The sequence below is a fragment of the Rhodococcus jostii NBRC 16295 genome (assembly GCF_001894825.1).
In the GTDB taxonomy this organism is placed as follows: domain Bacteria; phylum Actinomycetota; class Actinomycetes; order Mycobacteriales; family Mycobacteriaceae; genus Rhodococcus_F; species Rhodococcus_F jostii.
Genome location: NZ_BCWY01000004.1, coordinates 1 through 112,847 on the forward strand (window position 1 = coordinate 1; position 112,847 = coordinate 112,847).

Genomic DNA, 112,847 nt, shown 5'->3' on the forward strand with positions numbered 1-112,847 from the left:
CCGGCACGCATCGCCACTCACGTATCAGGTGAGGTCGACCGTCGCGAAGATGTCGCCGGTGGGCTGGGTGGAACCGCCGGGCGGCTCCACACTGAACCCGAGTGCGGTGGACTGGTCGATGTCGTTCACGACCGCGGTCGTCGACGGTGAGACGTCGTCGGCCTCCATGATTCCGGCGGACACCGGCTCGTGGGACGGTCCGAGCAGCCACATCTGATAGACCGAACCGGGCTCGGGCGGCGGGACGTCGTTCATCACGAGCACGCCGGCGTCGACGTCCTTGGAGAACACGACGGTGGCCGAACCGCCACCGGCGATCGGTGCCACGGCCGTGCGGACGTCGTCGGCCGCGAGGATCTGCGCGGGCACGGGTTGGCCCTCCTCGCTCTGCAATTGCTGGGCGACGGTGATGCCACCCACAGCGAGGACGACGACCGCGGCCGCCGCACTCAACGCCGCCACGAGACGCCTGCGCTTGCGTGCACGAACCTCGTCCAGCGCTATCGGTGCGGGTGCGGCGGCAGTGCCGGGCAGTGCTTCCAGTATCCGCCCGAGCAGATACGCGGGCGGGTCGACTGCGGTGGACGCCGACTGGGCGGCCATCGTCTCGTGCACGCCGCGCACGGCGGTGTCGAATTCGAGGCGCACCTGGGGCGGTGCGTTCCGCACCGCGGTGTCGATTTCGAGGCGCTGCTGTTCGTCGACGGCGTCCAATGCGTACACCTGAGCGAGGTCGAGGATGTCGTGCTCGGAGTCATCCATCGAACTGCACCCCCAGACATTGCTTGAGCCTGATCAATCCGTCTCGAATTCGTGATTTCACCGTGGGAAGCGCCACGGACAACCGTTCCGACACCTCGCGGTACGTCAGCCCTCCGTAATAGGCGAGGACCACCGTTTTCTGCTGGACCTCGGTGAGCGTGCCCAGGCAGTCGACGACGTCGCTGGTATCACCTCGGCGGGTGACTTCCTCCGACACCGCGTCGAACGGTCCGTACCAACTCGAGGCGCCGTAGGCGGCTTCGCGTTCGGAGCCGGACTGCTCGGACCGCACCCGGTCGACGGCGCGGCGGTGGGCCAGGGTGATCAGCCACGACAGCGGCGACCCCTGCTTCGGATCGAATTTCGCGGCGTTGTTCCAGACCTGGAGGTACACCTCTTGGGTGGTTTCCTCGCTGTATCCGGGATCGCGCAGTACCCGCAGCACCATGCCGTACACCCGCGTGCTGGTGCGTTCGTAGAAATCACTGAAGGCATCCCGCTCGCCGTTCGCGATACGCGCCAGCAACGCCGTCAGCGTCACGTTCTCCGTGTCCCTGTCGACGCCGGTCATCGGCCCATTCCGTTCATCGATCCACAGCCTAATCGCAGGTCGCGACCGGTGTGACGAGGATCGGACCCCTGGGGGTGCGAGCGATGCCGGCATGGCGCTCACCGCTTCGGCGGCAAGGGGAGGAAGTAGCTGGTTCGCTGCTGGTAATCGGGGTAGCCGGGACGCTGCGACATCGACTTCTCGAGCAGCCTCGCCCCGGTCGCGAACACCAGGAAGTAGGTCATGACCAGGGGAGACAGCACGGTGACGGCGCCGGGCCACACGCTCGCGGCGATGAGCCACAGCCCCCACCAGACGCAGGAATCGCCGAAGTAGTTCGGGTGCCGCGTCCATGCCCACAGGCCGACGTCCATGATCTCGCCCTTGTGGGACGGGTCCGCTTTGAACCGCTTCAACTGGTGGTCGCCGACGGCCTCGAACACGATGCCCACCACCCACAGGACGACACCGAGCACCGCGACGACCATGCCGAGCCCGGACGCGGGACCGACGACGGCCGACACCTGCAGCGGCAGCGAGACGAACCACTGCGCGAGCCCCTGCGTGAGGAAGATCTTCCTGATCACGACACCGGGCGAGTCGCCGCCGGCCCGCTCCAGCATCTCCTCGTACCGCGGGTCCTCGCCCTTCCCTGCGGACTTCGCGTACATGTGCCAGGTCAGCCGCAGACCCCACACCGCGACGAGCACCACCACCAGGCACCGGCGGAGGGCGTCACCGTCGCCGACCACCGCGGCGACGAGCGCCACGAGGACGAAGCCGAGACCCCAGGACACGTCGACGACGTTGTAGCGTCCGATCCGGCGACCGACGAGGAACGTCGCGGCCTGCAGCACGGCGAGCACCAGCAGACTCGCCGCGGATACGGCGGCGAAGTGCGACCAGTCGAAGCCGTTCATCGCGGCACACCGGTTCCCGTGGAGTCGACCCGCACGGCGGGCATCAGCGACTGACCGGCCGCGGTCGGCTTCACGGACAGGATCTGATCGACACCCATCCGGCCCTGCGCGAAACTCATTCCACCGCCGACGAGGTACAGCCGCCACACCCGGGCCATCTCCAGCCCGACCATCGCGACGACATCGTCCCAGCGGGACTCGAACTTCTCCAGCCAGGCGTCGACGGTCCAGACGTAATGTTCGCGCAGACCGTGCACGTCGCGTACCTCGAGCCCGGCTCGTTCGAGGTACGCGACGCTCTCTCCGACCGGACGCATGGTCATGTCGGGAGCGATGAACGACTCGATGAACGGGCCGCCGCCGGGATGGCGTCCGGTGCGCGACATCTGCTGGATCAGTACCCGCGCGCCGGGTTTCGCGTTGTCGTACAGGGCCTGCGCGTACCGGGCGTAGTTCTTCTCGCCCACGTGCTCACCCATTTCGAGGGAGGCGACGGCGTCGAACGGGCCGTCGGGGACCTCGCGGTAGTCCTGCAGACGGATCTCGACGCGGTCCTGCAATCCTCGCTCGGCGATCCGTGCGTCGATGAACGCCTTCTGCTCGCGGGAGATGGTGACACCGACGACCTGTGCACCGTGTTCGGCGGCGGCGTGGAGGCTCAGCGACCCCCAGCCGCAGCCTACGTCGAGCAGTCGCATGCCGGGTTCGAGACCGACCTTCCGGCACACCAGGTCGAGCTTGTCCCGCTGCGCGTCCTCGAGTCCGTAGTCCGAATCCTCCGGCGCTCCCGGCGCATTCCGGGTGAAGTAGGCGCACGAGTACGCCATCTGTGGGTCCAGGACCAGCGCGTAGAAATCGTTGGACAGATCGTAGTGGTGGCTGATCGCGGCGCGGTCGCGCAGCACACTGTGCAACCGGCCGCGAAGGTTCGCCTGCGTCGCGGGTGCGGGCAGCGGCCCTCCCACCACGCCCAGCTTCGCGGCCACACGCAGCACCTTCGCGATCGTCGCCGGGCCGGGCCGGACTCCGCTCAGCCCCCGTTCGCGGGCCACCGCCCACACGTGTGCCAGGGCCTCGCCGAGGTCGCCCTCGACGTCGATCTCACCCGTCACGTAGGCCTGCGCGGCTCCGAGTTCGCCCGGGTTCCACAGCAATCGGCGCAGCGCGTAGGGACTGCGGAGCACCACCTTCGGTGCCGTCACCGGTCCGGCGGTGCTGCCGTCCCACGCGGTCAGATGCACGGGCAGGTCGCCGCGGACGAGCGGGCGCAACGCCTTGTCGAGTTCTTCGGCAACGGTCACGGTCAGGCTCCCGTCTTGTCGAGGACGAGCTGCTGGACGTCGATGTACCCCGACCGGAAGCCGGCCTCCGAGTAGCAGAGGTAGAAGTGCCACATGCGACGGAACGTCTCGTCGAATCCGAGGTCCTCCGCATGCACACTGTGCGCGGCGAACCGCTCCTTCCACAGCCGCAGCGTCTCCGCGTAGTGCTGTCCCATGCTCAGCCGCTCCCGCACCCGCAGCGACGTGTGCTCGGCGGTGACGGATTCGATCGCCTCGGTCGACGGCAGGAACCCGCCGGGGAAGATGTACTTGTGCACCCAGGTGTAGGTGTTGCGGGTCTGCAGCATCCGATCGTGAGGCATGGTGATCGCCTGCAGAGCAACCCTTCCGCCCGGCGCGAGGAGCTTGTCGAGCACCCGGAAGTAGGTGGCCCAGTACTGATGCCCGACGGCCTCGATCATCTCGACCGACACGATGGCGTCGTACTCGCCGTCCACGTTGCGATAGTCGAGCAGGTCGATCTGCACGGCGTCCGAGTGTCCGGCTTCGGCGACGCGGCGGCGGGCCAGGCTCTGCTGCTCGCTCGACAACGTCACCGAGCGGACCACCGCGCCGCGTTCCGCAGCCCGGATGCACAGTTCGCCCCAGCCGGTCCCGACCTCGAGCAGCCTGGTGCCCGCGCCGACACCGGCCTCGTCGAGCAGCCGATCGATCTTGCGGCACTGCGCGTCCGCGAAGTCGTCCCACCGAGGGGTGATCTGCGGGACGGGTGCCCGCAGGACCGTCACGTCCCGTACCTGCGCCACCCGGGTGGGGGTCGACGAGAACAGCGCGCTCGAGTACGTCAGCGTCTCGTCGAGGAAGGTCTCGAACATCTCGTTGGACAGGTCGTAGTGCCGGGAGATGTTGGAGCGGGTGTTCTTCTCGGTGTTGCGTTCCTGGGCCGGGTGTTTGGCGACGTACAGTGCGCGCAACCGTTGCAGCGGGCGGGGAATCAGAGTCGCCATCCGCGAGGCGAACACGCTCAGGACGGCGGCGAGGTCCGGGGACGTCCAGTCGCCGGCCATGTACGACTCGCCGAATCCGATGAGCCCACCCGTCCCGACCCGCCGCGCGAACGCATCGGGGTTGCGGATGATCATGCGCGGCAGTATTTCCTGCTCCCTGTGCGCACCGACCAGGGTGCCGTCGGGGTACTCGATGCGGACGCCGAGGTCGGCGGCGGCGCGGCGGAACAGTCGGTCGGCGACCTTCGCCGACACCGTGGCGCGCGGACCGGTCGGCACGTCGGCCAGCCCGGGCCAGATCCGGTTGTCGATCCGTGGGTCCTCGGCTGTGACTGCGAGGTCGGCGGTGCTCACGGCGGGCGAACGGTCCATGTCGGTGTCCTTGTTCCTTCTCACTGAACTGTCTCCTTCTGCCGGCCGTCGGGCCGAGCCGTGACGGGGAGTCCACGGGCCCACAAAGTGATTCCCTGGATGCGGATGCGAGCCGACACCACGAGAGGTGCCAGGGGAGTGCGTAGTTGAGTCCTCAGGACCGCACGTCGGGTGGCCGGTTGCCGCGTCCCGCGCACGGTCGCGGTGAACGGGGCGTGCCCGTCCCGGTGGAGCACCACGTTCAGGGAGAGCGTGTCGCCGGGCTCGGGGAACCGCATGTCGTAACGGCCGCTCACGTCGTTGAACGGTGAGACGTAGAACTGCTTCTCCACCTCGGCGCGGTCGCTGCCGCCGGGCCGGATGAGGTAGGCGTGCCGCTGACCGTACGTGTTGTGCACCTCGGCGATCACACACCGCAGGCGGCCGTCGGCGTCGTGGCACCAGTACACACTGAGCGGGTTGAACACGTAGCCGAGCACCCGCGCATTGAGGAGGGCGGTCACGCGGCCGCCGCGGAGGTCGACGCCGTGCGCGGCGAGGACGGCGTCGACCCGTGCGCGCAGCGTGTCCGCGCCGGCACCGGGATTCGCCTCGAAATGGTCCTCGGCGCGGAAACGGGCGAACGGTCCCAGCCATCCGGGGAACTGCGGGAGGTCGTCGACGTCGACGTACCAGCTGTAGCTCGTGTACTCGAAACTGTTGCGGACCGGTTCGGTGCGCGCGTGCCGGATCCGCGTCGAGTAGATCGCCGGCGCCGTCACGACACCGTCTCCCGTTCGTGATGTCGCCCGACCCGCGCGTCCCACGATCCGCCGATCCGCTCGGCGGCACGCAGACCGGAGAGCGCCCCGTCCTCGTGGAAGCCCCAGCCGTGGTACGCGCCCGCGAAAGCGAACGTCCCGGAACCGAGCTCGTGCAGCCGCGACTGCGCGGCAACGGAATCGGGCGTGTAAACGGGGTGCTCGTACGTCATCTCGGCGAGAACCGTCGACGGGTCGACCAGGCGTTTCCCACCGAGCGTGACGAGGAACCGCCGGTCGCGCACCGTGTCCAGGCGCATGAGCCGGGTCATGTCGTAGGTGACGATCACGCCGGTCGCGTCGACGCTGTCGGCTTGTGTCAGGTAGTTCCACGACGCGCGGGCGTTCTCCGCGCGGGGCAGCAACGATTCGTCGGTGTGGAGCTGAGCGTGGTTCACCGAATACGGCATGTCGCCGAGGATCTCGGTCTCGAGTTCCGACGCGTCGCCGAGCATGGCGAGGGCCTGGCGGGGGTGCACGGCCACCACCACGGCGTCGAAGTATCGAACGTCCCCGCGGCCGTCGACGACGCACGCGCCGCCGTCCGGGGTGCGTTCGACCTGCTGGACGGGGGTGTCGAGGAGAATCTCGTCGAGGTGTGCCGCCACCTTCTCGACGTAGCGCGCCGACCCGCCGGTCACCGTGCGCCAGGTGGGAGACCCGAACACGGTGAGCATTCCGTGGTGATCGAGGAACGAGAACAGGTACCGGGCCGGGTAGTACGCGGTCGTCGTGGGATCGCACGACCACACCGCCGCGACCAACGGCGTCATGAAGTTCTCGACGAAGTACGGGCTGAAACCGTTGCGGCTCAAGAAGTCACCCAGCGATTCCAGTGCGCCGTCCCGGTCGCCGGGGGCGTCCAGGACCGCGCGGGCGCAGCGGTGGAACCGGAGGACCTCGCCGAGCATGCGCCAGTACCGCGGTCGCGCCAGAGTGCGGGTCGTGGGGAACAGCCCGCGGATTCCCTTCGCTCCCGCGTATTCGAGGCCGCTCACGTCGGATCGGATCGACATCGACATGTCCGAATCCTGGGTGGCCACGTCGAGTTCGGCGAACAGGCGGAGCAGGGTGGGGTAGGTGCGGTCGTTGTGCACGATGAAGCCCGTGTCGACGTCCACTTCCGCGCCCGAGTCGAGCGTCAGGTGGTGGGTGTGGGCGTGGCCGCCGAGACGGGCGTCGGCCTCGTAGAGGGTGACGCGGTCGTGGCGGGAGAGAACGTAGGCGGCGGTCAAACCCGCGACGCCGCTACCGATCACGGCGACGTTCCTGCGTTCGAGCTTCTCCGAATCATGCATTGCGACCTGCTTTCTGGTCTGTCGTCGCGGTGACGACGCCCTCGGCGGCGAAGGCGTCGAGTACGAAATCGGCGGTGATCCGATGCCACCACCGGGGCCGGGTGAGCATGAAGTGTCCGGCTCCCGTCAGGGGAGTCCACGAGGCGTTCACCCCACGAGCCAGCGCCCGTTCGGTCTGAACCCGCGACGACGTCGGATCCGTCCAGCGGTCGGCGGTGCCGTGCACGACCATCAGGCTGCGGTCGGCAGGCACCAGGTCGCCGTCGGACTCGGGCCACCAGGGTGCGAGCGCGGCGACCGCCCGGACGTTGTGGACGGCGGCGAGGTGCGCCGCGACGCGGCCGCCCATCGAATGTCCGACGACGGCGACGGGGACGTCCCCGAACCGCAGTCGGGCCCGCTCGAGGGCGATCCGAGCGTCGTGGACGGGGCTGTTGTCGGGGGCGTTCCAACCCCGGACCCGATACTGCAACCGCGCCACGGCGATCCCGTGCCGTCCGAGCGTCGACCTCAGAGACCGGGCCATCCACGCCATCCGCAGATTCGACAGGTGCCAGAACCGTGAGGGCGCCGCGCTGCGAGGTTTCCCGCCGGGCAACACGAGTACGTACGCCGGGGCGGTGGCTGAGCCGTTGTCCATATCAATTATTCGGAGCTGACTTTGCGTCGGATGGGCGGACCCACCCCCCGCCCACGTGAGTGCCAATGCGTGCCCGAACACACATTGGCACTCACGTGGGGAACACGCGGGAAAACCCGGCGGCATCGGTGTGGGACCGATGCCGCCGGGCGCGGAGAACTGTGAGGAGAGGCTGCCTACTGGGGCATCAGGACGGAGTCGACCAGGTACACCGTGGCGTTGGCGGTCTGGACGCCACCGCAGATGACGCCGGCGTCGTTGACCTTCAGGTCGTCACCCGAACCGGTGACGGTGACCGTGCCACCCTCGACGGTCGTGTGCTCGCCGTCGATGTCGCTCGGCGCGATCTGACCGGGGACGACGTGGTAGGTCAGGACCTTGGTGAGCAGCGCCGGGTCGGTCTTGAGAGTCTCGATCGTGGCGGGGTCGACCTTCGCGAACGCGGCATCCACCGGCGCGAACACCGTGAACTGTCCGCTGTTCAGCGTGTCGACGAGGTTGACCTGCGGGTTGAGCTGACCGGACACCGCGGCGGTGAGCGTGGTGAGCAGCGGGTTGTTGGACGCGGCCGTCGCGACCGGATCCTGCGCCATGCCGCTGACCGAACCGGCACCGTCCGGGACCGTCTTCGCGTACTCGGCGCAACCGGGGCCGACCAGGTTGGCAGCGGGATCGGCCATCGCGGACGAGGTCATCGAACCGGACGACATCGACTCGGACGTCATGTCCTCCGAGCTGCTGCTGCTCGACGAGTCGCTGTCGTCCGACGAACACGCTGCGCCCATCAGGACCAGGGACGTGCTCGCTGCGACTGCCAGGACTCGTGTGCTGATCTTCATCAGATTTGCCTCTCTCCGGTGTGGGTGCGGATGAGCACCATCGACAGGCATTCGGAGCACTCTCCGCGGCGGATGGGTCGAGTATCTTCCGGCGTCGACCCATCCGATTCGGAGGAGGCGCCGAATGCCCGGTGAGAGGGTGTTTCACCGGCCCTCTGTTTCGGCTGCCAGTTTTCGACCGCACTATCGTGAAAGGATCCGAGATGACACTCTCGAAGGCACGTGGATTCGCCGCAGGACTGTTGACCGCGGCAGCAGCGGCGGTGCTGATCGCGAGCCCGGCGCAGGCTCAGCCCGGTGCGCTCGCACCCGTTCCGTCCCTCGACGTCCAGCGGTACCTCGGCACGTGGTACCAGTTGGCCGCTGTGCCACAGCCGTTCAACCTGGACTGTGCGCGGGACACGAAGGCGACGTACGGGCTCGTCGATCCGTCGAACGTCAGCGTCGCCAACTCGTGCACCACGTGGGCGGGAGGAACCAACGGCATCACCGGCAATGCTCGCGTCAACGATCCGGTCACCAATGCGCAACTCCACGTGAGCTTCCCGGACGTGCCGTTCCAGAGTTCGGCGGACGGACCCACCAACTACGTGGTCACCTACGTCGCCGACGACTACTCGTGGGCGCTCGTCGGCGATCCGGCACGGGCGTCGGGTTTCGTCCTCTCCCGCACGCCGGCGGTGGACGAAGCTGGGTGGACGCAGATCCGGCAGGTGGTGGAGTCACGCGGCTACAACTCGTGCCTGCTGCTGACGTCCCCGGCCACCGGCGGCCGAGAGGGAATTCAGCCGCTCTGCACGGTCTGACGGGCCGCGGAGCCGGTGATGTTCTCCATCATGCCTTTGAAGATGATGCCGTGGAACGGAAGGATGGAGTACCAATACAACCGCCCGGCCACACCTTTCGGGAAGAAGATCGCCCGCTGATCGAGCCGGGACCGGTCGGGGTCCACTCGGTGGACACGCCATTCGAGCCACGCCCCGCCCGGCGCCCGCATCTCGGCACGCAGCCGTAGCAGCGTTCCCCGTTCGATGCGTTCGACGCGCCAGAAGTCCAGCGGGTCACCGGTGTTGAGCTGCTTCGGGTTCCGGCGTCCGCGGGTGAGCCCGACACCGCCGACCACACGGTCGAGCCAGCCGCGCACCGACCAGGCGAGCGGGAACGAGTACCAGCCGTTCTCGCCGCCGATGCTCTCGACGACGCTCCACAGTGTGTCGGCGTCCGCCTCGCAGTCCTTGGTGCGTTCGTCGGTGTAGACGACCTCGCCGGCCCAGTCGGGGTCGGAGGGCAATGGGTCGGAGGGGGCGCCCACCGGGGACGCGCTCGCCCATGTCGTCTCGACCTCGCCGTTGTCGATGCGCCGCAACGCCAATCGCACCGCGTCCCGGTACGTCGTCAATCCCTCCTTCGGCGGCGGAATCACGTCGTCGATGTCGTGTTCGGCGGCGACGGCGTCGTTGTGAAGCGATTCGATCAGCGCGCGCCCGAGCGAGCGGGGAATCGGGGTGACCAGTCCGATCCACAGCCCGGCGAGTTTCGGGGTGAGTACCGGCAGGACGAGGATGCGCCGCTGACGCAAGCCGGCGACCTCGGCGTACGTCTGCATCATCTCTCCGTACCGGATGACGTCGGGGCCGCCGATGTCGAACGTGCGACTGCGCGGCAGGGGCGCGTCGGCCGCGGCGACGAGGTAATGCAGCACGTCGCGGACCGCGATCGGCTGGATCCTGTTGTTCACCCAGCGCGGAGTGGTCATCACGGGCAGCCGGTTGGTGAGGTGCCGGATCATCTCGAACGACGCCGAACCCGAGCCGATGACCACACCCGCCTGCAGAACCATTGTGGGAACACCGGAGTCGAGGAGAATCTGCCCCACCTGGGTACGGGAGCGCAGGTGGGGTGAGAGATCCGCCGAGTCGGGATGCAGTCCGCCGAGATAGACGATGCGGCCGACGCCGGACGTGCGGGCAGCCTCGGCGACGTTCTCCGCGCTGATGCGCTCGGCCTCCTCGAACTCGTCTGAGCCACCCATCGAGTGCACCAGGTAGTAGACGACGTCCACGTCCGCGAAAGCAGCAGAAAGGGATTCGGGATCACTCAGGTCGCCGCGAGCGACCTCGACGTCGGACGCCCACGGAACGTCGGTCAGTTTTTCGGGCGCCCGCGCCAGCACCCGCACGCGGTACCCGGCTGCAGCGAGCCGGGGAGCGAGACGTCCGCCGATGTATCCGGTGGCGCCAGTGACCAGTACACGCAACTGCGTCATCCCCATACGCTACCGGCTTCGCCACCGCGGTGCTTTTGGATCGCGACTAAGGTCGTGTCATGGGCATCGTGCATTCGAGTGTGGTCGAGGCCTCGCGGGACGAGTTGTTCGCCTGGCACGCGAGGGCCGGAGCGTTCGCCCGGCTGTCGCCGCCGTGGCAGCCACTGAGTCTCGCGAAGGAATCCGAGTCTCTGGAATCGGGCCGCGCCGAGTTACGGATGCCCGGTGGCCTGACCTGGATCGCGCAGCACGACGCGAAGGAATACGACCCTCCACACCGGTTCGTCGACTACTCGGCCGCCCTGCCGCTGCGACTGCTCGTGCCGTGGCGGCACACGCACACGTTCGACGTCGTGTCCGAGGGCAGGACCCGGGTCACCGACCGGGTCGACACCATCGTGCCCGGCCACTTCCTTCGATCGACGTTCGTCTACCGGCACCGCCAACTTGCCGACGACATCGCCCGGCACCATTGGGCGGCGACGCAGCTTCCCGGACCGTTGACGATTGCGGTCACCGGCAGCTCGGGTCTCGTGGGCTCCGCTCTGACCGCGTTCCTGAGCACGGGCGGGCACCGGGTGGTGCGACTCGTGCGCCGCGCTCCCGCCACACCCGACGAACGACGCTGGAACCCGGATGGGCCGGCCGCGGACCTGCTCGACGGGGTCGATGCGGTGATTCACCTCGCCGGGGCGTCCATCGCGGGCCGCTTCACCGACGGTCACCGCCGGGCGATCAGGGACAGTCGGATCGAACCCACCCGGCGGCTGGCGGAGGTGGCGGCAGCGTCCGGGCAGGGTCCGAAGATCTTCGTCAGTGCGTCGGCGATCGGGTACTACGGCCCCGACCGTGGCGACGAGGAGCTTCACGAGCAGGACGAGCGCGGTGACGGGTTCCTCGCCGACGTGGTGGCGGACTGGGAGGACGCGGCGAAGCCGGCCGCCGACGCCGGGCTGCGGGTGGTCCACGTCCGCACCGGGATCGTGCAGTCCCCGAGCGGGGGTGTGCTGCGCCTGCAGCGGCCGCTGTTCGAGGTCGGGCTCGGAGGGCGGCTCGGTGCGGGAACGCAGTGGCTGTCGTGGATCGACATCGACGATCTGATCGACGTGTACCACCGCGCCGTCGTCGACTCGGAGTTGAGCGGCCCGGTGAACGCGGTGGCGCCGAATCCGGTGCGCAACGAGGAGTACACCGCAGTCCTGGCGTCGGTGCTGCACCGCCCGGCGTTTCTCCCGGTACCCGATTTCGGACCGAAGTTGCTGCTCGGCGAACAGGGAGCACGCGAACTCGCCCTGGCCGATCAGCGCGTCACCCCGGGCAAGCTCCTCGAACGGGACCACCGATTCCGGCGACCCGACCTCGACACCGCACTACGCCACCAGCTGGGGCGATTCAAGTCGGACGAGGGATAGCGCGCCCCGCGTCATACGCCGCCACCACCCGTTTCGGTGCGGTGAGGCGCCACGCCTCCTCGACGAGTTCGGCCAGCTCGTCGGTGTCGACGCGGTCGAGAACGACGTCGATCCACCCGTAGCGTCCGAAGAACGGCGCGACCAGGAACACGTCGGGGTCTTCCTGCAGCAGGGCAGCCTGCGTTTCCTTGGTCGCCTTGAGGCAGACGGTGGGGGCGCCGTAACCGACGAGGCCGAACATCTTCTTGCGCACGCGGAAGGTGGGCTGATCGCCCCAGTTGGCGATCACGATCTCCTGCGCCTCCGGCAACGCCAGCATCATCGCGCGAACGTCGTGTTCGGTGGGCATGACAGCTCCTGGGCCGGCGGTCGGTGGTACGGAACAGTTATAGTCCCGACCACCGACAGGCCGGACGGCGGCGCGGTCAGACGAAGGCGAACTCGTCTCCGGCGTGAAATTTGGCCAGCGATTCGGACACCGAACGCCGTGACGGCGGGTGGAAGGCGAATGCGTGGACGGCGGCGGCGAGGTAGCCGATGTCGGAGGACTTGATGAACGCGATCCCGCCCAGCGATTCGACGGCCGCCGAAGACGCGCGGACGAGTGCGTCGCGGATCGCGATGCGGGACAGTAACAGTCGAACCGAGATGTCCTGTCCGCGTTCGCCTTCGTCGACCGCGCGGGCGATGTTCTCGACAGCGCCCATGGCGTTCTCGACGTCGGCGGCGGCGCGCACGTAACCCTCGTAGTCGTCCTTGCCGGCCGCCAGCAGCCGTTCGAGCAACGCACTCGCGGCGCCCAGGTAGTTGGCGGTGACGAGCATCCCGAACCACAGGTACCCGGTCATCTCGTGTTGTCCGTCGGGGTCGTCGGCGCCGTTGAGGAGGACGAGGTCGGCCGGCACCTCGACGTCTTCTAGGCGCACCTCGTCGCTTTCGGCTCCGGCGAGGATCCAGCTCTCCCAGAACGGTCGCACGGAGATTCCGGGGGTGTTGGCGGGGATCAGCGCGATCGCCCTCTCGCCGGTGTCGACTTCGACGCTGGCGGTGAGCAGGTCCATCGACCCGGACAGGCTGCACGGCTTCTTGCTGCCGTTGACGATGTAGCTCGAGCCCTTCTTCGTGGCGGTCATCGTGGGGATGAAGACGCTGCCCCCGGTGACGCCCTCGGAGAAGCCGGAGGCGACGATGGCGCGTTGTTCCACCAGGCTCTTGATGAGCGCGCGATCGTCGTCCGTAGCCTCCTGCGCGAACTCGTTGAGGGTGGCGAGCGACAGATGGTGCATGGTGGTGGCGGCGCCGAGCGAGGGCGACCTGCTTCCGATCGCCCGTTGCACCCGCACGGCCTCCAGCGCGGAAGCCCCGAGCCCACCGGATTCCTTCGGGATGGTCAGTGCGGTGCCGCCTGCGTCCCGGAAGCGTCGAATGGCCCCGCTGTCTCTGCCTTCCAGTGTGAGCAGGGGTGTCTCGTCCAGGTAGGTGGCGAGGTCGGGCAGGTAGGACTTCAGCGCTGCGTGTTCACGGGCCATCAATGCGGTCATGACACTCCTCGAGTTGTTCGCGGAAATTCCGGATTCCCAGGGATATCCATTGGGGCATTCGGAGCGATGGCCGAGTGGGTTTGGTCGCGCCGGTCACCAAACCGGATCGGCGATCGCTCCGAATCAACTGAGTAATCCCGATCATGCACACGGCGAGGAGATTGGTATCGATGGCTGTGAACAAGTTGATCCAGAGGCTGGGTGGCGACGACCGGGTGGATCTGCTCCGGGCGGTCCGCGACTCGGACGTGAGTCCGTACTTCCGCGTGATGGAGTCCGCGACCGCGCCCGTCGTCCAGGTGGAAGGCTCGGACCGGATCATGCTCGGTTCCAACAACTATCTCGGGCTGGCGGATCACCCCGCGATCCGGCAGGGCGCGCAGGACGCTCTCGACACGTTCGGCGGTGCGATCACCGGAAGCCGGCTCCTGAACGGCACCATGGATCTGCACCTCGAACTCGAATCGGAAATCGCCGAATGGCACGGCACCGAGGACGCGATGGTGTTCACCACCGGCTATCAAACGAATCTCGGCACGATCAGCGCGGTCGTCGGCGTCGATGACGTCGTCGTCGTCGACTCCGCAGCGCACGCGTCGATTCGCGACGGGTGCGCGTTGTCCGGCGCCACCGTCCGCAAGTTCCGGCACAACGACGTCACCGACCTGGAGAACATCCTGGAGGACACGGCGGACGGTGACGGCGCGGTGCTGGTGATCGTGGACGGGTTGTATTCGATGGAGGGCGACCTCGCCCCGCTGGGTGCGATCTCCGCACTGTGCGACCGTCACGGCGCGGCCCTGATGGTGGACGAGGCGCACAGTCTCGGCATCTTCGGCGCACAGCGAACCGGCGCCGCCGAAATGCTCGGGATCGACGGCGACACGGACATCCGTATGGCGTCACTGTCCAAGAGCCCCAGCTCCACAGGCGGATTCATCGCCGGCTCCCGCGACCTCCTCGACTCACTGCGGGTGAACGCCCGCGCCTTCCTGTTCACGACCTCCGGTGTTCCCGCCGCGGTGGGGGCGTCGCTCGCGGCGGTGCGGCTGATCCGCAGCGAGGAGGGCGAACAGCGGGCGCGGCGCGCACTGGACAACGCCGCGACCCTGCGGTCCGGGCTCGCGGGCAACGGCCTCGACGTGGGTGCGTTGTCACCGCTCCCCGGGGGGCGCGAGACGGTGACGCCCATCGTGTCCGTCCATATCGGCGACGACCTCGAGGCGATGAAGCTCTGGCGCACACTGTTCGACAAGGGTGTGTTCACCAGCGCGGCACTGTATCCCGCGGTGCCCCGGTCGGGTGCGATGCTCCGGCTGTGCGTCATGGCCACCCACACCGACGCACAGTTGCGGCGGGCGGTGGACGTGATCTCCGAGACCGTCACGGAGGCCGCGGCGTGATGAAGGTGGCCGTCACCGGTGCGACGAGCGATTTCGGCGCCGCGATTCTTCCTGTGCTGCTGGCCGATCCGGACATCGACACGGTGATCGGGCTCGGCAGGCGCGAACTGCGGCTCGAGCACCCGAAACTCGAATCCGTCCGGATGGACATCCGCGACCCGGGCATCGAGGACGTGTTCCGCGGCTGCGAGGCCGTCGTCCACCTGGCGTTCGTGGTGGAGGAGATCCGGGACAAGACGGCGACCCACGACATCAATCTGCGGGGTTCCCGCAACGTCATCGACTCCGCCTACCGCGCCGGCGCGCTCCGTGTCGTGATCGCGTCGAGCATCAACGCATACGGACCGGAGCTGCGGCCGAAGCCGGTGAACGAAGACGTCTATCCCGCAGGCGATCCGGACCGGTACTACTTCCACGACAAGGCCGAGGTCGAACACTACGCCGAATGGTGGCTGCGGCGGCATCCGGGCGAGATGGCGATCTCGATGCTGCGCCCCACCTACATCATCGGACCGGACTTCTCCAACGACGGCATCGACCAGCTCACCGGCCCGGTCGGTGCGTTTCCGCGGGCCGACGAGGCCGCGTACCAGTTCCTGCACCAGCGCGACATGGCCGACGCGTTCCACCGCGCCGTGAAACAGGACCTCGTGGGACCCTTCAACCTCGGACCGAGGGACCGGGTGGGCGTCCGGGAACTCGCCGCCATGCAGGGTCAACGGATGTTCGACGTGCCCGAGCGGCCGGCGGTCGTGGCGGCGAACATCGCGTTCCGGCTCGGGCTCACCGCGTTCTCCGGCCAGTGGGTGACCGCGGGCGAGACCGTCGTCGATTCGACGCGACTCATCGAGGCCACGGGATGGGCACCGACGCTGACGGCCCGGGAGTCGGCGGCTGTCATGATCCTGCTGCAGGGAAAGTCGTTGGTGCGCCGGGAGGACGCGCTGGAACGTCGCATCGCCTGTGAAGCGGCGCTGGAACCGGCGTCCGAGTTCGTCGGGGTCGACGGCCGCGGGCTCGAGCACGTCCAGATTCCCGCTGCGACGGGAGCGGTCCACGCCGAAGTCCACGCGGCGCGGTCGGGCGGCGCAGCCACCGTGGGATCGGGCGGCGCAGCCACCGTGGGATCGGGCGGCGCAGCCACCGTGGGATCGGGCGGCGCAGCCACCGTGGTCCTGCCTGCACCACCCGGACTCCACGCACGGTATCTCACGCCCCTCGCGGCGGAATTGGCGGAAAACGGTGTCGACGTCGTCGTCGTGGACCTGCCCGGACACGGGCTGAGCACCGGGAAGCGCGGTCACGCGACCATGCCCGGGGTGAACGATGCCCTGGCGGTTGCCCTCGGCTACGCGAGGATCCGGTTCGGTTCCGCACCGCACGTGGTCCGGGTGGGTGACGCCACCGAGCGCCTGTCGCGGCCGGGGCGCTGGCGGTCGAAGGTCGGGCGCTCGCGGACCCACGTGGCGGTCAACCCGGCGGACGGGTTGCTCCCGCGCCGGCTGCGGTACGAGGGTGGACTCGAGCACCTTCCGCATGCGCACTCCGCCCGGGACATCGTCGCGCTCACACGCGCCGATCGGGTCGCCTCGTAGAGTTGTCGCCGAGACGTCGGAGGCAGCGAACAGGAGTGAACCATGAGCAGTGAAGTACCCGGCACACGGAATGCGGCCGTCGAGGCGGGTCTGGCGGTGCGGCGTGACGTGATGGGCCACGACTTCGTCAAACGTGCACTCGACCGGACGGCGGGGACGGACAGCGAGCAGTTGCAGGAGTTCGTCAGCGAGCACGTGTGGGGTGCCGTGTGGAATCGGCCGGGACTCGACCGTCGCAGCCGCAGCCTCCTCAACCTCGGCATGCTCATCGCCCTGCGCGCCCACGGCGAACTGAAGGGGCACGTGCGGGGTGCGCTGCGAAACGGTCTGACCCGCACCGAGATTGTCGAAGCGGTGATCCACGCGAGCGCCTACTGCGGTGCCCCCGCCGGACTGTCGGCGATGGCAGTCGTGCAGGAGGCGCTCGACGCGGAACTGGGACCGCTGGAATCTCAGGAGTGAAGCCCCGAATCAGCCCGTGGCGCCGGTGATCTCGTTCGGGGTCTCCGGCAGGTCGGCCTGCCCGGAGACGGTCCACGATTCGAGGTCGATCGTGTGGATCTTCTTGTTCGCGGGGTCGGTCACGTAGGCGGTGTGGTCCTGCACGTACAGGGACGGTCGCGGCGACTGCCACCGGTCCGGCTCGGTCCACGCGTCGATGACGTCGACGGTCCGGCTCACCGCCTTGCTGTTCGGGTCGATCACGTGCAGGGCGCCGTCGGTGCCGAGGACAAGTGCCACACCGTGCGGGCCGCGGCCGAGCGACCGGAACGTGTAGCTGGTGCCGAGGTCGACGAGGGTGAGCTGTCCCGTGGCGGTGTCGGTGAGGGAGACCCGTTCGGGGCGTTCGAGTTCGGCGTCGGGGTCGGTCTTGTAGTCGCCCAGCAGGATCGGTGAGTCCTCGTCCCCGGCCTGGTTGCCGATGCGCCCGTAGGGGTCGGGGCTGGTGACCTTGGTGATGACGCCGTCCCGGTAGACCAGCAGGCCGTTCTGGCAACCCACGACCACCGTCTCGTCGGCGGCGACGGCCTCGCCGTGCACGCCGGGGCAGTCCTCGCTCCGCGCGATCTCCTTGCGGTCGCGGTCGAGTACGACGATCCCGGTGCGCTCGTCCTCGTTGCCGACGGTCGTGAGCAGGCTGCCGTCGGACAACTCGACGGCCACACCGTGATGCGCCTCCGGCGTGGTGAAGTCGGTGGTGGCGGGTGTGCCCTCGGACAGTCCGGCGGGGTCGAACACCCGGACCAGCCCGGTGCCGTCGTCGAACAGCACCGTCTTGCCGTCGTGCCGGACGACGTGCCCGGGTGTCTTCGCCTCGAACGTGACGTCGGTGAGGGCGGGTTCGGCGGTGTCGAGAGCGGTGAAGGCGTTGCCGGTGCTGATCAGCACGTGCCGGTCGTCGCCCGCGGGGTTGAGCCGGGTGAAGCCGTCCACCTCGGCCGAGCCGACGACGTCGAGGGTCGCCGCGTCGAGAATCAGCACACCGCCGTCGTAGCTCAGTGCCAGCCGCGGTGTGGCGGCGTCGGTGGTGGTCGCTTCGGCGGTGCCGGAGTCGGTGGAGCAGGACGTCAGAAGTGCCGCCGAGAGTGCCACGGCAGCAACGGAGGTGGGGAAGTGCGGTCTACGCATAAGGGTCACCCATGAGAAATACCCCTTATTGCAAACGGTTGTCAAAGTCGTGAGTGTGCATGTGTGAATGCGTCGCTACGCCAGCGCCTCCGCGATCGCCAGCGAGTTCGAATCCATCATCTCGATGTATGTGCCTGCGCCCGAGCCCTCTTCGCTCAGAGACTCCGTGAACAACGAGATCACGTCGACGGGAACCCCGGCTTCCGAGGCCAGAACCTGCGCGAGACGATCGGGCTGGGAGGAGTCGACGAAGATCGCCGGGACCTGTGCGGCGGCGATGGTCGCGGCGAGATCCACGAGGTCCGACGCACTGGGCGACGCCAGCGTGGTTCCACTGGGAATCACCGCGCCGATCGTGGTGAAGCCGAAACGGTCTGCCAGATAACCGAAGACGTGATGATTGGTGACGAGCTTGCGTCGATCGGCGGGGATGCCCGCGAATCTGTCCGTCATCCGGGCGGTGAGTTTCTCGAGTTGCCGCGCGTAGCCGTCCGCGTGGGCGCGGACGGCGGCGGTGTCGATCTCCGGCACGTGGTCGATCACGGCGTCGCGGATCAGCGCGACGGCGTCGCGCATGCGGTCCGGATCGGTCCAGACGTGGGGATCCGGAGCGCCCGACGACTGTCCGGAGCGGTAGTCGATCGGCCGTAGCGCCTCGCCGACCTGCAGGATCGGGATTCCCTCGGCGCGTGCGGCGCCGACGGTCTTGCCGATTCCCTCCTCCAGCCCGAGTCCGTTGGAGACGAGGAGGTCGGCGCGTTCCACCCGGGCGGCGTCGGACGCGGAGATCTCGAACGAGTGCGGGTCGGCGTTTCTCGGCATCAGCACCATCACGTCGGCCTGATCGCCGATCACGTTCTGCACCACGTCGCCCAGAATGTTGGTGGTCACGACCACGACCGGTCCGTCGGACGTTCCGGGTGAGCACGCGGTCACGGACAGCGCCGCGAGCGCCGTCAGGAGGGTCAGCGGCACCAGGCGCCGCATCCCCCTCACAGCCCGACCACGCCGAGGGTCGAGGCGGCGATCCCGATGTCGAGAGTTCTCGCCACGCGTGCGGCGTCCCGGAAGTCCACCTCGGCCACCGTCTTCGACGCGGGATCCGAGACGTACGCGCGGGTACCGCCGACGACGATCACCGGCGGAGTCGCGGACTCGTCGGTCCAGTCGTAGGGGCCGGCCAGTACCCGGGACGAGGCCGTCTCCACGCCGGACTGCGCGTCGTACACGCGGAACGTGCCGTCCGTGAGGACCGCGAACACCGAACGCCCGTCACCGGACAATGCGACGTCCATCGCCCGATCAGGAGTCCGGATGTGCGTCCAGGCGCGGGTGCGGGAATCGAAGACCAGCACACCGTCGTTGGTGGCGGCCGGTCCCGCGGCGGCCACATGGACCGGCAGTCCGCCGTGCCCGCGGAACGTGGTCGGGCGGGTAGCGGCGCCGATGCCCGCCGGGTAGGGGATCTTGTCCGACGTCCACGCGCCGCCGACGATGGTCGCGAGGAGCAGGCCGTCGTCGCAGGCGCCCAGCGCGTACGAGTCGGACACGGCCGTGCCGTGCAGGCGTGGGCAGGCCGCGTCGACACTCTGCTGGACCTGTCCGTCCGCGGTGTGGATCTCGAACGCGCCGGGGCGGGAATCGGTTCCGCCGGGGGATGAGCGCGACACCACGAATCCGTCGGCGATCGGCAGGGCGACACCGTGGTGCGGGGCATCTGCCCGCACGACGGCTCCGACGTCGATGCTGTCCTTGCGGAGCGCGGCGAAGTCGATCACCCGGGCAACGCCGTCGCCGTCGAAGAACGTCGCCACCTTGTCGTCGCCCTCGGTCACCTGCGCGGGCTTGCTGCCCTCGAGGGCCCCGAGTTCGACGGGGGTCTTGGTGTACGAGTGGGTGTGGTCACCGTGGTCGAGGGTCCACGATCCGGCGTCCACGACATGGACGGCACCACCGGCGCTGTCGACGGCGAACGCGTACCGGTCCTTCACCGTCGTCAGGCGCACCGGGTTGTCGAACTCGAACGAGTGGACCGTCTCGGCGGTCGCGAGGTCGAGCAGGTCCACGCGGCCGGAGTCGGCGTCCGACACGAGGAGTCGGGGTTCGGGACCTTCCACCTCCGTGGATCCGGCCTCCGCGGCGAGGTCGCTACCCGGCTGGCTCCGGCCGTCGGGGGAGGGTGCCTCCTCCGGCGGTGATCCGCAGGCGCCGAGGGTCAGCGCGGCGACCGCGGCGACTGCTGCGCGGGCGAGTGTCGTATTCGGCATTCATGTCCTCCATCTATCGAACGGGTACCGGAGTGGGCAAAACGGCAGGTCGGAGCCGTCGCGCCGCCGATCGGGCAAGGGCGGCGACGAAGAACTGGAGCACGGCGAGTCCGGCGATGGTCGCTCCCGCGGCGGTGTCGGCATTCCACGACACGATCAGCCCGGCGAACGTGGCGGACCAGCCGAGGAGCACGGCGATGGCCATCGTCGCGCCGATCGAGCGGCCGAACAGTGCCGCGGTCGCCGAAGGTGCGACGAGGAGTCCGAACACGAGCAGGGTGCCGACGATGCGGAAGGAGGCGACCACCGCGAGGACCACCAGCGCGAGGAGGGCGAGGTGCGCCCACCGGGGATGCAGGCCCAGGGTGTGGGCCTTGCGTTCGTCGAACACGAGGGCGACGAACGGGCGATACGCGATCACGGAGATGATGCCGGCGACGGTGGCCGCCGCCGCGAGCCAGATCAGGTCGCCCCGGGTTGCCGACAGGACGTCACCGAAGAGGAAGGACGTGAGATCGACCGCGAACGACCGTGCGCGCGAGACGATCACGACGCCGAGTGCGAGCATGCCGACGAACAGCAGGCCGATCCCGGTGTCCTCGGACAGTCGCGAGTTCTTCGAGACCCAGGCGACGCCGAGGATCATGACGATCGCACTGGCGGCCGCGCCGACGAGGAGATTCGCGCCCGCGAGGTAGGCGACGGCCACGCCCGGCAGCATGCCGTGCGAGATGGCCTCGCTCATGAATGCCATGCCGCGCAACACGACCCACGTGCCCACCAGTCCGCAGAGCACGGAGACCAGCATTCCCGCGAAGAGCGCACGCCGGACGAAGGACACCATCAGGGGGTCGAGTAGCCACTGCACCCTGCTAATCTAACGATAATGATTGTCGTAAGCGAAATTGTGGTCCGGTATGGCTCGACCCCGGCGTTGAACGGCGTGAGCGTGTGCCTCGCGCCGGGCGCCGTCACGGCTGTCGTGGGGCACAACGGTTCGGGGAAGTCGACGCTCCTGCAGTGCCTCGCCGGCATCGTGCGTCCCACGTCGGGCCGGATCGACGGGACCAACGGGTTGCGCACGGCATATGTGCCGCAGCGCAATGCGGTGAGCGATCAGCTGCCGTTGACCGTGCGCGAGGTGGCGGCCATGGGAGCCTGGCAGCGGCGCGGGCTGTGGAGACCGCTCACTTCCGTCGACCGCGACGCCGTCGACGAGGCGCTGAACAGGCTTGGTCTCGCGGACCTCGGCCGCAGGCGGATCGGCGCACTGTCGGGCGGGCAGCGTCAACGTGCGCTGCTCGCGCAGGCGCTCGTGCAGCGCGGCGACCTCCTGCTCCTCGACGAACCCACCACCGGCCTCGACGCGGAGGCCCGCGCCGTGATCGGCGACGTCGTGGACGAAGAGGCCGCGCGGGGTGCGATCGTCGTCGTCGCCACGCACGAAACCCGCGACGCGGAACGCGCCGACCGGGTGCTGACCCTGTCGTCAGGGGTGCCGCTCACCCCACTTCGACAATGACCAGCTTGTTGCCGTCCGGGTCCGCGCTCATGCCGTCCACCTTCTCGTCGGCAGGCGTCAGGCCTGCTCGAACGCCTTCTCGAGTTCGGCGACGTCGAGTTTGCGCATCTTCAGCATGGCCTGCATGGCGCGCTGCGCCTTCTCGGTGTCCGGGTCGCGCATGAGTTCGTACAGCCGCTCGGGGACCACCTGCCAGGAGACGCCGAAACGGTCCTTGACCCAACCGCATTGGCTTTCCTCGCCGCCGTCGCCGGTGAGGGCGTCCCAGTACCGGTCCACTTCCGCCTGGTCCTTACAGAGGATCTCGAAAGAGATGGCCTCGTCGAACGTGAACTGCGGGCCGCCGTTGAGCGCGATGAACGGCTGCCCGTTGATCTCGAAGGACACCGTCAACACCGCCCCCTCTGGACCGGGAGTGTTCGGACCGTAGTGGGTGACCTCCGTGATCCGCGAATTCGGAAACAGGGACGTGTAGAACTTCGCGGCCTCTTCACCGTCGGTGTCGAACCACAGGCAGGGGGTGATCGGTTTCATGGCGCAGTTCCTCTCGCGGATCCTCGTCGATTCATCCTCGCCGATATAGACCGCGGCCACGCCCGAAACTCATCGAACGGCTGTCAGGAGTTCAGCGCACCGTCCGGGTGGAGGAGATGGCGATGGCTCCGAACAGCCCTACCAGGGCGAATGCATAGAAGCCCCACGGAACCGCGTAGCCCGCGCCGAGGAGTACACCGCCGAGGATCGGGCCGCAGATCGCGCCGACCCGGCCCACACCGGCCGACCAGCCGAGCGCGGTCGCGCGGATCTGCGGCGGGTGGTTGGCGCTCGTGAACGCGTAGACGAGGACCTGAGCGCTGAAGACGAAGCAACCGGCGAGGAACACCAGGGCGTAGATGCCGAACGACACCTTGACGCTCAGCAGAGCGAGGAACACGGCCGCCCCGGCGAACCAGATGATGGCCGCCGTGCGCGGGCCGATCTTGTTGGCGACGCCGCCCGCGATCAGCAGTCCGACCACCGCGCCCGCGTTGAGGATCAGCAGGAACGTCAGCGACGCGCCGAGGTTGTAGCCCGCCTCGCGCATGATCGTCGGCAGCCACGTGTTGAGTCCGTAGACCAGCAGCAGCCCCATGAACGAGGTGACCCAGATAGCGATGCTGTTGCGCACGAACGGACGTGAGAACAGGGCGCGCACCGGGTTGGCCGAGGCCGCGACGGGAGCGTCGGCGGCGGGCGCCGCTTCCAGTTCCAGGCCGTACTGCTTCGCGACGGCCTCGGCCTCGGCGCGCTTGCCGTGCGCCAGCAGGTACGAGGGGGACTCCGGAAGGTATCGCAGCATCAGCGGAATCAGGACCACCGCGGGCAGGGCGCCGACGACGAACATCGAACGCCAGCCGAACGGCTCGATCAGCACGATCGCCAGGGCAGCGGTCGCGACCGCACCCACGTGATATCCGGTCATCAGCAGCGTCGACGCGGAGCCGCCGCCCTGCCTTTTCGAGAACTCGTTGACCAGGGCCAGCGCCGTCGGCAGTGCGCCGCCGAGTCCGACCCCCGCGAGGAAGCGGAACAGCCCGAAGACGAACGGGTTGGGTGCCACCGCGCACAGAAGCGTGAGAACGGAGAACGCCGCGACCGCGAACAAGAGGGCGCGCCTGCGTCCGATGACGTCGGTGAGCGTGCCGATGACCAGCGCGCCGATCGTCATGCCGACCAGGCCGAAGGTCGAGATGAACGTGATCGTTCCGGTGGACAGACCCCAGTCCTCGTAGTCGAGGAGTGAAGGGATGACGGCGCCGAGGACCACCAGGTCGAATCCGTCGAGCAGCACGGCCACCCAGCAGAGGGGCGCGACCCAGAGGGCGGTGGAGGCGCGGGCGGCGCTTCGTTGGGAAGTGGTCATGATGTCCTCGAGATTCGGCGGTGTCCGCATGGGGTGTTCGCGATGCGAACCCTAGTTCTATACGCGCACTCATTGTGTGGCGGGCCATAGTTGCCTGTCAAACATCGGCCAGTCCACACTCCGGTGGTCCGACCGTCCTGGGCCTTCGCCCAATGTCACCGCGGTGCCGTCCGAGTAGACCGATGCGACATCCGGCGCTGCTCGGGTTGGTCAAGAACTGGTAAACCCCGTGTGGATAATCGACCGGGTACCGAGTCGATGAGCCAGGACGGACTGTGAGAACCAACCACCAGGTGGCTACGAGCCGTCCGCGCCACGCTGCCGCGCCGCCGACGGTGGCGGGCCGCTATCGGTACGACCTCGACGGACTGCGGGGGATCGCGATCGTGCTGGTCGTCGTCTACCACGTGTGGTTCGGGCGAGTGTCCGGCGGCGTCGACATCTTCCTGGTGCTCTCCGGGTTCTTCTTCACCGGCATGCTCGTGCGACGCGTGGGCGCGGACTCCGGGCTGTCGATCCCCGCCGTTCTGCGGCGCACCGCCCGGAGGCTGCTGCCTGCGTTGGTGGTGGTGACGGCCGCGACAGCAGTCGTGACCGTCGTCCAGCGTCCGTTCACCCAGTGGTCGGGGATCGCGGATCAACTCCTCGCGTCGCTGTCGTACGTGCAGAACTGGCAGCTGGCCCGGACGGCGTCCGACTACGCCGCGGCCGACGCCTCGGTCAGCCCGCTGCAACACCTGTGGTCGATGTCCGTGCAGGGGCAGTTCTACCTCCTCGCCCTCGCCGTCGTCGCGGGTGTGGCCTGGACGTGCCGTCGCCGGATCGGACTCGTTCGCCCCCTGCTCGGCGGCGTCCTCGGCGCGGGGTTCGCGGCGTCGTTCGTGTATGCCGCAGCGCTGTCGCAGGACCGGCAGTCGTGGGCGTACTTCGACACGTTCGCGCGACTGTGGGAACTGCTCGCCGGTGCGCTGCTCGCGCTCGTCGTGCACCGTGTCGCCCTGTCCCGCGGGTGGCGCGCGATTCTCGCGGTCTCGGGGTTCGCCGTCGTGCTCGGGTGCGGTTTCTTCGTCGACGGCGCCGCCTTGTTCCCCGGCCCGGCGGCGCTGATCCCGGTCGGCGCGGCCGTGGCGCTGATCCTCGCCGGAACGGGCGGTGGCTCCGACCAGCCGGGGGTCGTGACGATGCTGGCGTCCCGTCCGTTCGTCGTACTCGGTGGTCTGGCCTATTCGCTGTACCTGTGGCACTGGCCGATCCTCATCTTCTACCTCACGTGGCGGGAGCGACCGGCGGTCGGAGCGCTCGGCGGGCTCGCGGTGATCGTCGTGTCGCTGGTGCTGGCGTGGCTCACACAGCGGCTGATCGAAGCGCGGTTCCAGACCGGGGCCCGTCCGAGGCGGCTGCTCACCGCACTGGTCGCGGTCCTCGGCGTCGCCGTCGTCGGCGCGGCGTCCGGGTGGCACGCGTATCTCGTCCGCAACCCCGAGACGACCGCGCGGGTCGGGGAACTCGACCCGTGGCTGTACCCGGGCGCGGCGTCGCTGACGGATGGCGCATTCGCGCCGCGCACGGACATGCGACCCACCCTGCTCGAAGCGTCGGGTGACCTGCCGCAGCCGACCGTCGACGGCTGCATCTCCGACCTGAGCACACGCGACGTCGTCACCTGCGTGTACGGCGACGCGTCCGCCGAACGGACCATCGCCGTGGTGGGCAGTTCCCACGCCGAACACTGGGTGCCGGCGCTCGACCGCATCGGGCAGCAGCGCGGGGTCCGCGTCGAGACGTACCTGAAGATGGGGTGCCCGCTGACCGTCGCGGACGTCCCGCTGCTCGCCGGCGAACCGTATCCCGATTGCGGCGACTGGTCCCGCGACATCCTCGACCGGCTCCGCGATCACCGTCCGGACTGGGTGTTCTCGACGTCCTCACGTCCCAACGACGAGGGCGCCGGCGACGTCACGCCCGACGACTACGTGGGACTGTGGGCGCGGCTCGCGGACTTCGGGCTCCCGTTCCTCGGCATCCGCGACACCCCGTGGCTGCATGACGACGGCGTCCCGTATTCGGCCGTCGACTGCCTGGCCGACGGCGGCGACGCCGACAGTTGCGGAATGCCCCGCGACGATGTCCTCGCCCCGGACAATCCCACGCTCGAGGCGGCCCGTGACCTGCCGTCGGTGTATCCGCTCGACCTCACCGACGCCGTGTGTGACGTCGCGATCTGCCGTGCGGTGCAGGGAAACATCCTCGTGTACCACGATTCGCATCACCTCTCCGCGACCTACGTCCGGAGTCTCGTCCCCGAACTCGACCGGCAGATCGGCATGGCCACCCGCTGGTGGTGACCGGGATACTGACGGCATGTCCGAAGACGACCGCAGCATGCTGGGACGTGCCTTCCTGGTGCTGGGTTCGTTCACGTCGGAGCGGCCGCGGCTGTCCCAATCGGAGCTGAGTAGGCGCACCGGGCTGCCGCTGCCCACCGTCCACCGGCTGTGCCGCCAACTGGTCGACAACGGCGCGCTCGAACGCGTCGACGACGGGCACTACGAGATCGGGGTGCGGCTGTGGGAGCTGGGTGCGCTCGCGCCCCGCGCCCACGGACTCCGGCAGGTGGCGCTGCCGTACCTCGAGGATCTGTACGAGGCGACGCGCGAGAACGTGCAACTCGTGGTCCGGGAGGATCTGGAGGCGCTCTACATCGAACGGCTGTCGGCGCGCGGCGCCGTGACGGTCGTCGGCAGGGCCGGGGGCCGGCTGCCGCTGCACGCGTCGAGCGGCGGCCTCGTCCTGTTGGCATTCGGGGGCACGGACCTGCTCGACGCTGTCCTCGCCGCCGGGCTCGAACGCTTCACCCCGTCCACGATCACCACCGAACATCGCCTGCGCAGCACCCTCGACGACATTCGCCGGACCGGCTGGGTCACGTGCCGCGAACACCTCAACATCGGGACGCTGGCCGTGGCCGCGCCCGTGTCGCGGTCGACGGGGGAGGTGGTGGCCGCGGTGTCCGTCGTGGTTCCGGCGGAGAAGGATCCCGCGCCCCTGATCCCGGCCGTCCGGGCGGCCGCGCGGGGCATTTCCCGGGGCGTCGCCTAGCTCGTCTTTCACTCAGTGAAAGTGGGGGTGTTGCGGGCCGCTTCTTCGCAGGACAGTGACTGGTGTCACGAACTACGCGAGGAGTCTGCTCATGAACACACAGGTCGGGATCGTCGGCGGGGGTCCCGCAGGACTGATGCTGTCCCATCTCCTGCACCTGAAGGGCATCGATTCCGTCGTGCTCGAAAGCCGCACCCGCGAGGAGGTGGAAGGCACCATCCGGGCCGGTGTGCTCGAGCAGAACACCGTCGACCTCATGGTCGACACCGGACTCGGCGACCGCGTCAAGCGCGAGGGACTCACCCACCACGGCATCGAACTCCGGTTCGGCGGCCGCGGGCACCGCATCGACTTCGACGAACTGACGAACGGCCGCGCCGTCACCGTCTACCCGCAGCACGAAGTCCTCAAGGACCTCATCGCCCGCCGCCTCGAGGACGACGGCGACATCCGCTTCGGCGTCTCCGACGTGCAGGTCCACGGCCACACGTCCGACAAGCCGAAGATCACGTACCTCGACGCCGACGGCAACGAGCAGACGCTCACCTGCGCGCTCGTCGCCGGCTGCGACGGCTCGCGCACGTCCACCCGCGGACTCATCCCCGAGACCACCGTGCGCACCGACCACTTCCGCCAGTACCCGTTCGCCTGGTTCGGCATCCTCGCCGAGGCCCCGCCGTCGTCCGAGGAACTGATCTACGCCAACCACCCGCGCGGCTTCGCCCTCATCAGCACCCGCACCCCCGAGGTGCAGCGGCACTACCTGCAGGTCGACCCCGACGACTCCGTCGACAACTGGTCCGACGACCGCATCTGGTCGGAACTCCACGCCCGCGTCGACGGCGAAGGCGCGGAGATCAAGGACGGCAAGATCTTCCAGAAGTCGATCCTCCAGTTCCGCAGCTTCGTGTGCGAACCCATGCAGCACGGCAACCTGTTCCTCGCCGGCGACGCCGCCCACACCGTGCCCCCCACCGGTGCCAAGGGCATGAACCTCGCGATCGCCGACGTCTACTTCCTGTCCAAGGCGATGTCCGAGTACTTCGCCACCCGCAGTCGGGCGGGGCTCGAGGGCTACACCGACAGCGTCCTCCCGCGCGTGTGGCGGACCCAGCACTTCTCCTGGTGGATGTCCTCGATGCTGCACCGACTCCCCGGCGACACCGGATTCGGGCACAAGCGGCAGGTCGCCGAACTGGACATGGTCACCCGCTCCGTCGCCGGCCGCACCCTCATCGCGGAGAACTATGTCGGCACGCCTTTGGGCTGACGCCCCCGTGAGTACTTATTAACGTCGGGCGGTTAACAAGTACTCACGGGCGGCGGAGCCGCATGCGCAGGGTACGGAGCTCTTTCGGACGGCCGACCGCGATGACCCCGACCGGAATGTCCTCGCGCACTGCGACCGCCGTGAAATCGCGATCGGCGATCGAACCGCGGACCACGTAGTCGTCGTCGAATCGTGTGACGCCGGCGAACTGTACGGTGTGGCCGTATTGAGTCGACCACCCCCACGGAACGTCGGTGAACGGCTCGGATTTCCCGAGGATGGATTGTGCGGCGGCGATTCCCTGTGCCTGCGCGCTGTTCCAGTGTTCGGAACGGTACCTCTCATCATCATGCGCACCGGGGATGTTGGCCGCGTCTCCCGCCGCGAAGACGCCGTCGGCCGACGTGCGAAACTGCTCATCGACGGTGATGCCGTTGTCCGCGCGCAGTCCCGCCGCTACCGCGAGCGTCACCTCGGGGACGGCGCCGACCGAGACGAGGACGGTCCCGGCGCTCCACGTGCGACCGTCGTCCGCGGTGGCGCGGGCGGTCCCGCCGTCGGTTGCCTCCAGCGACGACAGTGCGACATCCGTACAGACGTCGACGCCGTTCTCGGAGTGCAGCGACGCGATCATCGTCGAGACTTCCGGGGGCACAATTCGACTGAGGAGCGACCGGTCTCGTTCGAGAACGGTCACCTCCGCTCCGAGTGACCGCGCCGTGGCAGCTACCTCACATCCGATGAGACCCCCGCCGATCACGAGAAGGGAACCGGTGCGTCGAATCGACTCGCGGAGAGAATCGGCGTCGCCCATCGAACGCAGAGTGAAGACGTGCGCACCGGAGACACCGTCGAGTCGGCGTGCCCGGCCACCGGTCGCGAGCAGCAGAGCATCGAAATACAGTGATTCTCCGGACGAGAGCGTCAGGCATCTTGTTCCGGTGTCGAGTGCGACTGCCGTTGCACCGGTGATCAATTCAATGTCTCTTTCGCGCCAGAAAGAGTCCGGTTTCAGCGCAGTCTTCTCGGCAGGGGTGGCACCCGACAGGAGGTCCTTCGATACCGTCGGGCGCCGATACGGCGGTGAGGGTTCGTCTCCGATCAGGACGACGCGCCCGCGGAAGCCTTCCGAGCGGAGCGTCTGCGCGGCGCTCGCCCCCGCGATCCCGGTCCCGACGATGACCACCGTCGACAGTTCCGTGGCGGAATTCGACACTGCACTCACGCCCGGCTGACCTCGACCATGTCGAAGTCGGCCTTCGCGGCCCCGCAGTCGGGGCACGACCAGTCTTCGGGAATGTCGTCCCACCTGGTGCCGGGTTCGATGCCGTCCTCGGGCCAGCCCTCGGCCTCGTCGTACTCGAATCCGCATTGAACGCAGCGGAAAAGCTTGAAATCGGTACTCATGTCACGCCACCTTCGTTTCGAAATCGATCTTCTCGCGGACCCCGCAGTCGGGGCAGCACCAGTCGTCGGGCACATCGGCCCACGCGGTGCCGGCGGGGAATCCTTCACGGGGTGCCCCGGACGCCTCGTCGTAGACGTAATCGCAGACCGGGCACTGGTAGGCGGCCATCACCGAACTCCACCGTTGTACTTGGCCAGGACCTTCTCCCGCTTACCGGGTTGGATGTTCACCCGGGTGATGTCGCCGTCGTAGTGGTCGAGCACGCGGTGGTCCATCACCTTGCGCCACAGCGGCGGGAAGTACGCGAGGGTGATCATGCTGGCGTACCCGCTGGGCAGGTTGGGGGCACCGTCCATGCTCCGCAGCGTCTGGTAGCGCCGGGTCGGGTTCGCGTGGTGGTCGCTGTGGCGCTGCAGGTGATACAGGAAGATGTTGGTCACGATGTGATCGGAGTTCCAGCTGTGTGCCGGGGCGCAGCGCTCGTAGCGGCCGCTGGAGGTCTTCTGGCGCATCAATCCGTAGTGCTCGAGGTAGTTGACGGTTTCGAGGAGCGAGAAACCGTAGACGGCCTGGATGATCAGGAACGGGATGACGACCGGACCGAAGATCGCGATGAGCGCGCCGAACAGCACCACCGACATCAGCCAGGCATTGAGCACGTCGTTGTGAATGCTCCACGTGCTCTTGCCGAGTCGCTGCATTCGCGTCTTCTCGAGCCCCCACGACGACGTCAGGCTTCCCCAGACGCTGCGGGGGAGGAACGTCCAGAAGCTCTCTCCGAAGCGTGAACTCGCCGGGTCCTCCGGTGTGGCGACTCGGACGTGGTGGCCGCGGTTGTGTTCGATGTAGAAGTGGCCGTAAAAGGTCTGCGCCAGAGTGATCTTGGCCAGCCAGCGTTCGAGCTCGGTCTTCTTGTGACCCATCTCGTGGGCGGTGTTGATGCCGATGCCGCCCATGACGGCGACGCTGAACGCCACGCCGACCTTCGACACCAGTCCGAGGCCGCCGTCGATGCCGAGCCAGGAGAGGCTGTCCGCCGACCAGAGGTAGCACGCGAAGACCAGGCTCGCCAGCTGGAACGGGATGAACACGTAGGTGCAGTACCGGTAGTACCTGTCGTTCTCGAGCTGTTCCATCACCTCCTCGGGCGGGTTTTGGCCGTCGGGTCCGAAGAACCTGTCGAGGAGAGGAAGTAGCCCGAACAGCAGCATGGCGCCGATCCACCACCACACCGAGGCTGCCGCCGACCATCCCAGCTGATTGAAGGCCCACACGAGCCCTGCGGCGAGGAACAACGCAGTCGGGGGAATCAACCCCATCAACCACAGGTAGCGCTTGCGGTCACGCCACGCTTCCGGTGGCGCTTCTCCCGTCATCCTGCCGATATTCGACGTCGTCACTATCCGAACCTCCTCGTCCAGTGGCTGTGCCGGTATGAACCAGCTCACTCTCATTTTGGACAGTACACGCATTCTGATCCAGGTTCTATACAAATCTGCGGATTTGTAAATAACGTTGGGCGCCAGTGCGCAAGATCTGGATCGTCTAACACGGGTGGCTCCGCCGCCGATAGACCTGTCGACACAGTTCACCGTTCCGAGGAGGCCTCGATGTTCCGCGATCCCGGACTGCCCGACTGGCTCGAGTTCGTTCTCGGACTGCTCGGGTACCGCTGGTAGTCGTCTACTCCGGCGTGCGCGAGCGCGCCGCGAACGTCGCTGTCGCGGCGACGGCGAAGACCAGCCCCCACCACGGGTGGCCGGCGAGTGCGACGAGCGCGCCGGTCACCGCGAACAGTGCGGTCTGGGCGAACAGTCGTGCGGGGTTGTGGAGTCGTCGGCTCGATTTCGGTGCCATGGCGACGCCCCAGAGGACGGCGGCGGCCACGGGGAGGAGAGTCGCGAGCACCACTTGAACGACCGTCGAGTTCGCGAAAGACCAACCTGCGACCGCGAGCAGGACCAGCATCGCGATCTCACAGGCGAAGGTCACGACGTCGAGAACGCCCACTCGTTGCGCGCCGGGTTCGCTCATCGACCCAGCTTAGATGCGTACGTTGGAAGGGAGACCGCACACGGGACGACGGAAGAGAGAATGGTGCAGATCGGGCGCAGACGGTGGATCGCGGTGGTGGCGACAGGGGTGACCCTGACGATGGGCGTCGCGAGTTGCTCGTCGACCGATGCCACGGATGTCGCCTTCGATACCAGCGAACTGGATTCCGCGATCAGTCCCTGCGACAACCTGTACGGGTTCGTCAACGGTACCTGGCTCGCGGAAACCACGATCCCGGACGACGAATCCAGCTACGGTGTCTTCAACCAGCTGCGGGACAAGAGTCTGGACACGCAGCGGGGCATCGCCGAGAATGCCGTCGGCGATCTGGGGAGCGAGGACGAGAACTCGGACCGGTCGAAGATCGGGGCGCTCTACGAATCCGCGATGGACGAGAAGTCCATCGACGACGCCGGATTCACGCCACTGGCACCGGAATTGGCGCGGGTCGACGCGATCGCGTCTTCTGCTGACGTCGCGAAGTTCCTCACCGAGGACGCCGCCGACGGCGGGTCGATCATGTTCAGCCTGACCGCGGGCGCCGACTTCCAGGATGCGACGAAGCAGATCGGCTTCGTCACCCCGACCGGAATTTCGTTGCCGTCCAAGGACTACTACCTCGACCCGCAGTACGCGCCGATCCTCGACGCCTACCGGAACTACCTGAGCAAGTCACTCGAACTGATCGGTGCCGACGACGCGCAGGCCGCTGAGGCCGTCGAACTCGAGAAGGCTCTGGCGGAGGCGTCGCTGTCGCCCGAGGACGCACGTGATCCCGCGACGCAATACAACCTCGTCTCCGTCGACGAGGCGAACGCGACGACACCGGCTTTCGACTGGCGGCCGTTCTTCGCGGCGCAGGGAGTCACCGCCGACCAGGGATTCTCCCTCGCCGACACTCCGTACTTCACCCGGGTGAACGAACTCCTGGGACGCGCTCCCGTCGACCAGTGGAAGTCCTACCTGCGCACGCAGGTGGTGTCCCGCTCGGCCGAGCGACTGTCGAAGCCGTTTCGGGACAACCAGTTCGAATTCGAGAAGCAGATCTCGGGGAGTACCGCGCAGAAGCCCCGCTGGAAGACCGCTGTCGCGGACGTGAACTCCGCGATGGGCGACGCGATGGGCGAACTGTATGTCGGGGAGGCGTTCGACCCGGCGGCGAAGGAACACGCGCAGCAACTCGTCCACCAGGTTCTCGACGCGTTGAAGGTGCGCATCGAGAACGTCGACTGGATGAGTCCGGAAACCAAACAGAAAGCGCTCGACAAGTGGTCGGAACTGGTGCCCAAGATCGGGTACCCCGACACGTGGCGTGACTGGTCCGGGTTGCAGATCGCCCGGGACGACTACTTCGGCAACCTCGCCGCGGCCGACAAGTTCAATCACGCTTACGATCTGGCGAAGATCGGCAAGCCGTCCGACCGCACCGAGTGGGCGATGACACCGCAGACGGTCAACGCGTACTACAACCCCAGCGACAACACGATCAACTTCCCCGCCGCGATCCTGCAGGCCCCGTTCTTCGACCCGAACGCCGACGACGCCCTCAACCTCGGTGGGATCGGCTCCGTCATCGGCCACGAGGCGACGCACGGGTTCGACGACCAGGGCAGCCAATTCGACGGCAAGGGCAACAACGTGAACTGGTGGACACCGACGGACCGGGAGCAGTTCGCGAGCCGGACGCAGAAACTCGTCGACCAATTCGACGCCTACACACCGATCCCCGGCAGGCCCGACATTCACGTCAACGGCAACCTGACACTCGGGGAGAACATCGCCGATCTGGGTGGAGTCAACGCGTCGTACGACGCATTGCAGGCCGCGCTCGATTCCGACCCCGGCGCGGCGGAGGAGAAGATCGACGGGTACACGCCGAGTCAGCGTTTCTTCCTCAACTACGCCCGAATATGGCGGGAGAAGACCCGCGACGAGGCCATGATCACGCAACTCGACAGCGATCCGCATGCGCCGTCGGATCTTCGCGTCAACGGTGTCGTCCCGAACGTGCCCGGGTTCGGACAGTCGTTCGGGTGCCCACCGGGCTCTCCGCTGGTGATCTGGTGAATGCTGCGCCTGTGAGTACTTGTTAACCGCGGGCGGTTAACAAGTACTCACGGGCGGAGCATGGCTGCCACATGCCCGAGTCGGGGCTGGTCGATCGACCCCTCGACGCACCGGGCGAACAGCCACAGCCGTAACCGCTGGGCGTCGAGGTCGAGCAGGCCGGACATCCGGTCCGAGAACCCGGCGGGGTCGGCGGCGAGACGATCGACGTGGTCGAGCATGTGCTGCAGCACGTCGTATGTCGGATCCCCGACATACGGTTTGGGGTCGATCACCAGCCACGGTTCGCGGGCGGCGGCCAGCACGTTGTCGGGGTGAAGGTCCGTGCACAGCAGTCGCGACTGCGTCGCCGTCCGTGGGAGTTCGCGGAACAGGTCCATCCCGGTTCGCGTGAGGCCCGGATCGATGCGCGGTGCGGGCCCGGGTTTCTCCTCGAACTCGTCGGCCCAGATGTCGCACATGCTGGTGAGCGGTCGGAACGGGTGGTCGGCCGGTGGGTCGATCCACAGCCTGCGCAGCAACCCCGCGATCACGACGTCCTGCTCTTCGGGCGGCCGGACCTCGGACAGCGGGGTGCCCGGTTCGCAGGCTTCGAGGAGCAGCGCGGTGGTGTGGTCGAGCACGCGGTGGTCGAGGAGCCGGACGGCGCCGTCACCGTGCCAGGCCGTGAGCCCGTCCGCCTCGTGCAGCGCCTCGTCGTGTCGCCAGCCGACTTTCAGCACCACTCGATCGCCGGCGGCGGTGCGCGCGGGCGCCGTCCAGGACGTGACGCCCCCGGGCTGGAACGGGCGGCCGAGTTCCAGCGACCATTCCCGGGCCAACGTCCCGACGACTGCGGGGAGCCCGGCCAGCCATGTTCGGCGCGGCGCGTCGGGGGCGTCGTACGCGTCCATCTCCCGCACGAGGTTCGTCGGCAGCTCCAAATCCGGCACACCCGCATTGTGCCTCGCCCGGATCAGGCAATCGCCCACCCCGGCAAACTAGAACCTGTTACATTCGCGAGACGGGTACTACTTCAGGAGCCGCAGTGATCCTCGATCGGTTCAAGGTCGACGGCCGGGTTGCCGTCATCACAGGCGCGGGCCGCGGAATCGGCGCCGCCACGGCGGTCGCGCTCGCGGAGGCCGGCGCCGACGTCGTGATCTCGGCGCGTCACGCCGACCAACTCCACAAGGTGGCCGCGCAGGTCGAGGAAGCGGGTCGGCGAGCACTCGTCGTCCCCGCCGACCTGAACGATCTCGCCGCCGTCGCCGCTCTCGCCGACGCCGCGCAGGACGAGTTCGGACGGCTCGACATCGTCGTGAACAACGTCGGCGGCACCATCCCCAACGCCCTGCTCGACACGGACGCGGACTACCTCGAAGAGGCATTCCACTTCAACGTCAGCACCGCGCACACCCTCGTGCGCGCGGCGGTGCCGCACATGCTCGCCCACGACGGCGGTTCCGTCGTGAGTATCTCCTCGGTGATGGGACGGCTGTCCGGTCGCGGCTACCTGGCCTACGGCACGGCCAAGGCGGCCCTGGCCCATTACACCCGGCTCGCCGCCCGCGACCTCAGCCCGCACATCCGCGTCAACGCGATCGCGGTCGGATCGGTGCTGACGTCCGCGCTGGAATTCGTCGCGTCGGATCCCGCAGTCAAGGCCGGGATGGAGAGCGTCACGCCCCTCGGCCGGATCGGTGCTCCCGAGGACATCGCCGCGACTGTTCTGTATCTGTCCTCGAAGGCCGGGTCGTACCTCACCGGCAAGGTGATCGAGGTCGACGGAGGCCTCGACCAACCGAACCTCGATCTCGGCCTACCCGATCTGGAACTCGGAGAGAACTCATGACATATCGCGTCGTCGAATGGTCCACCGGCACGGTCGGGCGTCACGCCATCGCGGGCATCGACGCCCGCAACGACCTCGAACTGGTCGGCGCGTGGGTGTCCAACCCGGACAAGGTCGGGAAGGATGCCGGTGAGTTGGCCGGACTCGGAAAAGAACTGGGGGTGAAGGCGACCGACGACAAGGCGGCACTCCTCGCCCTGAAACCCGACTGCATCGTGCACACCGCGATGACGGACGACCGCATCTTCGATGCCATCGAGGACCTGATCTCGTTTCTCGAGGCCGGCATCAACGTCGTGTCTTCGGGTCCGGTCCTGTTGCAGTATCCGATAGGTGTGGTCCCGGACGATCTCGTCGACCGCATCCGCCGCGCCGGTGAGCAGGGCGACGCAAGTCTCCACGTGAACGGCATCGACCCCGGGTTCGCGAACGACGTTCTCCCGCTGGCCATGACGAGTCTGTCGCAACGCATCGACGAGGTGCGGTGCTACGAGATCGCCGACTATTCCACCTACTACCAGCCGGTGGTGATGAGCGAGATCTTCGGTTTCGGCAAACCCGTCGACGAGACGCCGATGCTGTTCCAACCGGGCGTGCTGTCGCTGGCGTGGGGGAGCGTCGTACGGCAGATCGCCGCCGGACTGGACCTCACCCTGGACGAACCGCTGGTCGAGAAGTTCGAACGGATCCCCGCCGAGGAGGTCCTGGACATTCTGTCGTGCCACATCGCGAAGGGGACGGTCGCGGCGGTGCGGTTCGAGGTCGTCGGCACGGTCGACGGCGTTCCCCGGGTGGTCCTCGAGCACGTCACCCGCACCCACCCCGAACAGCAACCGGACTGGCCGAAACCCGCCCGCGGCGACGGGTGCTACCGGATCGACATCACGGGCGAGCCGATGATGACCGTCGAGTTCAACCACCACGGCGAGAACGGGGACCACAACGTGTCGGGCATGATCGTCACCGCGATGCGACTGGTGAATTCCGTGCACGCGGTGGTCGAGGCGAAACCCGGACTGGTCACCGCACTCGACCTGCCCCTGATCACCGGCCGTGGTTTGTGCGCTTCGCGCCCGTGAGTACTTATTAACCGCGGGACGTTAAGAAGTACTCACAGGCCGAAGGCACTCAGCGCATTTCGGAGCCCGTCCGGGCGCTCGGCGAGGGGGACGGGTTCGACGAGCGCGAACGCGCAGCCCACCTTTCGTGCCGCACCGTCGGCTTCCTCGCTGTCGCCGATCATCAGCGTCCGTTCGGGCGCGGCGTCGACCGCGGCGAGGGCGTGCTCGAAGATCTTCGGATCCGGTTTGACCGCACCCACCTCGAACGACAGCACGAACGCGTCGACGAGATGCTCGACTCCCAGGTCCGTGAACGCAGGCCGGATGTCGAAGGCGATGTTGCTCAGGACCGCAACCTTGATTCCGCGGTCCTTCAGCGCCGCAAGCACTTCCACCGTGTCGGGGTACGCGCTCCAGCACCGTGGGTCGATCAGCCGCTCGTACAGCCCGACCGCCTGGTCCTGGTGCGCCACCCCGGACTTGCGTAAGACGTCGAGGTACGCCTGCCGGTGGAACCGGGGGTCGAGGTCGCGGTTGGTCCACGCGTGGTGTTCCGCCGCATCCATCTCGACGGTCTGACCGACTGGCGCCGTCATGCGCCGCATCAACTCGGCCTGCTGGTGGAGGTCGAACGGTTCACCTTCGTGGTCGGTGAGGTCGGACATCCAGCTGTCGTCCTCCTCCAGCCGGAACAGCGTGCCGGAGAAGTCGAAGATCACTGCGTCGAAGTCGGTGAGATCGGAAGCCACGGTTCCAGGCTAACGCGCCCTGCGCGCGACTTCAGGGTGAGTCCGGGCGGGGTCAGTCGACTTCGAGTTCACCCATCGGTGACCACTCGGTGCCGTCGATCGTGGTGTTGATGATCCGCGGCGTCTGGGCGAGGGCGGGTTTCAACTCGCGCAGCGCATTCTGGAAGTGCTCGCTCTGCACGTGGGCGACGGCGGCGTCGTCGTCACGGAAGGCTTCGACGAGGACGTACAGGTTCGGATCTTCCACCGCGCGCGACCAGTAGAACCACAGGTTGCCCGGTTCGTTCCGGGTCGCGTCGGTGAACGGTCGTACCAGGTCGAGCCAGCTGTCCGCGTGGTCCGGTTTCACGGTGAAGTTGACGACGATGAAGATCACGGCTGCCTCACTTGTCGAGTTCCCATTCCGCGAAGAATCCTACGCGCGCGATCCCGTCGAATCGTCGACCGAGCGGCGCAGCCGGGTGAGGATGCGGGTGAAGGTGTCGGGGTCGTCCAGGGCGCGTGCCAGGACCAGTGCACCCTGGATCCCCGCGACCACCTCCTCGGCGAGTGGACGTGACTGCGTGCCGTGGCCGGCGTCGGTGAGGGCGCCGGCCAGCGAATCGACCCAGTCGGTGAAGTAGGCGCGGACGCGGTGGGCGAAGCGGTCACGTTCGAGGCCGAGCGCGAACGCACCGAACAGGCAGATCCGTCGACCCGACCGGAAGTACGTCTCGACCTCGTCGAACATCCGCTCGAGCCGGGCGCCGGCGGGCTCGGGCCCACGCAGCGGCAGGTATACGGCGGTCTGAAACCACGCGTCGACCTCGTCGAGAACGGCCTCGGCCATCTCGTCCTTGCCGCGGGGGAAGAAGTTGTACAGACTGCCTTTGCCGAGTCCGGTCTGCTCGGTGATGACGGCCAGGCTTGCGCCGTCGAACCCGTGGGATCGGAACACCTCGGCCAACACAGGGACGACGTCGCCGCGTTCGGCTACTGATCGGGGCATGACCACTCCTCGTGTGCCGGTCAGAGGCCGAGTTCGCTCAGCCCGGGATGGTCCGACGGTCGCACGCCGGACATGTCCCAGAAGAATGTGCGGTCGGATTCGTCGATCGGGACGTCGTTGATGCTGGCGTGCCGCCACCGCATCAGCCCGTTCTCGTCGAACTGCCAGTTCTCGTTGCCGTACGCACGGAACCACTGCCCGTCGGCGTTGTGGAACTCGTACGCGAACCGGACCGCGATGCGATTCCCGTCGTGCGCCCACAACTCCTTGATCAGGCGGTATTCCAGCTCGCGGTCCCACTTTCCGGTGAGGAAGTCGACGATCTCGCGACGACCCTGCAGGAAGGTGGACCGGTTACGCCACCAGCTGTCCTCGGTGTAGGCCTGCGCGACCTTCTCCGGATCGCGGGAATTCCAGCCGTTCTCGGCGCCGCGAACCTTCTCGATCGCGGTGTCGCGCGTGAACGGTGGGACGGGTGGGCGAATGGACATGGTGAGCGCTCCCCTCGGGATCTGTACCTTTCGGTACACACTTTACCGATAGGTACAAACTCTGTCCAGAGCCGATGCCCCCGCCGTGACGGCGAGGGCATCGGCCGAGCGTGAAACCTAGTGCGCTTCGGCGAGTTCCGCGCCGATGCCGGTTTCGGCGCGCACCAGCATCTCGGCGAACTTCTCGTCGCGATCCGCCGAAGGTCCGTGACGGCGTTCGCCGGCGAGCGAGCCGATCACGGCGGCGGCCAAACCGAGGGGCATCGTGATGATCACCGGCAACTGGATGGTCAGCGGCGCCGGTCCACTTCCCAGCCAGAGCGCCTCCGTGAACATCAGGCTGACTACGGTGGATGTCAATCCGACCGAGATGCCCCACACGGCGCCTGTGCTGTTGAACCGTCGCCAGTTGAGGCTGAGCAGCAGGCTGGGCAGGTGCGCACTGCCTGCGACCATGAAGGCCATTCCCATGAAGTACGTGATATTCGTGGTGTCGCCGATCGCCATCGTCAGCCCGATCGCGACGACGCTGAACGCGACGGCCGCGTACCGGGCGACCTTCGCCTCGCGGGCGTCGGCCGTCTCCGTGCCGGCGTCGGCGGCCTTCCTGCGGGTGAGGGTCGGCCACACGTCGTGGGCGAATGTTCCCGCGGCGGAGATCACGACACCGGCGACGACGGCGACGATGCTCGCGAACGCGACGGCCGCCACCATGGCCAGCGCGATCGACCCGCCGATGGTGCCGACGCCACCGCCGAGTTCCGTGACGAGCGTCGGTGCCGCCAGGTTGCCGCCGGCGCCGACGCGGTCCGCCCCGTCGGGTCCGAGGAGCGCCGCGGTGCCGAAGCCCATGACGATGACGATCAGGTAGAAGGCGCTGCACAGTGCGACGGTCCAGCCGAGCGACTTCCGTGCCGTGGCGGCCTCGGGGACGGTGAAGAAGCGGATCAGGATGTGCGCCATTCCGGCCGTGCCGAGAGCGAATGCCAGGGAGTACGAGATCAGGTTGATCGCACCGGTCTGCCCGAAGATCAGGCCCGGCGAGAGGATGGCGTCGCCGGCCGCCGCGTTCGAGGTTGCCGCCCCGAGCATGCCCGGGAGGCTGAAGCCGAACTTCGCGAGGATCCCGAGGCATACCACGACCGCCAGGATCGACAGGATGGACGACTTGATCACTTGAACCCACGTGGTCGCCAGCATTCCGCCGACGAAGACGTAGATGCCCATGAGCGATCCGGCGACCACGACGGAGAGGCCGAACGGAATCCCCGAGACCGATTCGAGGAGGACACCCGCCGCCACGAGCTGGGCGAGCAGCACGAACGTGCCGGTGACGATGGTGCTGAGCGCAACCACCACCCGGACGCGTCGTGCGCCGGTCCGGAACACCAGAACGTCGGCGAGAGTGAACTTTCCGACGTTGCGCATCTTCTCGGCGAGCAGGAACAGGACGGGCAGGAAGGACACCACCGACGTGCACAGGATGACGGCGCCGTCGACGCCCTTGTAGAAGATCAGCCCTGTCGTGCCCAGGAAGCTACCCGCGGAAATGAACTCACCGGCGATCGCGAACCCGTTCTGCCACCCGGTGATCGAGCGGCCCGCGGCGAAGAATCCGGTGGCGCTGCGACTTCGGCGCGACGCGGCGAACGTGACCCACAACGTGAGGGAGATGACGGCGGCACAGATGCCGATGGCGAGGAAATCGGCGTCGCCGGTCATGACGCATGCTCCTGATCACGTTGTGCGATGGCCAGCACGGCGGCATCGGCGGCGGGTTGGATGTAGGTGCGGGAGAGCCGGAAGTACGCGTACACGAGGACCCAGGTACCGGCGAACTGGGAGAACACCACCCACAGCGACAGCGGAATGCCGAACGCCGTGTTGTCGCCGAGGAATTCGGGAAAGTAGGCGAATCCGACGAGGAAACCCGAGAACAGCGCGATCGCGATCAGGCCGAGGCCGGTGGTGACGGCCCGGCGACGGCGCCGCAGTTCGACGAACTCCGCCAGTGCGAGGATCGGCGACCAGACGGCCGCGCCCGGCGCGGTGGTGGGCGACTCGGTGGTCATGCGTTCACCGCCGCGCGCCGTGCCGTGTCGAGGGCGAACTGGTTCTCGTCCCAGCCCTCGGCCAGCGGCCCGAAATAGTGGAAGCGCACCTGCTTGACCCGGTACAGCCATCGACCGTCGATCTTGACGGCGTCATCCGTGTAGCGGCCGGCGGCGATGGACGCGGCGCCGTCGGAGACGCACGGCTGCCACAGAAAGGAGCGGACGGTCGCGCGATCGCCGTCCAGGTCGATCTCCAGGTTGGTGATGAAGTGCCAGAACGCGGTAAGCCCACCGGGGGCGAGTCCGGCGAAGAACTCCCGCATCTCGCTCTTGCCCTTCGGGTTCGACAGTCCGTCGAATTCGCCGTCCTCGGTGAACAGGTCCATCAGGGCGTCCCAGTTGCCGTCGTCGAGATGGCGGCAGTACTGCGCGTCGAGGTATCGGATGGCCTCCAGGTCTTCCAGGCGGCGAATTCGATCTTCGAGGGTGCTCAAGGTGGCATACCTCCACGGTGCGATGTGCGGAATGAGCGAATCGGTCATTAACAACCGTTCATGTGATGTGGACCATAACGGACGCGCTGCAGCCGGTCAAGACGGAGCGGTACTCACTGCATGGGCGCTGTTGAACTACATCTTCCGGAGGGTTTCTTGCCCGCGCCGCACGCTGCACCTACCCTCCGAGGGATGAACACTCGGTCAAGCAGCGCGGTGATTCCCCACGTCCGGCAGCGGATCCTGGATGCGGCGCTGGACGAGTTCTACACCGCCGGCTTCCACGCCGCGACCATGCGGACCATCGCGAAACGCGCAGGCTGCAGCGCCGCCAACGTCTACAACCACTTCGAGAACAAAGACGAACTCCTGGTCGAGATCCTGCGTGCCGCCAGTGACGAACAGTTCACCGCCACCCGGAATGCCCTGCGTAAGGCGGGTTCCACACCCGCGGAGCAGTGGACGGCCGCGGTGGTAGCGCATTCGCTGTACACCGCGCGCAATCAGCGCGCGTGCCTCGTGGCCAACACCGAACTGCGCTATCTCGACGAGGTCGATCGCAAACGGGTCGTGGGCTCGCGCGACGCCCAGGAACACCTGTTCGTCACCATTGCCGAGGCGGGGGTGGCGGGCGGCGACTTCGACGTTCCCCACGTCCATCAGGCGGTGACCGCCGTGCTGACCATGTGCGCCGGCATCGCGCTCTGGTACCGGCTGGACGGACCCCTGTCTGCGCAGGCGGTGGCGGACTCGTACGGCGTCTACGCGCTCAACCTGGTCGGATACCGTCCCACCTGAATCGGGGATTGGGCGTTGACGATCGATCCAGTCCGTGTTGTACTGGGTGAACAAGCGTTAATGTGATTCGAGTGCAGAACTCCGAGTTCTCCCGTTTCGCGCGCCCCGTAGTTCGAGTGGATGAGGAGTGTCCATGACTCACCGGCCGTCGCAGCCCCGTACCGACTCACCGCGGTATCTGACCGAGGACCGAGTGGCGATCCGCGACCTGGCTCGCGATTTCGCGATGAAGCAGGTGCTCCCGATCGCGAACGAACTCGATCCGGTGCAGGGCACCATCCCGGACACCGTGAAGAAGGCGATGGCCGAGGTCGGGTTCTTCGGGATCATGATCCCCGAGGAACACGGCGGTCTCGGTCTCGGGGTGTTCGAGTACTGCCTGGTCGCGGAGGAGTTGTCGCGGGCGTGGATGAGCGTGTCCGGACTGCTGGCCCGCGGCAACGGGATGGGCGGCGGGTTCACCCCCGAGCAGGAGGCGGCGCTGCTGCCGAAGGTCGCGGCGGGCGAGTACCTCGGGGCGTACGCGTTGTCGGAGGCCGAGGCCGGATCGGATGTGGCGAACATTTCCTGCCGGGCCACCCGGGACGGTGACGACTGGGTGGTCAACGGGACGAAGATGTGGTGCACGTACGCCGACGAGGCCGACTACCTGGTGCTGTTCGCGCGCACCGATCCGCACAAGGATCCGGCGAAGCCGCACCGCGGGATCAGCGCGTTCCTGATCGAGAAGCAGCGCGGCGGGTTCCCCGCGGGGATCAGCGGGACGAAGATCCGCAAGATCGGGTACTTCGGGTGGAGCACGTGGGAGCTCTCGTTCGACGATTTCCGGGTGCCGGCGACGGCGATGCTCGGTGAGGAGGGCAAGGGCTTCTACCTGGCGGTGTCCGGTCTCGAGGTGGGGCGGGCGCACACCGCGGCCCGGGCGATCGGGTTGGCCCGGGGTGCGCTCGAGGATTCGATCGCGTACCTGCACACCCGTCGGCAGTTCGGGCACGAGTTGGCGGATTTTCAGCATCTGCGGTTCAAGGTCGCGACGATGGCCGCCGATATCGAGGCGGCGCGGCAGTTGATGTATTCGGTGGCCACCGATATCGATACCGGGCGGCGGTGTTCGTTGGAGGCGTCGATGTGCAAGCTGGTGGCGACGGAGATGGCGGAGCGGGTGACCAGTGAGGCCGTGCAGATCCACGGCGGCGCCGGGTACACCACCGATTTCCAGGTGGAACGGCATTGGCGGGATGCGCGGTTGACGAAGATCTTCGAGGGCACCAGCGAAATCCAGATGCGCATCATCTCCGACGAACTGCTGGGGAGGGCGGCCGAATGAGCACACTGACCACGAGCATCGGGGTCGGCGATCGCACTGTGAGCGACGCCCGGCGAGTCTCCGAACTCGGACTGTCCCTGCCGGACGCGTCGTTGACGGGAATCGTCGTGGCGGGGCTGCTTGCTCCGCAGCTGACGACTGGAGCCGCACGCACCGGGCTGCAATGGAATTCGCAGACCGCGGTGACGGGTGGTGACGTCGTTCACGTCGAATCCGTCGTCACTCGCGTCGACCAGTCGACAGGCGGGACCGTCGTCGATCGGCACGTGCGGCTCGTCGACGACGGTGGATCGATTCGCGAACAGGGAATCGAGACGTGGCTCCTGCCCGAATCCTCCGAGGTCCGAGGCGATCCCGCGGTCGACTTCTGCACTCCCGCCTGGGGAGAGCTTCTCCGCGAATCCCTCTCCGCCGACCCTGCCTTCGCGTCCTCGCTGTCGACGTGGGACGGCACGGTGGGTCTGCGCTGCACCGACGCCTCGGGCCGGGCCCGTGAACTGCACCTGCGGATCTACCGCGGTCGGATCATCGACGTCGCGCGCCGCGTCCCCGGTGGGGCCACGTTCACGCTCGTCGCGCCCGCCGAGACGTGGGTCGACCTGATGTTCGCCGAGCACAACGACTTCATGCGCCGCGCCATCCGCGGTGAATTCTCCTCCAGCGGTGACGGGTACGAGTACCTGCGACTCACCAAGCCACTCGACATCATCATCGCCCATGCCCGCTCCGCCGCACGTGAGTGGCAAAGCGTGGCGGGGCACACATTGCCACTCACGTGCGGAAGGGAGGCCCGGTCATGATCGAGGCCCGGTACCTGGAGATCGACGGGGCCCTCGGCTTCGTCGAGATCGTCACCCCCGACACTCACTCGGACACCGACATACCCACCGTGCTGTGCCTGCACACGGCGGGGCAGAGCGGAGTCCAATGGCGGCACGTCGCGTCCGTCCTTGCTGCCCGGGGCTACCGGGTGATCGTCCCCGACCTGCCGGGCCACGGGCGTTCCGAGCCCGCGGTCGACGGCCCGGTCACCAGCATCGTCATGTTCGGGGACTGGCTCGGGAAGGTCCTCGACGCCCTCGACGTCGAGCGGCCGTTCGTCATGGGATGTTCCATCGGGGGCAAGCTGACACTCGAACTCGCGACCAGGCCGTCGCGCCCACTGGCCGGGGCGATCGCGATGGAAGCCGAGGCCGGTCCCGGCCGCGTCAACGTCGGCGGATTGCGCCGCGAACTCGAGGACGTCGCCGGACCCAGCCGTTCCGACCGCACGTACCTGGGCACCCTGGCCTCCATCGGGCAGAGCGTGCCCGGGGTGAAGGCCCGCCTGATCGCCACGATGCACAAACGTGAGGACCCGGAGATCTCGTCTTCTGACCTCATCGCCTGGGGAACGCACGACGTGCGCGACCGTCTCGCCGAGATCACCTGCCCCATCCGGCTCGTCGCGGGAGCACAGGACCCGTGGATCCAGACCGGACTCGTCGAGCAGGCCGCGACGTCGATCGAGAGCCACCGTCCGGGACTTGCGACGTTCACCCTGCTCGCTGACATCGGCCACTACCCGATGGAGGAGATCGAGGATTTCGCCTCCGTGGCGGACGGTTGGTTGACCGAACTGCGCACAGCGGCGGTGCTCTCGTGACGGCCCACGACACGGCCACGCGCCGTGAGACTCTCGCAGCACTGCTCGACGAACTCGTGGACGCCGACCCGGACGCCGCGGCCACCATCGATGTCGTCGAGGGCGAGCCGATCGTCAGCAGCCGCGCCGAACTCCGCGCACGCGTCGACTCGGTGAAGTCGGAACTCCTGCGGGTCGGCGTGCAGCGCGGTCAGTGCGTGGCAGTGTTGCTGCCGAACTGGTCGGACGCCATCGTCTGGCAACTCGCCTCTTCGGCCGTGGGCGCACACGTCATCGGCGTCAACACCCGCTACAACACGCACGAGATCGCATACATCCTCACCTCGGCGCGTCCCGCGGTGGTGGCCGTCGCCGACCACTTCCACGGCCTCGACCTGTTCGGACGGCTCGAAGAGGCACAGCGTTCCCTCGACCTCCCGGCTCCGGCGGTCGCGGTCGTGCGCGGTCCCGGAACCACGGGTGAGGCCCCAGAACTGGCGCGATTCGACCTCGGCGGCGGGGCCTGGACGGCGGGGAGCGCGCACACCGGACAGGTTCAGGTGCCTGCGACACCCGACATGGCAACCACGACCGCGGCGGGCGAGCGGGCGGCCGCCGACGACCTGCTCGCGGTCGCGTTCACCACGTCCGGATCCACCGGCGTTCCGAAACTCGCGGCCCATCGCGAATCCGCGGTGGTCCGGCACGCGCGAGCCGACGCCGCCGTCCTCGGTGTCGAACCCGGCGACGTCACGCTGTGTGTGCTGCCGGTGTCCGGGGTGTTCGGATTCAGCACCGCCCTGGCGACGCTCGCCGGAGGCGGCACCCTGCTGATGGAACCCGTCTTCGACGCCGCCGTCACGCTGGACCGCATGCAGTCGCTGAAGGTGACGCACGTGGTCGGCGGCGACGACCTCTTCACCCGCCTCCACGACACGTGGCACGGGGGTGAACGCGCAGACCTGTCGTCGTTGAAACGGCTCGGGATCGCCGACTTCCTCGGGCGTTCGCACGAGGTGGCCGCGTGGGTCCGCGACGAATTCGACGCCGTCACCACGGGCGTCTTCGGGTCTTCCGAGGTGTTCGCGCTGATGCTGCTGTGGGATGCCACCGACCCGGAATCCGTGCGCTGGAACGGCGGCGGACGTCCGGTCGAACCCGCCATCGAGATTCGGATCGCCGACCCGCTGGACGACTCCGTTCTCCCGGACGGCGAGCAGGGTGAGCTTCAGGTCCGCGGACCCAACGTCGTCGACGCATACCTCGGCAATCCGGAGGCGGCCGCGCGCGCGTTCACGTCGGACGGGTGGTTCCGCAGCGGCGACCTCGCCGTCGCGACCGGCGACGGGGGCTACACGTACGTGTGCCGGATGGGCGATGTGCTCCGGTTACGCGGATTCCTGGTAGACCCCGCCGAGATCGAACACCGGCTGGCCGAACACGACGCCGTCCACCTCACGAAGGTCGTCGGCATCACCGGTAGGGGCGGATACACCGAAGCTGTCGCGTTCGTCGTCCCGACGGAGGGGGCCACCGCCGGCGCCGCCGAGCTCAAGGCGTGGTGCGCAGAGTCGTTGGCGGCCTTCAAGGTTCCGGCCGCCGTGCACATGATCGAGAAGATGCCGACCACGGTGGGCGGCAACGGAACCAAGATCCGAGCGGTCGAACTGCGCGAATGGGCACAGAACTGGACCGATCACGAAAGGGATTTCCGCAGTGCCTGAAAATTCGAATGCCCAGGGCAACGATGTCGTCGTCTGTGAGCCCCTCCGCACCGCCGTCGGCCGATACGGCGGACAGTTCAAGGACGTTCCCGCCGCCGACCTCGGCGCGCGGGTGGTATCCGAACTGCTCGCTCGCACCAATGTGGATCCGGGCAGCATCGACGACGTGATCTTCGGTCAGTGCTACCCGAACGGTGAGGCGCCCGCCATCGGGCGGGTTGTGGCCCTCGATGCGGGCTTGCCGGTGACGGTTCCCGGTCAGCAACTCGACCGCCGCTGCGGATCGGGTCTGCAGGCGGTGCTCGACGCCGCGATGCGGGTGCAGACGGGGGTCGCCGAACTGGTGATCGCCGGTGGCGTCGAGTCGATGAGCCGCGCCGAGTATTACACCGAGTCGATGCGCTGGGGAGCGAAGGGAGCCCCGGCAGCGCTTCACGACAGACTCGCCCGCGGCCGTGTCACGGCCGGCGGACGCAACTATCCGGTGCCGGGCGGCATGCTGGAGACGGCGGAGAATCTGCGACGCAAGTTCGACATCAGCCGTCAGGAACAGGACGAGCTCGCGGTCAGCTCCCATCAGCGGGCTGTGGCCGCCATCGACTCGGGGAAGTTCGCCGAGGAGATCGTTCCGGTGAAAGTGCCCGTCCGCAAGGGCGATCCGCAGATAGTTGACCGGGACGAGCACCCGCGCGCCGACACGACAGTCGAGTCCCTCGCGCGCCTTCGGCCCATCATGGGCGGCACCGACCCCGACGCGACCGTCACCGCCGGCAATGCCAGCGGACAGAACGACGGTGCGGCCGCGTGCCTCGTCACCACCCGGGCGCAGGCGGAGCGTCTCGGTCTCCGGCCGCTCGCACGCCTGGTCACCTGGGCGGTCGCGGGTGTGGAACCGTCCGAGATGGGGATCGGTCCGGTGCCGTCCACCGAACGGGCTCTGAAGCGCGCCGGGCTGACACTCGCGGACATCGACCTGATCGAACTGAACGAGGCATTCGCAGCGCAGGCGCTGGCCGTCACACGTGAATGGAACTTCGGTGCGCAGGATTTCGAGCGCACCAACGTCAACGGCTCGGGAATCTCGCTCGGGCACCCCGTCGGGGCGACGGGGGTCCGAATCCTCACCACGCTGCTGCGCGAGATGGAGCGTCGCGGAGCCCGCTACGGTCTCGAAACGATGTGCATCGGCGGCGGCCAGGGGCTGACCGCGATCTTCGAGCGGGTCTGACCACTCAGCTGTCGAGAGCCCGAATCCAGTCCGTGAGCGCCCGCACAACCTGTGCGGGCGCTTCCGGTATCAGTGCGTGGCTCGCGTTCGGCACGACGGCTACGGTGACCAATTCGCCGAACCGGTCCCGCAATTCGTTCTCGGTCTCGCGCGGCCGGAACGGGTCGAGAGCGGACTGCAGGTCGAGAATCGGCTGGTGCGCGACATCCCACCACTCCTCCTTGGGGGTGGCGGCAGAGGCAGCGAGCTGACGCTTCGACACCTCCGGGTACCAGCCCGTGAGCCACTCCGCCGGATCGTTGCCCGGCGCGAAGAAACCGGTCTGCAGGTAGCCGATCCGCTCCGCATCGGGCAGCGAAGAATCCGAACACTTTACCGCCAGTTCGGTGAGCGCGGCCGGGTAGTTGCGGGCACCCGCCGCAGCCACGACGACGCCGTGGACCAGGTCGGGCCGGTCGGCGGCCAGCATCCGTGCGACGTAGTGCCCGAACGCGTGACCGACCACCACCGCCGCGCCGTTGTTCAGCGCCTCGATCACCGCTCCGACATCGGCGGCCAGGTCGTGCAACGTGATGTCCGCCAGCGAGCCGACACTGCGGCCGATGCCCCGCGGCTGCGGCCGCGCGACCCGAAACCCGTTCTGCGCCAGCCTGTCCGCGACCTCGTCGTAGTCGTACGACTCACGGCCGAGGGACGGCAACAGGATCACCGTCGGCCCGCTGCCCTCGACGACGACCTCGATCACCGCCGCCGGGGTGTGCACGAACTCCGTCGTCCGCGCCTGGGGCGTGCTCGGCATGATGATTCCTCCACAAAGGTCGAGACCCCGGGCGACGCGATGTCTCGCGCCGCCCGGGGAATGGTCGGTGTCTCAGTCCTCGGCGGGATCGAGCGCGAAGTCGTAGCTCACAACTTTACGCCCGGCCTCGTCCAGCTTCGGATCGAGGAGCAGTTCGGGTTTCGTCGCGGTGGCGACGTCGTCGTCGATCCAGTCGCCACCCGCGAAGTACAGCTGCGTGATGATCGGCTGCTTGCCCGGCGAGGTCACCCGCAGATGTAGGTGCGCCGGACGCCACGGGTGCCAGCCGGCGGCCTCGATGAACTGACCGGTCGGGCCGTCCGTCGGGATCTGGTACGGCGCAGGCTGGATGGTGGTGATGTCGTAGCGGCCTTCGGCGTCGGTGACGACGGCGCCGCGCAGGTTCCATTCGGGCAGGTGCGGCGCGAACTGGGAGTAGTAGCCTTCGTCGTCGGCGTGCCAGAGTTCGATCAGCGCGCCTCCGAGACCGGCGCCGTCCAGGTCGGTCACCCGGCCCCGAAGGACGAGGGCGGTGTGGACGCGGTCCTCGTCGCGCATCGGGAGGGTGCACTGCGCGGGGAGTTCCGGAGCCCCGGGAACGTAGTACGGTCCCTCGATACTTCCCTTGGTGCCCTGAAACTTCCGGGAGTTCACCTCTTCGATCTCGTGCTCGACGAATACGTCGAGGAGTAGCGGCCATTCGCCGCCCTCACCCACGTCGATGAGCCACTGCTTGAGGACGCGGTACTCCGGATAGGTGACGGCGTGCTTCTGGATCAGCGCACTCAACCCGGCGAGCGCCTCGGTGGCGATGGCGGACAGGCGCTCCGGCGAGGTGTCGGCCGTGAATCTGGCACCCTTGAACTTGTCCGTGGCGGCGTTACCGGAGCCGACCGCGGTGGGGCTTTCGATGGTGGTCATGGTTTCTCCTGCTCTGTAACTAGTTGCGGCCGAAGTAGGAGACGTCGTCGTTGCCGATCAGGTCGGGCACCGTCCAGCCGTCGAGGTCGTACTCGGACAGGCACTGCTCGGCCAGGCCCTTCATGGAGCTGACCGTTCCCCGGTTCTCGGCGAACATCAGCAGTTCCGCCTTCACGCCCTCGTGGTTGCCGGCGTAGTTGCGTTCGTACAGTTCGTGGCGGCCACCGAACTCGGACCCGATCGAATCCCACAGCGCCTTCATGATCTTCACTCGCTCGACGGCGGGCATACCCTCGGAGCCGCGGACGTACTTGTCCAGGTACGGGCGGACGTCCGGGCTCTTGAAGTCGGCGGACGAGGACGGCAGGTAGATCAGCCCGGACGCGACGTCCTGCTCGATGATCTCCTTGATCCGCGGGTAGCCCTGCTGCATGAACATCCGGTACGTGAGTCCGTACTCGAGCTTGGGGATGACGGTGTCGCCCACCCACGGCTCGGGGTCGCGGACCATGGACTCGGTGAGTGACCAGAACAGGTTTCGCCAGCCGATCACTTCACCGACGCGGGTCTGCACGCCGCGGAAGCCGCCGGCGCCGGTGGCGTCGAGGGCCTTCATCAGCAGGCCCGCAATGAAGTCGAGCTTCACGGCCAGGCGGGTGCACCCCTGCAGGGTGAAGCGCGGCAGGAACCCTGACTGCGGGAAGAACGCGTTGATCTTGTCGACGTCGCCGTACATGAAGACGTTCTCCCACGGCACCAGTACCTTGTCGAAGACGAAGATGGTGTCGTTCTCGTCCATCCGCGAGGACAGGGGGTAGTCGAACGGGCTGCCCATGACCGCGGCCTGCTGCGTGTAGGACGTGCGGCAGATCAGCTTCACACCCGGCGCGTCCATCGGGACGGTGCAGATCAGGGCGAACTGCTTCTTCTTGATCGGCAGGCCGTAGTGGGCGACGAAGTTGTAGTTGGTGATGGCCGAACCGGTGGCGACGACCTTGGCACCGGAGACGATGAGGCCGGCGTCGGTTTCCTTCTCCACCTTCATGAACACGTCGCCGACCTCGTCGGGCGGGAGCTGCCGGTCGACGGGCGGGTTGATGATGGCGTGGTTCCAGTACAGAACCTTTTCCTGCGACTCCTTGTACCAGCGCTCGGCGTTGTCCTGGAACGGCGAATAGAGCTCCTTGTTGGCGTGCAGGGTGCCGAGGAAGGAGGCCTTGTAGTCGGGGGAGCGGCCCATCCAGCCGTAGGTCATGCGCGCCCAGGTGGCGATGGCGTCGCGGTCCTTCAGGAGGTCGTCCGAGTTCTTCGACGCCCGGAAGAAGGGCATCGTCACGCCGCCGTTGCCGGTGTCGGTGGGTGTCGTCAGGGTGTCGACATGCTCGCCGGTGTGCATGGCGTCGTAGAGGCGGGCGGTCATCCGGACCGGGTTGCGGAACGCCGGGTGGGTGGTGACGTCCTTCACGCGCTCGCCGTGCAGGTAGATCTCGCGGTCGTCGCGCAGCGACTCGATGTACTCGTCACCGGTCATCGGCCGCGACGCGAAGTTCTTCGTGCGGTTGGCCTCACAGTCGGCGGCCACGTTGACTTTCGTACGGTCGACGGCGGTCTCGGGGGCGGATTCGGTGGTGGTCATGGTGTTTCCCTTCGTGATGAACGGGTCGGCCGGGCAGGATCAGGACGCAGCGCGAGCGAGCTGCAGGTGGAGCGGAGTGAACGACGCGGCGGCGTCGAACCATCCGCTGTGGGGGTCGTCGAGGCAGCCGTTCCAGGCCGTGGTGCCCGAGGCGGCACCCAGATCGTGGAAGGTGCTGCGGTAGAACAGCAGTGGGTCCTTGGTCGAGTCGACGGACGCGTCGACGATTTCGCCGATGAAGATGACGTGGTCGCCGCCGTCGTAGGAAGCCCAGGGCGAACACGTCAGCGTCGCCGCATTCCCGGACAGCGCAGGAGCGATGCCGGCGGAATCCCACGCCGGCTCCGTCCGCTGTGGCTTGCCCGCGAAGTGCATAGCGGTGTCGAGCTGATTGGCGGCCAGAATGTTCACGGCGAACGGCGCATCGCTCAGGTAGCTGCACGCCTTCGACTTGCGGGTCAGTGTCACCTGGCACAGCCGCGGTTCGATCGACACGGCGGTGAAGGCGGTGACAGTCGCCCCGTGCGGCTCGCCGTCGGCGTTGGCACACGTGATGACGGTGACTCCACTGGCGAACTGCCCGAAAATGTTTCGCAGAGTGCGCTGATCCATTTTTTCGTGACCGCCTTTCTGCACGATTCCGTGCGATCAGCCCTCCGGTCGGGGGCACCTGCACAACGTATGACGGGCGTCACAGTCCGTCGATCCGCATTGCGAACCCCCGATCCGGAACGCGAAACGGGATTGGCGGAGGTGTCACACCAGGCCCTTGCGGTGACGTGAGTCACAGGCGATGCTAGGGTCGAAGCGCGAGGTGAGAGGTCTGGGCGTACGCATGCGAGGACAACTGGAGGGCCCCGGTTTCACCGACTGGGACGAGGTTCACGAGGTGGTCGCGGACGCGTACTTCCCTCACGAGCTGCATCCGCTGTCGCGGGACACCGCGGCGCGGTCTTCGCTGGAGTCCTCCGAGATGGGAGCGTCCAGGCTCGCCCGGATCGGATTCGGGGCGGCCGTGTCGATCGAGTCCGACCACCCCGGTGCGTACGGCATCAATATCCCTCTGACCGGTCGCATCGTGTCCGTCACCGGCGGCACGGAAGTGACCTCGACGCCGGGACTGGCGACGATCTGCCCGCCCGACACCCGGACGGTCATCACCAACTGGAGTAGTTCCTGCGAGATCATCGGCTTCAAGGTGGACCGGGACTACCTGCAGCGGGAGATGGACCGCGTCCTCGGCAGGCCAGGGCAGGTGCTGCCGCGGCAACTCGACCTGCGTTCCGGCTCCGGTGCCGAGTGGCTGCGGCTGGTCCGGTCCGTGGCCGACCAGGCGCTGAGCGACAGCGTTCTCCTGCACAGCGAACAGGTGTCGCAGCAACTGTGCGGAGCGTTGACCACCGCGCTGGTACTCACCGCGATGCCGGACGACGACACAGGCGCCGCGGGGATCCGCCCGCGCATCGTCAAACGGGTCATCGACGCGATCCACGAGGACCCGGCTCGTCCCTGGACCGCCGGTGAGATGGCCGAACTCGTCGGCGTCAGCGTCCGCCGCATGCAGCAGGGGTTCCGCGAATACGTGGGCATGACGCCGATGGAATACCTCGTCGACGTGCGTCTCGAGCGAGTCCACGCCGACCTGACCGGAAGCGGTTCCTGGGCAACTGTTTCCGAGGTCGCGACCCGCTGGGGGATCATGCACACCGGTAGATTCGCCGCCGCCTACCGGCGCAAGTACGGCATGGCCCCGTCCGAGTCACTACGGGAGCGCGGGGTCTGATCGGTCGAGCTGTGCGTCTCGATACTCTCGTTCGCATGACAATTCGTCCCATCCTCATCGCCGGCGACCCCAGGCTGACCACCCCGGCCGTGGTCGTGACGTCGTTCGGAAGCGAACTCGCTGCGTTCGTCGATGATCTTCACGAGACCAATACCGCGGCCCACGGAGCGGGGCTGGCGGCCAATCAGGTCGGTGATCCGAGGTCGATTTTCGTGTACGACCTCGTCAGAGACGACGATCGGCGACGGTATCGCGGGCACGTCGTCAACCCGGTTCTCGAGACATCCCCACTACCCGAGACCATGCCCGATCCGGAGGACGACATCGAGGGATGCCTGTCCGTCCCGGGTGAGCGCTATCCCACGGGTCGAGCCGACTGGGCGCGGGTGACCGGCGTCGATGTCGACAACAACCCGATCTCGATCGAAGGACGAGGTTATCTGTCGCGCTGCCTACAGCACGAAACCGATCACCTCCAGGGTCATCTCTACCTCGGGCGATTGATCGGTCGTCATCAGCGCGCCGCACGGAAGATGATCAAACGACGCCAGTGGACCGATCCCGGCAACGCGTGGGTGCCTGGCGAAGGGCCAGATCCTTTCGGTTGGTGAGCGAATGGTTCATGCGACCCACTGTCGATCGCGGGTCGTCGAGTTCGTCACCGAAACGTGTCGGACCCCCGCGATAGAATTCGCACATGAGTTCGACTGGGGGGTCGGCGAACAGCCGGGTGGCGGAGCATCTGTCGATGCTCGCTGCCGCGGTCGACGGGTTGCTCGATTCCAGCGTGACGGAGTTGCCGGACAGCGAGGTCGTCGACGTGCTGCGCGGGCTGGAGCAGTCTCTTCGCCGTGCCGAGGCCGTCTCGCACCGATTGGTGGTGGAGAGCGTCGAACGATCGCTCCCGGCGAGTCTGGGATACAACTCACCGAAGAAGATGTTGATCGAGGTGCTCCGGATCTCCGGTGCCGACGCGTCCGCCCGGGTCACCGCGGCTCGCGAGCTGGGAGTGTGGCACACGCTGTCCGGCGATCCGATGCCGCCGGCGCTGCCGGAAACCGCTGCGGCACAGCGCGACGGCGACATCGGCGTGGACCATGTGCGCGCGGTCGCGAAGGTGCTGCGCAAGATACCCCACGCCGTCGGCAACGACGCAGTGGCCGACGCAGAGGCGGTGCTCGCCCAGTTGGCCCGCGAGGGCACCCCGGAGGATGTGGAGCAGGCGGGGCACCGGTTGCTGGCCTATCTGAATCCGGACGGGAACCTCGGTGACGACCGCGACCGCAAACGCCGGCGGAGTATTTCGATCGGGCGGCAGGATACCGAGTTGATGTCGCGGATTTCCGGCGAACTCGACCCTGTGGCGCGGGCCCTGCTCGACCCGATCCTCGCCAAGTGGGCGCGGCCCGGAATGAACAATCCGGACGATCCCGACTCACCGACCGGTGACGGAGAGAATCCGTCGATCGATCGAGAGGTGTTGGCGGCGGCGGCCGCACGCGATACCCGCACCGCGGTGCAGCGTAACCACGACGCGTTCAGTGCGGTGTACCGTGCGCTCCTCAAGTCGGGGGTGCTGGGCCGGCACCGGGGTCTCCCGACCACGGTGATCGTCACCATGACGCTCGAGCAAGTGGAGAAGGCGGTCGGTGGTCTCGCCACGACTGCCACAGGTGGGTTGCTTCCGATCGAGGACGCGTTAGCCCTGGCCGAGGATGCGCATCCGGTGCTGGTGTTGTTCGACCATGCGGGTCGACCGTTGCATCTGGGTCGGCGTCGGCGCCTGGCCAGTGCAGATCAGCGGCTCGCACTGATCGCGGCGGACGGGGGATGCACCCCGCCGGGGTGCGCGGCGCCGGCGAGTCTGTGTGCGGTGCACCACGTCACGGACTGGCACAAGGGCGGACACACCGACATCGGGGGCCTGGCCCTGGTGTGCGACGCGTGCCATACCCAGGTCAACGATGGAACGGCCGGGTGGACGACGAGATCGGCGTCCGAGCATTCCGCACACGCGGGCCGGACCGAATGGATCCCGCCACCACACATCGACCCCTCACGAAGACCCCGGATCAATCACCGACACCACCCCGGTGAGCTGATCGAGCATGCGCGGGCGAAGATCGGGGTCGACAGTGGCTGAACCCCGTCAACCACAGTCCACCAACAGGTGCCGCGGACCTCGCAGCACCGGGTTGGGACGGTACGGCGGTGGGTCCTCGACGAGCCGCGGATTCGGGAGGCGGCGGATGAGTTCGGCAAGAGCCATCTGCCCCTCGAGGCGGGCGAGCGGTGCGCCGAAGCAACTGTGGATGCCGCTTCCCAAACCCACGTGCTGGTTGTCGGCGCGGTCGGGGACGAACTTGTCGGCGGCGTCGAAGCGTTCGGGATCACGATTGGCCGACGCCAACGCGAGGACGAGAGGCGACCCCTTCGGAACGGTGACGCCGTCGATTTCGATGTCGACGATCGGCGTCCGCTGGCCCAGCAGATGCACGGGCGGTTCGAACCGGAGCAGTTCCTCGACAGCCTGCGGCATCAGTTCGGTCTCGGTGCGAAGTCGTTCGAGCGCTTCGGGATTGCGCAACAACGTCAGCATGCCGTTGGTGATGAGGTTGACGGTGGTCTCGTGCCCCGCGATGAACAGCAGGATGGAGTTGGTGACCAACTCGACGGTGTCCAACTGGCCGTCGGGTCCCGAATCGTTCGCCAGGCCCGACAGCATGTCGTCACTGGGATTGCGTCGGCGCTCCTCGATGAGACCGGCCATGAACATGGCCATCTCCATCTGCGCTTTCTGCGCCGCCTCCGCGCGCGGATTGCCTCCGGCGTTGTGGCGCGGGTCGATGGCCGCCACCAGTTCGTCGGCCCACGCGTGGAAGCGAGGTTCCTCCTCGTGGGGCACCCCGAGCAGTCGGCAGATGACGGACACCGGGAACGGGTAGGCGAAATCGTCGACGATGTCGATGCGCTCTTTGCCGTCGAGTCCGTCGACGAGATCCGTCACGAGGTTCGCGAGTTCGTCACGCATGGAATCGATTCGGCCGGGACTGTGCGGTGGACCGAACTGCCGCGTCGTCAGCCGGCGTAACCGATCGTGCTCGGGCGGATCGAGTTTGAGAAAGGAATCCGGTGCGTTGCCCGCGCGATCGGCACCGGGCAGCCCCGCACCCCGGTTGTGCAGATCGGAGCTGATCCGTGGGTCGTGAAGCAACGCCATGACGTCGTAATACCGGCCGACCAGGTAGGAACCGTCGTCCTGTGGCGCCACCCGGGTCTCACGAAGCTCCTCGTACAGCGGATACGGATCGGGCCTGCTCGACTGGTCGGTGATCCGCTGGAACAGCTGCGCACGCGACATGGACACTCTCCCTGTTACTTCGGTAGCGAGACGAACTCGACGCGGCGTTCGGTGGGCAGGTGACCGGTCACTGCGACGGTAGGTCCGTGGCTGAGCACCGCCGGATCGGGCAGCTCGGACGCGCGCACCTCGAACGGCTCGGTCCGGTCCATGACGTCGAATTCCGGGGGGAACGCCGCCGCGGACTCGATCAGTCCCCGGTAGAAGTCGAGCCACTTGCCCTGGTTGAACGCCACAGCCGCCGTGACGCGACCCCGGAAGCCGTACGCCGCGACGAACCGCCGGTCCGTGACGGAACCCTGCGTGATCACCACCTGATCGGAGTAGGTGGGGATGCCGACGGATTTGATGTTGACGCCGAACTGGCTGGACCAGAACGCCGGAATCTCGAGGTGCGGCCGCCGCCGGAGACCGTCGTGCATCATGTTGTGGGCTGCCACCTCGGCCTGGCCGATGGCGTTGCCCCAGTGTTCCAACGCCAGCAGCTGGTAGTCGTAGAGCGGATGCGGTTGCCGCGCAACGTCACCGGCAACGAAGACGTTGTCGGTGACGATGCCGTTGATGTCGAACGCGCGGCACCCGGCGTCGCACGTCACCCCGCGGGGTCCGGCGGCCAGACCGGATCCGGCCAGCCAATCGGTGTTCCGAATGCTGCCCTGGGCCACGATGGCAACCTCGACGTCGAGTGCGGTCCCATGCGACAGGTGCGCGCGGGACAGCCGCCCGTCGCCGTCCCCTTCGAGCCCGGTCACCGTCACCCCGGTGCGCAGGTCCACGCCGTGGTCGCGCTGCATGTCGGCCGCGACCGCCGCCACCACCCCGCCGAGCGCACCGACCAGCGGCGCCGGACCACGCTCGGTGACCGTCACGGACAGCCCGCGCTCCCGGCACACCGACGCGATCTCGGAACCGGTGAACCCGGCGCCGATCACCAGGACGTGACGCGGTCCGGCGGACAGTCGCTCGTCGATCGACCGGGAGTCGTCGCAGGTCCGGAGAGTGAAGACCCCGTCGAGTGCCGCCTCCGCCGAATTCGCCCACGGCCTGGCCCGGACGCCGGTGGCGATCAGCACCTTGTCGAACTCGACGGTGGCGCCGTCGCTGAGCACCACCTGGTTGTTCTCCAGGTCAAGGGTGGTGGCCCGCACACCGAGTCGCCACTTCGCGTCGAGGTCCGCACGGAACGGCAGGGCCGCGTGGTCGGGTGGCATGACTCCGAGGAGCACCGCCTTCGACAGCGGAGGCCTGTCGTACGGCTCGTACGGTTCGTCGCCGATCAGGGTCAGCGACCCGTCGAAGCCCAGCCCCCGCAGTGCCTCCGCGGCGCGTAGTCCCGCGAGAGACGCCCCGACGATGACGATCCGCACGTCACTGCCCATCGCGTCGGTCGGGGATGTCGGTGGTGATGGCGTGCACCGGGCACGCGGCGGCGGCCTGCGACACGCGGGCGCGTTCGTCGTCCGTGGGGCCGGCGTCGTAGAGAAGGGCCTCTTCCCCGTGCAGGGTGAAGACGTCGGGTGCGAGGAACACGCACTGCGCGTAACCCTGGCACCGATTGAGGTCGACGACGAGTTTCACGTCAATCATCCCGATTCTGAACAGTTCTGGTCACACGTGTCACTGGGAATGCGCGGCGCTCGGCCGTCCGATCGCGGCGGGGAGACAGTTCCACCCCTGGAACAAGTATTGCGGAGTGGTCGGCCGGTGCGGTTTCGATCCGCTGTTCTGGAGCCATTCAGAAATGCGCTACTCGTCCAACGGGAAGGCGTGCGACACGTGGATCTTCCAGCTGCCGTCCGGCTGGCGACGGAACACGTCGACCCCCGATTCGCGGACATTCTCGAGTACGGCGCCCGAGGCGTCGGTGACGGTGAGCGGCCACCGGTTGAGGGCGTCCACGATCGACGCCTCGTCGCGGTCCGGGTCGGGCGTGGGGGCCTGCTCGTCGGCGCAGCCCGCAGCCGCCGCGAGTGCGAGAGCGGCGACCACCGGGAAGCCCCGTGTACCCATCCGGTCTCAGTTCGGTCGACGAGCACCGGCATTCCTACCGTCGGGTAGAACTCCGGAGTAGTAACCAGAGTTACAAGTATCTTGCCGGATTTCGTATCCTGCTGCCGAGAAACAACTTTCGGACACGGTCTCGATTCGGCGACACTGAAGTCCGGTTCGTGATGTGATGTGGCTAACAAGTGACCGGCAACGCCCAGTGGCGACACCTCAGAGGCGGAATATTGACGATCGAAGCTCACCGCGACACCCGCGCAACACGGCATCTGTCCGCATTGGACTCTGCAATTCATTTCCTGACCACCGCGCGCGGAAGCTCGTACAGCGCGGACCAGGCCTTCGACGAACTACTCGATTCCTCCATGCGACACCAGGTCGATGTCGGGGATCTGGCGGAAGCACTCGCCGACCTCGCAGACGGTGTCCGACCCGAAGCGGACGACCATCGACGGGCACGCGAGGTGGCCACGCGGGAGTGGGGAGCCCTCCTGCCCGGTAACACCGGCTAACCGGCGCAGTCGATACACGTCTGCGCGGCGGGGAGCGCGTCGAGCCGGACCTCGGAGATCGGCCGGCCGCACCGGATGCACAGGCCGTACGTGCCGCCGTCAAGTCGCTGTTGCGCTGCCGTCAGGTCCTCGACCTCGCGTTTCGCATCGGCGAGCAGCGCCGACACCTGGGCCCGCTCGAAGGCGATGGTCGAGCCTTCGGGGTCGTGTTCGTCGTCGTCGGTGGTGAATTCGGATCCCTCCACGATCGCGGTGAAACGCCCGGTCAGCGACGCTATGCGGCGCTCGGCGTCGGCTCGCTCCTCGGCGATACGGGTGTGGTGATCCGGGACGGTCATGTGTGGATCAACACCGGTGGCATCCCGGTGCTTCCCCGGTAATCGGTCGAAGCCCGCCGCCGGGCCTGACTCAGCCCATCGTCTTCGCGCCGTCGAGTGCCTCCCGGATGATGTCGGCGTGACCGGCGTGCTGGGCGGTCTCCCCGATGATGTGGAGCAACACCCGGCGCGCCGACCAGCGCGAACCCGGTTCGAACCACGGCGCCTGCGGCAGCGGATGCGAAACGTCGAGGTCGGGCAGCGACGCCACGATCTCGTCGGTCCGGTGTGCGACCTTCGCGTACCGGTCGAGGACGTCGGCCAGCGTCTCGTCGCCGCGGAGGGTGAACTCCTTCTCGCGGTTGTCGGTTCCGGTGCCGTCCGCGGGACCGCCCCGCACCGCGTCTGCGCCGCGCACGATGAAATCCGCCCACACCCGTTCGACGTCCGACACGTGCTTGACGAGTCCGCCGAGGCACAGCACGCTCGCCGTCGTGCGCTGCGCGGCCTGTTCGTCGGTGAGGTCGCGAACGGTGTAGCGGAGGAGGTAGCGGTGTTTCGCCAGCGACTCCAGCAAGTCGGCACGCTCGCCGGTAGTCGACGTTTTCGCGGTAGAGGTCACGGTGATCACCTGCTCCAGCCGGTCCGATGATGGCGAGTTCGACCGTAGCGGTCAGCCGCCGTGAGCAGTGACGAAACCGGTCGCGCGGCCGTGGGTGTCGAGTTCCCACCCCATCCGCTTTCGGGAGCGGAGTGTCACCGACGAATCGACGATCTCCAGGCTGGGGGCACGGCTCTCCAGCCATTCCTGCACGCGCAACAGGTCGGGCAGCGACGACACCCACATGCTGACGAGAAAGTTCGCGGGTCCGGTCAGCGACATGCACAACCTCAATTCGGGGCGGGTGTTGACGATCTCCACGACCTCCCGGTGCGCGCGGACGGGCAGGCGGCACCACCACGTCACGGTGATCGGCCACCGTGTCGCGTCCTGGGCGACGTCGCACCGCAGCACCACCGAGCGGGAGCGCAGCAGTCCCGCGAGTTGCCGGCGAACCGACGATGCCGGCCGGTCGATGACCGAGGCGATCTCCCGCGCGGACGCCCGGCCGTTCCGGGTGAGCTCACGGACGAGGGCACGCGCCACCTCGTCCGTCAGACTCTCCGGCCGCGCCGACCCGGACTGCGGAGGCGTGGTTTCGAGCGCGGCGATCGCCGCCGACTGGGCGGTGTCCAGGGAATCGAGGCGCCAGCGGCTGCCCTCCGCATGGAGTGCGGTGCAGGTGTGGGTCCGGGTCGAACGGACACTCGGGTGGCCGGGCAACTCCTCGAGGACGAGGTCCGACAATTCGTGCAGTGATCCCGTCTGCACGGTCAGGATGAGGTCCCGGCCGCGCGCCGCATGCTCGATCGACGCCACGCGTGGGTCCCGGGTGAGGGCCTCGACCAGCGGTTTGGTGCCGGTGAGCTCGCACGTCACCTCGATCATGGCCGTGAACGCGCCCGCACCCGTCATCGGCGCGGGGTACGCGGTGATCCAGGCCAGTCCTCGTTCGGTGACCGATTCCCATCGCCTCGCGAGGGTCGCGGACGTCGTCCGCAGGATCGGGGCCAGCTCGGCCCACGTTGCCCGCGGGCGGATCTGCAATGCATGAATGAGCGAAAGCTCGGATTCTGTCAGCATTTCACTCATAGAACGCTTCCTGAGTCGGTGCAAATGATCGTTTTCGACGTTCTCGGCGGTCCGTCACGTCGCGGATCACAGCATATGACCACCGACGCATTCGGTCGAAAACGTGACCACCGACATAAGGGAGAGCAATGGATCTCTTGGACGACGCCCGCGCGCTACAAGGCGACCTCGTGCAGCTGCGTCGCGTACTGCACCGCCAACCGGAGGTCGGGCTGAACCTGCCGCGGACGCAGGAAACGGTCCTCGCGGCGTTGGACGGGCTGCCGCTCGAGATCTCGACCGGAACACGCACGACGTCCGTGACCGCGGTGCTCCGGGGCGGTCGGCGTTCGGCCGGCGCCGCGCACACGGTGCTGCTGCGCGCCGACATGGACGGACTCCCGGTCACCGAACAGACCGGACTCGACTTCGCAGCGCAGAACGGCGCCATGCACGGATGCGGGCACGACCTGCACACCGCCGCACTGGTCGGCGCCGCGCAACTGCTCAGCCGTCATCGCGACCACCTCGCGGGTGACGTCGTCCTGATGTTCCAGCCCGGGGAGGAAGGGTGGGACGGTGCCAAGGTGATGGTCGACGAGGGCGTTCTCGACGCCTCGGGCCGCCGCGCCGACACCGCCTACGGCATGCACGTCTTCTCCTGCCAGAAGCCGCAGGGGCGGTTCTTCTCCAAGGCGGGCACACTGCTCGCGGCGTCGTACAAACTGACGGTCACGGTGCGCGGGGCGGGCGGACACGGTTCGTCGCCGTCGACCGCGCGCGATCCGATCACCGCGATGGCGGAGATGATCACGTCGCTACAGACCATGGTGACCCGGACATTCGACGTCTTCGACCCGGTCGTCGTCACGGTCGCGAACGTGCAGGCCGGCTCGCGGCACAACATCATCCCCGACGACGCCCGGTTCGAGGCGACCGTCCGGTGCTACTCGCCCGCCACGTACGAGAAGGTGCCGACGGCGCTGCGACGGGTGCTCGAGGGGGTGGCGTCCGCGCAACGTGTCGACGTCGATGTCGCGGTGGATCCCGAGTTCCCGATGACCGTCAACGACGGCAACGAGGTCGCGTTCGGTGCCGAGGTGGTCAGCGACCTCATGGGCGAGGACCGGTACGAGACCGTCACGCATCCGATGGCAGGGTCCGAGGACTTCTCCTACGTGCTGCAGGAAGTGCCCGGCGCCTTCATCGGACTGGGTGCGTGCATGCCGGGCACCGACCCCGCAGCGGCCCCCATGAACCATTCGCCCCGAGCGCAATTCGACGACGCGGTGCTCGCCGACGCCGCCACCATCTACGCCGGACTGGCTGTTCGCAGGCTGGACAAGGCCGGTCTCGACACAGCCGCTGTCGCGGCGGGAAGTGACGCACGATGACCGAGACAGCCACCGAGACCGGGTCCGTGACCGCCATCCGGCCGAGATCCGAGCGCTGGGAGAAGGCCCGCGCGATCGTCGGCGTGGGCACGGGCAACGGGATCGAGTACTTCGACTGGACCGTCTACGCGACGTTCGCCGCGTTCTTCGCCCCGCAGTTCTTCCACACCGGCTCCGCCGTCTCCGACCTGCTCGCGTCGTTCGGAGTCTTCGCCGTCGGATTCGTCGCCAGGCCGTTCGGCGGTCTGCTGTTCGGCTGGCTGTCGGACCGGCGGGGACGCAAACTGTCGATGACGCTCGCCGTCGGGCTGGCGGCCGTTGGCAGTCTCGTCATCGGTCTGACGCCGACCCATCAGACGATCGGCGTCGCCGCGGCGCTGGTCCTCGTCGTGGCGCGTCTCGCGCAGGGTGTCGCGCACGGCGGTGAGTTGCCGTCCGCGCAGACCTACATCGTCGAATTCGCGCCGAGCGCGCGGCGCGGACTGTGGTCGAGCCTCATCTACATCTCCAACACCACCGGTGTCGTCGTCGGAACGCTTCTCGGGGCACTGCTCACGACGACGCTGAGTGCGGAGCAGATGGCCGACTGGGGCTGGCGGGTGCCGTTCCTGCTGGGTGGTGTGCTCGGGCTGTTCGTGCTGTGGATGCGGTCGCGGATGAGTGAGACCGAGGTCTACGAGGAGTCGGGTGACGGGACGGCGAAACAGTCGATGTGGCAGCTGTTCCTGGCACACCGGCGGCAGGTGTTCCAGATCCTGTTCTTCACGGTCGGTGGTACCGTCGTCTACTACGTGTGGGCCGTGTCGGCGCCGGCGTACGCGATCGCCGTCCGGGGCATCGACCCGTCCGGTGCGCTGTGGGCGGGAGTCGGCGCGAACCTGGTACTGATTGCGTCGCTGCCCTTCTGGGGCGCCCTGTCGGACCGGATCGGCCGCAAGCCGGTGCTGTACATCGGGAACATCGGTATCGCGGCCCTGCTGTTTCCGCTGAACGCCCTGATCGGGCACAGCGCGGTCACCCTGTTTGCCGCGATGGCAATCGCCCTGTTCGTGATGGGCGCGATCCTGTCGGTCATGCCCGCGATGATGGCCGAACTGTTCCCCACCGGGTTGCGTGCCGCCGGTGTCGGAGTGCCGTACTCGATCGGCGTGGCCGCGTTCGGCGGGACGGCGGCGTACGTCCAGACGTTCTTCGCCGACCGCGGTACGCCGGAGCTGTTCGAGTGGTACGCCCTCGCGCTGATCGCCGTCTCGATCGCCGCACTCGTCACGATCCCGGAGACCCGGGGCCGGGATCTCGCGTCCCAGACGTAGCCCACGTGAGTGGCAATGTGTGCTCCGGTGCACTTTGCCACTCACGTGCGGGGGAGGCTCTATGTTGAAGCGGTGAAGACACACTCGGTACGAATGAGGCGAGCCGCGGTAAGTATCGCGATCGCCTCCCTGACGGTGGGCGGCACCTGCCTCGCCGCCCAGGCCGCCTTCGCCGACGACGCCGACCGCTCGCCGGGCAGCGTCGTCGAGGTCGAGTCGCTGCCCACGGACCTCTGGATTCCCGGCACCGCCGACGCGCAGCGAATCACCTACTGGTCGATCGGATCCGACGGAAATCCGGCGCTCAGCAGCGGCGCCGTGTACGTGCCGCCGGGGGAGGCGCCCGACGGGGGATGGCCGGTGGTCGCGTGGGCGCACGGCACGTCAGGTCTCGCGGACGACTGCGCACCCTCGCTCGTCGGGCCCGCCCTCCCCGAGCGCGACTACCCGTACCTCGGGCGCTGGCTCGAGCAGGGCTACGCCGTCGTCTCCACCGATTACGTCGGCCTCGGCACACCCGGCGTGATGCCGTACCTCGACGGAAAGGTCGAGGCGCACAGCGTCGTCGATTCCGTGAAGGCCGCCCGCAGCGTCGACGAGTCGCTGTCGAACAAGTGGGTCGTGGTCGGGCAGTCGCAGGGCGGCGGCGCCGCGATCACCACCGCCCGCTACGCCACCGAGTACGGCGGCGACTCGCTCGACTACCGCGGGGCCGTGGGAACGGGGGTCCCCGCCAACATCGAGTTGACCCTGCTGCCGCTCGGCCCGGGCGTGCCGCCCACGTCGATTCCCGCCGGACTCACGTCGTATCTGTTCTACATCCTCGCGGGACTGCGGTCGGCGCACCCCGAGATCGACCTCGACTCGTACCTCACACCGCTGGGCGCCCAGTATGTGAACGCGGCGGAACAGCTGTGCGTCAACGAACTTCACGATGCCGCGGAAGGCGTGGTGGTCGGTGACCTGTTCAGCAGGCCACTGAATCAGATCCCGAATTTCCACGGACTGCTGGTGGACTACATGGGCGTACCGACGAGCGGTTACGACCGTCCCCTGTTCATCGGGCAGGGCCTCACCGACATCGACGTTCCCGCGCCCTCGGCGTTCTCGCTGGTGGCCGCGCTCACCGCCAACGGGGAGCCGGTCACGTTCACGACGTACCCCACCGACCACAGCGGCACGCTGATCGATTCGCAGGCCGACACCATTCCGTTCGTGCGGGGGCTTTTCGACTGAGTGAACTCGGCACTGTCCAGAATCCGGACAGTTGCTCGGCGCGCTCCAGGGGCACTATGGCGTGGGTCACACTGTGTGGGTACGTTCGGGTGTGTGTCGTGCACCGGTGCACGACCGAACCGAGCGCGGCGAGGAGTCGAGGTTGGAGTTTGGCGGCATGACCGGGCACGCGGCGATGCGGCCGGAGATCGCGTTGTCGTGGAAGCGTTCGGCGCTCAGCGGGCTGGAACCGAGTTCGACGCCGGACGGTGATCCCTGCCCCGACGTGGACAAGTCCAGCCGGCTCCTGCAGGCGGCCCGCCCCGTCCTCGACGAGATGGAACAGCAACTCCAGGGCACCGGGTTCTGCGTGCTGCTCGCCGACCGCGACTGCCGCATCGTCGCCCGGCTCTTCGACGGCCGCAGACTCGAGCGCATGATCGACGACGCCGGTGCGGTACTGGGGTCGAGGTTCGGCGAGGACTGCGTCGGGACCACGGCGCTGGGGACGCCCCTCGAGGTCCGGCGCGGTGTCGTGATCCACGGCGAGGAGCACTACCTCGAACGGTTCAAGGACCTCAGCTGCTACGGCCACCCGATCGTCCACCCGGTGACCCGCCGCGTGGAGGGCATCCTCGACATGACGGGCGTCGCATCCCGGGCCAATCCGCTGTTCGCCCCGTTCCTCGCCCGCGCGGCGGGCGACATCGAACGACGCCTCCTCGAGGGGTCCAGGGTGTCGCAGCAGCGGCTCGTGGACGCATTCCAGCGGGTGTCGCCGCAGAATCAGATGGCGGTCACCGCGATCGGTGAGGACATCCTGCTCAGCAACCGGGTCGCGCTCGACCTCCTGCAGGTGTCCGACCATGCGACGCTCAGGGGTCTCGCCGCCGACCTGCGACCGGACCAGTCGAAGACGGTGCGGATCGAATTGTCCTCGGGCGAACCGGCGTTGGTCCGGGCCGATTACGTGGCAGGCACCGACGGCGGGGCGGTGTTCGTCGTCCGCCCGGACCGTCGCATCAGCACCCCGATCCGGCGCGGCAAGTCGCCGTCGAGTTCCGTTGTGGAACGCAGCAGATCGGAGTTGTCGCGGCTGCGCGAGACCCGGGATCCGGTGGTGATCAGCGGCGAACCGGGCACCGGCAGGACCACCGCGGTCCGGGATCTGGCGGGCGACCGGTCGCTCGTATGTATGGACGCGGTCGCGATCGCGCTCGACGGCGCCGAGGCATGGATCGACCAGCTTCGCGCGCTGGCGGTGGGGCCCGCCGCGGTCCTCGCGATCGAAGAGGTGCAACTGTTGCCCGAATCGATGTTGCCCCTGGTCGTGAAGCTGCTGGCGGCGGATTCGGGGCCGCGGATCGTGATGACGAGTTCACCCCTCGGCGACCTGTCGCCGGGTGCCGCAGGTCTGGTCGGCCGGTGCGCCGGGCAGGTGGTGCTGCCACCGCTGCGGCAACGCACCCGCGAGTTCGCGGACCTCGCGCAGGCGGTCCTCGATTCCGTCGAACCAGGACTGCGGCTCACCTCGAGCGCGCTCGACGCTCTGATCGCACGCGACTGGCCGGGCAATCTCGCGGAACTGTCCGTCGTGCTGCAGGCGGCAGCGGGGAGACGCACCAGCGCGCACATCGCCGCCGCGGATCTGCCCGACCTGTACCGGACCCCGCCGCGGGTGTCCCGGCTGGCCGGCCGTGAACGCGCCGAACGCCAGGCAATCGTCGACGCACTGCAGGAATGTGGCGGCAACAAGGTGCACGCCGCGGCCGCGCTGGGCATCAGCCGAAGCACGCTGTACGTCCGGATGCGAGCCCTCGAAATCACCGTCTAGCAGCAGTTTCATCCACCGAAGCGCGACCGTCCGGAGGTGTCCGAAGTCAGGACAGTTAGTGATATGGCAATCAGTGCACTATGAGCCACGTCACATTCGCAACTTCGGAGGTTTTGATGACAGCGACGATCGAACCCAGCCAAGCGGAACTCTTGCCGTCGGTACGGAACTTTCTGTCCGGCACCAAGCGATTCCTCGTTGGAGGGCAGTGGGTGGAATCGGCGAGCGGCGAGACGTTCGAGACGATCGACCCCGCCAACGGGCAGGTGCTGACCACCGTCGCACGCGGCGGCGCCGAGGACGTCGACCGCGCAGTCCGGGCCGCACGCAAAGCATTCGACGAGGGCCCGTGGTCCACCATGAAGCCCAACGAGCGCGAACGCCTGATCTGGCGCGTCGGCGACATCCTCTCCGAGCGCGCCGACGAATTCGGTCAGCTCGAGGCGCTCGACAACGGCAAGTCGGCGGGTATCGCATCGGCTGTCGACGTCGCGTGGTCGGCCGACATCTTCCGCTACTTCGCGGGCTGGGCCACCAAGATCGAGGGCAGCACGGTCAACGTGAGCATGCCGTTCGTCCCCGGCGGCCAGTTCCACGCGTACACGCTGCGTGAACCCGTCGGAGTCTGCGGACTGATCGTGCCCTGGAACTTCCCGCTGCTCATGGCCGCGTTCAAGCTCGCCCCCGCGCTCGCCGCAGGCAACACCGTGATCCTCAAGCCCGCGGAGCAGACGCCGCTCACCGCGATCCTGCTCGGCGAGGTGTTCGAGGAGGCAGGGTTCCCGCCGGGCGTCGTCAACATCGTCACCGGCTACGGCGACGCCGGCGCTGCACTGTCGGCGCACGACGACGTCGACAAGATCGCGTTCACCGGTTCCACCGAGGTCGGCAAGAAGATCGTCGACGCCGCCCGCGGCAACCTGAAGAAGGTCTCTCTCGAACTCGGCGGCAAGAGCGCCAACGTCGTGTTCGCGGACGCGGACTTCGACGCCGCCGTCACCGGATCCCTCAACGCCTGGCTGTTCAACCACGGCCAGTGCTGCGTCGCCGGAACCCGGATGTTCGTCGAGGACAGCATCTTCGACGACTTCACCGCCGCCGTTGCCGAAGCCGCCAGCCAGGTGAAGATCGGCCCCGGACTCGACCCCACCACCCAGCTCGGACCGCTGGTGTCGCAGGAACAGTTCGACAAGGTCACCGGCTACCTGGCCGCCGGACTCGCCGACGGCGCCCGCGCCCTCACCGGCGGAAAGCGCTGGGGCGACACCGGCTTCTACGTCGAGCCGACGGTGTTCGTGGACGTGAAGCCCGAGTTCAGCATCGTCGAGGAGGAGATCTTCGGCCCCGTCGTCGCAGCGCTCCCGTTCAATGCCGAGGAGGGAGTCGCGAAGGCCGCGAACAGCAGCATCTACGGCCTCGCCGCCGGAATCTGGACCAAGGACCTGTCCAAGGCGCACCTCACGGCCCGTCAACTCAAGGCCGGTTCGGTGTGGATCAACCAGTACAACGGGTTCGACACCGCCATGCCGTTCGGCGGATACAAGCAGTCCGGGTGGGGACGTGAGCTCGGGGCCACCGCCATCGATCTCTACACCCAGACCAAAGCCGTCAACATCGCACTCTGACCGTCACTCAACGAGGAGAGAAGACATGAAGACCAAAGCAGCGGTTCTGTTCGAGACGCACAAGCCGTTCGAGATCATCGAACTCGAGCTCGACGGTCCGGGTCCCGGAGAAGTGCTCATCAAGTACGTCGCGGCAGGTCTGTGCCACTCGGATCTGCACCTCACCGACGGCGATCTGCCGCCGCGGTTCCCCATCGTCGGCGGGCACGAGGGTTCGGGCATCATCGAGGAAGTCGGCCCCGGTGTCACCAAGGTGAAGCCCGGCGACCACGTGGTCTGCAGCTTCATCCCTAACTGCGGTACGTGTCGCTACTGCGCCACCGGACGCCAGAACCTGTGTGACATGGGCGCCACCATCCTCGAAGGCTCGATGCCGGACGGTTCGTTCCGCTTCCACTCGGGCAAGCAGGATTTCGGTGCCATGTGCATGCTCGGCACGTTCGCGGAGCGGGCCACCATCTCGCAGCACTCGGTGGTGAAGGTTGACGACTGGCTTCCGCTGGAAACCGCCGTCCTCGTCGGCTGCGGTGTGCCGTCCGGCTGGGGCACCGCGGTGTACGCGGGCGGAGTCCGGGCCGGCGACACCGTCGTCATCTACGGCATCGGCGGACTCGGCATCAACGCCGTGCAGGGCGCGGTCAGCGCCGGCGCCAAGTACGTCGTGGTGGTCGACCCGGTGGCGATGAAGCGGGAGGCCGCACTCAAATTCGGCGCCACCCACGCGTTCGCGGACGCCGCGACCGCGGCGGAGAAGGTCAACGAACTGACCTGGGGACAGGGCGCCGATCAGGCCCTCATCCTCGTGGGTACCGTCGACGAAGAAGTGGTGCAGAACGCGACCGCCGTCATCGGTAAGGGCGGCACCGTCGTCATCACCGGCCTCGCCGACCCTGCCAAGCTCACCGTGCACATCTCGGGAACCGACCTGACCCTGAACCAGAAGACGATCAAGGGTTCGCTGTTCGGTTCGGCCAACCCGCAGTACGACATCGTCCGTCTGCTGCGCCTGTACGACGCCGGTCAGCTCAAGCTCGACGAGCTGATCACCACCAAGTACACGCTCGAGCAGGTCAACGAGGGCTATCAGGATCTGCGTGACGGAAAGAACCTTCGTGGCGTGATCGTCCACCAGTAGGCGGCTTCGCCGCCCGTGCGCGGTTGACGAGTCCAGAGACTCCTCAACCGCGCACGGGCGCGGAGCGCCACACGTCGGCGAGCAGGTCGTATGTCTTCAGCCAGGACGCGGTGTCCTCGGCGTGAGAGGCGACGATCAGCTCGTCGGCCTGGGCGTGCTCGGCGAACTCGTCGAGGTAGGTCTTGACCTCGGTGGGTGTGCCGACCGCGGAGTAGCGCACCATCTGCGCGACCTGCTGACCGGCCGGGGACGACATGATGAGGTCGACTTCCTCGGGGGTGAACTTCTGCCCGCGGCCGACCATCTGCACCACCCGCCGCCGCAGGGAGGCTTCGAATTGCCGGTGCGCGTCCTCGGTGGTGTCCGCGGCGATGGCGTTGACACCGGCGATCACGTACGGCTCGGACAGGTCCTCCGACGGCTCGAACCGCTCCCGGTACAGCGTGACGGCGTCGACGAGTGACTCGGGCGAGAAGTGGGACGCGTTGGCGTAGGGGAGGCCGAGCTTCGCGGCGAGCTGCGCGCCGAACAGCGACGACCCGAGAATGTACAGGGGAACGTTCGTGCCCTTACCGGGGACCGCGTCGACGCCGGGAACCCGGGACACGCCTCGGAGGTAGGCCTGGAGTTCCAGCACGTCCTGCGGGAACCGGTCCGCCGACGCCGGGTCGCGGCGCAGGGCGTACATCGTCTTCTGGTCACTTCCGGGGGCACGCCCGAGACCGAGGTCGATACGCCCGGGATGCAGGGTGGCGAGGGTGCCGAACTGCTCGGCGATCGTCAGCGGCGCGTGGTTGGGCAGCATGATGCCGCCTGCGCCGAGCCGGATGCTCTCGGTGTGGGCCGCGACGTGGGCGATGAGGACGCTCGTCGCCGAGGACCCGATCGACGGCATGTTGTGATGCTCCGCGTACCAGATGCGCCGGTAGCCGCGGGTCTCCGCGAGTTGCGCCAGCTTCACGCTCGCATCGAAGCTGTCCCGGGCCGTGTCGCCCTCGCGGATGTAGGCCAGATCCAGAATCGACAGCACAGCACTCACGGCTTCGTCACCTTTCGTCACCAAGAACAGGCGCAAGAGGTTAGCCTCGCGCACTACCTCTGGGTGCAACCGCAGAGGTAGTGCGCGTATTCCGGGAAGCCGGAGCGATCAGGCGTCGACCAGCGGACGCAACGTGCGGCCGGTCAGTTCGACGATGCCGGGCTCGTGCCCGTTGGCGACGAGATTGAGGACGATCCCATCGATTCCCGCGTCGAGGACACGGGTCTTCAGCTGCTCCGCGACCTCGTCGGGAGCCCCGCAGAACTGCCGGTCCGTGGCGGCGGCACGGTCCTCGTCCGAGACCGTGGACAGGTCGACGCCCTGTGTGAGCAGGAAGTCGCGTTGAAGTTTCCGGGCCCGGTCGCCGTCCTCGTCGATGATGACGAACGCCAGGTAGCTGGTTTCCAGCGTGGACCGGTCGCGGCCGATCTCCGAACACCGGGCGTCGAGAGCCTCGAGCTTGCGCGGCAACTCGCTCGAATTGCAGATGATGTTCAGGTGGTCGGCGAACCGGGCGGCGAGACCGAACGTCTTCTTCTCCCCGCCACCACCGAGCATGATCGGCAGGTCGTCGCGGATCCGCGGCTCGTTGATCGCGTTCTCGACGTGATACCACTTGCCGTCGAACGTCGGGCGTTCCCCGTGCAGCATCGGCGCGATGATCTGCAGGGCCTCGTCGAGGCGCTCGAATCGGTCGGTGAACGTGCCGAACTCGTAGCCGAACTGCTTGTGCTCGAGTTCGAACCAGCCGGCACCGATTCCGAGGACGGCCCGGCCGCCGCTGGCGACGTCCAGGGTGGTCACCGTCTTGGCGAGCATCGGCGGGTTGCGGTAGGTGTTGCCGGTGACCAGCGCGGACAGCTGGATGTTCTCGGTGGCCGTGGCGAGGGCGCCGAGGGCGGTGTACGCCTCGAGCATCGGCTCGTCGGGCGCACCGATGCCCGGCAGTTGATAGAAGTGGTCCATCACGAACGCGGTGTCGAAGCCCGCGGATTCGGCCTCACGAGCCTGCGCGACGACAGTCGGGAACAGGTCCGCGACGGGAGTGGAGTAACTGAAATTCGGCATCTGATATCCAAGGCGAATAGTCACAGTTCGACGCTACTCGGATGGCAGCGTGAGCACCTCTTTATTTCCGGGTGGGAGATTGTGCACCCTGGGGTTGCTGGTGCAGAGGTCCGAAGCACGGAAGGGTGATGGTTGGGTGGGGAAATGTTTCGAGCGCGGCCCGAGGGGGGCAAAATGAACTTCGATTTCGATTCGCAGCAGTCCGGCGGCACGGCGTGCGCCTGCCCGGACAGGCCCACGCCTGCCCGGCCCGACGTCACCATCGTGGAACGCCCGCTCGGGCACCCGACTCGATCGACCGAGGGTGCGTTTCCGCTGACCGCGGCGCAGCGGTCCATCTGGTTCGCGCAGCAGCTCACACCGGAGATCCCGTACGTCATCGCCCACTACGCCGAGCTGCGCGGACCGGTCGAACTTGCGGCCCTGAACGACGCCACCCGCCGAGCGAATCGCGAATACGGTTGGGGATCATTGCATCTGGTGGACATCGACGGGCAGCCGCATCAGGTCGCGGACGCGACCGCCGACGATCGGGTGCCCACCACCGATCTTCGCGGCGCGGACGATCCCGTCGACGCGGCCCACCGCTGGATGCGGCACGACCGGAGCGCACGCACCGACATGTACGACGGACCTCTGCTCGCCTCGCACATCCTGCAACTGGGCGACGAGCACTACTACTGGTACTCCCGAGCACACCACATCGTGTCGGACGGGTACGCGTCGATGATGCTGATGAGCCGCACCGCCGAACTGTACGTCGCCGCAGTCGAGGGGCGGGAACCGCCGGAATGCCGGATCGTGCGACCCGAACACCTCGTGCGCGAAGACGCCGCCTACCGGGCCTCCGCCCGGTTCGTCCGGGACCGCGACCACTGGCGCGAGCAGGGCAGCGACCTGAGTTCCATCGTCAGCCTGAGCGGGCGCTCGGCGCGACCGGAATCGGTCGCCCGGACCGCGACCGGGCACACGCGTCCGAGCGGCAGCTCGCGCAATCCGGCGGCTGTGGCGGTCGCCGCCTTCGGCTCCTACCTGGCCAGGATGACCGGCGTCGACGACGTGGTCCTCTCGCTGCCGGTGTCGGCGAGAACGACAGCGCGTCTGAGGAATTCGGGCGGTTCGGTGTCCAATGTCCTACCGTTGCGGCTCAGGGGAATCGGCTCTGCCACGGCTCGCGACGCAGTCGCAACGGCCGAGGCGGCATTGACGGCGGCGCTGCGACACCAACGTTACCGTCGCGAGGACATCGGCCGGGACATCGGCTCGGGTGGTGTCGAAGTTCTGCATTTCGGGCCGGTGGTCAACCTCATGATGTTCCGGAAGGAGATCTCGCTGGGCGCCGCCGTGCAGGGGACGGTTCGGGTCCTGACCACCGGACCTGTCGCGGATCTCGCTGTCAACATCTATCCCGGGGCCGAGGGAAGGGCCGCCCGGATCGACTTCGAGGGCAATCCTGCTCTGTACGACGACGCCGGGTTGACCGGGCATCACACTCGATTCCTCGCCTTCCTCGACGCGTTCACCGCATCGATCGAGTCGGACCGACCGGTCTCGGACCTCGACCTCTTCCACACCGGCGAACGCGAGGAATTCGCGCCCGCGCAGGGACTTCCGGATGCGGATCCGATCACTCTCGACCGCCTCCTCGCGGGGACGGTCGCAGACGACCCGGAGGCGATCGCGATATCGGACCGCGGGCGGGTGCTGTCCTACGGCGAACTGGACCGGCGCGCCAACCGGCTGGCCCGTCTCCTGATCGGCCGCGGCATCGGACCCGAGAGCGTCGTCGCAGTCTCCATCGCGCGGTCGATCGAGTCGGTGCTGGCGTTGTGGGCGGTCGCGAAGGCCGGCGCGGCCTATGTTCCGATCGATCCTTCGCACCCGAGCGCGCGCATCGCGTACACCCTGGCCGATTGCGGCGCGACGGTCGGGCTGACGGTCCGCTCGGAGCATGCTCGTCTGCCCGACTCCGTGCACTGGGTGGACATCGATTCCGACGGTCTCGAAGCCCTGTGCCGGGGACTGTCTTCCGTCACCCCTTGTGATGCGGAGCGGACGAGTCCCCTGCTCGTGGACCATCCCGCCTACCTGATCTACACGTCCGGGTCGACGGGAGCGCCGAAGGGCGTCGTCGTCACCCACCGCGGACTCGGCAACCTGGCCCAGGAGATTCGGGACAAGTACGCGGTGTCCGCGCGCTCTCGGATCCTGCATTTCGCCTCGCCGAGTTTTGACACCGCGCTGGTCGAGGTGCTCGCGGCGTGCATCGGCGGCGCGACGCTCGTCGTGACTCCGCCCGGGGTGTTCGGCGGTGAGGAACTGTCACGACTGCTGCGCGACGAGCACGTCACCCACCTCCTGATGACGCCGTCCGCGCTGGCAGCCATCGATTCCGGTGCGACGAACGAACTGGAATTGGTACTCGTCGGAGGGGAGGTGTGCCCGCAGGAGTTGGCGCGGCGCTGGGCCGGTGACCGGAACATGCGTAACGCGTACGGTCCGACGGAGACGACGTGCAGTGTCACTCTCACGGATCCGGTGTCACCGGACGAGCGACTGACGATCGGGTCGCTCATGCGCGGCGTCGACGCGGTGGTTCTCGATCACCGGCTACGTCCGCTTCCTCCCGGCGCTGTCGGTGAGCTCTACCTCGCCACGCCTGCACTCGCCCGGGGCTACCATCGGCGCCACAACCTGACCGCGTCCCGGTTCGTCGCCAACCCGTTCGGCCGCAGCGGATCCCGGATGTTCCGCACCGGAGATGTGGTGCGGTGGACGGAGGCGGGGACCCTCGAGTTCGTGGACAGGGCGGACGACCAGATCAAGATCCGTGGATTCCGGGTCGAGCTGGGCGAGATCAATGCCGCGCTGAACGCGCATCCGGGCGTCGCCTTTGCCGCGACGGTGGTGCATCGGAATTTGGCCGGCGATCCGAACCTGGTGTCCTACATCATGGCCGAGGGGGACGCGTCGATCGACCGGGAAGCGTTGAAAGCGGAGGTCGCACGGTTCCTGCCCGACTACATGGTGCCCAAATCGATCATGCTCGTGAACTCGATCCCGTTGACACCGACGGGAAAGCTCGACCGGGAAGCTCTTCCGCTGCCGGAGTTCGGATCGGATTCGGTGCCTCATCGTGACCCCGCAACCCCGGCCGAACGCCGCGTCGCGCAGGTGTTCGGCAGCGTGCTCGGCGTGGATTCGGTCGGTGCCGACGATTCCTTCTTCGACCTCAGCGGCGACTCGCTGTCGGCGATCCGGGTGGTCGGGACGCTCAACGCCGAGCTGGGCACGAGCTTGGGCGTGCGCGAGCTGTTCGATGCCCCGACGGTCGCGGCGCTGGCGCAGGTCATCGCCGACGTCGGCGAACACCCGGCGGGCGCCGAGTCCCCGCGCGGACCGAAATTGGGTGCCGCCCCACTGCCCGACGTCGTGCCGCTGTCCCCGTCGCAGTACTTCATCGACCGCACCGTCGTGGAACCCGCGCTCCACAACATCCCCTTCACGGTACGAGTGCGCGGCCGATTCGACGCCGATGCGCTGCGCTCGGCGATGGCGGACGTACTCGGCCGGCATCGTGCGCTGCGAACGGTGTTTCCCGATTCGCCGTCGGGGCCGTATCAGCACGTGCTCGACGTGGCCGAGGCGATGCCGGACCTGAGGCCGGTCGTGACCAGTGCGGCGGACGTGGAGGCACAGACGTCGAACCTGCTGTCCGCGGGTTTCGATGTGCGGCAGGACCCTCCCCTCCGTGCCCGGCTCTTCCGGCTCGGCGCCGGCGACCACCTTCTGGCCTGCGTCATCCACCACATCGCGGCGGACGGCTGGTCGCTGGCTCCCTTGGCCCGAGATCTCGCCGACTCCTACCGTGCTCGGTCGATGGGCACGGGGCCCGACTGGGAGCCCCCGGTCGTCCACTACGCCGACTACACGGTGTGGCGTCGGGCGTTGCTCGGGGACGAGGGCGACCCGGACAGTGCCGCGTCGAAGCAACTCGCCCACTGGACGAAGGAGCTGTCCGGACTTCGCGGAGAACTCGCGCTCCCCACCGATCGTCCCCGGCCGCACCGGTGGACCTATCGGGCAGGACGACTCCCGTTCTCCTTCGACGAGCATGCGCATCGCGGCCTGCTCACCACTGCGCACGAGCACCACGCCAGCCTCTTCACGGCGCTGAGATCGACGGTGGCGATACTGCTCGCCCGCCTCAGCGGAGACCCCGACATCGCGATCGGGACTCCGATCGCGGGTCGGGGAGACCCGGTGCTCGACGACGTGGTGGGCATGTTCGTCAACACGCTGGTTCTGCGAACCCGCGTCGACCCGAGCATGACGCTGTGTGACATCGTCGATCGATCGCGCGACGTGGAGCTTCGTGCCCTGGCGAATGCCGATGTGCAGTTCGAGCGACTCGTCCAGGTGCTCGACCCGCCGAGGTCACCGTCCCTGCACCCGTTGTTCCAGGTTGCGCTGTCGCTGAACAACTTCGCTCCCGCGTCCCTGGACGTCTCCGGGATCGATTTCGAGGTCACTCCGCGTCCACTCGACATCGCCAAATGCGATCTGCACTTCCACTTCACCGAACGCCACGACGCCGACGGAGCACCTGCCGGAATCGACGCGGAACTGGTGTATTCCGCCGACCTCTTCGATGCATCCACTGCACAGGGGTTCGTCGACACTCTGCACACCATCGTCGACCCGATCGGTAGGTGACCTCGCGCAATCCACGTGGTAGAGATAGCCCATGAGCGGTATCCGGAGATCTGGTCGGGCAGCGGCGCTCGTCGCGATCGTCCTCGCGCTGGCCGCCTGCTCCGACCAGACGGGCACGGCGGTGAGCGAGCCCTCGGCCACCACGACCGTGTCCGCCGCGGAACAGGCCACGACCGAGGCGCCGACGTCGGCGAGCGCGCCCTACACGGAGACGTCGCTGCAGGTCACCGGTTCCACCGGCCGCGTCGGCTACGACGTGATCATTCCGCAGGTCGAGGGCGGGAATCCGGCGGTCACCGCCGAATTCAACGAATCGATGCGCTCCGCCCTGCAGGACCAGATCGACGGCTGGGGCACCGATTCCTTCACGCTGAGCACGCAGGAGCACAGCGTCGCGCACATCGGCGAGCACGTGATCAGCGGTCTGCTGGTGACGTCGTGGAACGCCGATCCACCAGGAGCGCATCCCACGCCGATCGTCGCAACGGTGGTGGTGAATGCCGACACGGCGGCGCCGATCACGCTCGGCGACCTGTTCCCCGACCTTCCGGCCGGACTGCAGAAGTTGTCGGACGAATCCGCGCTCCTGCTTCCCGACACGGTCGCGGGACCGGACTTCGAGCGCAGCGGAATCGAGCCGACCGAGGCGAACTTCGCCAACTGGCTCGCCACCCCGGCCGGCATGGAGATCCACTTCAACGACTATCAGGTGGGGCCGCACGCCGTCGGACTCGTCACCGTCACCGTGCCGTGGGACGCCCTGGCCGACGTGATCGACCCCGATCTCGCCCCCGTCGTGTCGAGCTAGTACCTGCCCGACCGCTCACCGGGAACGAGCCTGTGGCTGCCCCGGTTTCGCGACCTACCGTCCCAGACAGGCTTTGCTGCCGAAAGTGTCTGTCGAATGGGAGAGGAGCGCGCCCGTGAGTGCACGCACCGAAAATGATGCTCGTGCGAATCGGATCGGCGCCGTGGACGCGGTCGTCGTCGGCGCCGGTTTCGCAGGTCTGTACGCGGTGTACAAACTGCGGAGCCTGGGTCTGACGGTCCAGGGTGTGGAGGCGGCCGCCGGTGTGGGCGGCACGTGGTACTGGAACCGCTATCCCGGTGCCCGCTGCGACGTGGAGAGCGTCGACTACTCGTACTCGTTCTCGCGGGAACTCGAGCAGGAGTGGAACTGGAGCGAGAAGTACGCCACCCAGCCCGAGATCCTCGAGTACATCAACCATGTCGCGGACCGGTTCCACCTCCGCGACAATTTCCTGTTCGACACGCGGGTGACCTCCGCCGAACTGGACGAGGAATCGCTCCGGTGGGAGGTGCGGACCGACCGCGGCGACGTCCTGTCCGCCCGGTACTGTCTCTTCGCGACCGGTGCGCTGTCCACGGCGAACATGCCGAACATTCCGGGCCGTGAAACCTTCACGGGGGACACGCATCACACCGGCCACTGGCCGCACGAGGGCGTCGATTTCACCGGCCGGAAGGTCGGGATCATCGGCACCGGCTCGTCGGGCATCCAGTCGATTCCCCTCATCGCCGAGCAGGCGGAACACCTGTACGTGTTCCAGCGCAGCGCCAACTACAGCGTCCCGGCCGGGAACGAGACGTGGGACGACGAGATGCGGCGCGCGATCAAGGCGGGATACGACGAACGCCGTCGCCTGTCCTGGGAGAGCGGTGGCGGTTCGCCGTACAACGCGCACCCGAAGTCCGCACTCGAGGTGTCCGACGAGGAACGTCGCGACGCCTACGAGACGCGGTGGAAGCTCGGCGGGGTGTTGTTCGCGAAAACCTTTCCGGACCAGACGAAGACCGAGGCCGCGAACGCGACCGCGCGGGAGTTCGCGGAGGAGAAGATCCGCCGTCTCGTCGACGACCCGGCGGTCGCGGACAGGCTGATCCCCGACGATCACCCGATCGGGACCAAGCGGATCGTCACCGACACGAACTACTTCGAGACGTACAACCGGCCCAACGTCACCCTGGTCGACCTCAAGGCGGCGCCGATCGACTCGATCACGCCGTCGGGCATCACCACCGTCGACGCCGAGTACCCGCTCGACACCCTGGTGTTCGCGACCGGATTCGACGCCATGACCGGGGCTCTCGACCGCATGCGGATCGTCGGCCGGGACGGGGTGTCGCTCGCCGAGTACTGGAGCGAGGGGCCGAAAACGTATCTCGGTCTCGGTGTTCCGGGGTTCCCGAACCTGTTCGTCGTGACCGGGCCGGGTAGCCCGTCGGTGCTCGCGAACATGGTGCTCGGCGCCGAGCAGCACATCGACTGGATCGCGGGCTGCATCGCGCACCTGTGGGAGAAGGACCACGACGCGGTCGAGGCGTCGGTTCCGGCCACCGAGCAGTGGGTGGAGCACTGCCGCGAGCTCGCCGCGCAGACCCTGTTCCCGCTGGCGAACTCCTGGTACATGGGCGCCAACATTCCGGGCAAGCCCCGCGTCTTCATGCCGTACATCGGCGGCTTCGGCGCGTACGGGCGGATCTGCGCCGACGTCGCGGAGGAGGGATTCCGCGGGTTCGAGTTCAGCCGGTCGCGGGCGAGGCTGGCCGACCCGGTGGGGTAATTGCGGAGATAGTGATCAGCCGCGCGGGTTCTTGCCCGCGCGGCTGACCAATTCGTAGGAGAAGGAGCTCAGTCGGGCAGCGCGTACGTGGCCCAGGCCTGCGCGAGCACGTCCACGCCCCGTGTGCACGTGATGGTCACGTCGGCCATGCGGGCGCCGTCCTGGAGGTAGGTCTGCTGCAACGACGACGAGAACACCGCATCCGACGGCACCGCCCGCCGGATGCGGGTGCGGAACCGGCGGAGGGTCCCGGGGAAGTGCTCGGCGCCGTGCTGCTCGAGGAGGTCCACCGACCGATCCTCGGGGGTGACCGTTCCGGTGAAGCTGTTGGTCCAGAACTCGTAGACCAACTGCTCGTCCCGGTTGCGGAACTGCACGAGCAGGTCGTGATCGCCCACCCTCCGGACCTGCGGCGACAGGTCCGGGTCGGTTCGGGGTCGCAGCAGGAGGAGGTCCTGCTCGACCGCTGTTCCGGGCTCGGGGGTGACGGCCACCCCGTTCGGGACGGCGTCGGCGCACAGCCGGCGGATCTCTGCTGCGTACGGCTGCGAAGAGATGAGTGCGGCCATCGTTCCTCCCAAGTCACGGGTATGTGATCCGCACGGTAGTCGCCGCGGTGCGTGAACGGGGTGCGTGGTCCCTGTGATCGGGACGCCGATCTGCTGCCGATTCCGCGCGTTCCGAAAGCCTCTCGCTGAGTGGGAGAGTCGGGTACCGCATCGGACCGGACACGCCGACTATGAGCTACACCACACCCCGAGGGTGTTCTTGACGTACAGCGAGGCGGAGGTAGACATGGCGCGCAACAGTGCCGTTGACGGCGACGAAGTCCGGATGATCGAAGTGGGGTCGGCACCAACGCGTTTCGCGCGAGGGTGGCACTGCCTGGGTCTGGCGAAGACCTTCAGGGACGGCGCCCCGCATCAGGTCGACGCGTTCGGCACGTCCCTGGTGGTGTTCGAGACCTCGGACGGGACGCTCAGTGTGCTCGACGCCTACTGCCGTCACATGGGTGGCAACCTGGCGCACGGCACCGTGAAGGGCGACTCCATCGCCTGCCCGTTCCACGACTGGCGCTGGGGCGGCAACGGCAAGTGCACGGGAATCCCGTACGCGCGCCGTGTCCCGCCGCTGGCGCGGACCCGGGCCTGGACGACCATCGAGCGCAACGGCCAGCTCTACGTCTGGAACGACCCGCAGGGCAACCCGCCGCCCGCCGACGTGACGATTCCCGAGATCGAGGGATTCGGTTCCTCGGAATGGACCGACTGGACCTGGAATTCACTGCTCGTCGAGGGTTCGCACTGCCGCGAGATCGTCGACAACGTCGTCGACATGGCCCACTTCTACTACGTTCACTTCTCGTTCCCGCGCTACTTCAAGAACGTCTTCGAAGGGCACGTGGCCACCCAGTACATGCAGTCGACGCCCCGCCACGACATCTCGGTGGGCACCAGCTACGACGACCCCAACTCCACGCTGCGCTCGGACGCGTCGTACTTCGGCCCGTCGTACATGATCGACAAGCTGTGGAGCGAGGCGAACGGCATGATGATCGAGACGGTGCTGATCAACTGTCACTACCCGGTCAGCGCCGATTCGTTCGTGCTGCAGTGGGGTGCCATGGTCAAGAAGCCCGAGGGGCTGACCGACGAGATGGCGAACGGCATGGCGGCGCAGTTCGCCGAGGGCGTCGAGCTCGGATTCAAGCAGGACGTCGACATCTGGCTGAACAAGTCGCGCATCGACAACCCGCTGCTGTCGGAGGAGGACGGGCCCGTCTATCAGCTGCGCCGCTGGTACCAGCAGTTCTACGTGGACGTCGAGGACATCACCGACGACATGACCAAGCGCTTCGAGTTCGAGATCGACACCACCAGGGCAGTGCAGAGCTGGGAGGCGGAGGTTGCCGACAACCTCGCCAACGGCGTCGTGCCGCTCGACACCAACGCCTGATCCTGCACAGAGTAGAAGGACACGACAGATGACCCACGAGGTTCTCGACAACATCATGGCGATCGCGGATCAGCTCCGCGATCAGGCGCCCGAGGCCGAGCGGATCGGCCGGCTGCCCGACGACACGGCGAAGAAGCTCCGCGAGGCCGGGCCGATCAAGTTGCTGCAGCCCGCAAAGTACGGCGGTTTCGAGGCGCACCCGCGCGAATTCGCCGAGACGGTGATGGCGGCGGCGTCCCTCGACCCGGCCACCGGGTGGGTGTGCGGCATCGTCGGCGTGCACCCCTGGCAGTTGGCGTTCGCCGACCCGAAGGTGCAGGACGAGGTGTGGGGCTCCGACACCGACACCTGGATGGCCTCGCCGTACGCACCCACCGGGATCGCGACCCCGGTCGACGGCGGCTACCTCTTCAGCGGACGCTGGCAGTTCTCCTCGGGTACCGATCACTGCGACTGGATCTTCCTCGGCGCGATGCTCGGCGACAAGGACGGCGCCATGGCGCTGCCGCCGAAGATGCTGCACATGATCCTGCCGCGCAGCGACTACGAGATCGTCGAGGACTCGTGGAACGTCGTCGGGCTCAAGGGGACCGGTTCGAAGGACATCATCGTCCGGAACGCCTTCGTCCCCGACTACCGGGTGATGGACGCCGACGAGGTGATGAACGGCACCGCGGTGCAGAAGTTCGGCCGCACCGAAACCCTGTACAACATGCCGTGGTCGACGATGTTCCCGCTCGGCATCTCCTCCGCCGTGGTGGGAATCGCGGAGGGAGCCTTGGCCGCTCACCTCGACTACCAGCGCGACCGCGTCGGCGCCCAGGGCACCGCGATCAAGGACGACCCGTACGTCCTGTTCGCCGTCGGTGAGGCGGCGGCCGACATCAACGCCGCCCGCCAGGAACTGCTCGCCAACGTCGACCGGATCTGGGACCTCGTCGAGTCGGGCCGGGAGGTCACGTTCGAGGACCGCGCGGCCGGACGCCGCACCCAGGTGCGGGCCGCCTGGCGCGCGGTCACCGCCGTCGACCAGATCTTCGCCCGCTCCGGCGGCAACGCGCTGCGCATGGACAAGCCCCTGCAGCGGTACTGGCGGGACGCGCACGCCGGCCTGGCGCACGCGATCCACGTGCCGAGCACCGTGTACCACGCCTCGGCGCTCAGCTCGCTCGGCCTCGACCCGGCCGACAACCTCAAGTCGATGATCTGACCGGCGTCGGACCTCGAAAACAGCAGAAGGACAACACATGACAGACATCAAGGGACTGGGCCACGTCAAGATCCAGACCAACGACCTGGAGCGCTGGCGCACCTTCGCGTTCGACGTCCTCGGATTCGCCGAGGGCAGCGGGCCCGACGAGGACGCCCTCTACCTCCGGATGGACGAGCGGGCGGCGCGCATCGTGATCGTGCCGGGTGAGACGGACGAGGTCGTCACCATCGGGTGGGAGGTTCGCGATCACGCGGGCCTGGTTCGCGTCCAGGAAGCGGTCGAGGGCGCCGGTATCGCCGTCAAGCCGCTGTCGGTGGAGGAGGCCGACGCACGGCGCGTCGAAGAGGTCGTCACGTTCCAGGACCCGACCGGCGCGACGATCGAGATCTTCCACGGCGCCGTCCTCGACCACAGCCCGGTGGTCACCCCGTTCGGCGCGAAGTTCGTGACGGGGGCGCAGGGCCTCGGCCACGTGGTGCTGCCGGTGATGGACTTCAGCGGGGCATTCGATTTCTACACCGAGGTGCTCGGCTTCCTGCCCCGCGGCGCCTTCCGTATCCCGGCACCGCCGGAGTTCGGCCCGATGCGGGTGCGCTTCATGGGCGTCAACGAGCGTCACCACAGCCTGGCGCTGTGCCCCGCACCGCACGGCGGCGCGCCGGGTCTGGTGCACATCATGGTGGAGGTCGACACGCTCGACGCCGTCGGGCAGGCGCTCGACCGCGTCGTGAAGGACGGATTCTCCGTCTCGTCGACCCTCGGTCGTCACACCAACGACAAGATGGTGTCGTTCTACGTGCGGGCGCCCGGCGGCTGGGACATCGAGTTCGGCACCGACGGCATGAAGGTGGATGAGAAGTACTACTCCGCGGAGGAGATCACCGCCGACAGTTACTGGGGCCACGACTGGTCCGGAAGCGAACCGCTGGCGGCGATGTAAACGGGTGTCTGGGCTCGGTGCGCGTATCCAACGATGCGCGCGCCGGGCCTTTTGCCTGTTCGGGGACGTGCGAGAAGCGCTATTGCAAATAGGCATATGCCTATTTATAGTAAGTGTCGCCAGTCACACACCGCGACGCCGCATCGAGCAGCGCCGCTACGGAGGTCCCCATGACTACGACACTCAGCCCCACCCCCACCGCCGGACTCGATCGCGCCGCACTACTCCTCGACGCGTTCGACGGTCCGGGCAGGCTCACGCTCGCGCAGATCGTGCGCCGCACGGGGCTTCCGCGATCCTCCGCGCACCGGATGCTCGAACGTCTCGTCCAGCTGAGGTGGCTCCGCCGGGAAGGCCGGGACTACGAGCTCGGCATGCGACTGTTCGAACTCGGGTCGCTGGCCGTACACCAGGACCGTCTGCACCGGGCGGCGCTGCCGTTCCTGCACGAACTCCATCGCCTCACCGGGCACGCCGTGCATCTCGCGGTGCTCGAGGGGATCGACGTCGTCTACCTGGAGAAGATCGCCGGACGGTTCGGGGTCGGGCTGCCGTCCCGGGTCGGGGGCCGCCAGCCGGCGCACTGCACGAGCGTCGGCAAGGTGCTGCTCGCACACTCGCCGGAGTCCGTGGTCGACCGCGTCGTCGAGGCGGGGCTGCCGCGCAGCACACGCTTCAGCATCGACTCGCCCGCGGCGTTCCGTGCCGAACTGCAGAAGACCCGCGAGCGGGGAGCGGCGTACGACCGGGAAGAGGACCTCGTCGGCGTCAGCTGTGTCGCCGTGCCCGTCGGCACCGAGGACAACGTGGTGGCGGCCATCTCGGTCTGCGGTCCGAGCAGCCAGATCAAGCTCGATCACCGCCTGACCGCGCCGATTCGCATGTCCGCCAAGGGCACCTGGCGTAATTACATGTCGACCGCGACACCGGCCGCCGGACGCACCGACCGATACTCCGCCTGAGACGACCGAGGAGTACAGATGCCGCTCGACGAGCAGGCCGCGACCATTCTCCGGGGCTTGAACGAGAACTTTCCCCGGGTGGAGACGATGACGGGCGCCGAGGCCCGCGCGGCGACGAAAGCGGGACGCAAGGCCGCCGTGGACCCCGAATCGGTCGGCAGCGTGCAGGACCGGGAGATCCCCGGTGCGGCCGGGCCGATCGCGGTGCGGATCTATGCGCCGGCGACACAGTCTGCGGAGCCTCTGCCCGTCGTCGTCTTCTTCCACGGCGGCGGGTTCGTGATCTGCGACCTCGACAGCCACGACGGCTTCTGCCGCGCGATGTGCAACGGGATCGGCGCCGTCGTCGTCTCCGTCGACTATCGCCTGGCCCCGGAAGCGCAGTGGCCCGCGGCGGCGGACGACGCCTACGCCGCCACCTGCTGGGTCGCGCGGCACGCCGGTGAACTCGGCGCCGACCCGGATCGTCTCCTCGTCGCCGGCGACAGCAGCGGGGGCAACCTCGCGGCCGTCGCCGCGCTGATGGCCCGCGATCGGTCGACGCCGTCCGTCGTCGGACAGTTACTGATGTACCCCGTGATCGAACCGGTCTTCGACACCGAGTCGTACGAGGAGTTCGCGGAGGGTCACTTCCTCACCCGCTCTGCGATGCAATGGTATTGGGATCAGTACCTGCCCACTCACCGCGACGGCGCACCCGCCTACGCCGCCCCGGTGCGGGCCGAGGATCTCGGCGGACTCCCGCCCGCGATCGTGATCACCGCCGAACGCGATCCGCTCCGGTACGAGGGTGAGAAGTATGCCGCGGCGCTCGCCGACGCCGGTGTGCCCGTGCACTGCAGGCGGGTCGAGGGAATGTTCCACGGATTCTTGACGATCGACGCGATGACCGCGGCGCAAACCGAGCGGCGGGAGCTGTGGCCGCGGCTCCGTGCCCTCGCGGCCGTGCGGGCCCGAAACTAGTCTTCGCGCTCCGCCTCGTCGTCCGCGTCCCGGGCCGCCTTCATCGCGGCCTGGTACTCCTGCTGCGCTTCGCGGGAGCGCCGGATCGAATGTGATGCGGTCGGTTTCGGCACACCGGGATGTTCCGGCGTGCCCTCGCCGTGCATCCGCTCGACGGCCTCGTCGATGTCGGCGAGCATCTGCTTCGCCAGTTCGCTCTCGGCCGCGTAGTACCGCTCGGACCACTTGTTGACCATGTGCGCGAACGCCCACGTGGGTTCGACGTCGGAGTCGCGGGCGTCGAGTGCGGCCTGCCTGCTCATCCCCTCCACATACGAGATGTGCTCTTTCAGAGCATCTTTGAGCTGCTCCGGCTCGGTGAGGTGACCGAGCCACATGCGCAGCATCACCCCGTGCTTGAGGACGGGTGGATCGATCGGCGCCTCCCGCGCCCAGCTGCGCATGACGGCCATGCCCGCATCCGTGATCTTGTACAGCCGCTTGGGTTTCACCCGGGCCTCGTCGTCCACGACGGTCCGGGAGGTCACGTACCCCAGGTCTTCCAGCTTCTTCAGCTCCGAGTACACCTGGCTGAAGGACGGGCTCCAGTAGAAGAACCGAACACTGTACGAGGCCCATTTCTTCAGGTCGTAGCCGGACAGCTCCTCGCCGAACGACAAGATGCCGAGCACCGGCCAGCTCGTGGAGCGGAGGCCGGCGAACCCGGAACTCTGTGTGGGGTCGGACGAAGGCATTTCCCGAGCTTATCAACCGAGCGTTCGGGCGCAGGCTTGCGAAAGGCTGCCGCTGGGTGGGACGGGGTGTTCCGCGCGACGGCTGCCGCGGCGAGGCTGATCGCAACCCGTCGATCCGAGGAGACACGATGACACGTACCGAAGAACCCGTGCCGCCGGTGGTGCGAGGCTTCGACCCCGCCGAGCTCAGGTCGGTGCTCGGGCATTTCTGCACCGGGGTCACGGTGATCACCGCACACGACGGTGACACCCCGCACGGCTTCACGTGCCAGTCGTTCGTGTCGCTGTCGCTGGACCCGCCGTACGTGTCGTTCAGCCCCGCGCGGACGTCGACCAGCTGGCCGCGGCTGCGGGCGAGCGAACACGTCTGCGTCAACGTCCTCGCCCACGACCAGCGGGACGTGTGCGGGACGTTCGCGACCAGCGGCGCCGACAAGTTCGCCGACGTGGGGTGGTCGCACGCAGGCAACGGCGCCCCGGCGCTGGACGGTGTACTGGCACAGGTACAGGCGACCGTCGAATTCGAGCACGACGCGGGAGACCACACCATCGTCGTCGCGCGGGTCACCGGACTGGACGTGCTGAGGGACGTGCCTCCGCTCCTGGTGTACCGCGGCGGGCTCGGCATCTTCACCGCCGCCACGTAGCCGCGTTGTCTCCCGCTCGGCGGGAAGGACTGTGGGAAACAGCAATTGACACCGGCAGAGTGTGATCGAGACCACTTCGGAAGGTGTGCACGATGAGCGTAGACGAGCAGAACTGGGACCGGGAGGTCGATCTCCTGGTGATCGGCAGCGGTGCGGGCGGAATGACCGCCGCCCTCGCCGGTGCCGAGCGAGGACTCGACACCCTCGTCGTCGAAAAGTCCGGGGTGTACGGCGGTTCGACCGCACTGTCCGGTGGCGCCCTGTGGATCCCGAACTCGCCGATCCTCGTCCGCGAAGGCCGGGTCGACGACCCCGACGACGTCCGCGAGTACCTGGAGTCCATCGTCGGCGACAGCGTGCCGGCCGAACGCCTCGACGCGTACATCGAGCAGGGGCCCGCGATGATGAGGTTCTTCGAACAGGACTGCCCGCATCTCCGGTTCTCCTGGTGCGAGGACTATTCCGACTACCACCCCGAGAACGTCGGCGGCCGGCCGAAGGGGCGGACGGTCGAACCGCTGCCGTTCGACATGAACCAGCTCGGTGCCGACCGCGAACTGCAGCGCCCGAACTCCCTCGCGATGCCGGGTGGGCTGTACATGACGTCGACCGAGTTCCGTCACCTCAACATGTTCTTCCGCACGTGGGCCGGTCGCCGGACCGCGCTGGGTGTCGGCTGGCGTTCGGTGCTGGCGATGGTGCGGCGCAGGCGGATGGAGACGCTGGGCCAGGCGCTCGTCGGCCGGCTGCGGCTGACGCTGCAGGAGGCGGGGGTGCCGCTGTGGCTGAACTCCCCGCTGAAGAGCCTGATCACGGACGAATCGGGGGCCGTGACCGGCGCGGTCGTCGAATCCGGGGATCGGGAACTGCGTATCCGCGCCCGCCGCGGCGTCATGATGGCCACCGGCGGATTCGAGCAGAGCGAGGAGATGCGCAAGCGGTACCTCCGCGAGGGTGGCAAGGACAACTACAGCGCCGGCTCGCCCGACAACACCGGTGACGGAATCGTGGCCGGCGAGCAGGTCGGCGCCGCCGTCGACCTGATGGACGACGCCTGGTGGATGCCGTCGTTCCGGCGGCCGGACGGCATCATGCACGTCCTCGTGTCGGAGCGGTCGATCCCGCCGTCGCTGATCGTCGACCAGAACGCCAAGCGGTTCACCAACGAGGCGTCCCCGTACGTGTCGTTCGTCCACGACCAGATCGCCGGCGGTCACGACCCCGTGTGGTTCGTGTTCGACTCGAAGGCGAAGAGCCGCTACCAGTTCGGTGGTGTGATGCCCGGTCAGAAGTTCCCGGCCGAATGGTTCGAGACGGGGCTGATGCTGCGCGCCGCGACGATCGGCGAACTGGCGCAGCAGATGAGCGTTCCCGCGGACTCGCTGTCGGCGGAGATCGCCCGGTTCAACGGGTTCGCCCGGGCGGGAGTCGACGCCGACTTCGGTCGCGGAGACAGCGCGTACGACCGCTACTACGGCGACCCTCGGCTGCCCAACCCGACGATGGACGAGGTGGACAAGGCACCGTATTACGCGGTGCGGATGGAAGCCGGCGACCTCGGCACCAAGGGCGGCCTTGTGTGCAACGAGCACAGCCAGGTGCTGAGCGGCAGCGGCGAACCCATACCCGGTCTCTACGCCACCGGAAACACGTCGGCATCCGTGATGGGCAACGACTACGCCGGTGCGGGCGCGACGATCGGTCCCGCGATGGTGTTCGGCTGGATCGGCGCCCGTCATGCAGCAGGGGCGGTGAGCTGAGTGCTTCCCGTCGAATGCCGGCGCTGCGGCAACGCGGTGCTCGTGGAGAAGTACAGCGAGGCGCACACCAGCGTGCAGTGGCTGGACGACGCCGAGCAGAGGTGCCCGGAGTTCGCGTCGCGCGCCGAGGCGGGGGAGCACTCGATGTTCGTTCCCACCTGCGGTGCATTGCGCGGATCGATCGACGACGCGGTGGAGGACGGGCGGGTGGGGCTGTCCCTGCGCAGCTACCCGACTCCCGGCCGCCTGGACTAGAGAGGACAACCGATGTCACGGATGGCAGGCAAGGTCGCCTTCATCACCGGTGCCGGAAACGGCATGGGACGCAGTCACGCGGTCCGGCTCGCCGAGGAGGGCGCCGACGTGATTCTCGTCGATCTGCCGTCGGCCGAGGCCGGACTCGCCGAGACCGGCAGGCTGGTCGCCGAACTCGGCCGGCGGGCCGTCGTCGCCCACGCCGACGTGCGGGATCCGTCCGCGTTGCGGGCGGCCGTCGCCGCCGGGGTGGAGGAACTGGGCGCTCTCGACGTCGTCGTCGCGAACGCCGGTGTCGTCGACAACCCGGGCCCCGCCTGGACCATCGACGACGAGAACTGGAACCGGTCGCTCGACGTCAACCTCACCGGGGTCTGGAACACGGCGACGGCCGCGGTCCCGGCGATGCGCGACGGCGGCGGCTCCGTCGTGATCGTCAGTTCGACCGCCGGCATCAAGGCGGTGGCCGGGGCGGCCCACTACTCGGCGTCGAAAACCGCCGTGGTCGGGTTGGCCCGGACCCTCGCCAACGAACTCGGTCCGCAGTTCATCCGGGTGAACGTATTGCACCCCGGCGCCGTCGGCACCCGCATGACGCTGAACCCGGCGACGATGGCACGGCTGCGGCCGGACCTCGACAACCCGACCCCCGAGGACGTCGTTCCCGTCCTCACCGCCAATCACGTCCTGCCCGTTCCGTGGCTGGACTCGCGGGACGTCAGCAATGCGCTGCTGTTCCTCGCCTCGGACGAATCGCGATACATCACCGGCACACAACTCGTGGTCGATGCCGGACTGACGCAGAAAGTGTAGAGATGACAGGTCGAGTGAACGGAAGAGTCGTCCTGGTCACCGGTGCCGCCCGCGGCATCGGCCGGGCGCAGGCGCTGCGGTTCGCGCAGGAGGGCGCCGACGTCGTGGCCGTCGATCTGTGCGGCCCGGTCGGCACGGTGGTGACGCCGCCGGCCAGTCCGGAGGATCTCGAGGAGACCGCGAAACTGGTCCGCGACACCGGTCGCCGGATCGTGACCGCGCAGGTGGACGTGCGCGACGGAGCGGCTCTGGCCGAGACGGTCACGGCGGCGGCCGCAGAGCTGGGCGGGCTGGACTTCGTGTGCGCCACAGCGGGCATCACGTCGTCCGGCGCCGCACTGGAACTCGATGCCGAGACGTGGCAGACGATGCTCGACGTCAATCTGACGGGGGTGTGGCAGACGTGCAAGGCGGCGGCCCCGCACCTGATCGAGCGGGGCGGCGGGGCGATGATCCTGACCAGCTCCATCGCCGGACTGCGCGGGCTCGTCGGCGTCGCCCACTACACCGCGGCCAAGCACGGGGTGGTGGGGCTGATGCGGTCGCTGGCGAAGGAGCTCGCGCCGCACGGGGTGCGAGTCAACAGCGTGCATCCCACGAACGTGGACACGGACATGATCCAGAACGACATGGTGCGGCGGGCGTTCCGGCCCGACCTCGAGCACCCCACCCGGGAGGAGTTCGCCGCGGCCGCCGTGACGATGAACATGCTGCCGATTCCGTGGATCGAACCGGTCGACGTTGCCAACGCCGCGCTGTTCCTGGCGTCGGACGAGGCGCGGTACATCACGTCCGTCGCCCTGCCGGTCGACGCGGGCAGCTCCAGCCGATAATTCCCGAGCTGCTCCGCGCGGTACGTCGCCCGTGGTATGTAGAACAGGTGTCAGTTTCCGATCTCGAGGCCGTCGCCGCGATCTCCCGGCTCAAGTACGCGTACCTGCGCGCGCTCGACACGAAGAGCTGGGACGAGTTCGCGGACACCCTGCTGCCGGACGCCACCGCGAACTACGGTGAGCGTCTCACCTTCGACTCCCGCGACGCGCTCGTCGAATACATGAAGTCGAACCTCGGAGCGAACACCATCACCGAGCACCACTGCGGTCACCCGGAGATCGACGTCGACGGCGACACGGCCACGGGGCGGTGGTACCTGTCCGACACCGTTCTGATCCCGGAACACGGCATGCTGCTGCGCGGGGCGGCGTTCTACTCCGACCGCTACGTGCGCGGCGGCGACGGGCGGTGGCGGATCGCGCACACGGGATACGAGCGCACCTACGAAGCGATGATGTCGCTGGCCGACATCCCGAGTTTCCATCTCACGGCCAACAGATGGGCGGACACCTGATGGGCACGCTGGACGGCAAGGTCGCGCTGATCACCGGCGCCGGTCAGGGTGTGGGCGCCGGCATGGCGTTCGCGCTGGCCAAGGAGGGCGCCCGGATCGGGGTGGTCGGGCGGACGGAGGCGAAACTCGTCGACACGTGTGCCGCCATCGCCGACTTCGGGGGTGTCGCCGAACCGATCGTCTGCGACGTCAGCAAACGTGATCAGCTGGCGCCGATGGTCGACCGCGTGGTGGACGTGTTCGGCGGCCTCGACATCCTGATCAACAACGCCAACGCCAGCGCGCTCGGACCACTCCTCGACGTCACCCCGAAGCTGCTGGACCGCGCGATGGCGGTCGGTCCGGTGGCAACCCTGTTCCTCATGCAGCTGTGCTACCCCCACCTCAAGGCGCGGGGCGGCGGTTCGATCATCAATCTGGTCAGCTCCTCGGCGGTGCGGTGGGACACCAGCGGCTACGGGCTGTACGCGGCCACCAAGGAAGCGATGCGTTCGCTCACCCGCACCGCGGCCAGCGAATGGGGCCCCGACGGCATCCGCGTCAATGCGATTGCGCCGCATGCCCTGTCCCCGGGCCTGAAGTGGTGGACGGAGAACAATCCCGAGGAGGCCGCCGAGTTCGTGAAGTCGATCCCGCTCGGCCGGATCGGTGACTGTGAGCAGGACATCGGGCGCGCCGTCGTCTTCCTCGTCGGCACCGACGCCGGCTACCTGTCCGGTGCCACCATTCCACTCGACGGCGGGCAGGCACGCTGGAGTTGACCCGTACCGGTTGCCCCGCGCTTGCTCATTTCCCTCCTATCCGGTAGGAATTGGGTCGTGCATACGACTCACCTGGTGCGACGCCTCACCGTCGACCTGTGCCGTACGTGCGCCAACATCTGTTGTTGCTGACGGTCCGGCGCGCGTACCGCGTGCTGCCCACGCCTCGGTAACCCTCCGGCATCCGGTAATTCCTCGCGCATTCTCCGCGTTCGCAGGTCCGGGCCGACCCTCGACATCTCCGCGAAAGTAATCATGAGCACTGCATTCGAAACCAGGACGGCGTCGCTGACGCTCGACAAACTCGGCCCGTCGTTCGGCACCGAGATCCTCGGGCTGGACGTCGCCACCGCCACCGACGCCGAGGTGGCAGCCATTCGTTCGGCGTTGACCGAGCACAAGGTTCTGGTTCTGCGGGGTCAGTCACTCGACGTCGCGAGCCACATCGAGTTCGGTCGCCGCCTCGGCCAGCTGACGGCGGGGCATCCCGTCCACGACAGCGGCGACGTCGCGCAGGAGGTGTACGCGCTCGACAGCCAGGACAACGGTTTCGCCGACGTGTGGCACACCGACGTGACGTTCATGAAGCGACCGCCGCTGGGGTCGATCCTCCGCCCCGTCGTCCTCCCGCCGCACGGCGGCGACACCAACTGGGCCGACAGTCAGCTCGCGTACGAGTCGCTGTCGCTGCCGGTCCGGCAGATGATCGATCAGCTGACGGCGGTGCACGACGGCAACCGCGAGTTCGGGTACTACCTCGCGCAGAAACGTGGCGGCAAGGGAAACGTCTGGGACGGTGAGGAAGTCACGGCACTCGTGCCGGTCGAGCATCCCGTCGTGCGGGTTCACCCGGAGACCGGACGCAAGGGCATCTTCGTGAACCCGGGGTTCACGTCGCACATCGCCGGTGTGTCCGAGGCGGAGAGCCGGGGCATTCTCGACTTCCTCTACGCGCACCTCACCAAACCGGAGCACATCGTGCGTCACCGCTGGCGCCTCGGCGACCTCGTGCTGTGGGACAACCGCAGCACCGCGCACTACGCCAACCGCGACTACGGAACGCAGCACCGCGTCATGCACCGCATCACGTTGCAGGGTGACGTGCCGGTCGGTCCGCAGTAGAGCAACCCGCGCATTCACCGGGCGGGCGGCGTCCGCAGCGACTAGCGTCACGATCCGTGACCCCGGCATCGGACATCTCACGTCGCAAGTTTCTCGCCTCCGCCGCAGCGGCCGGTGGCGCCGCCTTCCTCAGTTCGTGGGCGGGCCCGGTCATCGACCGGGCGTACGCGCAGGATCCGGGTGGTTCGGGGTCGCTGGGAGACATCGAGCACTTCGTCTACCTCATGCAGGAGAACCGCTCGTTCGATCATTACTACGGCACGCTGTCGGGGGTGCGCGGCTTCGACGACCCCTCGCCGACGTGGCAGCAGTACGGGTGGACACCGGGTGTGGGGCCGACCCCCACCGGGTATCTGAACCCGTTCCGTCTCGACACCACCCAGGGCACGCACCTCGACGGCGAATGCATCAACGACCCGACCCATTCGTGGGGTCCGCAGCACGACGCGTGGAACGGCGGCGGCATGGACCGGTGGATGCCGGTGCACATCGCACACGAGGGGCCGCTCAACGGTCCCGCGACGATGGGTTACTACACGCGGGCCGACATCCCGGTGCACTACGACCTCGCCGACGCCTTCACGATCTGCGACCACTACTTCTGCTCGGTGCTCGGACCGACGGACCCGAACCGGCTGTACTGGATGACGGGAACGATCGACCCCGACGGGCTGGCCGGTGGGCCGCTCGTCGAGACGCCGACGGTGATCCCCAGATTCGCGTACTCGTGGCGTACCTACCCGGAGAACCTGCAGGAGGCGGGCGTCAGCTGGAAGGTGTACGCCAACAAGGATCTCGGGCCTGTGTCGAGTGTTGCCCTCGACGGGATGCTCGGCTGCTTCACGCAGTACAGCGACCCGAATTCGGAACTCGCCCGCCGCGGCCTCGATCCGACGTACCCGAACGACTTCCGGGCCGACGTCGCGAACGGCACCCTGCCCGCGGTGTCCTGGATCGTGCCGAACATCTTCACCTGTGAGCATCCAGCGCTTCCCCCGGCCGCAGGGGCGGTCGGGATCGTCGAGGTACTCGACATTCTCACGTCCAACCCGGCGATCTGGGAGAAGACGGCGCTGATCATCAGCTACGACGAGAACGGCGGATTCTTCGACCACGTCACCCCGCCGACGCCGCCGCCGGGCACCCCGGGCGAGTACCTGACCGTTCCGTTGAACACGGTGTCGGAGAGCGAGAACAATCCGGGACCGATCGGCCTCGGGTTCCGGGTGCCGTCACTGATCATCTCGCCGTACAGTCGCGGCGGCCTCGTCGCGTCCGACACGTTCGACCACACCTCGCAGCTGCGGCTCCTCGAGAAGCGCTTCGCCGTCCCCGTCCCCAATCTCACCGACTGGCGTCGCGGCGCCGTCGGTGACATGACGTCGGCGTTCGACTTCTCGTCGGCACCGAACGCCGGCGTTCCCGCGATGACCGACCCGGGGCCACGCCTGCAGGCGGCGATCGCGCAGTGCGGGCCGAACGTGGCCGCGGGGACGCTCAATGCCGGCGCGCCCTACCCCGTCCCGCCGAATTCGATGCCGGTGCAGGAACAGTCGCCGCTGCGGCGTCGTCCCAGCGGGCTGATCATGTAGCCGCCTCGCCTCAGAGGCGTACCGCGCGGCCCTCGTCGATCGACTGCAGAATGGCCAGCGCGGCGGTCACCGAACGCAGTCCGTCGTGTCCCGTCGCCACCGGCTCACCGTCCCCGCGGACGGCGTCGACGAACGCCCGGATCCCGGGTGCGTACAGGTTGTCGACAGGCTCGAGCGGGACGGCCGTGTCGCGGCCGTTCGTGACCATCCGGAGCGTCCCGGTGGGATCGGGGCGCATGCAGTTGCTCGCCACGAGAGTGCCTGCCGTTCCGTGGATCTCGAATCCGGTGACTCCGTCGGGAGCCGTGTACGCGTCGTGCAGCGAGAACAGGGTGTCGGTGCCGAGGATGCCGCTCGTCATCACGGCATCCGCCGGTCCCTCACTGAGCCCCTGGCAGACTCCGACCGCCGTCACCGTGGTCGGTTCCATCCCGGTCACGAAGCGGAGGGTGTCGATGTCGTGGACCGCGAGGTCGAGGGCAACCCCGCCGCCGACGCCGTCGAGACGCCATCCACGCAGGGCCTGGCGCAGCAGGATCGTGTTGGCGACGCGGACGGAGAGGACGTCGCCGACCGCGCCCTCGGCCAGCATCTTTCGCGCCGCGCGGTGGACGGGGTGTGTGCGGAGGTGATGGTTCGTCGCGAACACCACCCCCGCGGCCGCGGCGGCGTCGACCATCTTCTGCGCCTGCGTGACGTCGAAGGACAGCGGTTTCTCGCACAGCACGTGCAGACCCGCGTCGATCGCGGCCATGGCGTGGTCGAAGTGCTTGTCGTTGGTCGAGGAGATGTACGCGGCCCGGACGTCGCCGCCGACCGCTTCGCGCAGGTCGCCGGTGGCGGACTCGATGTCATGGGTCCGCCGGTATTCCTCCGCGCGCGCAGCGTCACCGCTGAGCACAACTGCCGCGGTCTGCCCGCACTCGCGCAATGCGGGGAGCACGCGTGTGGCGGCAATGTTGCTCGCGCCGAGAATCGCCCACCTCATGAGCTTCGATCCTTCCTCGGGCCGGTGAGTCCGGCCTCTCCTCGGCGGACTGTACGCCGAGTTCCGAGAGCGCACTACTGTTCACTATGCGAACAGATCGGGGCTCAGTGGGGGTGGGCGTCGACCACCTCACCGGAGGTCTCGGGTGCGGCGTCGGCGGCCGAGCGTGCGCGCTGACGGTAGATCCCGATCCCGACCACCACGGCGGCGAGTCCCATCGAGACGTACATCTGGCTCCTCGTCTCCGGCAGTACGAGCATGCCGACGCAGAGCGCGATGATGGCGGCGATGGTGCACCACGTCAGGTACGGGAACAGCCACATCTTCAGCGTCAGGTCCTCGCCCTCGGCCTCGAGTTGACGCCGCATGCGCAGTTGCGACACCGAGATCGCCAGCCACACGAACAGCGCGATCGCTCCCGACGAGTTGACGAGGAACAGGAACACGGTGTCCGGGTACAGGTAATTGAGGCCGACGGTCAGGAATCCCACCACCGTCGAGACGAGAACGGCCTGACGCGGAACGCCGGACGATCCGATCTTCGACAGCGCGGCCGGGGCGTCGCCGCGGCGGGAGAGCGAGAAGATCATGCGGCTCGCCGTGTACAGGCCGGAATTCAGGCAGGACAGCACCGACGTGAGCACGACGACGTCCATGATGTTGCCGGCCGCGGGAATGCCGAACGAGTCCATGACGGCGACGTACGGGCTCAGCGCGACGGAGGCGTCGTCCCAGGGGAGCAGTGTCACGACGACGGCGATGGAGCCGATGTAGAAGATGAGGATGCGCCACACGACGGAGCGCACGGCGTTGCGCACAGCGGCGACGGGGTTCGCGGATTCGCCGGCGGCGATGGTCGCGATCTCGGCGCCGAAGAACGAGAACACGACGACGAGCACTGCCGCGAATACGGCACCGGCCCCGTTGGGGAAGAACCCGCCGTGACCGGTGAGGTTGGTGAGTCCGGGTGCTTCGACGCCGGGCAGGGCTCCGCAGATCGCGAGGACGCCGAGCACGAGGAAGATGACGATGGCCGCCACCTTGATCGACGCGAACCAGAACTCGAACTCGCCGAACGACTTGACGGACGCGATGTTCGTCAGCGTGAGCAGCACCATCAGGATCAGTGCCCAACTCCACTGCGGGACGTCGGGGATCCAGCGGTTCATGATGACCGCTCCGGCCGTCGCCTCGATGCCGAGGACGATGATCCAGAACCAGGCGTAGAGCCAGCCGATGCTGAATCCGGCCCATCGGCCGATCGCGCGGTCGGCGTACGCGGAGAACGATCCCGTCTCGGGGTTGGCGGTCGACATCTCGCCGAGCATGCGCATCACCAGGATGACGACGATGCCCGCGAGCGCGTAGGCCACCAGAACGCCGGGGCCGGTCTCGCGGATCGCGACCCCGGAGCCCACGAATAGGCCTGCTCCGATCACCCCCGCGATGGCGATCATCGAGAGGTGTCGCTTCTTCAGCGTGTGCTGAAGTTGCGGATCGGTGGTTCCTGACATGGAGAAAATCCCTTCGGCGCTGCTCCGGATGTGATGTGCGTCGCTGAACCGGGAAAGTGTGTACGAGTCGCGGGGGCGGCGGAACCTCCGATTCGGTGAAATTCGTGCCGTCGGTATAGACGAAACGGCAGTACCACGCATCTGCGCCTTCTTGACAACACGGAAATGCTATGGCTACCGTCACATTATTCAACCAGCGGACATGCGTTCGGCATGCGAACAGACTGTCCGGTACCAACCTAGACGGGAATTCGGAATGAGCGATCACGCCTTCACCCCGGCGGCCGAGAAGCAGGCGCGAAGAGCAGCGCTGAGCAGTTTCGTCGGCGCGGTCATCGACTGGTACGACTTCCTGCTCTACGGGCTGGTTGCGGCCCTGGTGTTCAACGAGGAGTTCTTCCCCAACGTCAGCCCCGCAATCGGGACGCTCGCCGCGTTCGCGACGTTCGGCGTCGGATTCCTGTTCCGTCCCCTCGGCGGCGTCGTGTTCGGCCACTACGGCGACCGCATCGGACGCAAGCGGATGCTGATCCTCACCGTGCTGATCATGGGCACGAGCACCGCCCTGATCGGTCTGTTGCCGTCGTTCGCATCGGTCGGCTGGTGGGCGCCTGTCCTGCTCGTCACCCTGCGCGCCATCCAGGGCTTCGCCGTCGGAGGCGAGTGGGGTGGAGCAGCGTTGATGGCCGTCGAGAGTGCGCCGCCGAAGAAGAAGGCGTTCTACAGCAGCGGCGTGCAGGTCGGCTACTCGGTCGGTCTCATCCTCGCCACCGGATTTGTCATGCTCATGAGCAATCTGACCACCGAGACCGCGTTCAGCCAGTGGGGTTGGCGTGTTCCGTTCGTCGCCAGCGTCGTCCTCGTCGGTATCGGCCTGTGGATCCGCGCCGGCGTCCAGGAGAGCCCCGAGTTCGTCGAGAAGGTCGAGAAGATCGAAGAGCAGCAGGCCGCGCAGGAGAAGAAGCGGATTCCCCTGGTCGAGGCGCTGCGCAACCACCCGAAGGCATTCCTGCAGATCATCGGTCTGCGTTTCGCCGAACTCTTCTCCATGTACATCGTGACCACGTTCGCGCTGAGCTACTCCACCAAGGAACTGGGCATGGAGCGCAACTTCATGCTCAACGTCGGCCTGCTCGTCGGTGCCGTGGGGATCGGCACGATCCCGTTGTTCGCCTGGCTGTCGGACAAGCACGGCCGCCGGCGCGTGTACATCCTCGGCGCAGTGATCGGCGCGGTGTGCGCGTTCCCGTTCTTCGTCGTCCTCGAGAACGGCTCGATGGTCGGCACCGTCATCGTCGCCGTGCTCCTCGTCAACATCTCGCACGACATGGTCGTCAGCGTGCAGCAGCCACTGTTCACCGAAATGTTCGGCGCGGAGTACCGCTACAGCGGCGCGGGAGTCGGCTACCAGGTGGCCAGCGCGATCGGCGGCGGCTTCACCCCGTTCATCGCGGCTGCCCTGGTCACCGTCAGCGGTGGGTCCTGGCACCTCGTGGCCGTGTACCTCGCCGGCGGCTGCATCGTCAGCGCCCTGATCGCATGGCGGCTGCAGCCCGATTCGGGTGCAGCGGTGTCGGGCGCCGCAACATCCGCGACGCTCGAGAACGCGGGCTGAGCCAGGGTCGATCGAGACGTAGCTGATCCCTCGGCGTCTAGCCGAGGGACAGGTCGGAGCCGATCCGCTCCGCGGTGGCCACGAGCTTCGGCACCACCGTCGCCGCGACGTCGTCCCGCGTGTACTGGGTTCCCTGCAGCGAGGCGTTGAGGGCGGCAACCACGGCTCCCGTCCGATCCCGGATGGGCACCGCCGCCCCGCGGATGCCGATCTCGAGTTCGTTCTCCGACATCGACCAGCCGTCGGCGGCGACCGTCCGAACCTCGGCGCGCAACTGGTCGGCGTCCGAGATCGTGTGGGGTGTGAACGACTCGAACTCGGTGGACTTCAGGTAGTCGTCGAGCGCGTCGGCCGAAAGCCCGGCCAGCAGAACACGACCCGTGGACGTCGCGTACGCGGGGAACCGCATGCCCACCGTGATGGAGATGCGGATGATCCGGGGTGAGCGGACCCGCGCGACGTACACCACGTCGGGACCATCGAGGATGGTCACCGAGATGGTCTCGCCGAGTTCCTTCGCGAGAGCCTCGATGTGCGGATCCGCGACCTGCGGCAACCGCAGCGCGGCGAGATACGAGAAACCGAACCGGAGCACACGCGGTGTGAGCGAGAAGCTGCGGCCGTCGAGTCGCAGGAACCCCTTGTCCACCAGGGTGAGCAGAATGCGACGGGCCGTGGAGCGGGTGATCCCGACAGCCTGCGCCACCTCACTCAGCGTGCGCTCACGGTGCTGGTCGTCGAAACATTCGAGAACGGTCAGACCGCGGTCCAGGGATTCGAGGAAGTACCGTTCCCCCGACGCCGGCTGCTCGGCCACCTCAGCAGCCCCCTGATTCGCGCACGTTGTCGATGCTACCGGGCTAAAGTCCGGTCTCCGCCGGAAGCCGCCCCGACTTCACAGCCTTCCGCAGCGCGTCGTAGTCCTTCTCGGACTGGTCCGCGTAGAGGCGGGCCCAGGCAGTGACGGCCCGATCGAAGGCATCCCCGGTGCCGAGATATCCGGCGATGAAGGCGGATCCGGGGCTCTGGCTGTGCGCGCGGGCGAGCATCGAGCCGCAGACCGCCGCATACCTGGCCGACTGGTCCGGGTCCAGAGCCTGCAGGTCGACGGACCCCTTCATGTCGCGGAACTGCCGGAGGTAGAAGTCGCGCAGACGACCGTCGGGGCCCTCGACGCTGTGCACCCACCCCAGGAACGGGTCCGACTGCGCCTGGAGAATTCGCTGCGCACCGACGACTCGAGCGCCCTGACCGTTCTCCGCGACCGCACGAATGATCGATGCCGGTGCGGTCGCAACCTTCCCGTGTGTCTCCAGAACCGACCGCGGGGCTTCCTTGCCCTGTAGGAAGAGCGGCTCGCCGGCCGGCCCCTGCAGCAGCAACAACCAGCAGCGGGTTCCGACGCTGCCCACTCCCACGATGCGCATCGCGTAGTCGACCACCTCGTACTGCGACAGCAACAGTCGGACGTCCGTGCGCAGGGTGGCGAGGTAGAGGAGGTAGATCTCGGTGATGCGGCCCAGGTCGTAGTTCGTGGAGTGCCGGATGACGGGGAACTGATCGACGATGTACGGGCGGCCGTCCGCCTCCGTCGTGGTCAGCTTCCGCAGCACCTGTTCGGACGTCCGTTTGCGCGCCTTCTCGGTGACCGCCCGGATCTGCCGCTTCTGCGCGCCCGGGTTGCGCTCGAGGACGTCCGTCTCCTCCTGGTGGTAGTACCGCTCCGTGGCGGTCAGCTGAAACAGTGCCTCGAGAGAGTTCCGATAGGAGCGGACGGCGGCGCTGGTGGAATCGGCGCACTGCTCCTCGGTGTACGAGTTGTCGCGCCCGTTGATCCACACGCTCGCGGCGAGCCGGCGCACATCCCACTCCCACGGCGCCGGATACGCCTCGTCGAAGTCGTTGAGGTCGAACAGCATCCGGCGTTCCGGTGAGGCGAACAGCCCGAAGTTGGCGAGGTGGGCGTCGCCGGAGGCGATCACCTGACATCCGGTGACCGGTGAATCGGCGAGGTCGTGCGCCATCATCGCGGCCGAACCGCGGTACAGCGCGAACGGTGAATCGAGCATGCGACCGACCCGGATCGGCACGAGGGACTGCACCCGCGTCGCGTTCTGCGCTTCGATCACCGCCACCGGGTCGCGGTCCGGAAGGGCGAACGCACCCTGCGCCTTACGGGAGAGAGACTCCCGAGCGGCCTTACCCGCCGAACGTCGGGCATCGATCACCGTGGTCTCACCGGCTCGGGAGGACGTGGCCATGGTTCGAGTCTAGGCACCGCCGGCCGTTCTTTTGGTCGCTGCGAGAAAAGCGGCACCGCGCGGCGAAATCCGGTATCCGACATCGAGGCTGTGCGTCAGCCCCAGGTTCTTCAACTTCCGCACGTCCCGCTTGAACGGTTGGGTCTCGCGGCCGAGGCTCTCGGCGAGGTCCGGCGCCCGGCGGCCCGGATTGTCGGCGACGAGTTGCAGGATCCTGCGCGTCCACGGGCCGTGACTGCTCCGCGCATCCAGGCGTTCCAGCTGCTGCGCGATCTCCGAGACCGTGTCGGCCGACAGGTCGGCGTCGCTGCTCAGCGCGATGCGCGGATCCTCGCCGACCCACTCGAGGCCGATGCGGAACACCGGCTGTCCCGGACTGCCCCGCAGCGTGGCCAGTGCCTCGGCGACGGACACCGCTCCGGCGCGGCGTGCGTCGTCCTCGGTGATGCCGTCCGGGTCGACGGTCGTGATCGAGCTGATCCGGACCATCCCCGCGACCGTGTGGAACTCCGAACCCTCGAGCACCCGCGGCGCTGCCCAGCGGCGGAACGCAACGGTGACGGTGCCGTCCGCCACCCCCTGCGCGATCTTCCGGGGCAGGAGCACTGCCGTCACCTCCTCACGTGAGTGACGATGCGTGCTCGAGGATACTTTGCCACTCACCTGGGGGAGGATGGACAGCGTGCGGCCGCGCGACGGGAGGACATCCATGGGACAGCGACTTTTCGCGGCTACCGCGGTGCTGGTGGCCGTCACGTGCGCGGCCTGCCAGTCCGAGGGGAGTTCCGCGCAGGTTTCGACACCGTCCACCGCCGCCGCGCCGTCCGCAGGCGAGCCGACCGTGGTCGCGGCCGACCTCGAGGTGCCGTGGGGGATAGCGTTCCTGCCCGACGGGACGGCGCTCATCGCCGAACGGGACAGCGGCGCCGTCCGGCACTTGCAGGCAGGCGGCGTCACGACCGTGATCGGCGAGGTGCCCGGGGTGGCGGCGCGCGGCGAATCGGGGCTGCTGGGCCTGGCCGTGTCGCCCGCCTACGCGTCGGATCAGACGATCTACGCGTACCTGACCACCGATGACGACAACCGGGTGGTCGCCCTCCGTTTCGACGGTCGCGGCCTCGGCGAGCCGACCCCGATCCTGACGGGCATCCCCGCTGGATCGATCCACGACGGCGGCCGAATCGCGTTCGGTCCGGACGGCAAGCTTTATGTCGCCACCGGTGAAGCCGGTGACCGGCCACGCGCGCAGGACCCGTCCTCGCTCGGCGGCAAGATCCTGCGGATCAACCCCGACGGGTCGATTCCGGCCGACAATCCCACCCCCGGTTCACCGGTGTGGTCGCTCGGACATCGCAACGTCCAGGGCCTCGCGTGGGACGATGCCGGCCGACTGTGGGCCACCGAATTCGGGGCGAACACCTGGGACGAGGTGAACCTGATCGAACCCGGCGCCAACTACGGATGGCCGGAGGTCGAGGGGCAGGCGGGCGAAGCGGGCTTCGTCGATCCGGTGATCCAGTGGGCCACCGGCGACGCGTCCCCGTCCGGGCTCGCCTTCCACGACGGCTCCCTGTGGATGGCGGCGCTGCGCGGCGAACGACTGTGGCGAATCCCCGTGGGCGGCGACGGATCGCTCGGCGAACCGCAGTCGCTGTTCGAAGGCGAGTACGGGCGATTGCGCACCGTTGTCGCGACACCGGACGGTGCCCTCTGGTTCAGCACCAGCAACCGTGACGGGCGCGGCGATCCCGGGGACGGTGACGATCGGATCCTCATGCTCCGCCCGTGAGTACTTATCAACCGCGGGCGGTTAATAAGTACTCACAGGTCAGGAGGTCCAGGGCACGATCGGCGGCTTCACCCACATGATCTTTTCGTCACGGTGCGTTGGGGTGGCGGCGGGATGGTCGGGGTGACGCTCCGCCCACGCCGTCTTCTGGTCGAGCAGTTCGACCACGGTCAGCCACGTCTCCATGGTGCTCGGCGGGTTCGGCCCGGCCGCGCGGGCGAGTTTGCGCAGCGTGCCGTCGGTGAGGTCGAGGAGTTCCCGACCGCTGATTCCGCGATCCCACACGTACCGCGCGAGTCCCATCGCCTTCTCGCGTCGCCGCTTCGCTGCGCCTTCGGTGTGCGCGAAGTCGACTTCCTGAGGTTCCATCGTCTTCCCTTCTCGTGCGCGTCTCCACGGTAGGTCACCCGCATGTCGTCCCGGTATCGTGGGAGGACGATTCTCGCAGGAGACGCGAGTGGACGGCGCGAGCAGTAGGGAAGACGGTCGATGGGCAGGCAGCGCGGCGGTCGGGCTGTCCGGATATCCGACAGCGGCCCCGTCGCGGGGGTGTATCCGATCGACACGGGGACGTGTGAACTCGCGGAGGACCATCTCAACCCGCACGGCTGGGTGCTGAAGGTGAACGGGGTGGAGAGTTCCCACATCGACCTGTCCGATCCCACCCATCTCGTTTTCGAGTACATGCGGTGGATCGCGGAGCTGGTCGCGTCGCACTGGGGGAGGGACCAGCGGGTGCGGGCTCTGCACCTCGGTGGCGGTGCCTGCTCGCTGGCCCGCCATCTCGCCGCGACGTATCCGGACGCCCGGCAGGTGGTGGTCGAACTCGACGGCAGGCTCGCGGAGTTGGTGCGCGACTGGTTCGACCTGCCGCGGGCGCCACTGCTGCGATTGCGGGTGGGTGAGGCGCGGGCGGTGACCGAGACGTTGACGGAGTCGAGCCGCGACCTGGTCGTGCGCGACGTCTTCGCCGGCAACACCACGCCGCGACCGCTGACGACGGCGGAGTTCACCGGGCACGTGCGACGGGTGCTGGCGCCGGGCGGGATCTACGCGGTCAATTGCGGCGACACCCGGGACCTCGTGATGGCGCGCCGGGAAGCAGCGACCATCGCCGGCGTGTTTCCGCACACGACCGTGATCGCCGATCCCGCCATGTTGAAGGGCCGTCGCTACGGCAACATCGTGATCGCGGGCAGTGACGTGCCGATCGGCGAAGAACCCGCTCTCGTCCGCACGCTGCTGGGTGGCGGTGTGCCGGCCCATGTCTGGGACGACCGGCAGGTGCGGACGTTCGCCGGTGCGGCGCGGGTGCTGCGGGACACCGATTCCGACGGTTAGACGAGCACCCAGATCAGCGACGCCATCGCGAAGCCGACCACCGACAGGATGGTTTCGAGCACCGTCCACGTCTTCAGGGTGTCCTTCACCGACATGTTGAAATACCGCGACACGATCCAGAATCCGCCGTCGTTGACGTGGCTGGCGATGATGGATCCTGCCGACACGGCGATCACGATCAGCGCGATCTGCGCGGAGGAGTAGTTCCCTGCGGCGACGGACGGTTCGATGACGCCGGCGGTGGTGACGATGGCGACGGTCGCCGAACCCTGGGCGATGCGGAGCGCGCAACTGATCAGGTACGCGGACAGGATGACCGGGAGTCCGAGGGCGTCCATCGAGTCGGCGAGGGCCTGACCGACTCCGGTGGCGCGCAGGACCGCGCCGAAGAACGCGCCGGCGCCGACGACCAGCAGGATCATGCCGACCGGCCGCAGCGCTGCCGCGGACATGGAGCCGATCTCCTGCGCCGTGATTCCCCGCCGGATGCCGAGCAGGTACAGCGCCAGCAGGACGGCGATGGTCAGCGCGATGGTGGGGGTGCCGAGGAAGATCAGGACCGACAGCAGTGTCGAGCCTTCGTCGAGGACGACGTTGCCGACCGTCGCACCGAGGATCAGCACCATCGGCACGAGGATGATGAACGAGATCAGCCAGAGCGGCGGCGGGTTCTTGTCGGCGTCCTTCTCCTCGGGGATGAACTCGTCCGGGACCTCGATGATCACGCGCTTGCCGATCCAGGTGCCCCAGACGACGCCACTGACGAACCAGGCGGGGATGCCGCACGCGAGTCCCATGATGATGATCCAGCCCATGTCGACGTGCAGCAGCCCGGCCGCGGCGACGGGCCCCGGGTGTGGCGGCAGGAACGCGTGGGTCATGGAGAGACCGGCCAGCATCGGCATCGCGTACATCACGAGCGACTTGCCGCCACGCTTCGCCGCCACGTACACGAGCGGGGCGAGGATGAAGATGCCGATGTCGAAGAAGACGGGGATACCGAGCACGAGGCCGGTGACACCCATCGCCAGCGGTGCGCCCTTGGGCCCGAACAACTTCAGCAGCCGTTCGGTGAGGACGTCGGCGCCGCCGGACCGTTCCATCATCGCGCCGAGGACGGTGCCCAGGCCGATGATCGGGGTGATGTGCCCCAGGATCCCGCCGAAGCCCTTCTCCAGAATGGAGTCGGCCGCCGACGTCGGGGTGCCGACCAGTTCGACCACCGACACTCCCGCGATGAGAGCGACGCCGACACCGACAACGATGAGCGCGATGAACGGCTCGAGCTTCAGCTTGATGATGAGGATCAACAGCACGGCGATGGATACCGCTGCGAGAGTGAGGAGTCCGGCTGTGTCGTGCTGCAGCCAGTCGACGAACGACGTCATTGCGTCTCCAGGGGAGGTGGGTGGGGGTCGGGCGAGTGTGAGTGTCAGTGGGTGAGCGCGGCGACGAACGATCGTGCGCGGTCGGTGATATCGGTCCAGTTGCCTGCGGCGACGCTGGACGGCGGGACGACGCTGGTGCCCGCGCAGACGGCCAGGGCGCCGGCGTCGAGGAACTCGCGGGCGTTGGAACCGTTGATCCCACCGGACGGCAGGAGTTCGACACCGGGATACGGGCCGTGCAGATCGGACAGGTAGTCGGGGCCCAGCCGCTTCGCGGGGAAGATCTTGACCGCGGCGGATCCGAGGTCCACGGCCATGGCCACCTCGGTGGGGGTGAAGGCGCCGAGGAAGACGGGAACGGACCGTCCCGTAGCGACCTTCGCGACGTCGGGGCGGATGCCGGGGGTGACGAGGAACCGGGCGCCGGCGTCGATCGCGGCCGCGGCCTGGTCACCGGTCATGACGGTGCCGACGCCGAGGATGCTGCCGGCCGAGGCTGCGGCGTCGGCGGCGCGGCCGAGGTGATGCAGCACGTCCGGTGTGGTGAACGTCAACTCGACCGTCCGGATGCCGCCCTCGGCCAGTGCGTGGCACAGGTCGGCGGCGTCGGGGATGGTCTCCGCGCGTACCACGGTCAGTACCCGGTCGGCACGCAGAATGTCGATCTCGGTCATCGGACTGCTCCTCCTTCTTCGCGGCGCAACGATCTTCCGGCGGTGGCGCCGGTGAGGCGGCCGTCCTCGAGGGCGAGGCGGCCGCGGACGAAAACGTGGGAGATGCCGGACGCCGCCTGGCGCGGCTGAGCATAGGTCGCGGTGTCGGCGACCGTGTCCGGATCGAACAGGACGAGGTCCGCGGCGAATCCGCGGCGGACGAATCCGCGGTCGACGAGACGCAACCGGGTCGCGGCTCGCCCGCTGAGGTGGCCCACGCATTCTTCGAGGGACATCAGGCCGAGGTCGCGGCTGTAGTGCCCGAGGTAGCGTGCGAACGTTCCCCACCCGCGTGGGTGCGGTTTCGCGCCGACCAGCAGTCCGTCGCTGCCGCCGGTGTGCCGGGGGTGCTGCATGATTGCGCGCACGTTCTCCTCGTGACCGACGTGCTGCAGGATGCCGCTGCCCAGCTGGTCGCGGATCAGGATGTCGATGCACACGTCGAAGGGGTCGCGGTTCTCGTCGGCGGCGATGTCGGCGATGGTCTTCCCGACGTAGCCGTCGAGTTCCGCGTTCTGCACGCCGCTGATCTCGAGGGTGTGCCACTCGGCGATCACGCCGTGGCAGCCGTCGGAGCCGGTGACCTCGAGATGCTCCCGGATGCGTTCGAGCGCAACCGGATCCCGGAGCCGGTCGAGTGTCTGCTCCATGCTGCCTGCCGACGCCCAGCTGGGCAGGATCGCCGACAGCGTGGTGGCGCCGGGAAGGTAGGGGTAGGTGTCGAGGCTGATGTCCGCCCCGGCGGACACGGCTCGGTCGAGCAGGGCCAGCAGTTCCGGTGCGCGGCCCTTGTTGGGTCCGAAGTTCAACGTGGCGTGGGCGAGATGCAGTGCGCACCCGGCCCGCGACGTCAGGTCGACCATCTCGGCGTACGCCTCCATCGCGCCGGCGCCGTAGGAGCGGTGGTGCGGGGAGAAGTAGCCGCCGTACTCGGCGACGGTCCGGCACAGGGCCAGCAGTTCCTCGTTGTCCGCGTACATTCCCGGCGTGTAGGTCAGCCCGGCAGACAACCCGACCGCGCCCTCCGCCATGGCCTGCGCGACGATGCGCTGCATCTCCTCGATCTCCGACGGCGTCGCCGGCCGGTCGTCCCAACCGACCACGAGTGCCCGGACCACTCCGTGCGGAACGAGATACGCGACGTTGGTGGCGATTCCGCGATCGAGCCGGTCGAGGTATTCGCCCACGCTCCGCCAGGAGAAGTCGAAATCCTCGGGGTCGGTGTTCCAGCCCGCGATCTTGCGCCGGACCACTGCGAGCACGTCGTCGGTGACGGGAGCGTACGACAACCCGTCCTGACCGAGCACCTCGGTGGTGACGCCCTGGGTGATCCTCGACGGGTGCTCGGGGTTCAGCAGGATCTGCAGGTCCGAGTGGGCGTGCATGTCGATGAATCCGGGCGCGAGTACGAGGCCTTCGGCGTCGATCACCCGGTCCGCGGCGGGACGTTCGGTTGTGGAGTGCGCTGACTCGGGCCAGATTTCGGCGATCCGGTCACCGTCGACGAGCACGTCGGCGCGGTACCGCGGCGACTCCGAGCCGTCGACGACGGTGGCGGAGCGGATCAGAGTGGTCATGGTGTGGGGTTCCTCGGCCGGGATCAGAAGAAGGTGCGGATCAGGTCGACGACGACCGGATCGTCGGAGTCGTCACCGACGACGGGAATCCACCGCCACTTGTCGAACGCGGTGCACGGGTGGGACAGGCCGAGGCGGACGACGTCTCCGACGCGCAGATCGTGTTCCGGCCGTGAGGGATCGAGCTGCAGGAACGCGTGCTGGTCGTTGACGGCGGTCACTTCGGTGCCGACGAGGGGACGCGGCGTCGACCCGAGTTGGTCGGCGACGACCTGCGCGGTGGGGAGGCCCTCGTCGAACGGGACGTCGCGCTTGCCGGCGTCGAGCAGGGCCAGACCGGGCTCGGGGCGGGACACCACCCGGGCCCAGGTGTGCATCGCCGACTCGAGTCGCCGCGCGCCGGTGTTCTCGCCGCGCCCGAAGGGTGTGATGCCGGTGTAGAAGCCGTCGTCGTGGATGATGTACGCGCCGGCCCGGACCACCACTTTCGTTCTGCCGCCAGCGAGTTCGGCGAGCACTTCGGCGACCACATCGAAGTAGGCGCTGCCGCCCGCGGTCACGTAGACGTCGTGGCCCTGCGGGTAGCGACCCTCGGTCTCGAACAGGCGGTGCACTTCGGCCATCGACCGGAGGTACTCCCTGACCCGGGCGAGGGATTCCTCGGAGGCGTCGTGTGCGAGCGCCCCTTCGTAACCGGAGACGCCGGCCAGCCGCAGCGCCGGGCTCTCCGCGATGCGGTCGGCGACGGCCACGGCCTCGGCCACGGATCGGGCGCCGGTGCGTCCGCCCTCGCCGCCGAGTTCGACGAGCACGGGCAGCGGACGGACTACCGCGACATCCGCGAGCGCCGCGGTCATCGCGTCGACGGTCTGCGGGGAGTCGGCCCACATCAGGACCTCGAGGTCGGGGTTCGTTTCCATCTGCCCGGCCAGCCACCGCAACGCGGTCGGGTCGACCAGCGAGTTGGCGATCTGCACCCGGCGCGCACCGAAGCGGACCGCCACCCGGAGCTGACCGAAGTTCGCGAGCGTGATCCCCCACGCGCCGCTGCGGATCTGCCGGTCCCACAGCACCGGCGACATGGTCGTCTTGCCGTGCGGAGCGAGGTCGACGCCGTGCGCCGCACACCACGCGGCCATGGTGTCGAGATTGGCGGCGATGGCCGTCTCGTCGAGGACCATCACCGGCGTGCTGAAGGCGGACAGTCTCGGCTGCGTCGCGAGGAACTCCGTCTTGGTCCGGCCGTGCGCGGCGGAGGGGAGGGCCTTGTCCACGTCGGACAAGCGCATCTCGTCGAGCTCGGCCAGGGCGCCGGAATCGAGGGCGTCCGTTCCGCTGATCGTCATCGTCGATCCTGTCATTCGGGTTCTGTGGGGATTGCCTTCATCGGAAGAAGGCCACTTGAAGTGCTACGTTGCACTGTATGCAACGATGATTGCGTTTTCGAGTCACCTATGTCTAGCATTGGCCTGGGTCCTCGTCAACGGTCCGGTGTGGCATGCATCGCCCGGACGAGCGCCCTCCATACGCCATCCCCGTGCCGGTCCGAGCAGTCGTAGAGGTAACAAGTGCAGGAATCGACCCCCACCCCCGAGTCCGGTGTCGCGTGCCTCGGTGAGGCGATGGTCCTCGTGGCCCCGGACGCGACACTCCACCTGGCCGGCGCCGAGGCGAACGTCGCCGCCGGACTCGCCGCGCTGGGTGTCCCGGCCGCCTGGGTCGGCCGACTCGGCGACGACGACTTCGGTGCCCTCATCCGCACCGAACTGCAGGCGCGGGGCGTCGACGTCCGCGCGATCGAGGTCGACCCCGGCAGGCCCACCGGGCACTACTCGAAGTCCACCGCCCTCGACGAACACGGTGAGCCGCGGACCGACAGCCTGTACTCCCGAGCGGGTTCGGCGGCGTCGGCCATGGACCCCGCTTTCCTCGACACTCCGGCGGTCGCGGAACTGTTCGGCAGCGCCGCCGTCGTCCACTGCAGCGGAATCACCCCCGCCCTGTCCGATTCGTGCCTCGCACTGATGCGCAGGCTGCTCCGCGACCGGCCGGGAATTTCCGGCGTGGTCAGCTTCGACGTCAACTGGCGCGAACAACTGTGGCCCGAAGGCGACCCGCGGTTGGTCGTGGAACTGGCGAATCTCGCCGATCTCGTTCTCGTAGGCGCGGACGAGGCCGAGCGCGTTCTGGGCACCGCGGATCCGCACGAGTTGCGGCTCATCCTGCCGGCGCCCGCCACCGTCGTCGTCAAGGACGGAGCACTCCGGGCGCTGGCCGTCGATCGGAGCGGGCGCAGTGTCGCGGTCCCCGCGCTCCGCGTCGACGTCGTCGAACCCGTCGGCGCGGGTGACGCTTTCGCTGCCGGGTACCTCAGCGGGATCGTGCGCGGCGAGGACCAGTCGCGCTGCCTGCGCCGGGGGCACATCGGTGCCGCCGCCACCCTGACGGTGGCAGCGGACTCGGCGCCGCCGCCCGCCGACGTGCTCGACGCCCTTCTCGAGTGTTCCGAATCGGACTGGGCGGCAACGGTCGTCACTGCCGACGGCTTCTCCCTGGAGAAAGTGGAGTGAACGAATGAGTCAGAGTGTCTCCCGTGCCCTGCACCTGCTGGTGCAGCTCGGCAACGGTCCCGCCAATCTCGACCAGCTGGCCGAATCCACCGGTGTCCACAAGACGACCGTGCTGCGGCTGCTCCGTACGCTGTCCGACGAGCGGTTCACATTCCGCGACAACAGCAACCAGTACCACCTCGGATCCCGCATCTTCGAACTCGCCGCGCAGGCCACCGATCAGCGGGAGGTGCGGCGCATCGCGTCACCGCACCTCGTGGCGTTCAACCGCGAATACGGGCGCACCACGCACCTCGCGGCGATGGAGGGCGGTGACGTGGTGTACATCGACAAACTCGAATCGCACGATCAGATCAGGATGTATTCGCGAATCGGTCTGCGCGCCAACCTCAATTCCACCGCGGTCGCGAAGGTGATTCTCGCCGACCTGCCGGACTCGGAGCTGCGGCCCATCGTCGACTCGATGGACTTCTCCTCGCGCACCGCCAACACCATCACGACTCCCGAACGCTATCTCGACGAGATCCGCCTGGTCCGAGAGCAGGGCTGGGCGCACGATCAGGAGGAGAACGAGCCGTCCGTCAACTGCATCGGCGTGCCGATCCGCGGCGCGTCCGGCCGCGTCGTCGCCGCCGTCTCGGTCTCGGTCCCCGACGTCGTGCTCACCTACGAACGCGTCCTCGACCTCCTCGAACCCCTGCAGGCCGTGGGGGCGCGGATCTCCCGCGACTGCGGATACCGCGCCCAACCCTGACCGTCCCCCGTCCGATCGAAAAGTAACAACACACAGGAGAATCGACATGACCGAGACCACCGTCGTCCGCACCGAAGGCGCCCCCGCCCCCGCGCACACGTTCAGCCAGGGCATCAAGAAGGGCAACATGCTCCAGGTGTCCGGGCAGGGCCCGATGGACCCCGTCACCAACAAGTACATCGCCGAGGGCGACGTCCGCGAGCAGACCCGTCGCACCCTCGAGAACGTCAAGGCCATCCTCGAAGCCGGCGGCGCGAGCGTCGAGGACGTCCTGATGTTCCGTGTCTACCTCACCACGCGCGACGACTTCGCCGCGATGAACGACGTGTACGGAGAATTCATCGCGGAGAACGTGCCGAGCGGGCAGTTGCCGTGCCGGACCACGGTGTTCGTCGACCTCCCGCACGAGGTCATGCTCGTCGAGATCGACGCGCTGGCCGTGACGGGATAGGCCGTTACGCGGTGACGAGGTGCCGGCAGCTCATCCGCGGGGACACGGGCAGTTCGGTGAAGACGGGCTCGGACGTGTCCGACGTCGGCACCTCCAGGTAGAGGTGGCTGCCGTCCGCCACGACGCCCTGCGGTTGCAGGCCGATCAGCTTGGCCACCACGTATGTAGCGCTGAGGCTGGTGACGTCGCGGATGATGCCGAGCCGCAGCAGCGACCTCGTCTCCGCGATCGCCTCCTGCTCACCGGCCCGCAGGACCAGCCGCAGTCCGGGTGACAGGGCCTGCGCCGCCACCGACACCGCGATGTTGTCCAGGTCGTCGGAGCCGACGGCCGCCAGCGCCAGCGCGCGGCGCACACCCAGTCGTTCGAGGAGTTCGCGGTCGCCGCCGTGCCCGACGACGGTCGGGATGTTCATCGATCGCACGAGCCGCAGGTTCTTGGCGTGCGGGTCGCGCTCGACCCCCACCACCGCGACACCGAGAGCCTGCAGCTCGCGGCAGAGCCGGAGCCCCACCTGGCCCAGACCGACGACGATGACGTGCCCGGAGCGGGGCAGGACGCGGCTGCCCACCAGTCCGACCAGGCGGGGGCCGAGCAGGCGCTCGATGATGCCGGCCGTGAACATCGCGGTGAACACGACGGTGAAGAGCATCGCCACCGACGCGAACACCGCGTAGGCGGGGCTGCCGTGGGTGTCGGCTCCCGGACCCACGGTGGTCACCACCCGCACCGCCTCGTTGAATGCGTCGAGCGGTGCCACGTGCTGACCGAGAATCAGCCACAGCCAATCGGCGAACAGGACGGCGAGGAGCCCTGCGAGCCCGCCGAGCAGGATGCGTGTGCCGATGTCGTGCGACCGCAGCAGTCCGGTCGCGCCGGTCGCCGCCACCCGCCACCAGTTCCGCCGGGGCAGGTCGACGTGCGCGCCTTCCGGGTGACCGTCGATCATCCGGACCGTCAGCATGTGCTCGCCCGCGTGGCGGGCTGCGACGAGGTCCGGCTCCAGGCACGGTCCGGCGAGCGTGGGCGCGGCGAGGTCTGCCGGCGACGTCACCTCGCACTGCGGTAGCAGCTGGGACAGCTGGTCGGCGACCGTGCGGTCGAAGATCGTCACCATCAACGGGATCGACGCCGAGATGTGCGCGGCGGCCAGCGCGTACCGCAGCGCGACCACGTCGTCGCGCACCAGGACCGCCATCGCGCGGGGTTCGTCCGCCATGGCCAGACGAAGCTCGTCGTCGTCGGGGGCCACGAGATGACGCACCTGAAAGTCCCTTTCACGGAGGGACGCACAGACCCGTCGGGCCACGGTGGTTTCGCCGATGACGAGATATGAGTCGTTCACGTGTGGTCCTTCCGGCTCGGGATCACGAGAGCGTACCCGAGAAGAACCGCGGATCCCACACGAGAATGTGTACCGGTCAGTAGCCTGAGATTTCCTGGAACACGTTATCGGCCAATGGTTTCCGATCCCGGCGTCCTACCCGTCGGTAGGAGCGCCCTGGATCGCGAGGACGAGTCCGATCACGCCGATCCAGACCAGGCCGCTCAGAGCGGCGGTCAACGGGAACCAGGTGTGCAGCAGGGCAACCACTCCCAGGATCGCGCCGA

At 67.8% G+C, this 112,847-nt stretch carries 109 protein-coding genes (1 of these 109 running past the window's edge); 51 read left to right on the plus strand and 58 right to left on the minus strand.

All coding sequences use genetic code 11. The annotated features are described in order from the left end of the window. Nucleotides 1–24: 24 nt before the first annotated feature. From RJ1_RS04020 to RJ1_RS04060, 9 genes are all read right to left on the minus strand, one after another. Nucleotides 25–762 (minus strand): anti-sigma factor, encoded by a 738-nt coding sequence (locus RJ1_RS04020; RefSeq protein WP_073358692.1) that lies wholly within the window; start codon nucleotides 760–762, stop codon nucleotides 25–27. Further along, nucleotides 755–1,333, minus strand: a complete 579-nt coding sequence (locus RJ1_RS04025; protein WP_073358693.1) for a sigma-70 family RNA polymerase sigma factor — start codon at nucleotides 1,331–1,333, stop codon at nucleotides 755–757. Before RJ1_RS04025 ends, RJ1_RS04020 begins: the two co-directional genes overlap by 8 nt. 98 nt (nucleotides 1,334–1,431) lie before the next feature. Beyond that, nucleotides 1,432–2,232, minus strand: a complete 801-nt coding sequence (locus tag RJ1_RS04030) for a DUF1295 domain-containing protein (RefSeq protein WP_073358694.1) — start codon at nucleotides 2,230–2,232, stop codon at nucleotides 1,432–1,434. Beyond that, entirely contained in the window at nucleotides 2,229–3,539 is a 1,311-nt protein-coding gene (locus RJ1_RS04035; RefSeq protein ID WP_073358892.1) for a class I SAM-dependent methyltransferase, read from the minus strand. The genes RJ1_RS04030 and RJ1_RS04035 overlap by 4 nt, the downstream gene beginning before the upstream one ends. Beyond that, entirely contained in the window at nucleotides 3,536–4,918 is a 1,383-nt protein-coding gene (locus tag RJ1_RS04040; protein WP_083400634.1) for a class I SAM-dependent methyltransferase, read from the minus strand. The genes RJ1_RS04035 and RJ1_RS04040 overlap by 4 nt, the downstream gene beginning before the upstream one ends. Continuing rightward, nucleotides 4,915–5,655: a DUF1365 domain-containing protein gene (locus RJ1_RS04045; protein ID WP_073358695.1), complete on the minus strand. Its 741-nt coding sequence runs from the start codon at nucleotides 5,653–5,655 to the stop codon at nucleotides 4,915–4,917. Before RJ1_RS04045 ends, RJ1_RS04040 begins: the two co-directional genes overlap by 4 nt. Continuing rightward, entirely contained in the window at nucleotides 5,652–6,992 is a 1,341-nt protein-coding gene (locus RJ1_RS04050; RefSeq protein ID WP_073358696.1) for an NAD(P)/FAD-dependent oxidoreductase, read from the minus strand. Before RJ1_RS04050 ends, RJ1_RS04045 begins: the two co-directional genes overlap by 4 nt. Beyond that, the gene (locus RJ1_RS04055; protein ID WP_073358697.1) at nucleotides 6,985–7,632 is read right to left on the minus strand and encodes an alpha/beta hydrolase family protein; all 648 of its coding nucleotides are present in this window, start codon (nucleotides 7,630–7,632) and stop codon (nucleotides 6,985–6,987) included. The genes RJ1_RS04050 and RJ1_RS04055 overlap by 8 nt, the downstream gene beginning before the upstream one ends. Before the next feature lie 176 nt (nucleotides 7,633–7,808). Then, on the minus strand, nucleotides 7,809–8,471 hold the full coding sequence (locus tag RJ1_RS04060; protein WP_073358698.1) for a fasciclin domain-containing protein: 663 nt from the start codon (nucleotides 8,469–8,471) through the stop codon (nucleotides 7,809–7,811). A gap of 203 nt (nucleotides 8,472–8,674) precedes the next feature. Between RJ1_RS04060 and RJ1_RS04065 the strand changes: the two genes are divergently transcribed. Continuing rightward, nucleotides 8,675–9,277 carry a lipocalin family protein gene (locus RJ1_RS04065; protein ID WP_073358699.1) on the plus strand — a complete coding sequence of 201 codons (603 nt, stop codon included), beginning with the start codon at nucleotides 8,675–8,677 and terminating at the stop codon, nucleotides 9,275–9,277. Here RJ1_RS04065 and RJ1_RS04070 read toward each other — a convergent pair. Further along, the gene (locus RJ1_RS04070) at nucleotides 9,256–10,737 is read right to left on the minus strand and encodes an SDR family oxidoreductase (RefSeq protein ID WP_073358894.1); all 1,482 of its coding nucleotides are present in this window, start codon (nucleotides 10,735–10,737) and stop codon (nucleotides 9,256–9,258) included. The genes RJ1_RS04065 and RJ1_RS04070 overlap by 22 nt on opposite strands. A gap of 59 nt (nucleotides 10,738–10,796) precedes the next feature. Here RJ1_RS04070 and RJ1_RS04075 point away from each other — a divergent pair, with 59 nt between their 5' ends. After that, nucleotides 10,797–12,149: a TIGR01777 family oxidoreductase gene (locus tag RJ1_RS04075; protein ID WP_073358700.1), complete on the plus strand. Its 1,353-nt coding sequence runs from the start codon at nucleotides 10,797–10,799 to the stop codon at nucleotides 12,147–12,149. Here RJ1_RS04075 and RJ1_RS04080 read toward each other — a convergent pair. Next, nucleotides 12,130–12,498: an MmcQ/YjbR family DNA-binding protein gene (locus RJ1_RS04080; RefSeq protein ID WP_073358701.1), complete on the minus strand. Its 369-nt coding sequence runs from the start codon at nucleotides 12,496–12,498 to the stop codon at nucleotides 12,130–12,132. The two genes, RJ1_RS04075 and RJ1_RS04080, sit on opposite strands and share 20 nt — an antisense overlap. Nucleotides 12,499–12,574: 76 nt before the next feature. Further along, nucleotides 12,575–13,690 carry an acyl-CoA dehydrogenase family protein gene (locus RJ1_RS04085; protein ID WP_073358702.1) on the minus strand — a complete coding sequence of 372 codons (1,116 nt, stop codon included), beginning with the start codon at nucleotides 13,688–13,690 and terminating at the stop codon, nucleotides 12,575–12,577. A gap of 170 nt (nucleotides 13,691–13,860) precedes the next feature. Between RJ1_RS04085 and RJ1_RS04090 the strand changes: the two genes are divergently transcribed. From RJ1_RS04090 to RJ1_RS04100, 3 genes are read left to right on the plus strand one after another with little or no spacing between them, the layout of a single operon-like run. Continuing rightward, nucleotides 13,861–15,093: an aminotransferase class I/II-fold pyridoxal phosphate-dependent enzyme gene (locus RJ1_RS04090; protein WP_143048926.1), complete on the plus strand. Its 1,233-nt coding sequence runs from the start codon at nucleotides 13,861–13,863 to the stop codon at nucleotides 15,091–15,093. Further along, entirely contained in the window at nucleotides 15,093–16,688 is a 1,596-nt protein-coding gene (locus tag RJ1_RS04095; protein ID WP_073358704.1) for an NAD-dependent epimerase/dehydratase family protein, read from the plus strand. Before RJ1_RS04090 ends, RJ1_RS04095 begins: the two co-directional genes overlap by 1 nt. A 42-nt stretch (nucleotides 16,689–16,730) precedes the next feature. Next, nucleotides 16,731–17,150 (plus strand): carboxymuconolactone decarboxylase family protein, encoded by a 420-nt coding sequence (locus RJ1_RS04100; RefSeq protein ID WP_073358705.1) that lies wholly within the window; start codon nucleotides 16,731–16,733, stop codon nucleotides 17,148–17,150. 9 nt (nucleotides 17,151–17,159) lie between these two features. On the opposite strand, the gene aztD is transcribed toward RJ1_RS04100, so the two are convergent. From aztD to aztB, 4 genes are all read right to left on the minus strand, one after another. After that, nucleotides 17,160–18,317: a zinc metallochaperone AztD gene (aztD, locus tag RJ1_RS04105; protein WP_073358706.1), complete on the minus strand. Its 1,158-nt coding sequence runs from the start codon at nucleotides 18,315–18,317 to the stop codon at nucleotides 17,160–17,162. Nucleotides 18,318–18,392: 75 nt separating this feature from the next. Next, nucleotides 18,393–19,304, minus strand: a complete 912-nt coding sequence (gene aztC, locus RJ1_RS04110) for a zinc ABC transporter substrate-binding protein AztC (RefSeq protein ID WP_073358707.1) — start codon at nucleotides 19,302–19,304, stop codon at nucleotides 18,393–18,395. A gap of 5 nt (nucleotides 19,305–19,309) precedes the next feature. Further along, nucleotides 19,310–20,584, minus strand: a complete 1,275-nt coding sequence (locus RJ1_RS04115) for an ABC transporter (RefSeq protein WP_073358708.1) — start codon at nucleotides 20,582–20,584, stop codon at nucleotides 19,310–19,312. Nucleotides 20,585–20,597: 13 nt separating this feature from the next. Then, entirely contained in the window at nucleotides 20,598–21,452 is an 855-nt protein-coding gene (gene aztB / locus RJ1_RS04120) for a zinc ABC transporter permease AztB (RefSeq protein ID WP_073358709.1), read from the minus strand. Nucleotides 21,453–21,470: 18 nt separating this feature from the next. On the opposite strand from aztB, the gene aztA reads away from it, so the two are divergent. Next, nucleotides 21,471–22,106 carry a zinc ABC transporter ATP-binding protein AztA gene (gene aztA / locus RJ1_RS04125; RefSeq protein ID WP_073358710.1) on the plus strand — a complete coding sequence of 212 codons (636 nt, stop codon included), beginning with the start codon at nucleotides 21,471–21,473 and terminating at the stop codon, nucleotides 22,104–22,106. A gap of 57 nt (nucleotides 22,107–22,163) precedes the next feature. On the opposite strand, the gene RJ1_RS04130 is transcribed toward aztA, so the two are convergent. After that, complete coding sequence (locus tag RJ1_RS04130) at nucleotides 22,164–22,640, minus strand: VOC family protein (protein WP_073358895.1); 477 nt, start codon at nucleotides 22,638–22,640, stop codon at nucleotides 22,164–22,166. A 91-nt stretch (nucleotides 22,641–22,731) separates the two neighbouring features. Next, the gene (locus RJ1_RS04135) at nucleotides 22,732–24,009 is read right to left on the minus strand and encodes an MFS transporter (RefSeq protein WP_073358896.1); all 1,278 of its coding nucleotides are present in this window, start codon (nucleotides 24,007–24,009) and stop codon (nucleotides 22,732–22,734) included. A gap of 275 nt (nucleotides 24,010–24,284) precedes the next feature. On the opposite strand from RJ1_RS04135, the gene RJ1_RS04140 reads away from it, so the two are divergent. The 3 genes from RJ1_RS04140 to RJ1_RS04150 all read left to right on the plus strand — a co-directional run bounded on the left by RJ1_RS04140 (nucleotide 24,285) and on the right by RJ1_RS04150 (nucleotide 28,378). Further along, the gene (locus tag RJ1_RS04140; protein WP_073358711.1) at nucleotides 24,285–26,354 is read left to right on the plus strand and encodes an acyltransferase family protein; all 2,070 of its coding nucleotides are present in this window, start codon (nucleotides 24,285–24,287) and stop codon (nucleotides 26,352–26,354) included. A 16-nt stretch (nucleotides 26,355–26,370) separates the two neighbouring features. Continuing rightward, nucleotides 26,371–27,108 (plus strand): IclR family transcriptional regulator, encoded by a 738-nt coding sequence (locus RJ1_RS04145; protein WP_073358712.1) that lies wholly within the window; start codon nucleotides 26,371–26,373, stop codon nucleotides 27,106–27,108. A gap of 91 nt (nucleotides 27,109–27,199) precedes the next feature. Then, nucleotides 27,200–28,378: a 4-hydroxybenzoate 3-monooxygenase gene (locus RJ1_RS04150; RefSeq protein WP_073358713.1), complete on the plus strand. Its 1,179-nt coding sequence runs from the start codon at nucleotides 27,200–27,202 to the stop codon at nucleotides 28,376–28,378. A gap of 43 nt (nucleotides 28,379–28,421) precedes the next feature. Here RJ1_RS04150 and RJ1_RS04155 read toward each other — a convergent pair whose 3' ends face one another. From RJ1_RS04155 to RJ1_RS04175, 5 genes are all read right to left on the minus strand, one after another. Beyond that, nucleotides 28,422–29,603 carry an NAD(P)/FAD-dependent oxidoreductase gene (locus RJ1_RS04155; protein ID WP_073358714.1) on the minus strand — a complete coding sequence of 394 codons (1,182 nt, stop codon included), beginning with the start codon at nucleotides 29,601–29,603 and terminating at the stop codon, nucleotides 28,422–28,424. Beyond that, nucleotides 29,600–29,785: a rubredoxin gene (locus RJ1_RS04160; protein WP_037226029.1), complete on the minus strand. Its 186-nt coding sequence runs from the start codon at nucleotides 29,783–29,785 to the stop codon at nucleotides 29,600–29,602. Before RJ1_RS04160 ends, RJ1_RS04155 begins: the two co-directional genes overlap by 4 nt. 1 nt (nucleotide 29,786) lies before the next feature. Then, nucleotides 29,787–29,954 (minus strand): rubredoxin, encoded by a 168-nt coding sequence (locus tag RJ1_RS04165; RefSeq protein ID WP_073358715.1) that lies wholly within the window; start codon nucleotides 29,952–29,954, stop codon nucleotides 29,787–29,789. After that, a complete protein-coding gene (locus RJ1_RS04170; RefSeq protein WP_073358716.1) occupies nucleotides 29,954–31,186 on the minus strand; it encodes an alkane 1-monooxygenase in 1,233 nt (410 codons plus the stop codon). The genes RJ1_RS04165 and RJ1_RS04170 overlap by 1 nt, the downstream gene beginning before the upstream one ends. A 283-nt stretch (nucleotides 31,187–31,469) precedes the next feature. Beyond that, entirely contained in the window at nucleotides 31,470–31,820 is a 351-nt protein-coding gene (locus RJ1_RS04175) for a YrdB family protein (RefSeq protein ID WP_073358717.1), read from the minus strand. 60 nt (nucleotides 31,821–31,880) lie between these two features. On the opposite strand from RJ1_RS04175, the gene RJ1_RS04180 reads away from it, so the two are divergent. Continuing rightward, a complete protein-coding gene (locus tag RJ1_RS04180; protein WP_073358718.1) occupies nucleotides 31,881–33,908 on the plus strand; it encodes a M13 family metallopeptidase in 2,028 nt (675 codons plus the stop codon). Nucleotides 33,909–33,955: 47 nt separating this feature from the next. Here the strand turns inward: RJ1_RS04180 and RJ1_RS04185 are convergent, their stop codons facing one another. Then, the gene (locus RJ1_RS04185) at nucleotides 33,956–34,840 is read right to left on the minus strand and encodes an aminoglycoside phosphotransferase family protein (protein ID WP_174694939.1); all 885 of its coding nucleotides are present in this window, start codon (nucleotides 34,838–34,840) and stop codon (nucleotides 33,956–33,958) included. Nucleotides 34,841–34,935: 95 nt separating this feature from the next. On the opposite strand from RJ1_RS04185, the gene RJ1_RS04190 reads away from it, so the two are divergent. Next, nucleotides 34,936–35,742 carry an SDR family oxidoreductase gene (locus tag RJ1_RS04190; protein WP_073358719.1) on the plus strand — a complete coding sequence of 269 codons (807 nt, stop codon included), beginning with the start codon at nucleotides 34,936–34,938 and terminating at the stop codon, nucleotides 35,740–35,742. Then, a complete protein-coding gene (locus RJ1_RS04195; protein WP_073358720.1) occupies nucleotides 35,739–36,821 on the plus strand; it encodes an NAD(P)H-dependent amine dehydrogenase family protein in 1,083 nt (360 codons plus the stop codon). The genes RJ1_RS04190 and RJ1_RS04195 overlap by 4 nt, the downstream gene beginning before the upstream one ends. 32 nt (nucleotides 36,822–36,853) lie before the next feature. Here the strand turns inward: RJ1_RS04195 and RJ1_RS04200 are convergent, their stop codons facing one another. The 7 genes from RJ1_RS04200 to RJ1_RS04230 form a co-directional block, all read right to left on the minus strand. Then, the gene (locus tag RJ1_RS04200; protein WP_073358721.1) at nucleotides 36,854–37,552 is read right to left on the minus strand and encodes an HAD family hydrolase; all 699 of its coding nucleotides are present in this window, start codon (nucleotides 37,550–37,552) and stop codon (nucleotides 36,854–36,856) included. A gap of 52 nt (nucleotides 37,553–37,604) precedes the next feature. Beyond that, complete coding sequence (locus tag RJ1_RS04205; RefSeq protein WP_073358722.1) at nucleotides 37,605–37,928, minus strand: putative quinol monooxygenase; 324 nt, start codon at nucleotides 37,926–37,928, stop codon at nucleotides 37,605–37,607. Nucleotides 37,929–37,967: 39 nt separating this feature from the next. Further along, a complete protein-coding gene (locus RJ1_RS04210) occupies nucleotides 37,968–38,540 on the minus strand; it encodes an LmrA/YxaF family transcription factor (RefSeq protein WP_073358723.1) in 573 nt (190 codons plus the stop codon). A 20-nt stretch (nucleotides 38,541–38,560) separates the two neighbouring features. Next, on the minus strand, nucleotides 38,561–39,031 hold the full coding sequence (locus RJ1_RS04215) for a nuclear transport factor 2 family protein (RefSeq protein ID WP_073358724.1): 471 nt from the start codon (nucleotides 39,029–39,031) through the stop codon (nucleotides 38,561–38,563). A 117-nt stretch (nucleotides 39,032–39,148) separates the two neighbouring features. Continuing rightward, complete coding sequence (locus RJ1_RS04220) at nucleotides 39,149–40,753, minus strand: solute symporter family protein (RefSeq protein WP_073358725.1); 1,605 nt, start codon at nucleotides 40,751–40,753, stop codon at nucleotides 39,149–39,151. Continuing rightward, a complete protein-coding gene (locus RJ1_RS04225) occupies nucleotides 40,750–41,103 on the minus strand; it encodes a DUF485 domain-containing protein (protein ID WP_073358726.1) in 354 nt (117 codons plus the stop codon). Before RJ1_RS04225 ends, RJ1_RS04220 begins: the two co-directional genes overlap by 4 nt. Next, nucleotides 41,100–41,579 (minus strand): nuclear transport factor 2 family protein, encoded by a 480-nt coding sequence (locus RJ1_RS04230; RefSeq protein ID WP_143048928.1) that lies wholly within the window; start codon nucleotides 41,577–41,579, stop codon nucleotides 41,100–41,102. Before RJ1_RS04230 ends, RJ1_RS04225 begins: the two co-directional genes overlap by 4 nt. A gap of 192 nt (nucleotides 41,580–41,771) precedes the next feature. Between RJ1_RS04230 and RJ1_RS04235 the strand changes: the two genes are divergently transcribed. The 6 genes from RJ1_RS04235 to RJ1_RS04260 all read left to right on the plus strand — a co-directional run bounded on the left by RJ1_RS04235 (nucleotide 41,772) and on the right by RJ1_RS04260 (nucleotide 48,280). Beyond that, on the plus strand, nucleotides 41,772–42,377 hold the full coding sequence (locus RJ1_RS04235; protein WP_073358728.1) for a TetR/AcrR family transcriptional regulator: 606 nt from the start codon (nucleotides 41,772–41,774) through the stop codon (nucleotides 42,375–42,377). A 133-nt stretch (nucleotides 42,378–42,510) separates the two neighbouring features. Next, entirely contained in the window at nucleotides 42,511–43,704 is a 1,194-nt protein-coding gene (locus tag RJ1_RS04240; protein WP_073358729.1) for an acyl-CoA dehydrogenase family protein, read from the plus strand. Beyond that, the gene (locus tag RJ1_RS04245) at nucleotides 43,701–44,504 is read left to right on the plus strand and encodes a hypothetical protein (RefSeq protein WP_073358730.1); all 804 of its coding nucleotides are present in this window, start codon (nucleotides 43,701–43,703) and stop codon (nucleotides 44,502–44,504) included. Before RJ1_RS04240 ends, RJ1_RS04245 begins: the two co-directional genes overlap by 4 nt. Beyond that, a complete protein-coding gene (locus tag RJ1_RS04250; protein ID WP_073358731.1) occupies nucleotides 44,501–45,349 on the plus strand; it encodes an alpha/beta fold hydrolase in 849 nt (282 codons plus the stop codon). Before RJ1_RS04245 ends, RJ1_RS04250 begins: the two co-directional genes overlap by 4 nt. Further along, a complete protein-coding gene (locus RJ1_RS04255; protein ID WP_073358732.1) occupies nucleotides 45,346–47,052 on the plus strand; it encodes an AMP-binding protein in 1,707 nt (568 codons plus the stop codon). The genes RJ1_RS04250 and RJ1_RS04255 overlap by 4 nt, the downstream gene beginning before the upstream one ends. Further along, nucleotides 47,045–48,280 carry an acetyl-CoA C-acetyltransferase gene (locus RJ1_RS04260; RefSeq protein WP_073358733.1) on the plus strand — a complete coding sequence of 412 codons (1,236 nt, stop codon included), beginning with the start codon at nucleotides 47,045–47,047 and terminating at the stop codon, nucleotides 48,278–48,280. Before RJ1_RS04255 ends, RJ1_RS04260 begins: the two co-directional genes overlap by 8 nt. Nucleotides 48,281–48,284: 4 nt before the next feature. On the opposite strand, the gene RJ1_RS04265 is transcribed toward RJ1_RS04260, so the two are convergent. The 4 genes from RJ1_RS04265 to RJ1_RS04280 all read right to left on the minus strand — a co-directional run bounded on the left by RJ1_RS04265 (nucleotide 48,285) and on the right by RJ1_RS04280 (nucleotide 52,248). Next, nucleotides 48,285–49,079, minus strand: coding sequence for an alpha/beta fold hydrolase (locus RJ1_RS04265; RefSeq protein ID WP_073358734.1), 795 nt, complete (start codon nucleotides 49,077–49,079; stop codon nucleotides 48,285–48,287). Between the two features lie 72 nt (nucleotides 49,080–49,151). Next, complete coding sequence (catA, locus tag RJ1_RS04270; RefSeq protein ID WP_073358735.1) at nucleotides 49,152–50,000, minus strand: catechol 1,2-dioxygenase; 849 nt, start codon at nucleotides 49,998–50,000, stop codon at nucleotides 49,152–49,154. A 19-nt stretch (nucleotides 50,001–50,019) separates the two neighbouring features. Beyond that, complete coding sequence (locus RJ1_RS04275; RefSeq protein ID WP_073358736.1) at nucleotides 50,020–51,636, minus strand: 4-hydroxyphenylacetate 3-hydroxylase family protein; 1,617 nt, start codon at nucleotides 51,634–51,636, stop codon at nucleotides 50,020–50,022. A gap of 39 nt (nucleotides 51,637–51,675) precedes the next feature. After that, nucleotides 51,676–52,248 carry a flavin reductase family protein gene (locus tag RJ1_RS04280; protein ID WP_073358737.1) on the minus strand — a complete coding sequence of 191 codons (573 nt, stop codon included), beginning with the start codon at nucleotides 52,246–52,248 and terminating at the stop codon, nucleotides 51,676–51,678. A gap of 223 nt (nucleotides 52,249–52,471) precedes the next feature. Here RJ1_RS04280 and RJ1_RS04285 point away from each other — a divergent pair, with 223 nt between their 5' ends. From RJ1_RS04285 to RJ1_RS04295, 3 genes are all read left to right on the plus strand, one after another. Beyond that, entirely contained in the window at nucleotides 52,472–53,419 is a 948-nt protein-coding gene (locus RJ1_RS04285) for an AraC family transcriptional regulator (RefSeq protein ID WP_073358738.1), read from the plus strand. Nucleotides 53,420–53,454: 35 nt separating this feature from the next. Further along, nucleotides 53,455–54,030 (plus strand): peptide deformylase, encoded by a 576-nt coding sequence (locus tag RJ1_RS04290; RefSeq protein ID WP_073358739.1) that lies wholly within the window; start codon nucleotides 53,455–53,457, stop codon nucleotides 54,028–54,030. 86 nt (nucleotides 54,031–54,116) lie between these two features. Next, complete coding sequence (locus tag RJ1_RS04295) at nucleotides 54,117–55,562, plus strand: HNH endonuclease signature motif containing protein (RefSeq protein WP_240319908.1); 1,446 nt, start codon at nucleotides 54,117–54,119, stop codon at nucleotides 55,560–55,562. Nucleotides 55,563–55,568: 6 nt separating this feature from the next. Here the strand turns inward: RJ1_RS04295 and RJ1_RS04300 are convergent, their stop codons facing one another. The 4 genes from RJ1_RS04300 to RJ1_RS47510 form a co-directional block, all read right to left on the minus strand. Next, complete coding sequence (locus tag RJ1_RS04300) at nucleotides 55,569–56,780, minus strand: cytochrome P450 (RefSeq protein WP_073358741.1); 1,212 nt, start codon at nucleotides 56,778–56,780, stop codon at nucleotides 55,569–55,571. 14 nt (nucleotides 56,781–56,794) lie between these two features. After that, the gene (locus tag RJ1_RS04305) at nucleotides 56,795–58,159 is read right to left on the minus strand and encodes an NAD(P)/FAD-dependent oxidoreductase (RefSeq protein WP_073358742.1); all 1,365 of its coding nucleotides are present in this window, start codon (nucleotides 58,157–58,159) and stop codon (nucleotides 56,795–56,797) included. Beyond that, on the minus strand, nucleotides 58,149–58,367 hold the full coding sequence (locus tag RJ1_RS04310; protein ID WP_073358743.1) for a ferredoxin: 219 nt from the start codon (nucleotides 58,365–58,367) through the stop codon (nucleotides 58,149–58,151). Before RJ1_RS04310 ends, RJ1_RS04305 begins: the two co-directional genes overlap by 11 nt. 159 nt (nucleotides 58,368–58,526) lie before the next feature. Further along, nucleotides 58,527–58,790, minus strand: a complete 264-nt coding sequence (locus tag RJ1_RS47510) for a Cif family virulence factor (RefSeq protein ID WP_073358744.1) — start codon at nucleotides 58,788–58,790, stop codon at nucleotides 58,527–58,529. 221 nt (nucleotides 58,791–59,011) lie between these two features. Between RJ1_RS47510 and RJ1_RS04320 the strand changes: the two genes are divergently transcribed. Next, complete coding sequence (locus RJ1_RS04320) at nucleotides 59,012–59,296, plus strand: ANTAR domain-containing protein (protein WP_073358898.1); 285 nt, start codon at nucleotides 59,012–59,014, stop codon at nucleotides 59,294–59,296. Here the strand turns inward: RJ1_RS04320 and RJ1_RS04325 are convergent. From RJ1_RS04325 to RJ1_RS04335, 3 genes are all read right to left on the minus strand, one after another. Then, on the minus strand, nucleotides 59,293–59,634 hold the full coding sequence (locus tag RJ1_RS04325) for a TraR/DksA family transcriptional regulator (RefSeq protein WP_073358745.1): 342 nt from the start codon (nucleotides 59,632–59,634) through the stop codon (nucleotides 59,293–59,295). The two genes, RJ1_RS04320 and RJ1_RS04325, sit on opposite strands and share 4 nt — an antisense overlap. A 70-nt stretch (nucleotides 59,635–59,704) precedes the next feature. After that, the gene (locus RJ1_RS04330; protein WP_073358746.1) at nucleotides 59,705–60,244 is read right to left on the minus strand and encodes a DinB family protein; all 540 of its coding nucleotides are present in this window, start codon (nucleotides 60,242–60,244) and stop codon (nucleotides 59,705–59,707) included. Nucleotides 60,245–60,286: 42 nt separating this feature from the next. Further along, entirely contained in the window at nucleotides 60,287–61,306 is a 1,020-nt protein-coding gene (locus RJ1_RS04335; RefSeq protein ID WP_073358747.1) for an Lrp/AsnC family transcriptional regulator, read from the minus strand. Between the two features lie 128 nt (nucleotides 61,307–61,434). Between RJ1_RS04335 and RJ1_RS04340 the strand changes: the two genes are divergently transcribed. From RJ1_RS04340 to RJ1_RS04365, 6 genes are all read left to right on the plus strand, one after another. Continuing rightward, entirely contained in the window at nucleotides 61,435–62,679 is a 1,245-nt protein-coding gene (locus tag RJ1_RS04340; RefSeq protein WP_073358748.1) for a M20 metallopeptidase family protein, read from the plus strand. Beyond that, a complete protein-coding gene (locus RJ1_RS04345) occupies nucleotides 62,676–63,992 on the plus strand; it encodes an MFS transporter (RefSeq protein ID WP_073358749.1) in 1,317 nt (438 codons plus the stop codon). The genes RJ1_RS04340 and RJ1_RS04345 overlap by 4 nt, the downstream gene beginning before the upstream one ends. Nucleotides 63,993–64,085: 93 nt before the next feature. Continuing rightward, on the plus strand, nucleotides 64,086–65,228 hold the full coding sequence (locus RJ1_RS04350) for a lipase family protein (protein ID WP_073358750.1): 1,143 nt from the start codon (nucleotides 64,086–64,088) through the stop codon (nucleotides 65,226–65,228). Nucleotides 65,229–65,385: 157 nt separating this feature from the next. Beyond that, nucleotides 65,386–67,041, plus strand: coding sequence for a sigma-54-dependent Fis family transcriptional regulator (locus RJ1_RS04355; RefSeq protein ID WP_073358751.1), 1,656 nt, complete (start codon nucleotides 65,386–65,388; stop codon nucleotides 67,039–67,041). 116 nt (nucleotides 67,042–67,157) lie between these two features. Further along, entirely contained in the window at nucleotides 67,158–68,666 is a 1,509-nt protein-coding gene (locus RJ1_RS04360; RefSeq protein ID WP_073358752.1) for an aldehyde dehydrogenase family protein, read from the plus strand. 25 nt (nucleotides 68,667–68,691) lie between these two features. Next, entirely contained in the window at nucleotides 68,692–69,801 is a 1,110-nt protein-coding gene (locus tag RJ1_RS04365) for an NDMA-dependent alcohol dehydrogenase (protein ID WP_037225952.1), read from the plus strand. 43 nt (nucleotides 69,802–69,844) lie between these two features. Here the strand turns inward: RJ1_RS04365 and RJ1_RS04370 are convergent, their stop codons facing one another. Both RJ1_RS04370 and RJ1_RS04375 read right to left on the minus strand, forming a co-directional pair. Further along, a complete protein-coding gene (locus RJ1_RS04370; RefSeq protein WP_073358753.1) occupies nucleotides 69,845–70,840 on the minus strand; it encodes an LLM class flavin-dependent oxidoreductase in 996 nt (331 codons plus the stop codon). Nucleotides 70,841–70,948: 108 nt separating this feature from the next. Further along, on the minus strand, nucleotides 70,949–71,932 hold the full coding sequence (locus tag RJ1_RS04375) for an LLM class F420-dependent oxidoreductase (RefSeq protein ID WP_073358754.1): 984 nt from the start codon (nucleotides 71,930–71,932) through the stop codon (nucleotides 70,949–70,951). 150 nt (nucleotides 71,933–72,082) lie between these two features. Between RJ1_RS04375 and RJ1_RS04380 the strand changes: the two genes are divergently transcribed. From RJ1_RS04380 to RJ1_RS04390, 3 genes are all read left to right on the plus strand, one after another. Further along, nucleotides 72,083–76,624 (plus strand): non-ribosomal peptide synthetase, encoded by a 4,542-nt coding sequence (locus tag RJ1_RS04380; protein ID WP_073358755.1) that lies wholly within the window; start codon nucleotides 72,083–72,085, stop codon nucleotides 76,622–76,624. A 31-nt stretch (nucleotides 76,625–76,655) separates the two neighbouring features. After that, complete coding sequence (locus RJ1_RS04385) at nucleotides 76,656–77,432, plus strand: RsiV family protein (RefSeq protein WP_073358756.1); 777 nt, start codon at nucleotides 76,656–76,658, stop codon at nucleotides 77,430–77,432. A 115-nt stretch (nucleotides 77,433–77,547) separates the two neighbouring features. After that, nucleotides 77,548–79,209, plus strand: a complete 1,662-nt coding sequence (locus tag RJ1_RS04390; protein ID WP_073358757.1) for a flavin-containing monooxygenase — start codon at nucleotides 77,548–77,550, stop codon at nucleotides 79,207–79,209. Between the two features lie 68 nt (nucleotides 79,210–79,277). Here the strand turns inward: RJ1_RS04390 and RJ1_RS04395 are convergent, their stop codons facing one another. Next, nucleotides 79,278–79,778 (minus strand): hypothetical protein, encoded by a 501-nt coding sequence (locus RJ1_RS04395; protein WP_073358758.1) that lies wholly within the window; start codon nucleotides 79,776–79,778, stop codon nucleotides 79,278–79,280. Between the two features lie 226 nt (nucleotides 79,779–80,004). Here RJ1_RS04395 and RJ1_RS04400 point away from each other — a divergent pair, with 226 nt between their 5' ends. The 5 genes from RJ1_RS04400 (at nucleotide 80,005) to lipP1 (ending at nucleotide 85,243) form a co-directional block, all read left to right on the plus strand. Beyond that, a complete protein-coding gene (locus RJ1_RS04400; protein ID WP_073358759.1) occupies nucleotides 80,005–81,165 on the plus strand; it encodes a 3-ketosteroid-9-alpha-monooxygenase, oxygenase component in 1,161 nt (386 codons plus the stop codon). A 28-nt stretch (nucleotides 81,166–81,193) separates the two neighbouring features. Beyond that, entirely contained in the window at nucleotides 81,194–82,375 is a 1,182-nt protein-coding gene (locus RJ1_RS04405; protein ID WP_073358760.1) for an acyl-CoA dehydrogenase family protein, read from the plus strand. A 37-nt stretch (nucleotides 82,376–82,412) separates the two neighbouring features. After that, nucleotides 82,413–83,318: a biphenyl-2,3-diol 1,2-dioxygenase gene (bphC, locus tag RJ1_RS04410; protein ID WP_073358761.1), complete on the plus strand. Its 906-nt coding sequence runs from the start codon at nucleotides 82,413–82,415 to the stop codon at nucleotides 83,316–83,318. 170 nt (nucleotides 83,319–83,488) lie between these two features. Continuing rightward, complete coding sequence (locus tag RJ1_RS04415; protein WP_037225931.1) at nucleotides 83,489–84,280, plus strand: IclR family transcriptional regulator; 792 nt, start codon at nucleotides 83,489–83,491, stop codon at nucleotides 84,278–84,280. An 18-nt stretch (nucleotides 84,281–84,298) separates the two neighbouring features. Continuing rightward, complete coding sequence (gene lipP1 / locus RJ1_RS04420) at nucleotides 84,299–85,243, plus strand: LipP1 family hormone-sensitive lipase (RefSeq protein ID WP_073358762.1); 945 nt, start codon at nucleotides 84,299–84,301, stop codon at nucleotides 85,241–85,243. Here the strand turns inward: lipP1 and RJ1_RS04425 are convergent. After that, nucleotides 85,240–85,977, minus strand: coding sequence for a PadR family transcriptional regulator (locus tag RJ1_RS04425; protein WP_073358763.1), 738 nt, complete (start codon nucleotides 85,975–85,977; stop codon nucleotides 85,240–85,242). The two genes, lipP1 and RJ1_RS04425, sit on opposite strands and share 4 nt — an antisense overlap. Nucleotides 85,978–86,105: 128 nt before the next feature. Here RJ1_RS04425 and RJ1_RS04430 point away from each other — a divergent pair, with 128 nt between their 5' ends. The 9 genes from RJ1_RS04430 (at nucleotide 86,106) to RJ1_RS04470 (ending at nucleotide 94,275) form a co-directional block, all read left to right on the plus strand. Further along, a complete protein-coding gene (locus RJ1_RS04430; protein WP_073358764.1) occupies nucleotides 86,106–86,624 on the plus strand; it encodes a flavin reductase family protein in 519 nt (172 codons plus the stop codon). A 92-nt stretch (nucleotides 86,625–86,716) separates the two neighbouring features. Beyond that, nucleotides 86,717–88,384 carry an FAD-binding protein gene (locus RJ1_RS04435; protein ID WP_073358765.1) on the plus strand — a complete coding sequence of 556 codons (1,668 nt, stop codon included), beginning with the start codon at nucleotides 86,717–86,719 and terminating at the stop codon, nucleotides 88,382–88,384. Next, entirely contained in the window at nucleotides 88,385–88,639 is a 255-nt protein-coding gene (locus RJ1_RS04440) for a hypothetical protein (protein WP_073358766.1), read from the plus strand. A gap of 12 nt (nucleotides 88,640–88,651) precedes the next feature. Beyond that, on the plus strand, nucleotides 88,652–89,452 hold the full coding sequence (locus tag RJ1_RS04445; RefSeq protein ID WP_073358767.1) for a mycofactocin-coupled SDR family oxidoreductase: 801 nt from the start codon (nucleotides 88,652–88,654) through the stop codon (nucleotides 89,450–89,452). 2 nt (nucleotides 89,453–89,454) lie between these two features. Further along, on the plus strand, nucleotides 89,455–90,285 hold the full coding sequence (locus tag RJ1_RS04450) for a mycofactocin-coupled SDR family oxidoreductase (protein ID WP_073358768.1): 831 nt from the start codon (nucleotides 89,455–89,457) through the stop codon (nucleotides 90,283–90,285). A gap of 47 nt (nucleotides 90,286–90,332) precedes the next feature. Next, the gene (locus RJ1_RS04455; RefSeq protein ID WP_073358769.1) at nucleotides 90,333–90,800 is read left to right on the plus strand and encodes a nuclear transport factor 2 family protein; all 468 of its coding nucleotides are present in this window, start codon (nucleotides 90,333–90,335) and stop codon (nucleotides 90,798–90,800) included. Next, complete coding sequence (locus RJ1_RS04460) at nucleotides 90,800–91,561, plus strand: SDR family NAD(P)-dependent oxidoreductase (RefSeq protein WP_073358899.1); 762 nt, start codon at nucleotides 90,800–90,802, stop codon at nucleotides 91,559–91,561. Before RJ1_RS04455 ends, RJ1_RS04460 begins: the two co-directional genes overlap by 1 nt. A 255-nt stretch (nucleotides 91,562–91,816) precedes the next feature. Further along, nucleotides 91,817–92,683: a TauD/TfdA dioxygenase family protein gene (locus tag RJ1_RS04465; RefSeq protein WP_073358770.1), complete on the plus strand. Its 867-nt coding sequence runs from the start codon at nucleotides 91,817–91,819 to the stop codon at nucleotides 92,681–92,683. Between the two features lie 56 nt (nucleotides 92,684–92,739). Beyond that, nucleotides 92,740–94,275, plus strand: coding sequence for a phospholipase C (locus RJ1_RS04470; RefSeq protein ID WP_073358771.1), 1,536 nt, complete (start codon nucleotides 92,740–92,742; stop codon nucleotides 94,273–94,275). A gap of 10 nt (nucleotides 94,276–94,285) precedes the next feature. Here the strand turns inward: RJ1_RS04470 and RJ1_RS04475 are convergent, their stop codons facing one another. Together RJ1_RS04475 and RJ1_RS04480 are read right to left on the minus strand one after the other, a co-directional pair. Further along, nucleotides 94,286–95,263 (minus strand): Gfo/Idh/MocA family protein, encoded by a 978-nt coding sequence (locus tag RJ1_RS04475; protein ID WP_073358772.1) that lies wholly within the window; start codon nucleotides 95,261–95,263, stop codon nucleotides 94,286–94,288. Between the two features lie 104 nt (nucleotides 95,264–95,367). After that, on the minus strand, nucleotides 95,368–96,777 hold the full coding sequence (locus tag RJ1_RS04480) for an amino acid permease (RefSeq protein WP_073358773.1): 1,410 nt from the start codon (nucleotides 96,775–96,777) through the stop codon (nucleotides 95,368–95,370). Nucleotides 96,778–97,033: 256 nt separating this feature from the next. Here RJ1_RS04480 and shiA point away from each other — a divergent pair, with 256 nt between their 5' ends. Then, entirely contained in the window at nucleotides 97,034–98,392 is a 1,359-nt protein-coding gene (gene shiA, locus RJ1_RS04485) for a shikimate transporter (RefSeq protein ID WP_073358774.1), read from the plus strand. A gap of 37 nt (nucleotides 98,393–98,429) precedes the next feature. Here shiA and RJ1_RS04490 read toward each other — a convergent pair whose 3' ends face one another. From RJ1_RS04490 to RJ1_RS04500, 3 genes are read right to left on the minus strand one after another with little or no spacing between them, the layout of a single operon-like run. Continuing rightward, nucleotides 98,430–99,209, minus strand: coding sequence for an IclR family transcriptional regulator domain-containing protein (locus RJ1_RS04490; protein ID WP_073358775.1), 780 nt, complete (start codon nucleotides 99,207–99,209; stop codon nucleotides 98,430–98,432). A gap of 43 nt (nucleotides 99,210–99,252) precedes the next feature. Beyond that, nucleotides 99,253–100,653 carry a DUF2252 domain-containing protein gene (locus RJ1_RS04495; RefSeq protein WP_073358776.1) on the minus strand — a complete coding sequence of 467 codons (1,401 nt, stop codon included), beginning with the start codon at nucleotides 100,651–100,653 and terminating at the stop codon, nucleotides 99,253–99,255. 9 nt (nucleotides 100,654–100,662) lie between these two features. Further along, nucleotides 100,663–101,268, minus strand: a complete 606-nt coding sequence (locus tag RJ1_RS04500) for a hypothetical protein (protein WP_338049588.1) — start codon at nucleotides 101,266–101,268, stop codon at nucleotides 100,663–100,665. A gap of 94 nt (nucleotides 101,269–101,362) precedes the next feature. Between RJ1_RS04500 and RJ1_RS04505 the strand changes: the two genes are divergently transcribed. Next, entirely contained in the window at nucleotides 101,363–102,442 is a 1,080-nt protein-coding gene (locus tag RJ1_RS04505) for a PQQ-dependent sugar dehydrogenase (protein ID WP_073358778.1), read from the plus strand. A 39-nt stretch (nucleotides 102,443–102,481) separates the two neighbouring features. On the opposite strand, the gene RJ1_RS04510 is transcribed toward RJ1_RS04505, so the two are convergent. Next, nucleotides 102,482–102,811 (minus strand): hypothetical protein, encoded by a 330-nt coding sequence (locus RJ1_RS04510; RefSeq protein ID WP_073358779.1) that lies wholly within the window; start codon nucleotides 102,809–102,811, stop codon nucleotides 102,482–102,484. A gap of 120 nt (nucleotides 102,812–102,931) precedes the next feature. Between RJ1_RS04510 and RJ1_RS04515 the strand changes: the two genes are divergently transcribed. Next, nucleotides 102,932–103,783 carry a spermidine synthase gene (locus RJ1_RS04515; protein WP_073358780.1) on the plus strand — a complete coding sequence of 284 codons (852 nt, stop codon included), beginning with the start codon at nucleotides 102,932–102,934 and terminating at the stop codon, nucleotides 103,781–103,783. Here RJ1_RS04515 and RJ1_RS04520 read toward each other — a convergent pair. Genes RJ1_RS04520 through RJ1_RS04535 form a run of 4 tightly spaced genes read right to left on the minus strand, consistent with a single transcriptional unit; the run spans nucleotide 103,780 to nucleotide 108,807 of the window. Beyond that, nucleotides 103,780–105,171, minus strand: a complete 1,392-nt coding sequence (locus RJ1_RS04520) for a GntP family permease (protein ID WP_073358781.1) — start codon at nucleotides 105,169–105,171, stop codon at nucleotides 103,780–103,782. The two genes, RJ1_RS04515 and RJ1_RS04520, sit on opposite strands and share 4 nt — an antisense overlap. 44 nt (nucleotides 105,172–105,215) lie before the next feature. Next, a complete protein-coding gene (locus RJ1_RS04525) occupies nucleotides 105,216–105,845 on the minus strand; it encodes a bifunctional 4-hydroxy-2-oxoglutarate aldolase/2-dehydro-3-deoxy-phosphogluconate aldolase (RefSeq protein WP_073358782.1) in 630 nt (209 codons plus the stop codon). Next, nucleotides 105,842–107,461: an N-acyl-D-amino-acid deacylase family protein gene (locus tag RJ1_RS04530; protein WP_073358783.1), complete on the minus strand. Its 1,620-nt coding sequence runs from the start codon at nucleotides 107,459–107,461 to the stop codon at nucleotides 105,842–105,844. The genes RJ1_RS04525 and RJ1_RS04530 overlap by 4 nt, the downstream gene beginning before the upstream one ends. Nucleotides 107,462–107,484: 23 nt before the next feature. Further along, nucleotides 107,485–108,807 carry an amino acid deaminase gene (locus tag RJ1_RS04535; RefSeq protein ID WP_073358784.1) on the minus strand — a complete coding sequence of 441 codons (1,323 nt, stop codon included), beginning with the start codon at nucleotides 108,805–108,807 and terminating at the stop codon, nucleotides 107,485–107,487. A gap of 222 nt (nucleotides 108,808–109,029) precedes the next feature. Here RJ1_RS04535 and RJ1_RS04540 point away from each other — a divergent pair, with 222 nt between their 5' ends. The 3 genes from RJ1_RS04540 to RJ1_RS04550 are packed head-to-tail and all read left to right on the plus strand — an operon-like array spanning nucleotide 109,030 to nucleotide 111,236. Next, nucleotides 109,030–110,031, plus strand: a complete 1,002-nt coding sequence (locus RJ1_RS04540) for a sugar kinase (RefSeq protein WP_073358785.1) — start codon at nucleotides 109,030–109,032, stop codon at nucleotides 110,029–110,031. 4 nt (nucleotides 110,032–110,035) lie between these two features. Further along, nucleotides 110,036–110,785, plus strand: a complete 750-nt coding sequence (locus RJ1_RS04545) for an IclR family transcriptional regulator (RefSeq protein ID WP_073358786.1) — start codon at nucleotides 110,036–110,038, stop codon at nucleotides 110,783–110,785. A gap of 46 nt (nucleotides 110,786–110,831) precedes the next feature. Further along, nucleotides 110,832–111,236: a RidA family protein gene (locus tag RJ1_RS04550; protein ID WP_073358787.1), complete on the plus strand. Its 405-nt coding sequence runs from the start codon at nucleotides 110,832–110,834 to the stop codon at nucleotides 111,234–111,236. A gap of 4 nt (nucleotides 111,237–111,240) precedes the next feature. Here RJ1_RS04550 and RJ1_RS04555 read toward each other — a convergent pair whose 3' ends face one another. Next, the gene (locus RJ1_RS04555; RefSeq protein WP_073358788.1) at nucleotides 111,241–112,581 is read right to left on the minus strand and encodes a potassium channel family protein; all 1,341 of its coding nucleotides are present in this window, start codon (nucleotides 112,579–112,581) and stop codon (nucleotides 111,241–111,243) included. 135 nt (nucleotides 112,582–112,716) lie between these two features. Further along, on the minus strand, nucleotides 112,717–112,847 hold the 3' end of the coding sequence (locus tag RJ1_RS04560) for a hypothetical protein (protein ID WP_073358789.1). 499 nt of this gene lie beyond the right edge of the window; only the last 131 of its 630 coding nucleotides appear in the window; the start codon falls outside the window, past its right edge; the stop codon is at nucleotides 112,717–112,719.

Bases quoted from the DNA above. Each gene is read 5' to 3' on its own strand.
- RJ1_RS04130 (WP_073358895.1), bottom strand. From the start codon at position 22,640: ATGAAACCGATCACCCCCTGCCTGTGGTTCGACACCGACGGTGAAGAG.
- RJ1_RS04225 (WP_073358726.1), bottom strand. From the start codon at position 41,103: ATGACCACCGAGTCGCCCACCACCGCGCCGGGCGCGGCCGTCTGGTCG.
- RJ1_RS04515 (WP_073358780.1), top strand. From the start codon at position 102,932: ATGGGCAGGCAGCGCGGCGGTCGGGCTGTCCGGATATCCGACAGCGGC.
- aztD (WP_073358706.1), bottom strand. From the start codon at position 18,317: ATGCGTAGACCGCACTTCCCCACCTCCGTTGCTGCCGTGGCACTCTCG.
- RJ1_RS04235 (WP_073358728.1), top strand. From the start codon at position 41,772: ATGAACACTCGGTCAAGCAGCGCGGTGATTCCCCACGTCCGGCAGCGG.
- RJ1_RS04290 (WP_073358739.1), top strand. From the start codon at position 53,455: ATGACAATTCGTCCCATCCTCATCGCCGGCGACCCCAGGCTGACCACC.
- RJ1_RS04400 (WP_073358759.1), top strand. From the start codon at position 80,005: ATGGCGCGCAACAGTGCCGTTGACGGCGACGAAGTCCGGATGATCGAA.
- RJ1_RS04550 (WP_073358787.1), top strand. From the start codon at position 110,832: ATGACCGAGACCACCGTCGTCCGCACCGAAGGCGCCCCCGCCCCCGCG.
- RJ1_RS04340 (WP_073358748.1), top strand. From the start codon at position 61,435: ATGGATCTCTTGGACGACGCCCGCGCGCTACAAGGCGACCTCGTGCAG.
- RJ1_RS04295 (WP_240319908.1), top strand. From the start codon at position 54,117: ATGAGTTCGACTGGGGGGTCGGCGAACAGCCGGGTGGCGGAGCATCTG.
- RJ1_RS04535 (WP_073358784.1), bottom strand. From the start codon at position 108,807: ATGACGATCAGCGGAACGGACGCCCTCGATTCCGGCGCCCTGGCCGAG.
- RJ1_RS04310 (WP_073358743.1), bottom strand. From the start codon at position 58,367: ATGATTGACGTGAAACTCGTCGTCGACCTCAATCGGTGCCAGGGTTAC.
- aztC (WP_073358707.1), bottom strand. From the start codon at position 19,304: ATGCGGCGCCTGGTGCCGCTGACCCTCCTGACGGCGCTCGCGGCGCTG.
- RJ1_RS04335 (WP_073358747.1), bottom strand. From the start codon at position 61,306: ATGAGTGAAATGCTGACAGAATCCGAGCTTTCGCTCATTCATGCATTG.
- lipP1 (WP_073358762.1), top strand. From the start codon at position 84,299: ATGCCGCTCGACGAGCAGGCCGCGACCATTCTCCGGGGCTTGAACGAG.
- RJ1_RS04305 (WP_073358742.1), bottom strand. From the start codon at position 58,159: ATGGGCAGTGACGTGCGGATCGTCATCGTCGGGGCGTCTCTCGCGGGA.
- RJ1_RS04055 (WP_073358697.1), bottom strand. From the start codon at position 7,632: ATGGACAACGGCTCAGCCACCGCCCCGGCGTACGTACTCGTGTTGCCC.
- RJ1_RS04050 (WP_073358696.1), bottom strand. From the start codon at position 6,992: ATGCATGATTCGGAGAAGCTCGAACGCAGGAACGTCGCCGTGATCGGT.
- RJ1_RS04525 (WP_073358782.1), bottom strand. From the start codon at position 105,845: ATGACCGAGATCGACATTCTGCGTGCCGACCGGGTACTGACCGTGGTA.
- aztA (WP_073358710.1), top strand. From the start codon at position 21,471: ATGATTGTCGTAAGCGAAATTGTGGTCCGGTATGGCTCGACCCCGGCG.
- RJ1_RS04145 (WP_073358712.1), top strand. From the start codon at position 26,371: ATGTCCGAAGACGACCGCAGCATGCTGGGACGTGCCTTCCTGGTGCTG.
- RJ1_RS04100 (WP_073358705.1), top strand. From the start codon at position 16,731: ATGAGCAGTGAAGTACCCGGCACACGGAATGCGGCCGTCGAGGCGGGT.
- RJ1_RS04465 (WP_073358770.1), top strand. From the start codon at position 91,817: ATGAGCACTGCATTCGAAACCAGGACGGCGTCGCTGACGCTCGACAAA.
- RJ1_RS04460 (WP_073358899.1), top strand. From the start codon at position 90,800: ATGGGCACGCTGGACGGCAAGGTCGCGCTGATCACCGGCGCCGGTCAG.
- RJ1_RS04080 (WP_073358701.1), bottom strand. From the start codon at position 12,498: ATGCCCACCGAACACGACGTTCGCGCGATGATGCTGGCGTTGCCGGAG.
- bphC (WP_073358761.1), top strand. From the start codon at position 82,413: ATGACAGACATCAAGGGACTGGGCCACGTCAAGATCCAGACCAACGAC.
- RJ1_RS04135 (WP_073358896.1), bottom strand. From the start codon at position 24,009: ATGACCACTTCCCAACGAAGCGCCGCCCGCGCCTCCACCGCCCTCTGG.
- RJ1_RS04355 (WP_073358751.1), top strand. From the start codon at position 65,386: ATGACCGGGCACGCGGCGATGCGGCCGGAGATCGCGTTGTCGTGGAAG.
- RJ1_RS04520 (WP_073358781.1), bottom strand. From the start codon at position 105,171: ATGACGTCGTTCGTCGACTGGCTGCAGCACGACACAGCCGGACTCCTC.
- RJ1_RS04165 (WP_073358715.1), bottom strand. From the start codon at position 29,954: ATGGCCGCCTACCAGTGCCCGGTCTGCGATTACGTCTACGACGAGGCG.
- RJ1_RS04380 (WP_073358755.1), top strand. From the start codon at position 72,083: ATGAACTTCGATTTCGATTCGCAGCAGTCCGGCGGCACGGCGTGCGCC.
- RJ1_RS04475 (WP_073358772.1), bottom strand. From the start codon at position 95,263: ATGAGGTGGGCGATTCTCGGCGCGAGCAACATTGCCGCCACACGCGTG.
- catA (WP_073358735.1), bottom strand. From the start codon at position 50,000: ATGACCACCATCGAAAGCCCCACCGCGGTCGGCTCCGGTAACGCCGCC.
- RJ1_RS04350 (WP_073358750.1), top strand. From the start codon at position 64,086: ATGAGGCGAGCCGCGGTAAGTATCGCGATCGCCTCCCTGACGGTGGGC.
- RJ1_RS04285 (WP_073358738.1), top strand. From the start codon at position 52,472: ATGCGAGGACAACTGGAGGGCCCCGGTTTCACCGACTGGGACGAGGTT.
- RJ1_RS04245 (WP_073358730.1), top strand. From the start codon at position 43,701: ATGAGCACACTGACCACGAGCATCGGGGTCGGCGATCGCACTGTGAGC.
- RJ1_RS04300 (WP_073358741.1), bottom strand. From the start codon at position 56,780: ATGTCGCGTGCGCAGCTGTTCCAGCGGATCACCGACCAGTCGAGCAGG.
- RJ1_RS04240 (WP_073358729.1), top strand. From the start codon at position 42,511: ATGACTCACCGGCCGTCGCAGCCCCGTACCGACTCACCGCGGTATCTG.
- RJ1_RS04180 (WP_073358718.1), top strand. From the start codon at position 31,881: ATGGTGCAGATCGGGCGCAGACGGTGGATCGCGGTGGTGGCGACAGGG.
- RJ1_RS04530 (WP_073358783.1), bottom strand. From the start codon at position 107,461: ATGACCACTCTGATCCGCTCCGCCACCGTCGTCGACGGCTCGGAGTCG.
- RJ1_RS04415 (WP_037225931.1), top strand. From the start codon at position 83,489: ATGACTACGACACTCAGCCCCACCCCCACCGCCGGACTCGATCGCGCC.
- RJ1_RS04405 (WP_073358760.1), top strand. From the start codon at position 81,194: ATGACCCACGAGGTTCTCGACAACATCATGGCGATCGCGGATCAGCTC.
- RJ1_RS04325 (WP_073358745.1), bottom strand. From the start codon at position 59,634: ATGACCGTCCCGGATCACCACACCCGTATCGCCGAGGAGCGAGCCGAC.
- RJ1_RS04090 (WP_143048926.1), top strand. From the start codon at position 13,861: ATGGCTGTGAACAAGTTGATCCAGAGGCTGGGTGGCGACGACCGGGTG.
- RJ1_RS04365 (WP_037225952.1), top strand. From the start codon at position 68,692: ATGAAGACCAAAGCAGCGGTTCTGTTCGAGACGCACAAGCCGTTCGAG.
- RJ1_RS04250 (WP_073358731.1), top strand. From the start codon at position 44,501: ATGATCGAGGCCCGGTACCTGGAGATCGACGGGGCCCTCGGCTTCGTC.
- RJ1_RS04070 (WP_073358894.1), bottom strand. From the start codon at position 10,737: ATGACGCAGTTGCGTGTACTGGTCACTGGCGCCACCGGATACATCGGC.
- RJ1_RS04265 (WP_073358734.1), bottom strand. From the start codon at position 49,079: ATGCCGAGCACGCCCCAGGCGCGGACGACGGAGTTCGTGCACACCCCG.
- RJ1_RS04065 (WP_073358699.1), top strand. From the start codon at position 8,675: ATGACACTCTCGAAGGCACGTGGATTCGCCGCAGGACTGTTGACCGCG.
- RJ1_RS04095 (WP_073358704.1), top strand. From the start codon at position 15,093: ATGAAGGTGGCCGTCACCGGTGCGACGAGCGATTTCGGCGCCGCGATT.
- RJ1_RS04495 (WP_073358776.1), bottom strand. From the start codon at position 100,653: ATGGCCACGTCCTCCCGAGCCGGTGAGACCACGGTGATCGATGCCCGA.
- RJ1_RS04450 (WP_073358768.1), top strand. From the start codon at position 89,455: ATGACAGGTCGAGTGAACGGAAGAGTCGTCCTGGTCACCGGTGCCGCC.
- RJ1_RS04345 (WP_073358749.1), top strand. From the start codon at position 62,676: ATGACCGAGACAGCCACCGAGACCGGGTCCGTGACCGCCATCCGGCCG.
- RJ1_RS04210 (WP_073358723.1), bottom strand. From the start codon at position 38,540: ATGCCCCGATCAGTAGCCGAACGCGGCGACGTCGTCCCTGTGTTGGCC.
- RJ1_RS04215 (WP_073358724.1), bottom strand. From the start codon at position 39,031: ATGTCCATTCGCCCACCCGTCCCACCGTTCACGCGCGACACCGCGATC.
- RJ1_RS04220 (WP_073358725.1), bottom strand. From the start codon at position 40,753: ATGACCGGCGACGCCGATTTCCTCGCCATCGGCATCTGTGCCGCCGTC.
- RJ1_RS04505 (WP_073358778.1), top strand. From the start codon at position 101,363: ATGGGACAGCGACTTTTCGCGGCTACCGCGGTGCTGGTGGCCGTCACG.
- RJ1_RS04360 (WP_073358752.1), top strand. From the start codon at position 67,158: ATGACAGCGACGATCGAACCCAGCCAAGCGGAACTCTTGCCGTCGGTA.
- RJ1_RS04175 (WP_073358717.1), bottom strand. From the start codon at position 31,820: ATGAGCGAACCCGGCGCGCAACGAGTGGGCGTTCTCGACGTCGTGACC.
- RJ1_RS04150 (WP_073358713.1), top strand. From the start codon at position 27,200: ATGAACACACAGGTCGGGATCGTCGGCGGGGGTCCCGCAGGACTGATG.
- RJ1_RS04480 (WP_073358773.1), bottom strand. From the start codon at position 96,777: ATGTCAGGAACCACCGATCCGCAACTTCAGCACACGCTGAAGAAGCGA.
- RJ1_RS04075 (WP_073358700.1), top strand. From the start codon at position 10,797: ATGGGCATCGTGCATTCGAGTGTGGTCGAGGCCTCGCGGGACGAGTTG.
- RJ1_RS04395 (WP_073358758.1), bottom strand. From the start codon at position 79,778: ATGGCCGCACTCATCTCTTCGCAGCCGTACGCAGCAGAGATCCGCCGG.
- RJ1_RS04160 (WP_037226029.1), bottom strand. From the start codon at position 29,785: ATGAGTACCGATTTCAAGCTTTTCCGCTGCGTTCAATGCGGATTCGAG.
- RJ1_RS04060 (WP_073358698.1), bottom strand. From the start codon at position 8,471: ATGAAGATCAGCACACGAGTCCTGGCAGTCGCAGCGAGCACGTCCCTG.
- RJ1_RS04545 (WP_073358786.1), top strand. From the start codon at position 110,036: ATGAGTCAGAGTGTCTCCCGTGCCCTGCACCTGCTGGTGCAGCTCGGC.
- RJ1_RS04280 (WP_073358737.1), bottom strand. From the start codon at position 52,248: ATGGATCAGCGCACTCTGCGAAACATTTTCGGGCAGTTCGCCAGTGGA.
- RJ1_RS04385 (WP_073358756.1), top strand. From the start codon at position 76,656: ATGAGCGGTATCCGGAGATCTGGTCGGGCAGCGGCGCTCGTCGCGATC.
- RJ1_RS04275 (WP_073358736.1), bottom strand. From the start codon at position 51,636: ATGACCACCACCGAATCCGCCCCCGAGACCGCCGTCGACCGTACGAAA.
- RJ1_RS04030 (WP_073358694.1), bottom strand. From the start codon at position 2,232: ATGAACGGCTTCGACTGGTCGCACTTCGCCGCCGTATCCGCGGCGAGT.
- RJ1_RS47510 (WP_073358744.1), bottom strand. From the start codon at position 58,790: ATGGGTACACGGGGCTTCCCGGTGGTCGCCGCTCTCGCACTCGCGGCG.
- RJ1_RS04115 (WP_073358708.1), bottom strand. From the start codon at position 20,584: ATGCCGAATACGACACTCGCCCGCGCAGCAGTCGCCGCGGTCGCCGCG.
- RJ1_RS04430 (WP_073358764.1), top strand. From the start codon at position 86,106: ATGACACGTACCGAAGAACCCGTGCCGCCGGTGGTGCGAGGCTTCGAC.
- RJ1_RS04195 (WP_073358720.1), top strand. From the start codon at position 35,739: ATGACATATCGCGTCGTCGAATGGTCCACCGGCACGGTCGGGCGTCAC.
- RJ1_RS04445 (WP_073358767.1), top strand. From the start codon at position 88,652: ATGTCACGGATGGCAGGCAAGGTCGCCTTCATCACCGGTGCCGGAAAC.
- RJ1_RS04085 (WP_073358702.1), bottom strand. From the start codon at position 13,690: ATGACCGCATTGATGGCCCGTGAACACGCAGCGCTGAAGTCCTACCTG.
- RJ1_RS04425 (WP_073358763.1), bottom strand. From the start codon at position 85,977: ATGCCTTCGTCCGACCCCACACAGAGTTCCGGGTTCGCCGGCCTCCGC.
- RJ1_RS04025 (WP_073358693.1), bottom strand. From the start codon at position 1,333: ATGACCGGCGTCGACAGGGACACGGAGAACGTGACGCTGACGGCGTTG.
- RJ1_RS04510 (WP_073358779.1), bottom strand. From the start codon at position 102,811: ATGGAACCTCAGGAAGTCGACTTCGCGCACACCGAAGGCGCAGCGAAG.
- RJ1_RS04435 (WP_073358765.1), top strand. From the start codon at position 86,717: ATGAGCGTAGACGAGCAGAACTGGGACCGGGAGGTCGATCTCCTGGTG.
- RJ1_RS04020 (WP_073358692.1), bottom strand. From the start codon at position 762: ATGGATGACTCCGAGCACGACATCCTCGACCTCGCTCAGGTGTACGCA.
- shiA (WP_073358774.1), top strand. From the start codon at position 97,034: ATGAGCGATCACGCCTTCACCCCGGCGGCCGAGAAGCAGGCGCGAAGA.